The 87105-nt window shown below is 72.7% G+C and carries 79 protein-coding genes, 2 tRNA genes, 3 pseudogenes and 1 riboswitch (1 of these 85 cut by a window edge); of the genes and pseudogenes, 28 read left to right on the top strand and 56 right to left on the bottom strand.

Annotation, left to right across the window (positions count from 1 at the left end):
• Nucleotides 1-112: 112 nt before the first annotated feature.
• The 16 genes from AAH979_RS25615 to AAH979_RS25540 form a co-directional block, all read right to left on the bottom strand.
• Nucleotides 113-781, bottom strand: a complete 669-nt coding sequence (locus AAH979_RS25615; protein WP_346260668.1) for an EboA domain-containing protein — start codon at nucleotides 779-781, stop codon at nucleotides 113-115.
• Between the two features lie 80 nt (nucleotides 782-861).
• The gene (locus AAH979_RS25610) at nucleotides 862-1767 is read right to left on the bottom strand and encodes a sugar phosphate isomerase/epimerase family protein (protein ID WP_346260667.1); all 906 of its coding nucleotides are present in this window, start codon (nucleotides 1765-1767) and stop codon (nucleotides 862-864) included.
• A gap of 53 nt (nucleotides 1768-1820) precedes the next feature.
• Entirely contained in the window at nucleotides 1821-2708 is an 888-nt protein-coding gene (locus tag AAH979_RS25605; RefSeq protein ID WP_346260666.1) for an SCO3242 family prenyltransferase, read from the bottom strand.
• On the bottom strand, nucleotides 2692-3861 hold the full coding sequence (locus AAH979_RS25600; protein WP_346260665.1) for an inositol-3-phosphate synthase: 1170 nt from the start codon (nucleotides 3859-3861) through the stop codon (nucleotides 2692-2694). Before AAH979_RS25600 ends, AAH979_RS25605 begins: the two co-directional genes overlap by 17 nt.
• A gap of 870 nt (nucleotides 3862-4731) precedes the next feature.
• The gene (locus AAH979_RS25595) at nucleotides 4732-5940 is read right to left on the bottom strand and encodes a Gfo/Idh/MocA family oxidoreductase (protein WP_346260664.1); all 1209 of its coding nucleotides are present in this window, start codon (nucleotides 5938-5940) and stop codon (nucleotides 4732-4734) included.
• Between the two features lie 21 nt (nucleotides 5941-5961).
• On the bottom strand, nucleotides 5962-7044 hold the full coding sequence (locus AAH979_RS25590; RefSeq protein ID WP_346260663.1) for a substrate-binding domain-containing protein: 1083 nt from the start codon (nucleotides 7042-7044) through the stop codon (nucleotides 5962-5964).
• A 111-nt stretch (nucleotides 7045-7155) separates the two neighbouring features.
• Nucleotides 7156-8286: an ABC transporter permease gene (locus tag AAH979_RS25585; RefSeq protein WP_346260662.1), complete on the bottom strand. Its 1131-nt coding sequence runs from the start codon at nucleotides 8284-8286 to the stop codon at nucleotides 7156-7158.
• Nucleotides 8283-9926, bottom strand: coding sequence for a sugar ABC transporter ATP-binding protein (locus tag AAH979_RS25580; protein ID WP_346260661.1), 1644 nt, complete (start codon nucleotides 9924-9926; stop codon nucleotides 8283-8285). Before AAH979_RS25580 ends, AAH979_RS25585 begins: the two co-directional genes overlap by 4 nt.
• 73 nt (nucleotides 9927-9999) lie before the next feature.
• A complete protein-coding gene (locus AAH979_RS25575; RefSeq protein WP_346260660.1) occupies nucleotides 10000-11178 on the bottom strand; it encodes an ROK family transcriptional regulator in 1179 nt (392 codons plus the stop codon).
• A 191-nt stretch (nucleotides 11179-11369) separates the two neighbouring features.
• A complete protein-coding gene (locus tag AAH979_RS25570; protein WP_346260659.1) occupies nucleotides 11370-12320 on the bottom strand; it encodes a YihY/virulence factor BrkB family protein in 951 nt (316 codons plus the stop codon).
• Nucleotides 12321-12462: 142 nt separating this feature from the next.
• On the bottom strand, nucleotides 12463-13272 hold the full coding sequence (locus AAH979_RS25565) for an ABC transporter permease (RefSeq protein ID WP_346260658.1): 810 nt from the start codon (nucleotides 13270-13272) through the stop codon (nucleotides 12463-12465).
• A gap of 59 nt (nucleotides 13273-13331) precedes the next feature.
• Nucleotides 13332-14144, bottom strand: a complete 813-nt coding sequence (locus AAH979_RS25560) for an ABC transporter permease (RefSeq protein WP_346260657.1) — start codon at nucleotides 14142-14144, stop codon at nucleotides 13332-13334.
• 1 nt (nucleotide 14145) lies between these two features.
• Nucleotides 14146-15078 (bottom strand): ABC transporter ATP-binding protein, encoded by a 933-nt coding sequence (locus AAH979_RS25555; protein ID WP_346260656.1) that lies wholly within the window; start codon nucleotides 15076-15078, stop codon nucleotides 14146-14148.
• Nucleotides 15079-15295: 217 nt separating this feature from the next.
• Complete coding sequence (locus tag AAH979_RS25550; protein ID WP_346260655.1) at nucleotides 15296-15832, bottom strand: hypothetical protein; 537 nt, start codon at nucleotides 15830-15832, stop codon at nucleotides 15296-15298.
• 3 nt (nucleotides 15833-15835) lie between these two features.
• Nucleotides 15836-17719 (bottom strand): DNA primase, encoded by a 1884-nt coding sequence (gene dnaG, locus AAH979_RS25545; protein ID WP_346260654.1) that lies wholly within the window; start codon nucleotides 17717-17719, stop codon nucleotides 15836-15838.
• A gap of 79 nt (nucleotides 17720-17798) precedes the next feature.
• Nucleotides 17799-18638, bottom strand: coding sequence for a siderophore-interacting protein (locus tag AAH979_RS25540; RefSeq protein WP_346260653.1), 840 nt, complete (start codon nucleotides 18636-18638; stop codon nucleotides 17799-17801).
• A gap of 154 nt (nucleotides 18639-18792) precedes the next feature.
• Here AAH979_RS25540 and AAH979_RS25535 point away from each other — a divergent pair, with 154 nt between their 5' ends.
• Together AAH979_RS25535 and AAH979_RS25530 are read left to right on the top strand one after the other, a co-directional pair.
• Nucleotides 18793-19017 carry a potassium transporter TrkA gene (locus tag AAH979_RS25535; RefSeq protein WP_331211013.1) on the top strand — a complete coding sequence of 75 codons (225 nt, stop codon included), beginning with the start codon at nucleotides 18793-18795 and terminating at the stop codon, nucleotides 19015-19017.
• A 201-nt stretch (nucleotides 19018-19218) separates the two neighbouring features.
• Nucleotides 19219-20706 carry a cation:proton antiporter gene (locus tag AAH979_RS25530; protein ID WP_346260652.1) on the top strand — a complete coding sequence of 496 codons (1488 nt, stop codon included), beginning with the start codon at nucleotides 19219-19221 and terminating at the stop codon, nucleotides 20704-20706.
• 33 nt (nucleotides 20707-20739) lie between these two features.
• Here the strand turns inward: AAH979_RS25530 and AAH979_RS25525 are convergent, their stop codons facing one another.
• The 3 genes from AAH979_RS25525 to AAH979_RS25515 form a co-directional block, all read right to left on the bottom strand.
• Nucleotides 20740-22347: an MFS transporter gene (locus AAH979_RS25525; protein WP_346260651.1), complete on the bottom strand. Its 1608-nt coding sequence runs from the start codon at nucleotides 22345-22347 to the stop codon at nucleotides 20740-20742.
• A gap of 9 nt (nucleotides 22348-22356) precedes the next feature.
• The gene (locus AAH979_RS25520) at nucleotides 22357-23052 is read right to left on the bottom strand and encodes an SDR family oxidoreductase (RefSeq protein ID WP_346260650.1); all 696 of its coding nucleotides are present in this window, start codon (nucleotides 23050-23052) and stop codon (nucleotides 22357-22359) included.
• Nucleotides 23053-23170: 118 nt separating this feature from the next.
• Nucleotides 23171-23641: a MarR family winged helix-turn-helix transcriptional regulator gene (locus AAH979_RS25515; protein WP_346260649.1), complete on the bottom strand. Its 471-nt coding sequence runs from the start codon at nucleotides 23639-23641 to the stop codon at nucleotides 23171-23173.
• Nucleotides 23642-23755: 114 nt separating this feature from the next.
• Here AAH979_RS25515 and AAH979_RS25510 point away from each other — a divergent pair, with 114 nt between their 5' ends.
• The 3 genes from AAH979_RS25510 to AAH979_RS25500 all read left to right on the top strand — a co-directional run bounded on the left by AAH979_RS25510 (nucleotide 23756) and on the right by AAH979_RS25500 (nucleotide 27913).
• The gene (locus AAH979_RS25510; protein WP_346260648.1) at nucleotides 23756-24640 is read left to right on the top strand and encodes an NmrA/HSCARG family protein; all 885 of its coding nucleotides are present in this window, start codon (nucleotides 23756-23758) and stop codon (nucleotides 24638-24640) included.
• Between the two features lie 196 nt (nucleotides 24641-24836).
• Nucleotides 24837-26363, top strand: a complete 1527-nt coding sequence (locus tag AAH979_RS25505) for an alkaline phosphatase D family protein (RefSeq protein ID WP_346260647.1) — start codon at nucleotides 24837-24839, stop codon at nucleotides 26361-26363.
• Between the two features lie 14 nt (nucleotides 26364-26377).
• On the top strand, nucleotides 26378-27913 hold the full coding sequence (locus AAH979_RS25500) for a hypothetical protein (RefSeq protein ID WP_346260646.1): 1536 nt from the start codon (nucleotides 26378-26380) through the stop codon (nucleotides 27911-27913).
• A gap of 100 nt (nucleotides 27914-28013) precedes the next feature.
• On the opposite strand, the gene AAH979_RS25495 is transcribed toward AAH979_RS25500, so the two are convergent.
• On the bottom strand, nucleotides 28014-29249 hold the full coding sequence (locus AAH979_RS25495; protein WP_346260672.1) for a deoxyguanosinetriphosphate triphosphohydrolase: 1236 nt from the start codon (nucleotides 29247-29249) through the stop codon (nucleotides 28014-28016).
• Between the two features lie 37 nt (nucleotides 29250-29286).
• A complete protein-coding gene (locus AAH979_RS25490; RefSeq protein WP_346260645.1) occupies nucleotides 29287-29640 on the bottom strand; it encodes a VOC family protein in 354 nt (117 codons plus the stop codon).
• 492 nt (nucleotides 29641-30132) lie between these two features.
• Between AAH979_RS25490 and AAH979_RS25485 the strand changes: the two genes are divergently transcribed.
• Both AAH979_RS25485 and AAH979_RS25480 read left to right on the top strand, forming a co-directional pair.
• On the top strand, nucleotides 30133-30639 hold the full coding sequence (locus AAH979_RS25485; protein WP_346260644.1) for a roadblock/LC7 domain-containing protein: 507 nt from the start codon (nucleotides 30133-30135) through the stop codon (nucleotides 30637-30639).
• A gap of 173 nt (nucleotides 30640-30812) precedes the next feature.
• Complete coding sequence (locus AAH979_RS25480) at nucleotides 30813-31271, top strand: hypothetical protein (protein ID WP_346260643.1); 459 nt, start codon at nucleotides 30813-30815, stop codon at nucleotides 31269-31271.
• Between the two features lie 114 nt (nucleotides 31272-31385).
• Here AAH979_RS25480 and ppdK read toward each other — a convergent pair whose 3' ends face one another.
• From ppdK to AAH979_RS25460, 4 genes are all read right to left on the bottom strand, one after another.
• Complete coding sequence (gene ppdK / locus AAH979_RS25475; RefSeq protein ID WP_346260642.1) at nucleotides 31386-34094, bottom strand: pyruvate, phosphate dikinase; 2709 nt, start codon at nucleotides 34092-34094, stop codon at nucleotides 31386-31388.
• Between the two features lie 256 nt (nucleotides 34095-34350).
• Nucleotides 34351-35817, bottom strand: a complete 1467-nt coding sequence (locus AAH979_RS25470; protein WP_346260641.1) for an SDR family NAD(P)-dependent oxidoreductase — start codon at nucleotides 35815-35817, stop codon at nucleotides 34351-34353.
• A 25-nt stretch (nucleotides 35818-35842) separates the two neighbouring features.
• Nucleotides 35843-35915: transfer RNA gene (locus tag AAH979_RS25465), tRNA-Gly, on the bottom strand.
• 10 nt (nucleotides 35916-35925) lie between these two features.
• Nucleotides 35926-36000, bottom strand: a tRNA-Ser gene (locus tag AAH979_RS25460).
• Nucleotides 36001-36192: 192 nt separating this feature from the next.
• Here AAH979_RS25460 and AAH979_RS25455 point away from each other — a divergent pair.
• Nucleotides 36193-37890, top strand: a complete 1698-nt coding sequence (locus AAH979_RS25455) for a beta-N-acetylhexosaminidase (RefSeq protein WP_346260640.1) — start codon at nucleotides 36193-36195, stop codon at nucleotides 37888-37890.
• Nucleotides 37891-37992: 102 nt separating this feature from the next.
• Here the strand turns inward: AAH979_RS25455 and dusB are convergent, their stop codons facing one another.
• The 4 genes from dusB to AAH979_RS25435 all read right to left on the bottom strand — a co-directional run bounded on the left by dusB (nucleotide 37993) and on the right by AAH979_RS25435 (nucleotide 41872).
• Nucleotides 37993-39183: a tRNA dihydrouridine synthase DusB gene (gene dusB / locus AAH979_RS25450; protein WP_346260639.1), complete on the bottom strand. Its 1191-nt coding sequence runs from the start codon at nucleotides 39181-39183 to the stop codon at nucleotides 37993-37995.
• A 55-nt stretch (nucleotides 39184-39238) separates the two neighbouring features.
• On the bottom strand, nucleotides 39239-40618 hold the full coding sequence (locus tag AAH979_RS25445) for a glycine--tRNA ligase (protein WP_318398627.1): 1380 nt from the start codon (nucleotides 40616-40618) through the stop codon (nucleotides 39239-39241).
• Between the two features lie 114 nt (nucleotides 40619-40732).
• Nucleotides 40733-41209 (bottom strand): hypothetical protein, encoded by a 477-nt coding sequence (locus tag AAH979_RS25440; RefSeq protein WP_318398709.1) that lies wholly within the window; start codon nucleotides 41207-41209, stop codon nucleotides 40733-40735.
• A gap of 321 nt (nucleotides 41210-41530) precedes the next feature.
• On the bottom strand, nucleotides 41531-41872 hold the full coding sequence (locus AAH979_RS25435) for an antibiotic biosynthesis monooxygenase family protein (RefSeq protein ID WP_346260638.1): 342 nt from the start codon (nucleotides 41870-41872) through the stop codon (nucleotides 41531-41533).
• Here AAH979_RS25435 and AAH979_RS25430 point away from each other — a divergent pair.
• From AAH979_RS25430 to AAH979_RS25400, 7 genes and pseudogenes are all read left to right on the top strand, one after another.
• On the top strand, nucleotides 41807-42229 hold the full coding sequence (locus AAH979_RS25430) for a DUF6703 family protein (protein ID WP_346260637.1): 423 nt from the start codon (nucleotides 41807-41809) through the stop codon (nucleotides 42227-42229). The two genes, AAH979_RS25435 and AAH979_RS25430, sit on opposite strands and share 66 nt — an antisense overlap.
• Before the next feature lie 106 nt (nucleotides 42230-42335).
• Nucleotides 42336-43334 (top strand): metal ABC transporter substrate-binding protein, encoded by a 999-nt coding sequence (locus tag AAH979_RS25425; protein WP_346260636.1) that lies wholly within the window; start codon nucleotides 42336-42338, stop codon nucleotides 43332-43334.
• A gap of 68 nt (nucleotides 43335-43402) precedes the next feature.
• Nucleotides 43403-44191, top strand: a complete 789-nt coding sequence (locus AAH979_RS25420; protein ID WP_346260635.1) for a metal ABC transporter ATP-binding protein — start codon at nucleotides 43403-43405, stop codon at nucleotides 44189-44191.
• Nucleotides 44188-44973, top strand: a pseudogene (locus tag AAH979_RS25415) (metal ABC transporter permease); the annotation flags it as partial. The gene AAH979_RS25420 and the pseudogene AAH979_RS25415, both read left to right, overlap by 4 nt.
• Before the next feature lie 196 nt (nucleotides 44974-45169).
• Nucleotides 45170-45469, top strand: coding sequence for a metalloregulator ArsR/SmtB family transcription factor (locus AAH979_RS25410; RefSeq protein WP_346260634.1), 300 nt, complete (start codon nucleotides 45170-45172; stop codon nucleotides 45467-45469).
• 44 nt (nucleotides 45470-45513) lie between these two features.
• On the top strand, nucleotides 45514-45921 hold the full coding sequence (locus AAH979_RS25405; RefSeq protein WP_346260633.1) for a Fur family transcriptional regulator: 408 nt from the start codon (nucleotides 45514-45516) through the stop codon (nucleotides 45919-45921).
• A gap of 20 nt (nucleotides 45922-45941) precedes the next feature.
• Nucleotides 45942-46556, top strand: coding sequence for a hypothetical protein (locus tag AAH979_RS25400; RefSeq protein ID WP_346260632.1), 615 nt, complete (start codon nucleotides 45942-45944; stop codon nucleotides 46554-46556).
• A 58-nt stretch (nucleotides 46557-46614) separates the two neighbouring features.
• Here the strand turns inward: AAH979_RS25400 and AAH979_RS25395 are convergent, their stop codons facing one another.
• Nucleotides 46615-48924 (bottom strand): LamG domain-containing protein, encoded by a 2310-nt coding sequence (locus AAH979_RS25395; protein WP_346260631.1) that lies wholly within the window; start codon nucleotides 48922-48924, stop codon nucleotides 46615-46617.
• 250 nt (nucleotides 48925-49174) lie between these two features.
• On the opposite strand from AAH979_RS25395, the gene AAH979_RS25390 reads away from it, so the two are divergent.
• Nucleotides 49175-50143: an aldo/keto reductase gene (locus AAH979_RS25390; protein WP_346260630.1), complete on the top strand. Its 969-nt coding sequence runs from the start codon at nucleotides 49175-49177 to the stop codon at nucleotides 50141-50143.
• Nucleotide 50144: 1 nt separating this feature from the next.
• Here AAH979_RS25390 and AAH979_RS25385 read toward each other — a convergent pair whose 3' ends face one another.
• Nucleotides 50145-52136 carry an acyl-CoA dehydrogenase family protein gene (locus AAH979_RS25385; protein WP_346260629.1) on the bottom strand — a complete coding sequence of 664 codons (1992 nt, stop codon included), beginning with the start codon at nucleotides 52134-52136 and terminating at the stop codon, nucleotides 50145-50147.
• Nucleotides 52137-52559: 423 nt separating this feature from the next.
• Between AAH979_RS25385 and AAH979_RS25380 the strand changes: the two genes are divergently transcribed.
• From AAH979_RS25380 to AAH979_RS25370, 3 genes are read left to right on the top strand one after another with little or no spacing between them, the layout of a single operon-like run.
• Complete coding sequence (locus AAH979_RS25380) at nucleotides 52560-52718, top strand: hypothetical protein (RefSeq protein WP_346260628.1); 159 nt, start codon at nucleotides 52560-52562, stop codon at nucleotides 52716-52718.
• Nucleotides 52719-52740: 22 nt separating this feature from the next.
• Nucleotides 52741-52995: a Scr1 family TA system antitoxin-like transcriptional regulator gene (locus AAH979_RS25375; protein ID WP_346260627.1), complete on the top strand. Its 255-nt coding sequence runs from the start codon at nucleotides 52741-52743 to the stop codon at nucleotides 52993-52995.
• On the top strand, nucleotides 52986-53174 hold the full coding sequence (locus tag AAH979_RS25370) for a DUF397 domain-containing protein (protein ID WP_346260626.1): 189 nt from the start codon (nucleotides 52986-52988) through the stop codon (nucleotides 53172-53174). The genes AAH979_RS25375 and AAH979_RS25370 overlap by 10 nt, the downstream gene beginning before the upstream one ends.
• 110 nt (nucleotides 53175-53284) lie before the next feature.
• Here AAH979_RS25370 and AAH979_RS25365 read toward each other — a convergent pair whose 3' ends face one another.
• Complete coding sequence (locus tag AAH979_RS25365) at nucleotides 53285-54388, bottom strand: aldo/keto reductase (protein WP_346260625.1); 1104 nt, start codon at nucleotides 54386-54388, stop codon at nucleotides 53285-53287.
• Nucleotides 54389-54487: 99 nt separating this feature from the next.
• On the opposite strand from AAH979_RS25365, the gene AAH979_RS25360 reads away from it, so the two are divergent.
• Nucleotides 54488-55099, top strand: a complete 612-nt coding sequence (locus AAH979_RS25360) for a TetR/AcrR family transcriptional regulator (RefSeq protein ID WP_346260624.1) — start codon at nucleotides 54488-54490, stop codon at nucleotides 55097-55099.
• Nucleotides 55100-55165: 66 nt separating this feature from the next.
• Here AAH979_RS25360 and AAH979_RS25355 read toward each other — a convergent pair whose 3' ends face one another.
• From AAH979_RS25355 to AAH979_RS25325, 7 genes are all read right to left on the bottom strand, one after another.
• Nucleotides 55166-56086 carry a serine hydrolase gene (locus AAH979_RS25355; protein WP_346260623.1) on the bottom strand — a complete coding sequence of 307 codons (921 nt, stop codon included), beginning with the start codon at nucleotides 56084-56086 and terminating at the stop codon, nucleotides 55166-55168.
• The gene (locus tag AAH979_RS25350) at nucleotides 56079-56702 is read right to left on the bottom strand and encodes a hypothetical protein (protein WP_346260622.1); all 624 of its coding nucleotides are present in this window, start codon (nucleotides 56700-56702) and stop codon (nucleotides 56079-56081) included. The genes AAH979_RS25355 and AAH979_RS25350 overlap by 8 nt, the downstream gene beginning before the upstream one ends.
• A gap of 209 nt (nucleotides 56703-56911) precedes the next feature.
• On the bottom strand, nucleotides 56912-58828 hold the full coding sequence (locus tag AAH979_RS25345) for an EAL domain-containing protein (protein ID WP_346260621.1): 1917 nt from the start codon (nucleotides 58826-58828) through the stop codon (nucleotides 56912-56914).
• Nucleotides 58825-59406: an RNA polymerase sigma factor gene (locus tag AAH979_RS25340; protein WP_346260620.1), complete on the bottom strand. Its 582-nt coding sequence runs from the start codon at nucleotides 59404-59406 to the stop codon at nucleotides 58825-58827. The genes AAH979_RS25345 and AAH979_RS25340 overlap by 4 nt, the downstream gene beginning before the upstream one ends.
• A gap of 156 nt (nucleotides 59407-59562) precedes the next feature.
• Nucleotides 59563-59844 (bottom strand): hypothetical protein, encoded by a 282-nt coding sequence (locus tag AAH979_RS25335; protein ID WP_346260619.1) that lies wholly within the window; start codon nucleotides 59842-59844, stop codon nucleotides 59563-59565.
• Between the two features lie 225 nt (nucleotides 59845-60069).
• Nucleotides 60070-60579, bottom strand: a complete 510-nt coding sequence (locus AAH979_RS25330; RefSeq protein ID WP_346260618.1) for a DUF6328 family protein — start codon at nucleotides 60577-60579, stop codon at nucleotides 60070-60072.
• Between the two features lie 144 nt (nucleotides 60580-60723).
• Nucleotides 60724-61473: an SIS domain-containing protein gene (locus AAH979_RS25325; RefSeq protein WP_346260617.1), complete on the bottom strand. Its 750-nt coding sequence runs from the start codon at nucleotides 61471-61473 to the stop codon at nucleotides 60724-60726.
• A gap of 132 nt (nucleotides 61474-61605) precedes the next feature.
• Nucleotides 61606-61713, top strand: a riboswitch (TPP riboswitch).
• A 76-nt stretch (nucleotides 61714-61789) separates the two neighbouring features.
• Here AAH979_RS25325 and AAH979_RS25320 point away from each other — a divergent pair.
• The 3 genes from AAH979_RS25320 to AAH979_RS25310 are packed head-to-tail and all read left to right on the top strand — an operon-like array spanning nucleotide 61790 to nucleotide 64672.
• The gene (locus tag AAH979_RS25320) at nucleotides 61790-62380 is read left to right on the top strand and encodes an ECF transporter S component (RefSeq protein ID WP_346260616.1); all 591 of its coding nucleotides are present in this window, start codon (nucleotides 61790-61792) and stop codon (nucleotides 62378-62380) included.
• Between the two features lie 25 nt (nucleotides 62381-62405).
• Nucleotides 62406-63875 carry an ABC transporter ATP-binding protein gene (locus tag AAH979_RS25315; RefSeq protein ID WP_346260615.1) on the top strand — a complete coding sequence of 490 codons (1470 nt, stop codon included), beginning with the start codon at nucleotides 62406-62408 and terminating at the stop codon, nucleotides 63873-63875.
• Nucleotides 63872-64672 (top strand): energy-coupling factor transporter transmembrane component T, encoded by an 801-nt coding sequence (locus tag AAH979_RS25310; protein ID WP_346260614.1) that lies wholly within the window; start codon nucleotides 63872-63874, stop codon nucleotides 64670-64672. The genes AAH979_RS25315 and AAH979_RS25310 overlap by 4 nt, the downstream gene beginning before the upstream one ends.
• Before the next feature lie 50 nt (nucleotides 64673-64722).
• On the opposite strand, the gene AAH979_RS25305 is transcribed toward AAH979_RS25310, so the two are convergent.
• Nucleotides 64723-66735 carry a protein kinase gene (locus AAH979_RS25305; protein ID WP_346260613.1) on the bottom strand — a complete coding sequence of 671 codons (2013 nt, stop codon included), beginning with the start codon at nucleotides 66733-66735 and terminating at the stop codon, nucleotides 64723-64725.
• A gap of 240 nt (nucleotides 66736-66975) precedes the next feature.
• Here AAH979_RS25305 and AAH979_RS25300 point away from each other — a divergent pair, with 240 nt between their 5' ends.
• Nucleotides 66976-68697, top strand: coding sequence for a PHP domain-containing protein (locus tag AAH979_RS25300; RefSeq protein WP_346260612.1), 1722 nt, complete (start codon nucleotides 66976-66978; stop codon nucleotides 68695-68697).
• Nucleotides 68694-69257 carry a hypothetical protein gene (locus AAH979_RS25295; RefSeq protein WP_346260611.1) on the top strand — a complete coding sequence of 188 codons (564 nt, stop codon included), beginning with the start codon at nucleotides 68694-68696 and terminating at the stop codon, nucleotides 69255-69257. Before AAH979_RS25300 ends, AAH979_RS25295 begins: the two co-directional genes overlap by 4 nt.
• Before the next feature lie 180 nt (nucleotides 69258-69437).
• Here AAH979_RS25295 and AAH979_RS25290 read toward each other — a convergent pair whose 3' ends face one another.
• From AAH979_RS25290 to recO, 3 genes are all read right to left on the bottom strand, one after another.
• Nucleotides 69438-69689, bottom strand: coding sequence for a hypothetical protein (locus AAH979_RS25290; protein WP_346260610.1), 252 nt, complete (start codon nucleotides 69687-69689; stop codon nucleotides 69438-69440).
• Between the two features lie 292 nt (nucleotides 69690-69981).
• A complete protein-coding gene (locus tag AAH979_RS25285; RefSeq protein WP_346260609.1) occupies nucleotides 69982-70794 on the bottom strand; it encodes an isoprenyl transferase in 813 nt (270 codons plus the stop codon).
• Between the two features lie 8 nt (nucleotides 70795-70802).
• A complete protein-coding gene (gene recO, locus AAH979_RS25280) occupies nucleotides 70803-71642 on the bottom strand; it encodes a DNA repair protein RecO (protein WP_346260608.1) in 840 nt (279 codons plus the stop codon).
• Between the two features lie 173 nt (nucleotides 71643-71815).
• Between recO and AAH979_RS25275 the strand changes: the two genes are divergently transcribed.
• Nucleotides 71816-72601, top strand: coding sequence for a DUF4097 family beta strand repeat-containing protein (locus AAH979_RS25275; RefSeq protein WP_346260607.1), 786 nt, complete (start codon nucleotides 71816-71818; stop codon nucleotides 72599-72601).
• On the opposite strand, the gene AAH979_RS25270 is transcribed toward AAH979_RS25275, so the two are convergent.
• The 12 genes and pseudogenes from AAH979_RS25270 to AAH979_RS25215 all read right to left on the bottom strand — a co-directional run bounded on the left by AAH979_RS25270 (nucleotide 72582) and on the right by AAH979_RS25215 (nucleotide 83043).
• On the bottom strand, nucleotides 72582-73712 hold the full coding sequence (locus tag AAH979_RS25270) for an acyltransferase (protein WP_346260606.1): 1131 nt from the start codon (nucleotides 73710-73712) through the stop codon (nucleotides 72582-72584). The genes AAH979_RS25275 and AAH979_RS25270 overlap by 20 nt on opposite strands.
• Nucleotides 73713-73860: 148 nt before the next feature.
• Nucleotides 73861-74517, bottom strand: a complete 657-nt coding sequence (locus AAH979_RS25265; RefSeq protein ID WP_346260605.1) for an MOSC domain-containing protein — start codon at nucleotides 74515-74517, stop codon at nucleotides 73861-73863.
• Between the two features lie 72 nt (nucleotides 74518-74589).
• Nucleotides 74590-75429 carry an NAD(P)-dependent oxidoreductase gene (locus tag AAH979_RS25260; protein WP_346260604.1) on the bottom strand — a complete coding sequence of 280 codons (840 nt, stop codon included), beginning with the start codon at nucleotides 75427-75429 and terminating at the stop codon, nucleotides 74590-74592.
• 37 nt (nucleotides 75430-75466) lie between these two features.
• Nucleotides 75467-76444: a GTPase Era gene (gene era / locus AAH979_RS25255; RefSeq protein WP_346260603.1), complete on the bottom strand. Its 978-nt coding sequence runs from the start codon at nucleotides 76442-76444 to the stop codon at nucleotides 75467-75469.
• Nucleotides 76441-76836, bottom strand: a complete 396-nt coding sequence (locus AAH979_RS25250) for a cytidine deaminase (RefSeq protein ID WP_346260602.1) — start codon at nucleotides 76834-76836, stop codon at nucleotides 76441-76443. Before AAH979_RS25250 ends, era begins: the two co-directional genes overlap by 4 nt.
• Nucleotides 76829-78256, bottom strand: a complete 1428-nt coding sequence (locus AAH979_RS25245; protein WP_346260601.1) for a hemolysin family protein — start codon at nucleotides 78254-78256, stop codon at nucleotides 76829-76831. Before AAH979_RS25245 ends, AAH979_RS25250 begins: the two co-directional genes overlap by 8 nt.
• The gene (gene ybeY, locus AAH979_RS25240) at nucleotides 78256-78723 is read right to left on the bottom strand and encodes an rRNA maturation RNase YbeY (RefSeq protein WP_101367540.1); all 468 of its coding nucleotides are present in this window, start codon (nucleotides 78721-78723) and stop codon (nucleotides 78256-78258) included. The genes AAH979_RS25245 and ybeY overlap by 1 nt, the downstream gene beginning before the upstream one ends.
• 53 nt (nucleotides 78724-78776) lie before the next feature.
• Nucleotides 78777-79208, bottom strand: a complete 432-nt coding sequence (locus tag AAH979_RS25235; RefSeq protein WP_346260671.1) for a PhoH family protein — start codon at nucleotides 79206-79208, stop codon at nucleotides 78777-78779.
• A gap of 198 nt (nucleotides 79209-79406) precedes the next feature.
• Nucleotides 79407-79889: pseudogene (locus AAH979_RS25230) on the bottom strand (LAGLIDADG family homing endonuclease); the annotation flags it as partial.
• Nucleotides 79890-80213: 324 nt separating this feature from the next.
• Nucleotides 80214-80909 (bottom strand): annotated as a pseudogene (locus AAH979_RS25225) (PhoH family protein); the annotation flags it as partial.
• 236 nt (nucleotides 80910-81145) lie between these two features.
• The gene (locus tag AAH979_RS25220) at nucleotides 81146-82537 is read right to left on the bottom strand and encodes a serine hydrolase domain-containing protein (protein ID WP_346260600.1); all 1392 of its coding nucleotides are present in this window, start codon (nucleotides 82535-82537) and stop codon (nucleotides 81146-81148) included.
• Between the two features lie 152 nt (nucleotides 82538-82689).
• Nucleotides 82690-83043, bottom strand: a complete 354-nt coding sequence (locus AAH979_RS25215; RefSeq protein WP_346260599.1) for a histidine triad nucleotide-binding protein — start codon at nucleotides 83041-83043, stop codon at nucleotides 82690-82692.
• Nucleotides 83044-83149: 106 nt separating this feature from the next.
• On the opposite strand from AAH979_RS25215, the gene AAH979_RS25210 reads away from it, so the two are divergent.
• Both AAH979_RS25210 and AAH979_RS25205 read left to right on the top strand, forming a co-directional pair.
• Nucleotides 83150-83911 (top strand): SDR family oxidoreductase, encoded by a 762-nt coding sequence (locus AAH979_RS25210; RefSeq protein WP_346260598.1) that lies wholly within the window; start codon nucleotides 83150-83152, stop codon nucleotides 83909-83911.
• Between the two features lie 128 nt (nucleotides 83912-84039).
• The gene (locus tag AAH979_RS25205; protein WP_346260597.1) at nucleotides 84040-86517 is read left to right on the top strand and encodes a glycoside hydrolase family 3 C-terminal domain-containing protein; all 2478 of its coding nucleotides are present in this window, start codon (nucleotides 84040-84042) and stop codon (nucleotides 86515-86517) included.
• 64 nt (nucleotides 86518-86581) lie between these two features.
• On the opposite strand, the gene AAH979_RS25200 is transcribed toward AAH979_RS25205, so the two are convergent.
• Nucleotides 86582-87105 carry the 3' portion of a 16S rRNA (uracil(1498)-N(3))-methyltransferase gene (locus AAH979_RS25200; RefSeq protein ID WP_346260596.1) on the bottom strand. It continues 220 nt past the right edge of the window, so 524 of the gene's 744 nt are visible here — the last part of the coding sequence; its start codon lies off the right edge, out of view — the gene reads right to left on this strand; the stop codon is at nucleotides 86582-86584.

Genomic DNA, 87105 nt, shown 5'->3' with positions numbered 1-87105 from the left:
GCGTGACCGTGCTGGCGCCGACGACGTGAGACACGCGATCAACTCCTTCCCGGGAGGTCGGTCGGGTGCGGTCTGAGCCAGAAATCCCCCGGCTTACGGCCGTGGGGAAGCGCTAACACGCCTCCTCCGCGCCCGGCCGGGTCGGGGTCCCCGACCGGTCGAGCGTGCTCAGTCGATCCAGCAGCGCGGTAGCGTCCGCCGGCATGTCCCGGCCGGCCGCCCGGCGCTCGTCGGCGAAGCCGGCCAGCATGGCGGCCAGCTCGGCGTCGGCCCGCTCATCGAGCCCGTGCACGGCGGCCAGCGGGATCCCGGTGAAGACGCACTTGAGCACCGCCTGCCGCCAGGCGGCCTGGTCGAGCCGGTCCGCGTACCGGCCGAGGGCGGCGGCGACCAGCCGGGTGTCGTTGGTGCGGATCGCGTCGTGCAGCAGCGGGACCCCGGCGTCGCCGACCGGCAACAGCGGCAGCGCCCGGAGCACCGCCCGCTTCTCGGCCGCGTCGCCGTGCCGGTAGCGGGTCTCGACCTGACCGGGCAGCTCGGTCGGGGGCAGCGCGGCCAGCAGCAGCACCCGGGCCGCGTCGTCGGCGGTCCACTCTGGCAGGTCGGGCAGGGGTGCCCGGCCACACCTGCGGCCGGCCGCCGCGAAGAGCCGGCCGATCGCGGCCGGTTCGGCCCCGACCCGGCGTAACGCCTCGGCCAGCCAGTCCCGGTCGGGCGGCCGCCCATCGGGTACGGCCAGCAGCGCCGCCCGCAGTCGTTCCAGTTCCGGTTCCGGTTCCATCCGGTCCTCCCCAGTCTTTCCGGTGTGGATGGTGGTCGCGGTCCCCCCGGTGGTGGTACGTCGTCAATCCGGTGTGCCGGTCACCGCCCCCGCTCCGGCACGGCGCCGGTCCGCGCCTCGGTGAGCCCGGCCTCGGCGGCGGCGGTGCGGAGGAAGTCGATCGAGTGCGCCGCCACCGAGGGGGCCGCGTGCGAGTGCCGGGGCAGCTCGACGGCGACCAGCCCGGCGTAACCGGCCTCGGCCAGGGCCCGCAGTACGGGCGGAAAGTCGATCTCGCCGGTGCCGAACTCCAGGTGCTCGTGCACGCCCCGGCGCATGTCGTCGATCTGCACGTTGACCAGGTGCGGAGCCACCTGCGCGACGCAGTCGGGCACCGGCTGCGGCTCCAGGCACCGGCAGTGCCCGATGTCGAGGGTGATACCGAAGCCCGGCGGGGCGCCCAGGGCGTCCCGCAGCCGCCACCAGTCGGCGATCCCGGCCACCAGCATGCCCGGCTCCGGCTCGAAGCCGAGCGGCGTCCTGGCGGCGTCGGCGACCTCGACCAGTTCGGCACAGCCGGCGACCAGCCGGTCCCAGGCGGTCGCCGGGTCGACGTTGGCCGGGCGTACCCCGGACCAGAAGGAGACCGCCTCGGCGCCCAGGTCGGCCCCGATCGCGACGGCCCGGCGGAGGAACTCGACCCGCAGCGCGTTGTCGTCGTGCAGCAGCGTCGGCGCGTGCTTGTGCCAGGGGTCCAGCAGGTAGCGTGCCCCGGTCTCGATCACCACCCCGAGGCCGTGCGCGGCGAGGCTCCGGCCGACCGCCGCCACCCGGGTCGCGAGGTCCGGGCCGAACGGATCGAGGTGGTCGTGGTCGAGGGTCAGCGCCACGCCCCGGTAGCCGAGGTCGGCGATCACCCGCAGCGCGTCGTCCAGCCGGTGGTTGGCGAAGCCGTTGGTCCCGTACCCGAACCGCAGCCCGGGCAGGGCGGAGCCCGCAGCGGTCACCTCGACGACACCGTTCGGGCGAGCCCGCGACCGCTGGCCCGGTGCAGCGGCGCTCATGTCGGGGACACCAGTCGGGCGAGACGGCGACCGATCGGGGCGGCGGCGGCCACCGCGACGCCGAGCAGCGCCGCGCCGGCCCGGGCGACCAGCGCGCCCTGTAGGGCGGGCAGGCCGGTGATGCCGGCGCCGACCGCGGCCCGGACCCGGGACGCCTGCGGGTCGGCCGCCACCCGGGCCTGCGCGGTGCCGTACTGGAGGCCGTACCAGCCGGCGAGGGCGGCCGGGACCAGGGTCTGCCAGCCGGGGCGGCGGGCCGGCTCGGCGGTGTCGGCGGGCCGGTGCCGGGCGACCGCAGCGGCGGCAACCGCGGCGGTACCGGCCAGGGTCGCCGCCGGCAGCGCCCGGGGCGCCCCGGAGACCTCCCGCCGGGAGAGTTCGGTGACCGTGTACGTGTGCGCGGCCACCGTCAGCGCCGCCGGCACCGCCCGGACGACCCGGCCCCCGCTGGCGCCGAGCAGCACGTCCAGCCCCCGGCAGGCGGCCATCACCGCCGGCCCGGCCGGAGTGTTCTTGGCCCGCAGGTCGTACGCCCAGACCGCCCCGGCCAGCGGCACCGCCACGGCCAGCGCCCGGCGACCGCCGGCCAGCCCGGCGAGCCCGATCCCGGCGGCGGTGAGCCCGGCCGAGACGCCGAGGGCGAGTCCCGGCGACACCCGTCCGCTCGGGATCGGCCGCTCCGGACGCTCCCGCGCGTCGAGTTCGCGGTCCGCCCAGTCGTTGGCGGCCATCCCGGCCCAGTAGAGCAGCACCGACGCCCCGGCCAGCCCCGGTACCCGGCGGTCCAGCGCCTCGGCGGCGGCCGCCCCGGCCACCACGTCCCCGGGTACGGAGAGCGCGGCCGGCGCCCGGACCAGCTCGGCCAGGTCACGCAGTGACGGCATCCGCGCCTCCCGAGGTCGGCTCGGCGGCCAGCTCGCGGACGAAGGCGCGCAGCGTGGCCCACTGTTCGGCGAGGGCGTGCGGCACCTCGCCGAGCGGATCCTTGAAGAAGAACGCCAGCTCGGTCAGTGGGCCGGTCCGGCCGGCCCGGTGCGCGGCGGCGGTCAGCCGGGCCAGGTCGAGCACCAGCGGTGCGGCGAGCGACGAGTCGCAGCCGTGCCAGGTGAACTCCATCCGCATCGGGGTGCCGAGGAAGCCGGAAAAGGTGATCAGGTCCCAGGCGGTCTTGAAGTCGCCGATGTCGTCGACGTACTCGATCCGGGTGTTGCCCTGCGGGACGTAGCCCAGGGTCTCACCGAGTACCCGCTGCTTGCTGGCGGACTTGGCCGCGTTCGCCGCCGGCTCGGCCAGGTTGGCGCCGTCGCCGCCACCGAGCAGGTTGGTGCCGGACCAGCTCCGTACCCGCAGGTGCCGCATGGCGAACATCGGCGCGAGCACCGACTTCACCAGCGTCTCACCGGTCTTGCCGTCGTGCCCGGCGTACGGCAGGCCGGCCCGCTGCGCGAGTTCGGCCAGCGCGGGCAGCCGGGCACCGGTGGACGGCGTGAAGTCCACATAGGAGCACCCGGCGGTGAAGGCGGCGTAGGCGTACGCGGAGCTGGCCGGTAGCGGGCTGCCCTCGGCGAGCGCGGCGTCCAGTTCGGCGAGCCCGGCGTACGCCGGGTGCGGGTCGGGGGCCGGCTCGGTCGAGGAGACGTTGACCACCACCACCCGGTCCAGCCGGTGCCGTTCGCGGAATCCGGTCAGGTCGGCGGCGATCGCCTCGACCACGGCCGCCTGCGGGCCGCCGGTCGGCGCCGGGCGCAGTTCGGCCTCGACCGTGCCGAGTTCCTCGGCCAGCGCCGCCACCAGCCGGGCCGGCAGCACGCCCGCCTCGGCCAGCGCCTCGGCCTTCTTCACCAGCGGGGTGGTGGCGGTGTCGTGCCCACCGAAGACCAGGTCGGCCAGGGCCGGCAGGGCGGGGGTACGCAGGGCCGGCAACTCGGTCACGCAGCCCGTCGGCTCGGCGAGCCCGGCCCGCAGGGCCAACGCCCCGACCGTGCTGGTCACCGCGACCGAACCACGGCCGCCAACCAGCCAGACACCCGTACGCATCAGTGCTCCTCCCTCCGGTGCCGGCACGGCCGTGGGCCGACCGGGGGTGTACGACGAAACCGGGCCATATGCCGGATCGACTCGCCGAGTCCGCCTATCGGGACATCTTGCCTCTTAGCTGAGAAAAGCGCCCCGCCCGCCCGACCGTCGCGGTGGAACATCCCGTGCGGCAGCGCCGGAGTCGGCGGCAACGACACTGCTCGGGTCCGTGACCGTGCGGGCGGACGGGGCTTGGTAGGCAGGGCCGGTCGGCGTCGCGGTCCTGCCTCCCCCGATCCAGGGCGACCGGGCGGCGGGGGTTGCCGGCTCCGGTCGCGGTTCCCTGTGGAGTTGTGCACCGCCGGCCACCGAACTTTTCCACCTGAACCCCGCGGCGCTCACGCACCGCGTCCGACCTTGCGGTCCGCCGGACCGCTAACGGAGGTTGGCGAAGGTTCACTGTGGAGGGCCGGGGTGAAGTCGTCGGGCGATCCGGTCGGGCCGGGTGGCCCGGACCTGGTCGCGGTTTCGGGTCCGGTCCGGGACGTCGGACCGGGGCGGTACCACCGGCCGGGGGTCGGCCGGTGCGGTTCCGGCGCCCGGTGCGGCCGGGGAATCCCGGTCCGGCCGCACCGGACGGCCGTGTCACCTGTCGCACGACCCGGCCGGAGCGGGCTCCGCCGTGCGCGTGCGCACTCCTTCCGGATCGACCTCCATCCGGTCGCGGGGCGCAACCGCGACCGGACCCTCGCCGGCCGTTCCGGAAAGCTTCTCGGGTCGGGTCAGCCGGCCCGAGCCCGGGCCGGGCCACCCGACGGGTGGACAACTACCTCCGGCGGTGCCGGCTGCGCGCCGTGGCGGCGGGCAGCCGGGGTACGCCGGTGTGCACGGTTACGCGGTGACCGGGGCGGGTACCGGCTCCACCTCGGTCCAGGACGAGCCCAGCCCCGCCGAGCGCGCCACCGCGTCCAGCACGAGCTGGACCTGGAGCGCGTCGGTGAACGACGGAGTCGGGTCCGATCCGGTGGCGATCGCCGCGAGGAAGTCCCGCAGCTCGTGCGTGAACGAGTGCTCGTACCCGATGATGTGCCCCGGCGGCCACCAGGCCGCCATGTACGGGTGGTCGCCCTCGGTCACCAGGATCCGCCGGAAGCCCTGCTCGGCCCCGGGCTCGGAGGCGTCGTAGAACTCCAGCTCGTTGAGGCGTTCGAGGTCGAACGCCACCGAGCCGAGCGAGCCGTTGATCTCGACCCGCAGCGCGTTGCGCCGGCCGGTGGCGAACCGCGTCGCCTCGTAGGTGGCGAGCCCGCCGCCGTCGAGCCGGGCCACGAAGACCGCCGCGTCGTCGACGGTGACCTGGCCCATCGCGGCCCCGGCACCGTCGGCCGAGGCGGCCAGCCCGCTCGACTCGGCGGGCAACGGACGCTCCTTGACGAAGGTCTCGGTGATCGCGCTGACCCCGGTGATCCGCTGACCGGTGACGAACTGGGTCAGGTCGATGATGTGCGCCCCGATGTCGCCGAGCGCACCGGACCCGGCCTTGTCCTTCTGCAGCCGCCAGACCAGCGGGAACTGCGGGTCGGTGATCCAGTCCTGCAGGTAGACCGCGCGGACGTGCCGGATCACGCCGAGCCGGCCGGAGGCGACCAGCTCCCGCATCAGGCTGACCGCGGGAACCCGGCGGTAGTTGAACCCGCACATGGCCCGTACGCCCACCGTCTGGGCCTTGGCCGCCGCGGCGACCATGGCCCGAGCCTCCTCGACCGTGTTGGCCAGCGGCTTCTCGCACAGTACGTGCTTGCCCGCCTCCAGGGCCGCGATGGTGATCTCGGCGTGGCTGTCGCCGGGCGTACAGACGTCGACGATGTCGATGTCGTCCCGGGCGATCAGCTCGCGCCAGTCGGTGGTGTGGCCCTCCCAGCCGAGCCGGCCGGCCGCGTCGGCGACCTTGGACTCGTCCCGGCCGCAGATCAGGGCCATCCGGGCTCGTACCGGCAGGTCGAAGACGCGGTTCACGGTGCGCCACGCCTGCGAGTGCGCGGCGCCCATGAACGCGTAGCCGACCATGCCGACCCGCAGTTCTTTCTCATTCGTGGACAAGGTGGGTCTCCCCCCGGTGTGTCAGAACCCGAGCTTGCCGTACTGGCTCGCGTTCTCTTTCGTGATCGTCTCGGAGGCCAAGGTGATCTCCTTCGGCACCTGCAGCTCGACCAGGTCGGACATGCCCTTGCCCTGGCCGATGAGCCGGGCCAGCGAGATCGCCGACGAGGCCATCGACGGGCTGTAGGTGACGGTTGCCTTCAGGACGCTGTTGTCGGCCGCGATCGCGTCGATGGCGGCCTTGGAGCCGGCGCCGCCGACCATGATGAACTCGGAGCGGTTGGCCTGCTTGATCGCGGCCAGTACCCCGATGCCCTGGTCGTCGTCGTGGTTCCACAGCGCGTCCATCTTGGGCAACGCCTGGAGCAGCTGCGAGGCTTCGCTCTGGCCGGTGTCGGCGGTGAACCGGGCGGCGCGCCGGTTGGCCACCTTGAAGCCGTAGACGGCCAGTTCGGCGGCGAAGCCGGCGGACCGCTCCTTGGTCAGCTCCAGCTCGTCCATGCCGGCGATCTCGCCGATGATCGGGTTGGCGATCCCCTTGGCCTTCATCTGCTCGCCGATGTAGCGGCCCGCCGCCACGCCCATGCCGTAGTTGTCGCCCTTGATCTGGAGCCGGTACGCCAGCGCGTCCGGGAACGCCCGGTCCAGGTTGACCACCGGGATGCCGGCCTTCATCGCCTCCAGCCCGGACGCGTTCAGCTCCTTGCCGTCGTGCGGCAGCATGACGATCACGTTCGGCTTCTGCGAGATCAGCGTGGAGAGGGCGGCCCGCTGGGCGGCGGCGTCCGCACCGGCGGCCACCGTCTTGAACTCCACGTCCGAGTAGACCTTCGCCTGCGCCTCGGCGTTCTTGGTGATGGCGGCGAGCCAGCCGTGGTCGGCGGCCGGGGCGGAGAAGCCGATGACGACCCGCTGGCCCGGGGCGCTGTTCGGGTTGGCCGCGTTGTCCGCCTCCTTGACCTGCTCGTTCCCGCCGGAACCGGAGCCGGTGTCATTGCTGGTGCAGGCGGTGAGCAGGGCGCCGGCGCCCACCGCCGCCCCGCCGAGCAGCAGCCGGCGGCGGGACAGGTCGCGCACCGGCCGGAGCGGATCGTGCTGGGTCATGACGACCTCCTGGTTATTTCGACTTCGGGTGGGGTGAGGTGGGTGGAGTCCACCGGCCGGTGGCCGGGGTCGGCCACCGGCGGGCGGGCGCCACCGGATTGCTGCGGTGCGTCAATTCGTCGAGCTGAGCTTGTTTCGGGCGAGGAGCTGGGTGACCGACTTGAACCGGAACTGCTGGACCAGCACGGCGGCGACGATGATGCCGCCCTTGACCATGTTCTGCGCCTCGGTGGAGAGGCCGTTGATCGCGAACAGGTTGGTGATGGTGGCGAAGATGATCACGCCGAGCAGGGAGCCGACGATGGTGCCCCGGCCGCCGCTGAGCAGCGTGCCACCGATGATCGCCGCGGCGATCGCGTCGAGTTCGTAGAGGTTCGCCATCGCCGCCTGCGCGGAGTTGGCCTGCGCGGTGAGCATGATCGCGGCGATTCCGCAGCAGAGGCCGGAGAGCGCGTAGAGCAGCATGCTGTGCCGGCGTACGTTGATGCCGGCCAGCCGGGCCGCCTCCGGGTTGCCGCCGACCGCGACCGTACGCCGGCCGAAGGTGGTGCGGTTGAGCAGTACCCAGCCGGCCGCCACCACCGCGGCGAGGATGTAGACCAGCACCGGGATGCCCAGGAAGTCGGTACTCGCGATGCCGTTGATGGTCGCGTTGTTGGAGACCTGGGTCTGCTTGTCGGAGATCTCGGCGGCGAGACCCCGGGCGGCGACCAGCATGGCCAGGGTGGCGATGAACGGCACCAGCCGGCCGTACGAGATCAGCAGTCCGTTGACCAGCCCGACGCAGACCGCCACCACGATCGCGGTGAAGATCATCCCTCCGGCGCCGTAGCTCTGGGTCGCCACCGTGGTGCTCCAGACTCCGGCCAGCGCCACGATCGCGCCGACCGAGAGGTCGATCCCACCGCCGATGATCACGAAGGTCATGCCCACCGTCACCACGCCGACCACCGAGGCCAGGGTGAGGATCGAGAAGATGTTCGCCCGCACCCAGGACGGGTCGCCGTACAGGTCGGGGCGGGTGACGATGCCGATGATGATCAGCACCACCAGTACCCCGACCAGGCCCAGGTTGCGCCGGAACGACTCGCCCGCGTCGCCGCTCCACCGGCCGTTTCCGTTCGCGGGCGCACCGGCACCCTGATGCGCCGGCGCTCCGGCCGGCGCCGGCGACACCGGCGACGGCCCGTCGGCGGGCGGCGCCGCCCCCGCCGGCGCGGCGGTCTCGGTACGTTCGGTCACGCTGGCGCCCCCTCCATCAGCGACCCCGCCATCACGAGGTCGAGCACGGTGTCTTCGTCGAGTTCTCCGGCCGGGGCCTCGTGCACCACCCGGCCCTCCCGCATCACCAGGACGCGGTCGGCCAGGCCGAGCACCTCCGGCACCTCGCTGGAGACCAGCAGTACGCCCACTCCCCGGGCGGCCAGCGCCCGGATCACCTGGTAGAGCTCGGCTCGGGCGCCGACGTCGACGCCCCGGGTCGGCTCGTCCAGCAGCAGCAGTTTCGTGTCGCCGAGCAGCCAGCGGCCGACCACGACCTTCTGCTGGTTGCCGCCGGAGAGCGTCCGGACCGGCCGCCGGACGTCCCGGGGCCGCAGTTCCAGCCGGTCGGCGACCTCGTTCGCCTCGGCCCGCTCCCGCCGCGCGTCGGTGAAGCCCAGCCGCGCCCAGCGGGTGAAGGTGGCCAGCGTGACGTTGCGGTAGATCGGTTCGCCGAGCAGCAGCGCCTGGCTCTTGCGCTCCTCCGGGGCCATCCCCATCCCGGCCCGGACAGCGGCGCCGACACTGCCCGGCCGGACCGGCCGGCCAGCCATCGAGACCGTGCCGGAGGTGGCTCGGCGGGCACCGAAGATGGTCTCCAGCAGCTCGGAGCGGCCCGAGCCGACCAGACCGGCGATGCCGACGATCTCACCGGCCCGGACGGTCAGCGACACGTCAGCGAACTCCCCCTCCCGGGCGAGCTGCCGCACCTGGAGCAGTTCCTCAGCGGCCGGCGCGGCGGCCGGGCGGTCCGGGAAGACGTACTCGATGGTCCGGCCGGTCATCCGGCTGACCAGGTCGCGGGTCGGGGTGGACCGGGCCGGCAGGTTCGCCGCGGTGGTCCGGCCGTCCTTGAGTACGGTGACCCGGTCGCCGATCTCGCGGATCTCCTCCATCCGGTGCGAGATGTAGATGACCGCGATCCCCTGCGCGGTCAGCTCCCGGATGATCCGGAACAGGTTGCCGACCTCGTCGTGCGCCAGTACCGCGCTCGGCTCGTCCATGATGATCAGTCGCGCCTCGTGCGAGAGTGCCCGGGCCATGCTGACGATCTGCTTGCCGGCGGACGGCAGCGAGCGGACCATCCGGCGGGGCGGGATCTCCGGGTGCCCGAGCCGGGCCAGGATCTCCCGGGTCTGCCGGGCCATGTAGCCGCGCCGGACGAAGCCGAGCTGGCGGGGCTCGTGCCCGAGGAAGGCGTTCTCGGCCACCGACAGGTCCTCGACCAGGTCGAGTTCCTGGTAGATGGTGGCGATGCCGGCCTTCATCGCGGCCTGCGGGTTGCCGAACGAGACCGGCTCGCCGAGCCACTCCACCTGCCCGGAGTCGGGCTGGTGCGCGCCGGAGAGCACCTTGATCAGCGTCGACTTTCCGGCGCCGTTCTGGCCGAGCAGGCAGTGCACCTCGCCGGCCCGTACCTCCAACTGCACCCCGTCCAGGGCGCGTACCCCGGGGAAGGTCTTCACCACGTCGGTGAGCCGGAGCACGACCTCACCGGGCACCGTGTCGGCGGGCGGGGTCACCAGCGGCGGCGGGTCGCCGACCGGGCCGGTCCCGTTCGGGCTCTCCACGGTGGCCGGGGCGCTCTCGTCGGCGCCGGTCCGCTCGTCGTGTTCGGTCATGCCGCCTCCACGCTGCCCTCGTCAACGTCACGACCCGGCCGACCGGGCCGGCCGAGGCTCTCGCTCCGCTCGGTCATGACGCCTCCGCGAACGCGACGTCGGTGGCGAGCACGGCGGCGCCGGTGACGCCGGCCCGGGGACCGAGTTCGGAGAGCACCACCGGCAGGTTGCCGGTGGCCAGCGGCAGCGAGCGCCGGTAGACCACGCTGCGGATCTCCGCCAGCAGGATGTGGCCGAGCTGGGCCAGCCCGCCGCCGATGACGATCATCGACGGGTTGGCGAAGCTGACCAGGCCGGCCAGTACGCCACCGACCCGCCGTCCGCCGTCGCGGATCAGCCGGATGCAGGTCACGTCCCCCTCGATGGCGCCCTCGGCGACGTCGAGCGCGGTGACCGTACCGGTGGCGGCGAGCCGCTCGGCCAGCGCCGGTGACGCGCCGCTGCGGGCCGCCACGGTGGCCTCCTTGGCCAGCGCGGCGCCGCTGAACAGCGCCTCCAGGCAGCCGATGTTGCCACACGAGCACATCGGGCCGTGCGAGTCGACCTGGATGTGCCCGATGTCGCCGGCACAGCCGTCGGTGCCCCGGTAGACCTCGCCGGAGAGGTAGATGCCGCAGCCGATGCCGGTGCCGATCTTGACGAACAGGAAGTCGTCGACCGAGTGCGCCACCCCGCCGTGCCGCTCGCCGATCGCCATGATGTTGACGTCGTTGTCCACCACCGCCGGGCAGCCGTGCTCGCGGGTCAGCAGCTCACGGACGGGGAAGCGGTCCCAGCCGGGCATGATCGGCGGCGAGACCGGTACGCCGTCCCGGAAGCTCACCGGCCCCGGTACGCCGATGCCGACGGCGTGCAGCCGCTCGTACGCCCCGTCGACCTTCGCCTTGTGCAGCAGTTCGTGCACCCGTTGCAGTATCACCTTGGGGCCGGAGCGGATGTCCGTCGTCTCGGCGTACGCGGCGACGGGTTCGAGCCGGCCGTTGACCACCTCGACGTCGATCGAGCTGGCGCCCAGGTCGACGGCGGCGAACCGCAGGTCGGGGCTGAGTTCGACCAGCGTGGAACGGCGCCCGCCCCGGGAGGCGGCGAGTCCGGCCTCCGCCACGTAACCGAGGCCGACCAGCCGCTCCAGCTCGGCGAGCAGGCGCGGCCGAGGAATCTGCAACCGGTCCGCCAGTTCGGCCCGGGACACCGCACCCTCGTCGCGCAACAGCCTCAGCAGCCGCAGATGCAGCGCTTCCGGGGTGCGCACAGGGACTCACCTCCGTCAGGCATCGGTTCACGTCGACGCAACGCCAGCGCGTTGTGCTCGACACAGTAAGAGCCTTCCGGAGGGGATGTCTAGAGCTTCATCCAAGATAACACTAACTTTTGTCCTAACGGACGAAAGTTAGTTGTTGATCTAGGAAAGGGCGTGGCTCGCTCGGAGCGGTCCCGGGCTGCTCAGTCGCGATCCCGTTTCCTGAGCTTGCGGTCGTCGCGGAGCGAGACGTACGGCTCCCGGTCCGCCGGCCCACCCATCCGGATCGTCCGCTCTCGCTCCAGTTCCGCGCTCAACTCGGCGCCGAGCAGGACGGCGACGTTGGAGAGCCAGAGCCAGACGAGGAAGACGATCACCCCGGCCAGCGAGCCGTACGTCCGGTTGTACGAGGCGAAGTAGCTGACGTAGAGCGCGAACCCGGCGGAGACGACGGCCCAGACCAGCACGGCGAAGATGCCACCGGGACTGATCCACCGGAACCGCTGGCGCGCGTTGGGCGCCGCCCAGTAGAGCACCGCGAAGATCAGGCTGACCAGCAGCACCAGTACCGGCCACTTGCCGATGTCCCACGCCGTCACTCCGGCCTCGCCGACCCCCAGCCGCCGGCCCACCTGGGCGGAGAGCCGCCCGCTGAACACCAGGAGCACCAGGCTGATCAACACCAGCAGCCCGATCAGGGCGGTCAGGCCGATCCGGAGCAGCAGGGTCCGGGTGAGCGGCCGCCCCTCCGGCACGTCGTAGATCGCGTTGGCGGCCCGGCTGAAGGCGCCGATGTAGCCGGAGGCCGTCCAGAACGCGCCGAGGATGCCGAGCACCGCGACCAGGCTCGCCGTCCCGGTGCTGCCCTGCACCTGGGTGATCCCGGTGAGCAGGATGTCCCGCGCGGACGGTGCGGGCACGACGTCCCGGACCACGTTCTGCACCCCGCGCACCGCCGCGTCGCCGAGCAGCCCCAGCACCGCCACCAGCACCAGCAGGGCCGGGAAGAGCGACAGCACACCGTAGTAGGTCAGCGCCGCCGCCCAGTCCGTGACGTTGTCCGCCTGCGCCTCCCGCAGGGTCCGGCGCAGCACTCCGACCCAGGCACTGCGGGGCAGTCGCCCCGGCGACGTGGACGTCTGTTTGCCAGTCATGCCGCCCTCCTCGCCACGGCGCCGCCGGGCGACGCGTTCCAACCGGCGCTACCGGCTAACTACTTAAAGTAGTCATCCGAGGCGGTCGCGTCGGTCCAACGGCCAGGGCCGGGCCGGCGAACCTGTCCGGGCACGTCCGGCCTCACTTGCAGAGCAGTCGGCCCATCCGGCGGCCGGCGACGACCAGGCCGAGCGTGGTCAGCGCGAGCAGGTAGACGACGTCGAGAAGTTCGCCCCAGCCGCCGCCCTCCACGGTGATGCCCCGGACCAGGTGCACCGCCCGGTAGAGCGGCGTCACCTCGACCACCCAGCGCAGCGCCGACGGGTACGCCTCGGCCGGCACGAACGTCCCGGAGAAGAGGAAGAGGGCGAACTGGGCCGAGCCCATCAGGTCGAAGTCCTGCCAACTGCGCATGAAGGTGGAGAGCGCCATGCCCAGCGCGCCGAACGCGAATCCGACCAGTACGGCGGCCGGAAAGGCGATCAGCGCGCGTATCCCGCTGGTCAGGTCCAGCCCCACCATCACGGCCAGGAACGCCGCCGAGTAGAGACTGCCCCGCAGCATCGCCCAGCCCAGCTCGCCGAGGGCGATCTCGAACGGCTGCACCGGGGTGGCGAGGATCCCGTCGTACAGCTTCATGTACTTCATCTTGCCGAAGAAATTGAACGTCGTTTCGGCCAGTGCCCCGCTCATCGCCGAGGCGGCCAGCATCGCCGGTGCCACGAACGCCGCGTACGACACCACGGTGCCGGTCGGCAGCGTCAGGTCGCCGACCAGCTCCCCCACCCCGACGCCGATGGAGAGCAGATAGAGCAACGGCTCGAAGAAGCCCGAGATCAGCACCACCCAGTACGCGGACTTCAACGCCGCGACGTTGCGCTCGGCCACCGAGGCCGCGCGGCGGGGTGCGCCCTCGAAACTGATCAGCCGAGGCAGGACGATGCTGACCACGGAAGCCTCTCTCTTCTGGTCGAATCGGGCGGGAACGCGGGGCCGGCCGCCAGCGCGGCTCAGACCACCAGCCGGCGGCGGAACGCCGAGTGCGCCAGCCACCAGCCGACGGCGGCCCAGGCGGCGAGGTAGAGCAGGTGCCCCGGGACCGACCAGGCCGGCGCGACACCGAGGGTGGCGGCCCGGCACAGGTCCACGCCGTGCCAGAGCGGCGACGCGTACGCCAGCCAGCGCAGCACCACCGGCAGCGACTCGACCGGGAAGAACACTCCGGCGAAGAGGGTCATCGGGATCACCGCGAACCGGAACAGCAGCGCCAGATAGCTGTCGCTGCGCACCGAGGAGCTGTAGGCGAAGACCGGCGCGGCCACCGCCGCCCCGATCAGCGCCACCAGCGGCAACGTGGCCAGCGCCCACGGCGAGTGCAGCGCACCGAACGCCGCCGCCACGAGCAGGAAGGCGAGGCTGCTGGTCAGCACCCGGAACAGTACGAAGCCGAGCTGCCCGCCGAGGATGTCGGCGACCCGCAGCGGCGTCGCCGCCTGCGCGAAGTAGATCTTGATCCACTCGAAGTTGCCGAGCACCGGCCAGGTCGACTCGCCGATCGCGACCTGGAGCGCCGTCGAGGCGATCAACCCCGGCACGAGGAAGTCCAGGTATGGCACCCCGGCCACCGGGGCGTCGACGTACGCCCCGACGCCCACCCCGAAGCCGACCATGGTGAGCAGCGGCAGCAGGAACGACGAGAAGACGCCGGCCCGCCAGGTGCGGCGGTAGGCGACGAGGTTGTATTCGAGCACGGCCAGCGCGGGGAACCGCCCGACCAGCCCGGCCCGGGGGTGGGTGGCCGCCGTGGACTCCAGAAGCGCCATCTCAGTCCACCAGCGTCCGGCCGGTGAGATGCAGGAAGACGTCCTCCAGGCTGCTGCGCCGGACCAGCACGCTGGCCGGGGTCAGCGCCCGGGCGTGCACCTCGGCCACCGCACTGTCGCCGTCGGTGACGTAGAGCAGGATCCGGTCCGGCAGCACCTCGATCCGCTCCGCGAGCCCGTCCAGCTTGCCCGCGAAGGCTTCCTGAGTCTCGCCGGCAAAGCGCAGCTCGACCACCTCGCGGGTCGAGTAGCGCTCGATCAGCGCGCGCGGCGAGCCCTCGGCGACGATCCGGCCGCCGTCCATCACCACCAGCCGGTCGCAGAGCTGCTCGGCCTCGTCCATGTAGTGGGTGGTCAGCACCAGCGTGACCCCCTGCTGTTTGAGCCGGAACAGCCGCTCCCAGACCAGGTGCCGGGCCTGCGGGTCCAGCCCGGTGGTCGGCTCGTCGAGCAGCACGATGTCGGGCTCGTTGACCAGCGCGCGGGCGATGGTCAACCGGCGCTTCATGCCGCCGGAGAGCGGCTCCACCTTGCTGCCCGCCCGCTCGGCGAGCTGCACGAAGTCGAGCAGCTCGGCGGCGCGCTCCCGGGCCACCCGGCGCGGGATGCCGAAGTAGCGCGCATAGGTGGTCAGGTTTTCCCGGACGGTCAGCTCGGGGTCGAGGTTGTCCAACTGCGGGCAGACGCCGAGCCGGGCCCGGATCGCCGGCCCGTCCCGCCGGGGATCCATTCCCATGATCTGCAACTCGCCGCCGGTGGGCGGCGAGACACAGCCGACCATGCGCATGGTCGAACTCTTGCCGGCACCGTTGGGCCCGAGGAAACCGAACGCCTCCCCCGCCCGCACGTCGACGTCGATCCCATCGACGGCGGTGAAATCCCCGAACCGCTTGACCAGCCCTCGCGCCTGGATGAGAACCCCGTCCTTAGCCACGGGCTCGACCATAACCGCCGGGTCCGACACGTCCCACCGAGTTTCCGCCTCGGCACCGCCCAGGTCAGCCCATCCGCCAGCCGTCCACCAGCCCGGGCCCGCCCCGGACCCGCCCCGGGTCGGATTACCGACGGCGCTCAGCCTGCTCGACAGCCGGCCCGCTCGACAGCCGGCCCGCTCCACGGCCGGTACGGCGATGGTCGGACGGGCGGGCGGCTCAGAGGTCCGGGTCGGTGCCGGACCGGGCCGCCGCCACCAGCCGGTCGGTCTCGGCCAGCACGGCGGGGTCGTCGACCGGCGTACCGGGGTCGTAGCGGACCGTCCAGGTCAGGCCGTCGACGCCGCGTACCTGCCGGGCCGCGATTCGCAGACCTCCGTCGGGCAGCCGGTGGTGTGCCGTGTACGCCACCGACCGGGTCACCCGGGCCCGCACCTGGTGCGGCACGTCACCCGGATCGAGCAGCAGGTACGTCCGTACCGTCCCGTCCGCCACCACCCGGTAGTCGGCCCGCTCCTCGACCAGTTCGGCCGGGGTGACCGCCAGGTCCCGACCCGACCAGACCGCCTTGTGCACGTCGTGCCAGCCCAGCCGGGCGGCGTCACCCGGCAGCCAGAGCCCACGGTCGGTGACCACCACGATCTCCTCGCCGTCGGCCACCCGGGCCCAGTCCAGCACCCGCTCACCGGACTCCAGCGCGGGCCGCTGGTCGGCGGGCAGCTTCCGGCCTCGACGGAACAGGTTGAACGCCTCCACCGGCTACAGACCCCCCATCGCCTGCTCGCGCAGGGCTCGCGCGTGCTGCTCCAGCGAGAGCAGCTCCCCGAAGAGCGCGAAGTACTCGTCCTTGTTGGCGGTCGGGTTGACCCGCTGCACCTTCGACTTCAGGTCCCGGATCCGGCTGGTCACCGAGCCCCACTCCAGCCGGGCCAGCGTGATGGAGACGTACCGGGGATCGGGCTCGGTGTCGAGCCGCAGGGGCTCCACGGCCAGCTCGCCGACCAGCGCCGCGGCGGCCAGATCGCCGCAGGCGTCCCGGACCCGCTCGATCCAGACCGCGCCGGTGGTCGCCGCCGCCGCGCCGCCGGCCGCCTCGATCGCGGCCCGCACCGCCCGGTGTACGGGATGCAGGTAGACCTCCGCGGCGAGCGCGTCGAACATCGGACCGGCCAGCACCGGCACCTGGAGGGCGAGTTTGAGCGCCTCCCGCTCGACCAGCGACTGCGGGTTGTCCAGCACCGGCTCGATAACCGGTCGCTGCGGCGGGGGCGGCCCGGCGCCGTTGCCCCGGCGCGACTGCCCGGTCCCCTGCTGGGCGGCGGCGTTCAGCACGGCCCGCTGCACCGGCTCGATCTCCATGCCGAGGTCGCCGGCGAGTTTGCGGACGTACTCCGGGCGCTTCTCCCGGTCCTTGAGCTTGGCCACCAGCGGCGCCGCCCGGCGCATCGCCTCCACCCGACCGTCGACGGTGTCCAGGTCGTACCGGTTGAGCACCTGGCGCAGCGCGAAGTCGACAAGCGGCTCGCGGCGGGCGACCAGGTCCCGCACCGCCAGGTCGCCCTTTGCCAGCCGCAGCTCGCACGGATCCATGTTGTCCGGGCTGATCGCGATGAAGGTACGCCCGACGAACCGCTGGTCGTCCTCGAAGGCCCGCAGCGCCGCCTTCTGCCCGGCGGCGTCGCCGTCGAAGGTGAAGATGATCTCGCCCGCCACCGCGTCGGTGTCCATCAGCAGCCGGCGGAGCACCGAGATGTGGTCCGCGCCGAACGCCGTGCCGCAGGTCGCCACCGCCGTCGGTACGCCGGCCAGGTGGCAGGCCATCACGTCGGTGTAGCCCTCCACGATCACCGCCCGCCCCTGCCGGGCGATCTCCCGTTTCGCCTGGGAGATGCCGTAGAGCACGTGCGACTTCTTGTAGATCGGCGTCTCGGGGGTGTTCAGGTATTTCGGGCCGTCGTCATCGGAGAAGAGCTTGCGGGCACCGAAGCCGATCACGTCGCCGGTCAGGTCCTTGATCGGCCAGAGCAGCCGGCGCCGGAACCGGTCGATCAGCGAGCCGGAGCGCGCCTCCCGGGCCAGCCCTGCGGTAACCAGTTCCTGGCCGGTGAAGCCCTTCTGCCGCAGGTGCTTGGTGAGCAGGTCCCAGGCGTCCGGGGCGAAGCCGCAGCCGTACGTCTGGGCCGCCGTACGGTCGAAGCCGCGCTGGGCCAGGAATTCCCGGGCCGGCCGGGCGCCGGCGGTGCCGAGCTGGCCGGCGTAGAACTCGGCGGCGGCGGCGTGCGCGGCGACCAGGCGCTGCTTCTGCCCCTGCTGCGGCCGGACCGGCGCGGGCCCGGCCTCGATGTAGCGCAGTTGGATGTTGGCCCGGTCGGCGAGGCGTTCGACGGACTCGACGAAGGTCAGGTGTTCGGCGTCCATCAGGAACTTGATGGCGTCGCCGCCGGCCCCGCAGCCGTGGCAGAAGAACACGCCTCTGGCCGGGGCCACGGTGAACGACGGGGTCTTCTCGTCGTGGAACGGGCAGAGTCCCTTGAGGTTGCCGCCGCCGGCCGACCTGAGCGTGACGGTCTCGGAGATGATGTCGGCGATCGAGGTGCGCTCCCGTACCAGCGCGATGTCCTCGTCGCGGATCCGCCCGGCCACCGCCTCACCCCCTCCGGCCTACATCCTGCCCTGCCGGGCCGACCTGACCGGCGAAGGGGGTGGCGGTGCGATTCGCGGTTCAGCCGACCGTCGCCGACTCCTCGGCTTCGACCTGCCGGTTCCAGTCCGGCTTGGCGGAGCGCCAGCTCTCGTCGTCGTCGCCTCGACGCCAGTAGCCGGAGATGGAGAGCCGCTCCTTCGGCACCCGGAGTTCACCGCGGAGCATCCGGCGCAGCTCGCGGACGAAGTACGCCTCGCCGTGCACGAAGGCGTGCACCTCGCCGGGCGGGAAGGTGGCCGCGCGTACCGCCTCGACCAGGGCGTCGCCGACGACCCGGCCGGCACGGTGCACCCAGACAATCTCGGCGGACGCCTTGGTGACCAGGTGCTGCTCCTCGTCCGGCCCGGAGACCTCCACGAAGACCCGGGCCGGGACGCCGTGCGGCAGCCGCTCCAGCGCGGCACCGATCGCCGGCAGGGCGCTCTCGTCGCCGACCAGCAGGTGCCAGTCGGCCGCCGGGTCCGGGGCGTACCCGCCGCCGGGGCCCCGGAACATCACCTGGTCCCCCGGCCGGGCGCCGGCGGCCCACGGGCCAGCCAGCCCCTCGTCGCCGTGGTAGACGAAGTCCAGGGTCAGCTCCCGGGCCACCGCGTCCCAGGCCCGCACGGTGTAGGTGCGCAGCCGGGGCCACTGGTCGCGGGGCAGCTCGCGCTTGACCAGGTCGAGATCGAGCGGCACCGGATAGTCGACGCCGGCCGGCGGGAAGATCAGCTTCACGTAGTGGTCGGTGTAGGTGTCGGCCACGAACCCGGTCAGCCCGTCCCCGCCGAGCACCACGCGGATCATGTGCGGCGTGAGCCACGCCGTGCGGAGTACGGTGGCGTACCTGACCCCGGTCCCGTTCGAACTTTCCGCCATTAGTTTAGGCTAGCCTAAGTCACCGAGCTCCGGGTGCCCGGGGCCGGCGATCCGCCGATCGGAGACGTAGGCTGGCGGCACGGACCACCCCCGACCGGCCGGTCGCCGACCATCGGCCCACCTGCGGGGGCGGCCACTCGGCTGGGGAGAGGTCATGGGGCAGGGCGTACACGTGCAGGAGCTGCCGGGCATCGGCAAGCGGTACGACATCGATCTCGGGCACGGCGGCACCCGCGTCTCGATCGTGGTACGCCGGGACGGCACCCGCGACCTCTACGTCTTCACCTCCCGCTCCGACGAGCCCACCGCGGTCGTCGAACTGTCCGAGGAGCAGTCCCGCAAGGTCGGCGCCGTACTCGGCGGGACCTTCTTCGCCTGACGTCCTCCGCCCGCCCGCCGCCCGCCCGTCACCTGACGCCGCCCGGCCGCCCGGCCGCCCTCCGCCCGCCCTTCGCCTGACGCCCTTCGCCCGACGTTCGCCCGCCCTTCGCCTGACGTCGTTCGCCTGACGTTCGCCCGCCCTTCGCCTGACGTCACCGGGGTTCCCCGCCCGGCGCGACGCCACCCGATTGGAGACCCCATGCACGCCGATCTGATCGGGTTCGGCGCGATCGTGCTGGTCGCCGGCCTGCTGGCCCGGGCGGGCCGCCGGGTCGGCCTGCCCAGCGTGCCGTTCTTCATGCTGACCGGGATCCTGCTCGGGCCGGCCACCCCCGGTCCGGTGCTGATCGAGCATCCCGAGGACCTCGCCCTGCTCGCCGCCATCGGCCTGGTGCTGCTGCTGTTCAACCTCGGGGTCGAGTTCCCGGTGCGGCAGGTGTTCGGCAGCGGAAAGCGCCTCTTCATCGCCGCCGGCTGCTCGATCGGGCTGAACGTCGGGGCCGGGCTCGCGCTCGGCTTCACCCTCGGTTGGGGCACCCCCGAGGCCTTCGTGATCGCCGGGGCGCTCGGCATCTCGTCCTCGGCGATCGCCACCAAGCTGCTCATCGAGCTGCGCCGGCTGGCCAACGCCGAGACGCCGATCATCCTCGGCATCATCGTGATCGAGGACCTCTTCCTCGCCTTCTACCTGGCCCTGCTCTCCCCGATCCTGGCCGGCGCCTCCTCCCCGGGCGAGATCGCCCTGCACATCGGGATGAGCTTCGGCTACCTGCTGCTGCTGGTGGCGGTGGCGAGGTGGGGCGCCCGGGCGGTCGGCGCTCTGATCGGCAGCCACGAGGACGAGCTGCTCGCCATCGGGATGGTCGGGCTGGTGGTGCTGGTCGCCGGGCTGTCGGCCGAGGTCGGCGTCTCCGACGCGATCGGCGCGCTCATGATCGGCCTCGTCGTCGCCCGGACCGCGGTACGGGAACGGGTGGAGCGGCTGGTCCTGCCGCTGCGGGACGTCTTCGCCGCCGTCTTCTTCGTCGCCTTCGGGTTGAGCATCGACGTCGGGGCGTTCGGCTCGGTGGCCGTACCGGTGGCGATCGCGGTCGCGGTGACGATCGTGGTGAACATCGGCTCCGGCCTGATCACCGGCTCGCTCTTCGGGTTCAACCAGCGCGGCGCGACCAACGTCGGGCTGACCGTGCTGGGCCGGGGCGAGTTCTCACTGATCCTGGCCACCCTGGCGCTGGGCGCCGGGCTCGACGACCGGATCGGACCGTTCGTCGCGCTGTACGTCCTGATCCTCGCGGTGCTCAGTCCGATGTTCGCGGCGCAGTCCCGCTACCTGGCCCGGGTCATCCCCGACCAGCTCCTCCGGTCCCGCTGGCGGTACGTCCGCGAGGAGACCATGAGCACGGCCTGCACGCACCTGGACCGGATCCAGATCACCGAGACCGACGGAGACATCTGCCGGGAGTGCGCCGACGCCGGCGAGGACTGGGTGCACCTGCGGATGTGCCTGACCTGCGGCGCGGTCGGCTGCTGCGACGACTCGCCGGGCCGGCACGCGACCGCGCACTTCTCCGAGACCGGGCATCCGCTGATCCGCTCGATCGAGCCCCGCGAGAACTGGCAGTACTGCTACGTGGACGGCGCGCTGGTCCGCGAGCCGATCGGCCCCCGGGAACCGGTCGAGTCCTGACCCACCCTGCCGCCGCTTCGGCGGGAGAACGCGTCAGGGGTTGGCCTCGGCCGGCAGCAGGTGGCTCACCTGCGGTACCCCCTCGGCGTGTTCCAGCGCCCGCAGCTCGGCGGCCTGGTCCGCCTTGGTCAGCCGGCCGCCGTGCTGGCGCAGGTGCTCGTCCCAGGAGGGCAGCTCGTAGACCTCCACGAAGAGGTCCGCCGACTCGCCCTCCCGGAACAGGCCCCAGCGCGACGCGCCGGTGCGCTGCCGGGCCGCCCGGACCTCCTCCATGGCGGCGACGAACCGCTCCCGCTGCTCCTCCCGGACCGTGTACGTCAGCACCACCATCACCGGCCCGACGCTCGGGTCCGGCTCGTGCACCAGTTCGAGGTCGGGCCAGTGCGTCGCCGGGTCCCGCTCCACGGCGCGCAGGTCCGGCAGCGGCCACATCTTCACGGTCAGCGCGCCGAGGATCATCAGCAGCCCGGCGGCGACGTGCGCGAGGACCAGGCTCGCCGTGTCGGCGACGACGCCCCAGACCAGCGCGCCGATCGCCTGTCCGCCGGCGAAGGCGACCTGGTAGACGGCGAGACCGCGGGCGCGTACCCAGCCGGGGAGGAAGAGCTGGATCTCGGCGTTGACGTTGGAGAGCACCGTCACCCAGGCCAGACCGGCCGGCACCAGCGCGACCAGCACGACCGCCTCGATCGGAACCAGCGCCACCACCAGCATGGCCGCCCCGTAGGTCAGCCCGGCGACCAGCAGGAAGAGGTTCGGCGAGAACTTGGCCCGAACCCAGGGCAGCACCAGCCCGCCGGCCACCGCCCCGACGCCGAGCGCGGCCAGCAGTACGCCGTACCCGCCGGCGCCGAGCCCGAGCCGCTGGTTGGCGATCAGCGGCAGCAGCGCCCAGAGTGCGCTACCGGGGACGATGAAGAGCAGCGCCCGGAGCAGCAACCGCTGCACGATCGGCGAGTGCCGGACGTACCGGCCGCCGGCCCGGAGCGCCGCGGTGAACCGTTCCGGCACCTCGACCGAGCGGGAATTCCCGGCCCGCCAGCGGATCAGGGTGAGCGCGAAGAAGAGGAAGGCCAGGGTGTTGAGGGCGAAGACCAGCGGTACGCCGGTCCAGGCGATCAGCAGGCCGGCCACCGCCGGGCCGACCGAGCGGGCCACGTTCACGCTGATCGAGCCGAGCCCGGAGGCGGACTGCAACAGGTTGCGCGGCACCAGGTCGGGGATGACCGCGGCCCAGGCCGGCAGGGTGAGCGCCTGCCCGACCCCGAAGGCGAACGTGAGGGTGAGCAGCAGCGCCGGTGGCATCCGCCCGGTCGCGGTGAGCAGGGTCAGCGCCACCCCCACCGCGACGATGAAGAACTGCACGGCGATCAGCAGCCGCCGCCGGTCGAGGGTGTCGGCCAGGGCACCGGCCGGCAGCGCGAGCAGCAGGATCGGCAGGGTACTGGCGGTCTGCACCAGGGAGACCAGGGTGGAGGCGTTCCGTTCGTCGATCAGCAGCCACTGGGCGCCGACGGTCTGCATCCAGGTGCCGATGTTGGCGACCAGCATCGCCACCCAGAGGCTGCGGTAGGTCGCCACCCGCAGTGGCGCCCACGCCGAGGGTGGCGGCTCGGCGGAAGCCGGCCCGGCGCTGACCATCGCCCCGGGTTACCAACGTCCGTCGGCGCGGAGCACCCTCTGCCCCGAGACGTAGAGGTCGTCGGCGCCGAGCAGCAGCAGCCGAACGACCTCGGTCGCCACCTGCTCGGGCCGCGCGAAGATCGTGTCGAGGAAGTCGGCGCCGACCCGTTCCTGCAGCTTGGTGGGCATCGGGCCGGGGTGGATCTCCATCACCTTGATGCTGTTGGTGCCCTGCGCCTCGGCCAGCGACTCGACCAGGCTGGTGCCGAAGCTCTTCGTGGCCCGATAGAGCGGGATGCCGGGCCGGGGCACGTCGGTGGCGAGCGCGCTGACGTAGACGATGTTGCCGTACCCCTGCTCGTGCATCTGGAGCAGCGCCTCGTGCATCAGGTACGCCGTACCCAGCACGTTCACCTCGATCGCCCGGCGGATCATCTCCGGGGAGAGTTCCTCCAGCTTTCCGCCGGCCCACATCGCCGCGCAGTGTGCCAGTCCGTCGATCGGGCCGTACCGGGCGACGATCTCCGCCAGGGCGTCCCGGATCTGCTCGCTGCGGGACATGTCGCAGACGATGCCGTCGCAGCCCAGTTCGTCACGGGCCCGGGACACCTCGTCGGGGACGTTGCCGAGGATCACGACCCGGTGATCGGCGGTGAGGATCCGGGCGACCTCTTTCCCGAGCCCGCTGGTGCCGCCGTCCACCACGAATGTCCTGGCATCCATGCCCACTCCAGCTCCTCGTCAACGACGCGGTCCTATCAAGGAGCGTTCCACCTGCGGCGCGGGTGTGCGGCCATGATCGGGTAATCTGCGGCGGCGATCTCCGCCCCGGGACCGGGATTCAGCAGGGATCGCCCGGCTGGTCGAGCTTGGCGGAGTCGAGGAACGCGGTCAGCAGACCGGCGAGTTGCCGTCGCTGAGGGCCGTCCAGCCCGCCGAAGATGCGTTCGCTGATCTCGGCCTGGAGTGTGCCGAGCCGCTCTGCCTGGGCCGTGCCCGCCTCGGTGAGCCGCAGCCGGAAGGCACGCCGGTCCACCGGGTCGACGACCCGCACCGCCAGTCCCTCGGACTCCAGTGCGTCGGTGATCGGGGTGAGCGCGCGGGCGGTGACCCCGAGCTGCGCGGCCAGGTCGCCCATCCGACTGCTCGGGGCCGTGGCCAGGGCGAGCAGCAGCCGGACCCGGGCGGCCGAGAGACCCGACTCGGCGAACTGGGCCTGTCCGAGCCGGGAGAAGGTACGCCAGGCGCTGCCGAGCAGTTGCCCGAGGCGTACGGCGTCGTCGTCGGCCGGCGGTTCGGCTCGGCTTGACATCGGTGTCCCTCCCGGAAATACTTCCCGCAGTAATAGTGAATAAGGTAACCATCACCTGGTTCGCTATCACCGTACCCGTACCCGTAGAACTCACCGCGACGGAGGACTGCAGCCGTGCCGACGAGCCCCACTCCAGCCGGTGACCGACGGATCATCCTGGTCACCGGCGCAACCGGCAACCAGGGCGGTGCGGTGGTCGACGCGCTGCTCGACGGCGGCTGGGCGGTCCGCGCCCTGACCCGCGATCCCGCCGGAGCGCGTGCCCGAGCCCTCGCGGCCCGCGGCGTCGACGTCCGCGCCGGTGACCTGGCCGACGCGGGCTCGCTGCGCCCCGCGCTGGCCGGTGCGCACGGCGTGTTCGGGGTGCAGAACTCGCGCACCGCGGGCCTTGCGGGCGAGGTCCGGCAGGGCCGGACCCTGATCGACGCGGCGGTCGCGGCCGGCGTGCGGCACCTGGTCCAGGCCTCGGTGGGCGGGGTCGATCGGGTACGCGGCATCCCGCATTTCGACACCAAGTGGCGGATCGAACAGCACCTCCGGGACACCGCGCTGGACTGGACCATCCTCCGGCCGACCACCTTCACCGAGGTCTTCACGATGCGCGGTGCCAGCATCGGGCTGAGCGTGATGCTGGCCGCGCTCGGCTCCGACAAGCCGCTACAGATGGTCGCCGTACCCGACATCGGGGTCTTCGCCCGACTCGCCTTCACCCGCCCCGAGGCGTACGTCGGCCGGGCCGTCGAACTCGCCGGTGACGAGCTGACCGTGCCACGGATCGCCGAGACGCTGCGCGGTTCCGGTCGCCGGGTCCGGCTGGCCCGGCCACCGAGGGCCCTGCTCCGGCTGATGGGACCGGAGGCCCGGATGCTGTTCTGGTTCGGCGAGTCCGGTTACGCGGCCGACATCGCGGCGCTCCGTCGGGAGCATCCGGGGCTGCTGACCCTCCGGCAGTGGCTCGACCTGCCGGGCCGGGGCGCCCCGGCGCACCGGGTCGGCTGACGGCACTCCTCCGGCCGCCCGCCGGACCGAGGGCTCCCAGGGCTCCCAGGGTGCACGGTCCACGAGGGACCGGGTGGGGCGGGCCCGCGAGCGAGGCCGCATCGCATCCGCCCGGCTCGATGCGACAGCCCGGCGTCATCTGGGGTTTCGCGACGGTGCTTGCCCCGTTAATCCGGGGGCCCCAAGGTTACCGGCCATGAGGAAGATCAATCGCCGCATCTTCGTCCTAGCTGGACTCGGTGCCGCCGGTACGGCGGCGCTACCGCTGCGGAATGCCCTGGCCGCGACCCCCTACCCGTTCAAGCTGGGCATCGCCTCCGGTGAACCGGCACCGGACAGCGTCGTGCTGTGGACCCGGCTCGCCCCGTCGCCGCTGAACGCTGACGGCCAGGGCGGAATGGCCAACGCGGACGTCACCGTCGAATGGCAGGTGTCGACCGACGAACGGTTCGGCTCGCTGGTCGCCTCCGGCGCGGTCGCCGCCCGGTACGCCGACGCGCACTCCGTGCACGTGGTCGCCGGTGGCCTCGCCCCGGACGCCGACTACTTCTACCGGTTCCGGGCCCAGGGGCACATCTCACCGGTGGGGCGTACCCGGACCGCGCCGGCGGCCGGCAGCTTCGGCCGGGACCTGGTGATGACCTTCGCCTCGTGCGCGCACTACGAGTCCGGCTACTACACCGCGTACCGGCGGATGGCCGAGGACAACCCGGGGCTGGTGCTGCACCTCGGCGACTACCTCTACGAGGACGCGACCACCACCGGCTCGGTACGCGAACACGTCGGCGCCGAGATCGTCTCGTTGGCCGACTACCGGCGCCGGTACGCCCAGTACAAGTCGGATCCGGACCTCCAGGCGGCGCACGCGGCCGCGCCGTGGCTGCTGGTACCGGACGACCACGAGGTGGAGAACAACTACGCCGGCACGGTGCGGGAGAACAACACCCCGGCGCTGACCGCCGCGCAGTGGACCGCCCGGCGCACCGCCGCCTACCGGGCGTACTACGAGAACCTGCCGCTGCGGCCCAGCTCCGCGCCGTCCGGCAACAGCATCCCGCTGTACCGCCGGATCAGGTGGGGACAGTTGGCCACCTTCCACATGCTCGACACCCGGCAGTACCGGGACGACCAGGCCTGCGGGGACGGCCGCAAGGTCTGCGCCGACGCCGACCTGCCCGGCCGTACCCTGACCGGCGCCGCCCAGGAGGCGTGGCTGCTCGACGGCCTCGGCCAGCGGTTCGGCACCTGGGACATCCTGGGTCAGCAGGTCTTCTTCGCCCGCCAGCTCGACGCGGCCGGCGCCGCCAACATGGACTCCTGGGACGGCTACCGCGCCTCCCGGTCCCGCATCCAGCAGGGCTGGGTCGAGCGCGGCGTACGCAACCCGCTGGTGCTCACCGGCGACGTGCACCAGGCGTGGGCCAACGACCTCAAGGCGGACTACGCCAACCCGGGTTCGGCGACGATCGGCACCGAGCTGGTCTGCACCTCGATCTCGTCCGGCGGCAACGGCTCCGCCGACACGGCGATCCCGAACGGCAGCGTCAACCCGCACATCAGGTTCTTCTCCAACCGGCGCGGCTACGTGCGTACCACCATCGGCCGGACCCAGCTCCGGGCCGATTTCCGGGCGGTGGCCAGCGTCACCGAGCACGGTGCTCCGGTCTCCACCGTCGGTTCGTTCGTCATCGCCGAGGGCCGCCCGGGCCTCCAGGCCGGCTGAGAGGAAGTACCCCGTTGACCCCCGTCACCTCGCTGCTCGTCACGACCCTGCTGGCGGTACCGGTACCGGCCGGACCGGGGTCCGTCCTCGACCCCGTGCCCGCCGGGAACCCCGCACCGGCCGTGAGCCCGACGGCTCCGCGCCCGGCGGGTGGTTCCGCCACCCCGACCCCCGGCAGCCCGACCCCCGCCAGCCCGGCGACCCCGACCCCGGGTGACCCGGCGACGCCGACCAGCCCGGCCGGACCCACCTCGGGCCGCCCGGCGACGCCGACCGGCACCCCGACACCGACCCCCGCCGGTACGGCCCAGCCGGTGCCGCCGGCCCGGACGGTCCCGCCGGCCCCCGGCGGCGTGGCGGTCGCGGCCGCGCCGGTCACCTGGACCACGGCGAACAGCACCGCCACCGGCGACCAGGACGTACCGGCCATCGCCGCCAACCGCAACGGCCGGGTCGCGGTGGTCTGGGAGGACGACCGTGACAGCACCGCGCCGGAGGACGACGTCCACTCCGAGATCTACCTGCGGGTGTTCAACAACGGCACCCCGGTCTACGAGCTGAAGCTCTCCGCCGGGGGCACCGCCGGGACGAACTGGAAGCACGTCACCCCGGACGTCGGCATCGACGACCGGGGCAACGTCGTGGTCGTCTGGGCGGACGACCCGGACGGCAACGGCTTCTACAACGTGCCGTACCGGGTGGTCTCGCCCACCGGCAGCGTGCTCACCTCGGGTCGGGCCAACGCCTCGGCCGACGGCCAGCAGCTCCATCCCAAGGTGGCGGTCGACCCGGACGGCGCCCCGAACAGCACCACGGCGGTCGGCTTCAGCGTGGTGTGGGAGGACGTCCAGGGCACCGCGCCGGCAACCGTCCGGGTCGCCGGCTACACCAACAACACCACCAAGGCGTACGAGGTACCGGCCAGCCAGTCGACCGGCGAGCACCACCGGCCCGACGTGGCGGTCTCCGCCTCCGGTGACGCGCTGGTGGTCTGGGACGAGGACGGCGACGCGAACGGGTCGTACAACGTGGGCCTGGCCCGGTTCGCCCGGTCGAACGGCGCGGTGAACCTGTCCCGCCGGATCGCCAACTCGGCCAGCGGCGGCCAGCAGCGCCGCCCCGCGATCGCGGCCAACTTCACCGGCGACTTCGCCGTCGCCTGGGAGTCCGACCACACCGGCACCGCCGGGGTGTGGCTGCGCTCGTTCACCAGCGCGGCGGCGGCCCGGCACGACGACGTCCAGGTCTCCATCGCCGAGGGGGCGGTCGCGCCGACCGTCGGCCTCGACGACCAGGCCAACGCGGTGGTCGGCTGGACCGTGGCGACCGCCGCCCAGGACATCGCGGCCCGGGGTTTCAACCCGGACGGTACCGGGACCGGCCGGCTGCCCGGTCAGGTGCTCGGGCAGACCACGACCGGTCGGCAGGAGCAGGTCGCACTCACCTCGTCGCCGTGGGGCGAGGTCAGCGTCTGCTACACCGACGACAACGACGGCAACTCGTTCGACCAGATCATCCTCGGCGTGGACGGCTCCAACTCGGACTGGTGACGGCGCGACGACGGTGCCGGTCAGCCTGCGGATCGCGGCTGGCCGGCGCCTCGTTCCCGAGCCTCGCCGGTCCGGACGGCTTGCGGGCCTCTCGGGCCGGTCAGGAGGCGGTGAGTCGTCGGTGCCAGGCGACCGCCGCCGGGTCGGTCAGCGAGGCGACCTGGTCCACCACCACCCGGAGTCGGGCACCCTCGTCCGGCGCCGCCTTCCACAGCGGCGCGAAGACCGGGTCGAGTGCGTCCGGTGCCCGGGTCAGCAGCGCCGTCACCAACTCGGCCAGGATCTCCCGCTGGCGCTCGTACCAGTCCTGCGCGCCGGGGCGGCGCATCACGTAGCGCAGCGCCATCCCCTTCAGCAGCGCGCACTCGGCGCGGATCCGCCGGGGGACGACCAGTTCGGCGGCGTACCGGCGCAGTGGGCCGGTACCGTAGCGCTGCTCGGTGGCCTCGACCGCCGCCGCGACGAAGCGCCCGGTCAGCACGCTGGTGCTCGCCTTCAACGCGGCCAGTGCCCGGTGACTGCCGTCGTAGTCACAGAGCGGGCCGAGCACCGGGTCGGCGAGCAGCTCGGCCAGCACCTCGGCCAGGTCGTCCGCAGACTCGGTCGAGTACCGCCCGGCGACGTCGGCGCAGAGCGCGGCCCGCTCGTCGGCGTCGGCCCGCAACTGTGCCAGCCGGAGTCGCAGGTAGCCGCCGTGGATGCCGTCCTCGACGTCGTGCACCGAGTACGCCACGTCGTCCGCCCAGTCCATCACCTGTGCCTCCAGGCAGCGGACGTCGCCGTCCGGGACGCCCCGGCGCAGCCAGCCGAAGGTGTCGGCGTCGTCGGCGTACACCCCGAACTTGCGCTGTCCAGGCCGGCGCGGCCAGGGATATTTGCAGGTGGCGTCGAGGGCCGCCCGGGTCAGGTTGAGCCCGGCGGAGCTGCCGTCCGGGCCGTACACCTTGGCTTCCAGCCGGGTCAGCACCCGCAGCGTCTGCGCGTTGCCCTCGAAGCCGCCGCAGTCGGCGGCGAGCACGTCGAGCGCGGCCTCGCCGTTGTGCCCGAACGGCGGGTGCCCGAGGTCGTGTGCGAGCCCGGCCACGTCCACGATGTCCGGGTCGCAGCCGAGCCGGCCGCCCATCTCGCGGGCGATCTGGGCGACCTCCAGCGAGTGGGTCAGCCGGGTACGGAGGAAGTCGTCGGTCCCGGCGGTGTGCACCTGGGTCTTCGCGGCCAGCCGTCGGAACGCCGCCGAGTGCAGCACCCGGGCCCGGTCCCGCTGGTACGGGCTCCGCCCGTAGCCGCTGTCCTTCGCCGGCTCGGCCACCCGGCGCTCCGCGTCAGGCTGGCTGATCACGCCACCGATCTTCACCCGGCCGACCCCGGCCCCGTCAACCCCGCTGGGCGAGTACGCAGAACTCGTTGCCCTCCGGGTCGGCCAGCACCGTCCAGGTGTCGTCCGGCGACTGCCCGACATCGACGTGCCGGGCCCCCATGTTGACCAGCCGCTCGACTTCGGCCTCCTGGTCGGTCGGGCGGAGGTCGATGTGCAGCCGGTTCTTCGTCTCCTTGCCCTCCGGCACCGGTACGAAGATCAGGCCGGGCAGCGTGTCGGGTGTGCGGCGGATCTCCACCTCGTCCGGCAGCTCGGCGACGATCTGGTAGCCGAGCGCCTCGGCCCACCAGCGCGCGAGCCGGGCCGGATCGGCGGCATCGACCACCAGGTTCTCCCACACGCTGCCCATGGGCCACACCTCCGTTGCGAGGGAAACGAAGTTCGCGTGTCGCTCAGGTTACGCCGGGGTTCCTGACTCGGGTGCGCCAACGAACGCCCGACACACCAGGCGGTTGACCTGCCCCTCCGCACGCAACCGCCAAACAGCCGAGAGTTGCCGGACGATCGCTGATGGTCATGGGACGGCGTCGCGACCTCGCTCGGTGTAGCGTGCCGGAGTCGGAAGGTTACCGGGCGGGGAACCACCGACCCCGGCGGCGGTCGGCAGCGGGCGGCGCTCCACCGGGGCGGCAGCCCCGATCCCGGGCGGCGCGGACCGCGCCGGACGGCGACCTGGCGGCGCCGCCGGGGAGTAGCCGGCGACGTCGAGCGGCAACGAACCCCATAGGGCAACGAACCCCATAGCCGGAAAGCGACGTCGAGCGGCAACGAAGCCACCGACGGAAGCGACGGCACCGAGCAAAGTCCAGCGGCACGGACCAACGCCAAGGAGAAGTCACCAGTGAACACTGATGCCGCCCTGCTGGCCGAACTGCACCGGCTGCGCCGCGCGGTGCCGGAGATATCGGGTGCCGTACTGGCCGCCGTGGACGGGTTACTGGTCGTCAGCGACCTGCCCGGCATCGACCCGCACCACATCGCCGCCCTTTCCGCTGCCGGGCTGGGGATCGGTGGCCGCTTCGCCAACCTCGTCGGGCACGGGCCGCTGCGGGAGTCCGTGGTCCGGGGCGCCGAAGGCTGCGTGGTCGTCTACCCGGCCGGTGAGGACGCGATCCTGACCACCGTGGTGCACCCGGAGACCGACCTGGTCCGGCTGCACGCCGAGGCCCGGCCGACCGCCCAGCGACTCGGCGCGCTCTGGGACGCCGTCCGGCAGCCGACGGTGGCGACCGCGATCCCGCCGGCCACCGACCCGGACGCGCCGCTGGCCACCCGTACTCCGATGGCTGCCCTTCCCGCCGGCCTCTGGTCCTCCTCCGAGGACCGGCGCTCCCCCGGCCGGCAGTGACCGGCCGGCGCCCGGGGCGGCGTCACCTTCCGGCCGGCGCCCGGGACGGCGTCACATTCCGGCCGGCGAGCCGAGCGGCTGGTCGTCGTAACGGCTGCGGGCCAGGTCGATGTCGGCGGCGTGCCGGTCCGCCCACTCGGTGGCTGGCGGAGGCGGCCTCGGCCGGGATCGTGGTGAACGCGCTGCCGGGCGCGGTGTCGGTACGGGTGCTGCGCGGGCTGCGCCCGGCCCTCGCCGGTGCGGTACTGCTCGACGTCGCCAACGCGGTCGAGCAGGGTCCGGACGGCATCGCCACCGCCCTGCACCATCCGGGCGGCAGCCTGGCGGTGGAGATCCAGCGGGCGCTGCCGGAGACCCGGGTGGTCAAGACGCTGAACACGGTCGGCCCGGCCGAGCTGATGACCGCGCCGACCAGCCTGTCGATGCCGTTGTCGGCGTTCCTCTCCGGTGACGACCCGGCGGCGAAGGCGGTCGCCGCCGATCTCCTCGGCTGGCTGGGCTGGCCGGCGGAGTGGATCGTCGACCTGGGCCCGCTGTCGACCGCCTGGTGGCCGGAGAGCTTCGTGCTGATGGTCCGCCCGCTGTTGGCGGCGTTCGGGCCGGTGCCCTTCGGCCTGGCGGTCGCCCGCTGACCGCGACTGGTCGTCGGCCCGGCACCGGTGGTGAGCGGCGTCGGTCACCACCGGTACCGGGCCGACAGGTGGGCAGAGATGTCGACGGGCGGGAGAGAACGGGAGTACGGAGGGTCAGCGGCTGTCGGAGCCGGTGGACTCGACCACCGCGCGGCCGGCCTCCAGCCGGGCCACCGGCACCCGGAACGGCGAGCAGGAAACGTAGTCCAGTCCCACGTCGTGGAAGAAGTGCACCGAGTCCGGGTCGCCGCCGTGCTCGCCGCAGACCCCGAGCTTGAGCCCGGGCCGGGCCGCCCGGCCCTCGTCGGTGGCGATCTGGACCAGCCGGCCGACCCCGTCGGCGTCGATCGACTCGAACGGCGAGATGCCGAAGATGCCCAGCTCCAGGTAGCGCCAGAAGAAGGCGCCCTCCACGTCGTCCCGGGAGAAGCCCCAGCCCATCTGGGTCAGGTCGTTGGTGCCGAAGGAGAAGAACTCGGCGGCCTCGGCGATCTGCCCGGCGGTCAGCGCCGCCCGGGGTACCTCGATCATGGTGCCGATCAGCACCTCGACGGCCTGCTCCCGGGTCACCTCCGCGATGATCTTCTCGGCCTCGGCGCGTACCGTCTCCAGCTCCTGGACCGCGCCGACCAGCGGCACCATGATCTCCGGCTTCGGGGTGCCGCCGGCCTTGGCGCACTCCACCGCCGCCTCCACGATCGCCCGGACCTGCATGGCGAACAGGCCCGGGATGACCAGCCCGAGCCGGACCCCGCGCAGGCCCAGCATCGGGTTCTGCTCGTGCATCCGGCGTACCGCGCTGAGCAGGGCCTCGTCCCGGGCCGCGTCCTCGCCACGCTCGTGCGCGACCGCGACGTGCACGGCCAGTTCCTCCAGCGAGGGCAGGAACTCGTGCAGCGGCGGGTCGATCAGCCGGACGGTGACCGGCTGGCCGTCCATCGCCCGGAAGACCTCTCCGAAGTCGGCCCGCTGCAAGGGCAGCAGCTCGGCCAGCGCCGCCTGCCGCTCGTCGTCGGTCCGGGCCAGGATCAGGCGCTCGACCAGCGTGCGCCGGTCACCGAGGAACATGTGCTCGGTCCGGCACAGGCCGATCCCCTCGGCCCCGAACCGCCGGGCCCGGGCCGCGTCCTCGCCGGTGTCGGCGTTCGCCCGGACGCCCAGCCGCCGCTGGGCGTCGGCGTGCGTCATGATCCGGTGTACGGCGGCCACCAGCGGATCGTCCGTGGTCTGGCCGTCCACGCTGCCCTCGAAGTAGCGCACCACCTCGGAGGGCCAGACCGGCACCTCGCCGAGGTAGACCTTGCCGGTGGTGCCGTCGATCGAGACCACGTCCCCCTCGGAGACCGTCTGGCCGTCCACGGTGAGCTTCCGTTGCCGGACGTCGACGTCGAGCGCGTCGGCGCCGCAGACGCAGGTCTTGCCCATCCCCCGGGCGACCACGGCGGCGTGACTGGTCTTGCCGCCGCGCGAGGTGAGGATGCCGCGCGAGGCGATCATGCCGGGCAGGTCGTCCGGGTTGGTCTCCCGGCGGACCAGGATGACGTCCTCGCCGGCGTCGGCCAGCTCGACCGCCCGCCGCCCCTCGAAGACCACCTTTCCGACGGCGGCGCCCGGCGAGGCGCCGATGCCCTGGGCCAGCGGGGTCGGGTCGGCGTCGAGCTTGAACCGGGGGAACATGAGCTGGGCGAGCTGGGCGCCGTTGACCCGGTGCAGCGCCTCGTCCAGGTCGATCAGGCCCTCGTCGACGAGTTGGGCGGCGATCACGAACGCGGCGGCGGCGGTGCGCTTGCCGACCCGGGTCTGCAACATCCACAGCTTGCCGCGCTCGATGGTGAACTCGATGTCGCAGAGGTCGCGGTAGTGCCCCTCCAGCCGGGCCATGATCGCCAGCAGTTCGTCGTACGCCGGCTTGTTCAGCTCTTCGAGCTGTTGCAGCGGTACGGTGTTGCGGATCCCGGCCACCACGTCCTCGCCCTGGGCGTTGGCCAGGTAGTCGCCGTAGATGCCCTGGGCGCCGCTGGCCGGGTCGCGGGTGAACGCCACCCCGGTGCCGGAGTCCGGCCCGAGGTTGCCGAAGACCATCGCCACGACGTTGACCGCGGTGCCCAGGTCGGCCGGGATCCGCTCCTGCCGGCGGTAGAGCACGGCCCGCTCGGCGTTCCACGACTGGAAGACCGCGTTGATGGCGAGTTCGAGCTGTTCCCGGGGCTGTTGCGGGAACTCCCGGCCGGTGTGCTTACGGAAGATCCTCTTGTACGCGTCCACCAGCGCCCGCAGGTCGGCCGCGTCGAGGTCCAGGTCGTTCTCGGTACCCTTGGCCCGCTTGGCGTCGTCGAGGGCGTGCGCGAAGTCCTCGCCCGGCACGTCGCAGACCGTCTTGCCGAACATCTGGATGAGCCGCCGGTAGGAGTCCCAGGCGAACCGCTCGTTGCCGCCGGCCTGGGCGGCCAGGCCGGTCACGCTCGCGTCGTTGAGCCCGACGTTCAGCACCGTCTCCATCATCCCGGGCATGGAGAACTTGGCCCCGGAGCGGACCGAGACCAGCAGCGGATCGGCCGGATCACCCAGCCGCTTGCCCATCCCGGCTTCCAGCGCGGACAGGTGCGCGTCGATCTCGTCGGCCAGCCCGGCGGGCTGGCTCCCGGTGCTCAGGTACGCCTTGCAGGCCTCGGTGCTGATGGTGAACCCCGGCGGAACCGGCAGCCCGAGGTTGGTCATCTCGGCCAGGTTCGCGCCCTTGCCACCGAGCAGGTCCTTCAGGTCCTTGTTGCCCTCGGTGAAGTCGTAAACGTACTTGTGTCCCGCCGTCTGCTGCGCTGTCAACGGACCCTCCCACGTGCGCCGTTCGACACTGAACGAAGGTTTAGCCGCTCTGTACGTACCCAGGGGACGGTTGCCCGTACCAGCGGAAAACCGCCGGCTACTGGTGGGCGAAGGCTAAGCGACCGACGGGCAGGTTGGGACCGTTCGGTGACAATCCGCACAGTTGCGAAGGCTGTACGTGTTCGCGAGGTTGTGTGGGAACGGTCCCACGAGCAAGATCAGTCAGCCGGGCCGTGCCGAACGGCGGCGGCGGCGATCACCACGGCACCACGGCGAAGTTCTTCAACAGCACACCGTGCACCGGCGAACCCGCCTCGCCCCGGACGACCGGGTGGTAGATCCGGGCCGCCGCGTCCACCACGTCCAGCGGCGGCCGCCAGCCGGTGGCCGCCCGGCGGGCCCGGACCGGAGCCGGGTTCTCGTCGGTGACCCAGCCGGTGTCGACCCCGCACATGTGCACGTCGTGCCGGGCCAGGTCCGCCGCGCCGACCCTGGTCAACATGTTCAGCGCCGCCTTCGTCACGGCGGTGTGCGGATGCCCCGCCGGGCCGCCACCGCCGGCGAACCAGCCCTCCCGACCGGTGACGTTGACCACGTACCGCCGGCCCGGGCCGGGAGCGGTCAGGGCCGCGCGCAACCGATCGACCAGCAGGAACGGCGCGACGACGTTGACGAGCTGGACCTCCAGCAGCTCCACCGGGTCGATCTCGCCGAGCCGGGCCGTCCAGGAGTTGCGGGCGGCCGGGTCCAGCAGCGCCCCGGTCGGGTCGGTACGCTCCGGCACGGCCGCACCGGTGACGCCGGTCCCGTCCGGGCCGATCACGCCGGTCTGGTCCGCACCGGGCACACCGGTCTCCTCCGGGCCGGGCACGCCAGGCCCGCCCGGGCCGGTGATGGCGGCGTTCCAGCCCGGCAGCACCCGACCTGGCCGGTAGCCCGACACCGACTCGACGGCGAACCGCCCGACCGGATCCCGGGCGGCCAGCGCCTCCGCCGCCACCAGCGGCTGGTACGCCCAGTCCGGCCGCCGCACGGTCTGCGCCGCGTTGTTGACCAGGATGTCGAGCCGGGGATGGCGGTCGACCAGCCGCTGCGCCAGGTCCAGCACCTGGCGCGGATCCCGCAGGTCCGCCCCGACGACGCGCAGCGCCGAGCGCCAGTCGCCGGCGTCCGGCTCGGCGGCGTACCGCCGGGCGGCATCGGCCGGAAACCGGGTGACCACCGTCACGTCGGCACCGTCGCGGAGCAGCTTCAACGCCAACTGAAACCCGATCTTGACCCGACCACCGGTGACCACGGCGGTCCGGCCGGTCAGGTCGGTCCGGGCGTCCCGGTGCCGACGGTGCAGGTCGGCGCAGTCGGGACAAAGCGCGTGGTATCGGGCGTCGACGGTGCGGTAGCGGGCGCGGCAGGCGTAGCAGCGCCGGTCCCGGCGGGTCTGCCCCGGTGCCGACCGCTCGGCGGGCGGAGCGGCCACCGGTACGCCGTCGGCACGCTCGGGTGCGGCGGTCGCGGCGCCGGCCAGCACGGCCCGGTCGGCCGCGGCGGTACGTCGCCGCCGGTCCGCCCGGCGCTGCCGCTGCCCGTCCTTGACCAGTCCGTCGACCGCGCGCTGCACCCGCTGCCGGACCGGGTCGTCCAGCGGCAGCGCGCGTACGGCGGCGAGCACCTCGAGCGCGTCCTCGATCCGGTCGCCGTCCATCCGTCCCCCGTCCCCGTTCACCCGGACGGGCAGCTCTGTTCGCCGGATGGGCAGGACGGATTCGAACCGACGTCCTCCGCCTCGGTAAGGCGGCGCGACCACCTCTGCGCTACTGCCCATCCGAACCGGGGGGACCTGACCGGATTCGAACCGGTGTCCTCCGCCTGAGCAGGGCGGCGCGACCACCTCTGCGCTACCCGTCCCACCGACCGCACAGACTAGCGAGCGGGGACGCCGGAAGAAACCGAGATTGCCCCGGCGTTGGGCTAGGTCGACAGGTACGGAAGAAGGGCTCGTACCACAGGGTGACCAACCCTTGACACGCGGCCATTTCGAACGTACGTTTCATGAGATTTGCCCGGAAATCACCTGCGGCTCCCCCCGGAGAGATCTGCCGTGCGACCTATCACCTTCCAGTCCCGGTCCACCCTCGCGACCACCGGCGACACCCCGCCCCGGCTCACCGACGTGCTGCCCGCCCCGGCCCGGGTCGAGCCGGCCGCCGGGGTCGAGTTCATCCTGACCCCCGGCACGACGATCCGGACCACCCCCAGCCCCGAGGCGAGCGCGGTCGGCCGGCACCTTGCCGAGCTGCTGCGCCGCCCCACCGGCTATCCGCTGCCAGTGATCACCGCCGGCCAGACCGAGGTGCCGGGCGGGATCTCCCTGCTGCTGACCGGCGACGAGGCCCCGTCGGGCCGGCTCGGCAGGCCGGCGACCGGCGGCGGTTCCGCCGAGGGCTACCGGCTGGAGATCACCGCCTCCGGCGTGGTGGTCCGGGCCCGCACCGCGGCCGGGCTCTTCTACGGGGTGCAGACGCTCCGGCAGTTGCTGCCACCGAAGATCGAGTCCGCCCGGCGGCAGCCTGGCCCGTGGGCGATCCCCGGTGGCACGATCGACGACCACCCCCGGTTCGGCTACCGGGGCGCGATGCTCGACGTGGCCCGGCACTTCTTCGCCGTACCGCACGTGCTGCGCTTCATCGACCACCTGGCCCGATACAAGCTCAACCACCTGCACCTGCACCTCACCGACGACCAGGGCTGGCGGATCGCCGTCGACTCCTGGCCGCGGCTGGCCAGCGTGGGCGGGTCCACCGAGGTGGACGGCGGCCCCGGCGGCTACTACACCAAGGAGCAGTACGCCGAGATCGTCGCGTACGCGGCCGCCCGGCACATCACCGTGGTACCCGAGGTCGACCTGCCCGGGCACACCAACGCGGCACTGAACGCGTACGGGGAACTCGCCCCGGACGGTGTCGCACCGCCGGAGTACACCGGCACCGACGTCGGGTTCAGCGCGGTCGCCGTCGACAACGAGCGGACGTACCAGTTCGTCGACGACGTGCTCGGCGAGATCGCCGCGCTCACCCCGGGCCGCTACCTGCACGTCGGCGGCGACGAGGCGTTCACCCTCGGCCGGGCCGACTACACCCGGTTCATGAACCGGGTCCAGCGGATCGTCACCGGGCACGGCAAGCGGGTGCTCGGCTGGCACCAGCTCGCCGTCGCGGAGCACAGCGCCGGGCGGGTCGTCCAGTACTGGGGCACCTCGACCGAGGACCCGGTGGTGGCCGCCGCGGTCCGGGACGGCGCGAAGCTGCTGCTCTCCCCCGGCAACCGCAGCTACCTCGACATGAAGTACTCGGCGGCGACCCCGCTGGGCAAGGACTGGGCCGGGCTGGTCGAGGTCCGCGCGGCGTACGACTGGGATCCCGGCGACTATCTGGCCGGGGTGCCGGCCGACGCGGTGCTCGGGGTGGAGGCGCCGCTCTGGACGGAGACGATCCGGACGATCGGCGACATCGAGTTCATGACCTTCCCCCGGCTGCCGGCCATCGCCGAGCTGGGCTGGTCACCGGCGCAGGCCCGGAACTGGGCGGACTTCCGGCTGCGGCTGGCCGGTCAGGGCGTGCGGTGGAGCACGGCCGGGATCACCTTCCACCGCTCGCCGGAGGTGCCGTGGGCGGGCAGCCCGGTCGTACCCGAGCCCCGGTCCGCGGAATCGACGGCGGGCGCCGCCGGTACGTCGGCCGACCCGGCGCCCGGGAGCGGCCCGCCGCCCGCCGACGACCGACCGGTACCGATCGCCTGACCGGGCCGTGGCCGCGCCCGGCGGGCGCGGCCCGGTACGGCTCCGGGCGGCGCGGCCCAACCGCCGGAGTCGGCGCGGCCCAACCGCCGGAGTCGGCGCGGCTCAACCGCCGGAGTCGGCGAGTTCGGCGCCGGCCGGCACCTCGGCGCTGTCCCGGTCGGCCAGCCAGCCGTCCGGCAGGAAGACCTTGCCGGGCGAGTTGGTCCGGCCCCGGGGCTGGCCGAGCGTCTCCAGCGGGAAAGGCTCGGCCGGGTCGAGCTTGCCGAGCAGGTCGTCGAGTTCGGCCAGGCCGCTCACCATCGCCAGGGCCCGGCGCAGCTCGCCGCCGACCGGGAAACCCTTGAGATACCAGGCGACGTGCTTACGGAAGTCGACGCAGCCGTCCCGATCGGCGGTGTCCGGCCGGTCGCCCCCGGCGAACCAGTCGACCAGCAGTTCGGCGTGCCGGCGCATGGTCGCGGCGACCTCGCCGAGGACCGGCAGCCGGCGTCCGGGGCGGCCGTCGAAAGCCGCCGCCAGATCCGCGAAGAGCCAGGGCCGGCCGAGGCAGCCGCGGCCGACCACCACACCGTCCGCCCCGGTGTGCGCCACCATCCGGAGCGCGTCGTCGGCCTCCCAGATGTCGCCGTTGCCCAGCACCGGCACGTCCAGCGCCTGCTTCAGCGTGCCGATCGCGTCCCAGTCCGCCGTACCGGAATACCGCTGCGCGGCCGTACGCCCGTGCAGGGCGACCGCCGCCACCCCGGCCTCCTGGGCGGCCAGCCCTGCCTCCACGTACGTCAGGTGGTCGTCGTCGATGCCCTTGCGCATCTTGACCGTCACCGGCACGCCGGCCGGGGCGGCTGCCTCGACCGCCGCCCGGACGATCCGGGCGAAGAGCCGGCGGCGCCACGGCAGCGCCGCCCCACCGCCCTTGCGGGTGACCTTCGGCACCGGGCAGCCGAAGTTGAGGTCGACGTGGTCGGCCAGATCCTCCTCGACCACCATCCGGACCGCCGCTGCGGTCACCTCCGGGTCGATCCCGTAGAGCTGGAGACTGCGCGGCCGCTCGTCACCGCCGAACGCCACCATCCGCAGGGTCTTCGGGTTCCGCTCGACCAGCGCGCGGGTGGTGACCATCTCGCAGACGTAGAGGCCGCCGCCCTGTTCCCGGCAGAGGCGCCGGAAGGCGACATTCGTGATCCCGGCCATCGGGGCGAGCACGACCGGCGGCCACACCGGGTGCCCGCCCAGGTGCAGCGGGCGGGCAGCGGCCGGTGGCGCCAGGTCGGTCAGGGTCACGCGTTCGAGCATGGCACGTCCGTCCGGACTTCCGCGATCAGCCGTGGCGGCCGGACGGACGTCGCCGTCAGCAGCCGGGCAGGCGCTCGACGAGGTACCGCTCCACCTGGTCGATGGAGATCCGCTCCTGGGACATGCTGTCCCGCTCACGAACCGTCACGGCGTTGTCGTCCAGGGTCTCGAAGTCGACGGTGACGCAGAACGGGGTACCGATCTCGTCCTGCCGGCGGTAGCGGCGGCCGATCGCCTGCGAGTCGTCGAACTCGACCACCCAGCGCTTGCGCAGCGCGGCGGCCAGGTCCTTCGCCTTCGGGGAGAGCGAGGGGTTGCGGGAGAGCGGCAGCACGGCCACCTTCACCGGGGAGAGCCGCGGGTCGAAGCGGAGCACGGTCCGCTTGTCGACGCTGCCCTTGGTGTTCGGTGCCTCGTCCTCGTCGTACGCCTCCAGCAGGAAGGCGAGCACCGCCCGGGTCAGCCCGGCGGCCGGCTCGATCACGTACGGCACCCAGCGCTGCTGCTTCTCCTGGTCGAAGTACGACAGGTCGACGCCGGAGTGCTTGCTGTGCGTGGAGAGGTCGAAGTCGGTGCGGTTGGCGATGCCCTCCAGCTCGGAAAACTCGGTGCCACCGAACCGGAAGCGGTATTCGATGTCCACGGTCCGCTTCGAGTAGTGCGAGAGCTTCTCCTGCGGGTGCTCGTAGAACCGCAGGTTCTCCTCGGAGAGGCCAAGGTCGATATACCAGTTCCAGCGCTCCCGCAGCCAGTACTCGTGCCATTCCTCGTCGGTGCCCGGCTCGACGAAGAACTCCATCTCCATCTGCTCGAATTCGCGGGTCCGGAAGATGAAGTTGCCCGGGGTGATCTCGTTGCGGAACGACTTACCGACCTGGGCGATGCCGAACGGCGGCTTCTTCCGGGCCGAGGCGGCCACGTTGTTGTAGTTGACGAAGATGCCCTGTGCGGTCTCCGGCCGAAGGTAGTGCAGGCCCTCCTCGCTCTCCACCGGGCCGAGGTAGGTCTTCATCAGGCCGTTGAACATCCGAGGCTCGGTGAAGGTGCCCTTGTTGCCGCAGTTCGGGCAGTTCAGCTCGGCCAGCGAGGCCGGCGGGTGGCCGTGCTTCTCCGCGTACGCCTCTTCGAGGTGGTCGGCCCGGAACCGCTTGTGGCAGGACTGGCACTCGGTCAGCGGGTCGACGAAGGCGTCCAGGTGGCCGGAGGCGGCCCAGACGTCCCGGGCGAGGATCACCGCCGAGTCCAGGCCGACGATGTCGTCCCGCTGCTGCACCATGGTCCGCCACCACTGGCGCCGGACGTTCTCCTTCAGCTCGACGCCGAGCGGGCCGTAATCCCAGGCCGACCGGGTGCCTCCGTAGATCTCGCTGGAGGGGAAGACGAAGCCTCGACGCTTCGCGAGACTGACGACGGCGTCGATACGGTCGGCTGGCATGGTTACCTCCTACACCGGCTGGCGGCCGGCGGGGACATCTTCGGGACGTTCAAGGCCAGCAGATTACTCCACCTCGGCGGCCGTACCGCCGCCGCCCGGCGGACCGTCCACGGGTCACCTGATGTCGCAGACCCGCAATCCTCCGGTGGTCTGGTCCTGGTCCAGCAGGGCCTCGAGGTTGTCCTGCCCCCCGCTGGCATAGGTCACGTCCACCGGCACGCTCAGCTCGCTGGTCAACGACACGTCGCCGATCCGGAACGAGGCGATCTCCGGCTCGGCACCGACCCGGCGTTCGAACTCGGCCGGCGACTCCCGCTGCTGGGCGGATTCGCAGAGCAGGTCGTACGCCTTGCCGAAGTCCCCGTCCTCGACCGCGTCGAAGTAGTCGGTGACCACCGTCCTGGCCTGCTCGTTCAACGCCTGGGAGCCGGAGATCAGCAGGCCGACCAGCGCCGCTCCGCCACCGCCGCAGAAGAGTACGACGGCGAGGGCGGCCACCCCGAGCCCGAGCCACAACCGCGCACCGCGCCCCTCGCTGGGCGGCGCGGCGAACACCGGCTCGACGCCGGGGCCCGGTGGCGGCGCCGGCACGCTCGGCGGCACCGGACCGAACCCACCCGGCACCGGACCGAACCCACCCGGCTGCGTCCCGTACCCCACGGGAGGCGTCCCGTATCCGGGAGGCGTTCCGTAGCCGCCGGAAGGCGTTCCGTAGCCGCCGGAAGGCGTTCCGTAGCCGCCGGAAGGCACCGGTGGTCCCGGTTGCCCGTACCCGGGCGGCGGTGGCGGGCCGGGCGGCGGCACGGGTCCACCGGGTGGGGCCGGGTCGTCAGCCCGGACGGACTCGGGTGGGGACGACGGCCCGCCGGGCGGTCCGGGAACGGTCATGGGGAAAGGGTAGTGCCCGGGTCATCACCGGCCGGAGTCAGCGGCCCGGTCACTTGGGGTGACTTCGACCTGACCGTCCGGTTCGGCGCTGGCCAGCGTCTCGTACGCGGACGGCTCGTCGAGCGACTCGGCGAGCAACGGGGTGGCGTTGACCTTGACGTCGAAGGCGCCGAGGGCCCGCCGGTAGGTGCCGACCGACTCCCACTCGGTGATTAGGCACCAGTGCCGGGGGTCATCGAGGGCCCGCAGCAGTTGCCCCCGGCGGTATCCCGGCCGGGCGGCGAGGGCGGCCAGCGCGGCGTGGGCCCGTTCCGGGAAGGTTTCGGCGTTCTCCTCCGCCACCACGAACCGGTTCGTCACGAGCACGTACGCCTCCTGCCGTCGGCCGCCGCCCCGGCGAGCTGGGGTGTCGCTGGCAACAGCTCACCGGCCGGGGCACCGAGATCTCGTAGAGTCTGTGGGATGCAGCGTACGCAGAGCGTTCTGCTGACCCGCCTGGCCCGGGTCAACCCCACGGGCGTGTTCCTCGCCGCACTGGTGCTGGTGCTGGTCGGCCTCTTCGCGCCGGGGATCGTCGGCGGCGCGCTGCTGCTGGCGCTCGCCGCCGGGCTGGCCGCGCTGCTGGTGACCACCTGGCCGGTGCAGAGCCCGGCGACCCGTACCCTCCGGCTGGTGATCCTGACCCTGCTGGTCGGCGCCGCGTCGATGAAGATCCTCGGATGATCGCCCACCCCGTGACGTTCCCACGCCTCCGGCCGAGCGCATGAAGCGGTTTCATGCAAGCATGCGTTTTTGACAATCATTCTCATTGTCGCGGAGAGTGGACGGCATGGTGATCCGCTCCGCCCTCCGTACCGTCGCCCTCGCCGCCACCGGCCTGCTCGCGCTGGCCGGCGCCGCCGCCTGTGGTGACGACGGCAGCGGCGCCGACCCCGACCGGGTCGACGTCGTCGCCGCCTTCTATCCCCTCCAGTTCGTCACCGAGCGGGTCGGCGGGGACGCCGTCCGGGTGACCAACCTCGCCAAGCCCGGCGCCGAGCCGCACGACCTGGAACTCAACCCCGGCCAGGTGGGCCAGGTCACCGACGCGGAACTGGTCGTCTACCTCGCCGGCTTCCAGCCGAGCGTGGACGAGGCGGTGCAGCAGCAGGCCGGCGACCGGGCCTTCGACGTCGCCACGGTGCAGCCGCTGCTGGCCGCGACCGCCGGCGAGCACGAGCACGAGGGCGAGGGGGAGCACGAGGGCGAGGGCGCGGACCACGCGACCGAGGAGCCGGCTGCCGAGGAGGAGCACGCGGAGGGGTCGAACGGCAAGGACCCGCACGTCTGGCTGGACCCGACCCGGCTGGCCGGGATCGCCGACAAGCTGGCCGAGCGGCTGGGCGCGGTCGACCCGAACCGGGCCGCCGACTACACCGGCCGGGCGAAGGCGCTCCGTACCGAGCTGGAGGCCCTCGATTCCGAGTACGCCCAGGGCCTGAAGACCTGCCAGCGGCGGGAACTGGTGACCAGCCACACCGCGTTCGCCTACCTGGCGGAGCGCTACCAACTGGAGCAGATCGGCATCTCCGGCCTGACCCCGGAGGACGAGCCGGCTCCGCAGCGGCTGGCGGAGGTGGCCGCCGAGGCCCGGGAGCACAAGACCACCACGATCTTCTTCGAGACCCTGGTCAGCCCGAAGGTCGCCGAGACGATCGCCCGGGAGGTCGGGGCGAAGACCGCCGTACTCGATCCGATCGAGGGCCTGCAACCCGGCAGTACCGGGGACTACCTTTCGGTGATGCGCAGCAACCTCGGGGCCCTGAAGACCGCACTGGGATGCCCATGACCGAACCTGTGAACCTTTCTCAACCTGAACCGCGCGGCGCTCACACACCGCGTCCGACCTCGCGGTCCGTGGAACCGCAAGGGGAGGTTGAAAAAGGTTCAGTCGTCACCGTGGAGCACGGGGTGGTCGCCTACGACGACCGCCCCGTGCTCCGCGGCGTCTCCCTGCGGGTGAACCCCGGCGAGGTGGTCGCCGTGCTCGGCGCCAACGGCTCCGGCAAGTCCACCCTGATCCGGGCCATCCTCGGCCTGGTTCCGCTGGCCGCCGGTGCGGTCACCCTGTTCGGCACCCCGCAGCGCCGGTTCCGGCAGTGGGCCCGGATCGGGTACGTGCCGCAGCGGATGGGCGCCGGCAGCGGCGTACCGGCCACCGTGGCCGAGGTCGTCGCCTCCGGACGGCTGGCCCGGCGGGGTGTGTTCCGGCCGCCGGGGAGGGCCGACCGGGCGGCGGTGGCCGAGGCGCTGGCGGCGGTCGGCCTCGCCGACCGGGCCGGCGACCCGGTGGCCACCCTCTCCGGCGGCCAGCAGCAGCGCACTCTGATCGCCCGGGCGCTGGCCGGCGGGCCGGAGCTGCTGGTCCTCGACGAGCCGACCGCCGGGGTCGACTCGGCCAGCCAGGACGCCTTCGCCGAGGCGCTGCGCGGGTTCGTCGCCGACGGCGGGACGGTGCTGCTGGTCGCGCACGAACTCGGGCCCCTGGCCGGGGTGATCACCCGGGCGGTGGTCGTGCACGAGGGAACGATCGCGCACGACGGCGCGGTGCCGGAGCCGGCCGGGCACCACGCGGCGCCCGGACACGAGCACGTCCACCCGCACGCGCCGGAGGAGTCGACAGGGATGTGGGGCAGTCGGCCGTGAGCCTTTTCCAGTACGACTTCATGATCAGGGCCCTGGTCGGGGCGCTGGTCATCGGGCTGACCGCCCCGGCGCTCGGCATCTATCTGGTGCAGCGCCGGATGTCGCTGATCGGCGACGGGGTCGGGCACGTCGCGCTGACCGGGGTCGGGGTCGGGCTGCTGCTCAACCAGTCCCCGGTACTGACGGCGGTGATCGTGGCGGCGGTCGCCGCGGTCGCCATCGAACTGATCCGGGAACGCGGCCGGACCTCCGGTGACGTCGCCCTGGCGATGCTCTTCTACGGCGGCATCGCCGGTGGCGTGATGCTGGTCGGGCTCTCCGGAAGCCGGAGCAACGCCAACCTGATGGCGTACCTCTTCGGCTCGCTGACCACGACGTCGCCGCAGGATCTGGTGGTGATCGTGGCCCTCGCGACGGTGGTCCTGGTGACCATGGTCGCACTGCGCCCGGCGCTCTTCGCGATCTGCCACGACGAGGAGTACGCCCGGGTCTCCGGGCTGCCGGTCCGGGCGCTGAACATACTGCTCGCGGTGACCACGGCGGTGACCGTGACCATCGCGATGCGGGCGGTCGGGCTGCTGCTGATCAGCGCCCTGATGGTGGTGCCGGTGGCCACCGCGCAGCTCTTCACCCGGGGCTTCCTCGGCACCATGCTCGCCGCGATGGGGCTGGGGCTGCTGGCCTCCGGCTCCGGGGTGTGGCTGGCCGGCACCGCCAACACCGCGCTCGGGGCCACCATCGTGATCCTGGCGATCGGGCTGTTCCTGGTGGTGTCGGTGGGGGTGGCGATACGCCGGGCGCTAGCCCGGCGGCGCGCCGTGCCCGGGCCGGAGCCGCAGGTCGAGCCCTGCGACGTGGTGCTCGACGCCGCCCGGGGGACCGTCCCGGACCCGGCGCCGCCGGCCAAGCCGGTACCCGTTGACCTTGGAACCGCGCACCGAACGGCGGTACGCCGTTAACAACGGTTACCGTTACAGGGTGACGAGCACAAACGCCTACGAGGCCTATACGGGCGCCGGTGAGCTGCTACGAGCGCTCGCGGCACCGATCCGGCTCGCCATCGTCAGCGAACTCGCGCACGGCGAACGATGTGTGCACGAGCTGGTGGAAAGCCTCGGCGCACCACAGCCGCTCGTCTCCCAACACCTGCGGGTGCTCCGCGGAGCCGGGGTGGTACGCGGCTCGCGACGCGGTCGGGAAATCGCCTATACCTTGGTCGACGAGCACATCGCGCATATCGTGGCGGACGCGGTGAGCCATTCGGGGGAAGCCACCTGACGGGGACGTCCGGGAGGCACCTGAGACGACGCGAGGAGGGCGAGATGGCAGCGGCGGAGAGCGGCGCGGCAGTACGCAACACCCGACAGCGCAGCGCGGTCAGCGCACTGCTCGGTGAAGTCGAAGGCTTCCACAGCGCCCAGGACCTGCACGCGATGCTGCGCAGCCGGGGCGAGCGCGTCGGGCTGACCACCGTCTATCGCACCCTGCAAGGGCTCGCCGACGCGGGCGAGATCGACGTGATGCGCCCGCCGGGCGGCGAGCACCTCTACCGGCGGTGCAGCGAGGGGCACCACCACCACCTGGTCTGCCGGGCCTGCGGCCGTACGGTCGAGGTGGAGGGGCCGGCCGTGGAGAGCTGGGCCGACCGGGTCGCCAACAAGCACGGGTTCAGGGACGTCAGCCACACCCTGGAGATCTTCGGCACCTGCCCGGAGTGCGCGGCTCGCTGACGTACGCCACGCTGACCGGCATGAAGTTCTATGCCGATCGGGTTCCGACCGCCGCCCGTCAACTCCTCACCGATCTGCTCGTCGTCGCCTGGATCTACCTTTGGATCCGGGCCGCGATGTGGTTGCACGACCTGGTGCAGAAGCTCGCCGTACCCGGACAGAAGCTGGAGGGGGCCGGCGGTGGACTGGCCGACAACCTGGCCGATGCCGGTGGCAAGATCGGCCGGGTGCCGGTGGTGGGTGACGAGCTGACCTCCCCGTTCGAGAAGGCCGCCGGGGCGGCCCGGGCGATGGCGGACGCCGGGCGCGACCAGCAGGAGTTGGTCGGGGAGCTGGCGTTGGCGTTGTCGCTGACCCTGCTGGTGTTTCCGCTCGGGGTGGTGCTGTTGGGCTGGCTGCCGTTGCGGGTCAGGTGGATGCGGCGGGCCGGTGCGGCCCGGGCGTTGCGGTCCGCGCCGGCCGGGCGGGACCTGTTGGCGTTGCGGGCGCTGGCGAACCAGCCGATCCGGAAGCTGACCCGGATCGACCCGGACGTGGCGCAGGCGTGGCGGCGGGGTGACGCCGAGGCGGTGGACGCGCTGGCGGCGCTGGAGCTGCGGGCGCTCGGGCTGCGCGGCGCGCCGAGCCGCCGCTGATGCCCCGCCTACGTGGACACCGTCGGCAGCTCGACGCGATCCCGCGCCGTCGACCGGATCAGTTCAGTCCGACTCGCAGCGCCTGCTTGTCGTGGAGATCCCGGACCCACGGGGCGGCCGTTGCCCCCTGAAACACCCGCAGCTCGTCGACTCCGCCGTACCAGTAGTCGGCGAACCCGCCGTCTCGGAGCGCACGGCCCAGCTGCAACGCCCCGCCGCTGGGCATTGGCCGCCACGGCAACGCCGTCTCCCCGACCTGCTCACCGTCGACATACAGCCGGATCTGCCGGCGACCGGCGTCGTAGACCCCGACCAGATGGACCCAGTCGTGGGCCGTCGCCGAAGCCGGCGACCGTGCCCCGACCTGTGCCGCCGACATTCCGTCCTCGGCGGTCACCACGAAAGACCACTTTCCGCTGCTGGCCTCGTAGCCCAGCCGGAAGGCCGACTCGTGCACGCCGGACTGGGAGACGAGGGCCTGGTCGCGGGAGCCGGTCTCGTCGACGCGACCCCAGACCGACACGGTGAACGAGTCATCGGTACGTAGTACCGGGCTGTCCTGCCAGTTGGAGCCCATCTCATCACCGACGTTGGCCTGGGAAGTGCCGTACTCGACGGTCCGCAGCGTTTCGTATCGTGGGTCGTCCGGGTCGAACTCCCAGGCGTCGTTCAACACCAGTCCGTTGCCCAGCGGCCCGTAATCGACCATCACGCCCTGGCTCAGGGCCAGGCGGCGACCGAACGAACCACCATCGGGTGCCTGGCAGAGGCCCGGGTCCGGGCCCGGCTCGTAGCAGGGAACGGCGGCGCTGAAATCCCACTGCCCGACCGGAAGCGGGGCCAACAGCCCCGGTTCGTCGAATCCGCCCGAGCCCGGGTCGCTGGCGAGCTGGCCGAGGAACTCGTGGTCGAGCAGGGCGCGACCGTAGACCCGCAGGTCGGCGATGCCGCCGTTCCACCAGTTGGCCGGAGCGCCGCCGGAGAACCCGCGACCGACGGCGAAGCGGCCGGTCGCGGCCCACGGCGTGGCCGTACGATCCACTTCGGCAACCATGACGCCGTCGACGTACAGCCGGAGCTTGCCGGCCGTCCTGTCGTACACGCCGGCCAGATGAGTCCAGCGGCTCAGGTCGGCCGCGCTGACCGATGCCGGGGCGGCCGCTGTCCGGGTGGCGCCGGACTCTTCGACGCCCTCCTGCACAGTGAAGGCCCAGTACGGCGCCGGCGGGCTACCCAGGTGGCGGATCCCGAGCGCGAAGGCCCCCGCGTCGGTGCCCTCCTGAGTCGCCACATCCGAGTCAGTAGTCGGCAGCACACCCGGGCGGACCCAGGCCGCCACGCTGTACGACCCGGTGGTGTCAAGCACGGCCTCGGTGGTGACGGCCTGCGAACTCGATCCGTCGAACGACGCGCTTCGCGCACCGATCATCCGGGTGTCGGGCGCCCAGGTCAGGTCAGTCGCCGTCAACGGCGTGTCCGCCGGGGCGGCCGACCAGTCGGCAAGTGCCTGTTCCTCGTTGACACCTGGATAGATCTCCAACCCCCACCGGGCGACCGCCGGAGCGGGCCGGGGGACGGTCAGCTCGACACTCCCCCGCCCCTCGTTGAACGCGGCGTCGACGGCCGCGACATACAGGATGTTGAGACCGAACGTCGGCGGTACCAGGGTCACCGTGGCAATCGTCGGGTTCGTACCGCTCGGAGCCACGACGGTCCTCGGAGGATCTGTCCAGCCGTACCGGAACTCCCTGACGTCATCGTCCGCTGACTCGATGCGGAACGTCACCGGCTGCCCCGGCCCGATCGGCGCGGTCACCGGGGTGACAGTCACTCGGGGAACGCTGACATCCGGGGTGAACTGGCACCACTTCGACCAGGGGCTCCAGCGCGGAGGTGAACCCGAGTCCACTGCCTTGACCCGGAACGCGTACGTGCTGTCGGCGGTCAGCCCACTGATCGCGGCCGTGCGGCCCCGCCCGTCGGCCGGGGCGGAAGCCGGCGGCGGCGGTGTCCGCCGTGCCGGGTACGTGGCCGTCACGGTGCCGATGCCGCCGGCCGGGACCTCGATCCACTCGTAGTGGCCGGTGAGGCTCTGGGTGGAATCGGCGTCCGGGTAGACCGCCGAGAACGTCGGGGTCATCGTGCCGATGGGCACCACACCGGACGCGGGGCACGCGAAGTCGGCCACCTGTAGTGCAGTAGGTGCGCCGGGCCGGGCGTTCCGGGTCGAACTGGCCTGGCCAGCGGCCAGGGCGGGATCGGCCGTCACCGGGGCTGCGCCGACGACGAGTCCGAGGGCGACCCCGACGCCGACCCAGCGGAGCCGGTTGGGCCGGAGGCGCCGAGCCTGCACTGCGGGTGTGGACACGCCCGTTGCCGGCGCCCGGCCGGCAGGGTAGGAATTCTCTTGGGACAAAACAACTCCCTCTGACCTGACGGGTGCCGGTGAACCTCGCTGGTGAGCCCCATCGCGTACCGGATGGCCTACCCTGACGGCTCGGCCCAGCTACGGCAAGGGGTTAACGTGGCCTCCACAGTAGAGCTGGGTACCAACCGGCGGCGCGGGCTGCCGCCACACCACGCCGACCTACCACCGATGCCGCAAGTCGAGGATTCCCGTGTACGGAGAACAGCAATCCCGTGACGTTCTTCCCCGCCGCCCGCTGGGCCGCACCGGGCTGCACGTCACCCCGGTCTGCATCGGCAGCGGCCCGCTGGGCAGCATGCCGGGCCTCTTCGGGTACGACGTCAGCGCGGAACGCGGCACCGAGACCGCGCTCGCCGCGCTGACCGGCCCGTTCAACTTCCTGGACACCGCCGCCGGCTACAGCGACGGGGAGAGCGAGCGGCGCATCGGTGCCGCGCTGTGCCGGATCGGCGGGGTGCCGGAGGGCTTCGTGCTGGCCACCAAGGTCGACCGGGACTTCACCACCCGCGACTTCTCCGGCGACCAGATGCGCCGCTCCGCCGAGGGCAGCCTGGAGCGGCTCGGCCTGGATCGGCTGCCGCTGGTCTATCTGCACGACCCCGAGCACATCAGTTTCGAGGCCGGCATGACGCCGGGCGGCCCGGTCGAGGTACTACTCGAATTGCAGCGCGAGGGCGTGATCGAGCACCTCGGGGTGGCCGGTGGCCCGGTGGAGCTGATGGCCCAATACCTGCGTACCGGGCACTTCGCGGCACTGATCACGCACAACCGCTGGACCCTGGTGGACCGCTCGGCCGGTGACCTGATCGACGAGGCGGTCTCGCTCGGCGTCGGCGTGGTGAACGCCGCCCCCTTCGGCAGCGGCATCCTGGCCAAGGGTCCGGCCCGGTTCACCAAGTACGCCTACCGGCAGGCCGACGCCGCGACGCTGGACCGGATCCGGGCGATGGAGGCGGCGTGCGCGGCGTACGGCGTACCGCTCGCGGCGGCGGCACTCCAGTTCTCGCTGCGCGACCCCCGGATCACCTCCACCATCGTCGGAGTGTCCCGCCCGGAGCGGATCGCCGAGACCGCCCGACTCGCCACCTGGCAGATCCCCGACGAACTGTGGGAGACCCTCGCCCCGCTCACCGCCCCCAAGGAGTCCTGGCTGTACTGACTCACTCGCCGCCCGGCTTCGGAATCCGGCGTCGTACGTCCTCGGCGGTCGACGGGCCGGGCTGCCAGGGGGCGACCCAGGGCAGGTCGGCCGGCGGAGTGACCACACCCTCTTCCAGGAACGCGTACCGGCCGGCGAGGATCCGCTTCGCCGCCGCCGTGTCGACCGAGTCGGTGTTCTCCCACAGTGCCCGGAACAGTGCCGCGATCCGCACCTTGGCCTGCCGGCAGAACAGGTCGGCCAGTTCCACGCCCTCGGGCCGGGTCTCCCGTTCGGCGTTCGCCCGTACGCAGACCGCCGACATCGCGAACAGTTCGGCCCCGATGTCCACGATCCGGCCGAGGAAGCCCTGCTTGTGCTCCAGTTTTCCCTGCCAGCGGGACATCGCCAGGAACGTCGACCGGGCCAGTTTGCGGGACGACCGCTCGACGTACCGCAGATGACCGGCGAGAGGGCCGTACTCGGCGTACCCGCCGGGGTTCTGGCCGCGACCGACCGCGAGGGTCGGCAGCCACCTGGCGTAGAACGCGCCCGCCCTGGCTCCGGCCCGGACCTTCCGGCCCAGTTCGGCGTCGGGATCGATGATGTCGCCGGCCACCGAGAGGTGGGCGTCGACCGCCTCCCGGGCAATCAGCAGGTGCATGATCTCGGTCGAACCCTCGAAGATCCGGTTGATCCGCAGGTCGCGGAGGATCTGCTCGGCGGCCGCCGGGCGCTCGCCCCGGGCGGTCAGCGACTCGGCCGTCTCGTAGCCGCGCCCGCCCCGGATCTGCACCAGTTCGTCGGCGATCTTCCAGGCCATCTCGCTGGCGTAGAGCTTGACCAGCGCGGCCTCGATCCGGATGTCGTTCGTGTCGTCGTCGGCGAGCAGGCAACAGAGGTCGAGCATGGTCTCCATGCCGTAGGTGGTGGCGGCGATGAAGGCGAGCTTGCTCGCCACCGCCTCGTGCCCGCCGACCGGCCGGCCCCACTGCACCCGCTCGGCGGCCCACTCCCGGGCCACGTTCAGCGACCACTTGCCGGCGCCGACGCACATCGCCGGCAGCGAGAGCCGGCCGGTGTTCAGGGTGGTCAGCGCGATCTTCAGGCCGCGCCCCTCGCCGCCGATGACGTTCTCGGCGGGTACGAGGACGTCGGAGAACCGGGTCAGGCTGTTCTCCAGGCCGCGCAGCCCGAGGAAGGCGTTACGCCGCTCGACGGTGATCCCGGGCGAGTCCGCCTCGACGACGAACGCGGTGATCCCGCCGCGCCGCCCCTCGGAGGCCGGCACCCGGGCCATCACCACCAGCAGGCTCGCCACCGTCCCGTTGGTGGCCCACAGCTTGACGCCGTTGAGCCGGTAACCGGTGCCGTCCTCGGTCGGCTCGGCGGTGGTGGCCAGCCTTGCCGGGTCGGAGCCGACATCCGGCTCGGTCAGCAGGAACGCCGACACCTCGCCAGCGGCCAGCCGGGGCAGGAAGCGCTGCTTCTGCTCGTCGGTGCCGAAGAGCTTCAGCGGCTGCGGCACCCCGATCGACTGGTGCGCCGAGAGCAGCGCGCCGATCGCCGGGCTGACCGAGCCGGCCAGCGTCAACGCCCGGCAGTAGTGCAGGTTGCTCAGCCCGAGGCCGCCGTACTTCTGGTCGATCTTCATTCCGAAGGTGCCGAGCCGAGCGAGCCCGGCGAACACCTCGTCGGGGATCCGGGCGTCCCGCTCGATCGCCGCGCCGTCCACCTCGGACCGGACGTAGCTGTCGAGCCGGTCGAGGAACTCCTGCGCCTGGGCGGCGCGCTCGGGATCGGGATCGGGCTGCGGCCACGGGTCGATCAGGTCCAGCCGGAGCCGGCCGAGGAAGAGTTCCTTGCCGAAGCTCGGCTTGCCCCACTCCGTCTCCCGGGCAGCCTCGGCGACCTGCCGGGCCTCCCGCTCGGAGACCTGCCCGGCCTCCTTCGGCAGCGGCCCGACTCCGTCCGACCCGCCCGCCGCCGGCCTGTTCTGCTCTGTGGTGGTCACGGCAACCCCCCTCGATCGAGTACGGCGCCAAGGAGGTAACCGCGCTCATCACTCCGTGCAGCGGAGCGGGCAACCCCCTGACGTGCTGCGGCCGAATACACCGTCCACGCTACTCGGTTTTGTTACCCGTCGGTAGCACTGAATATGCGGATGTCCACATCTCCGCCGCCGGCAGCGGACCGGCCGCCCGGCGGCATCGGTGTGCGGTGGCGAGACTGTCGAGCTGCCCCGCCTGTGCACCCACGCCCCCGGGCACCTCGACGTGCCGTCGGCGCGGCCCCATTCCAGAGACGTCCAGCATCTCGCCACAGGTGCCACCAGGAACCTTCACTGTCCGGTCAGTAGCCACTACGGTGCGCCCAGGAATCAGCCGAGGGAGCTACCGGCGCCTGCGGAGTGGCGCCGGGGCGGCGAGGGGGGATCATGGACGAACAGGATGGCCAGGCCCGCGACGGCCAACAGGGCGAGCGACCGGTCGAGGCACCGCTCATCGAGTTCATCCGGGCGCAGCTCCGCCGGATGCGGGTCACCGCCGGCCTGTCCCAGGACCAGTTCGGCAGGCGGATCAACTTCTCCAACTAGCTGGTGAGCGCGGTGGGCCGAGTTGCCGAACGTCGACCTGCTGGTCGTGCCGAACGGCATCGGCATGTACGCCGGGCTGGCCGGGCCGTTCGTGCTGGCCGCGCTGGAGGGCAACAGTTGGCTCGGCTATCTGGACAATCAGCTCCGTGGTCAGATCGTCACGCTGCCCGACGAGATTGATAGCCTGCAAGAGGCGTGGGAATGCGTCCGCAGCGAGGCGTTGCCGCGCCCGCACTCCCTCGACCTGCTCAAGGAAGCGGCGAAGACATGGACCTGAGCAACGCCCAGTGGCGCACCTCCACCCGCTCCTCCAACGGCGGTGACACCTGTGTCGAGGTGGCCGACAACCTCCCCGACGCCGTACACGTCCGCGACAGCAAGGACCGCCAGGGCCCCGTCCTCACCTTCACGACCGACGCCTGGCGCACCTTCGTCCACACCGTCAGCACCCACTGACCCCCGGCAGCCGCCGCGCCTGCGCCGACCTGGACACCAGATGCGCTAGGAGGCTGCCGTAACGCATCTGATGTCCAGGTGACCACAGCGGACCGGACGGACAACGGGCGTCAGCCGACCGGCTGGGCGGCGCCGTTCCACACCGGCGGGGCGTAGCCAGCGGGCTTGTCGCCGATGCCCAGCCCGGGGTTGACGATCCAGGACTGGTATTCCGGGGTGAACATCGAGTAGGGCCCCGCCAGCGGGACCGCGCTGGCCTCGTCGAGCCGGCGCCGCGCCTCCGCCGGGATCTCGAAGTCGAGTGCGGCCAGGTTGCTCGCCAACTGTTCCGGGCTGCTCGCGCCGATGATCGCCGACCCGACACCGGGTTGGGTGGCCACCCAGTTGATCGCCACCTGGGCCATGCTCCGGCCCAGCTCGGCCGCCACCCCCGCCAGCACCTCGATGACCTGCCACTCCCGCTCGTCGATCGGCCGCTGGTGCCCGCCGGGCGCGCCGAGCCGGCCCTCGCCGGTCACGCCGTCACCCATCCGCCGGTACTTGCCGGTGAGCAGCCCGCCGCCGATCGGGCTCCACGCGGTGAGCCCCAGCCCGAGCGACTGGGCCATCGGTACGAACTCCGGCTCGATCCCCCGGGCGATCAGCGAGTACGGCAACTGGAGGCTGATCATCGGGTTCAGCGAGTGCGCCTCGGCGAGGCTCTGTGCGCGGGCGGCGTACCAGGCGGGGACGTCGGAGAGGCCGGCGTAGCGGATCTTGCCGGCACGGACCAGGTCGTCGAAGGTACGCACCACCTCCTCGACCGGGGTGATCCGGTCCCAGGTGTGCAGCAGATAGAGATCGAGATAGTCGGTGTTGAGCCGGCGCAGCGTCGCCTCCAGGGCCCGGACGATGTGTTTGCGGCCGTTGCCGCTGGCGTTCGGGTCCGCCGGATCGATGCTGTTGGTGAACTTGCTGGTCAGCACGACCTTGTCCCGCACTCCGGCGGCGGCGATCAACGTGCCGAGGATGCGCTCGCTCTCCCCCGCCGTGTAGAAGTCCGCGGTGTCGACGAAGTTGCCGCCGGCTTCCAGATAGCCCCGGAGAATCGGCTCGGCCTCCGCCTTGGTTTTGCCGTATGCGGCATGGAAGCCGGAGGTGCCGAAGTTCATCGTGCCCAGCGCCAGCCGGCTCACCCGCAGCCCGGACCGGCCGAGCAGGTAGTAGTCGTTCATGTGCACAACCCTGCTTCGAAAAAATTGGACCGGCAAGTCCAAAGAACGCGCCTCGACCCCGAATAGAGTGGACCAGATAGTCCAGAGGATCGGATAGGCATGAATCGGACATTAACCCAGAAAGGCACCGCCACCCGGCAACGCATCATCGAGGGCGCGGCGGCCGAGATCCGGGAGCGTGGCGTCGCCGCGACCACCCTCGACGACGTACGGGCCCGGACCGGCACCAGCAAGAGCCAGCTCTTCCACTACTTCCCGGACGGCAAGGACGAGTTGCTGTTGGCCGTCGCCCGCTACGAGGCCGACCGGGTACTCACCGACCAGCAGCCGCAGCTCGGCGACCTCACCTCCTGGCCGGCGTGGTGGGCGTGGCGGGACCGGGTGGTGGCCCGCTATCTCGGCCAGGGAATGGACTGCCCGCTCAACGGCCTCGTCGCGCACCTCGGCCGGAGCACCCCCGGCGCCCGGGCCGTGGTCACCGAACTCCTCCGCGCCTGGCAGGCGGAGATCAGCGCGGGAATCCGGCACATGCAGGAGATCGGCGAGGTCGATCCCGGCCTCGATGCCGAACAGACGTCCGCTGCCCTACTCGCCGGCATCCAGGGCGGTGTCGTGGTGATGCTCGCGACCGGCCGGATCACGCACCTGGAGGCCGCGCTCGACGTGGGCATCGGCAACCTTCGGTCGAACCGGCGAGCCGACCCGGCCTGACGGCGGCGACCCGCCGGTCCGATCGTCCACATTGCCATCGCGTGATGCAGTAAATGGATACCGGCCTCAGTGTGCCGACCCACCGGCCGGCGGGATCCCGCGCAGCTCGGTCAGCGCGTACTTCGCGGCCTTCTCCACCGCCGCGATCCCCTTCTGCCGGGTCGAGTGGTGGTCGGAGAGTACGGCGATCAGCCAGTCCCGGCCCGGCTCGACGATCCGGCCGATGCTGTTCGCCAGCCACCGCCCGTTGTCGGCGTCGACCGTGGTCCAGCCGTTCTTGACGTAGCTGGCGGTGCTCGCCCGACCGGCGGCGGCGGTGATCCCCCAGTCCTGCTCCTTGTCCACCTGAGCCATCAGCCCGAGCAGGACGTCCCGGCTGCCATCGCTGAGCGGACCGGCCGGGTCGGTGACCGCGATCAGCAGCCGGAGCTGATCGGCCGCCGTGGTCGTGGTCATCCCCCAACTGGAGTTGGGCGTCGTCTGGCGCAGTCCGAGAGTCCGGTTCGCGGCGGTCAGTCCGGTCCGGTAGCCGATCGTGGCGTAGAGGCTGCTCGCCGCGGCATTGTCGCTGACCACGATCATCGACCGGGCCAGTTGGCGCTCGTTCGCGCTGAGCTTGCGCCCCTGGTCCTGGCGGCGCAGCAGCAGCGCGGCCAGGATGTCGACCTTGACGATGCTGGCGGTCTGGTACCGCCGGGTGCCGGCGGTGACCGCCAGACCGGTGATTCGGTCCCGCACCGCCAGGGTGACCCGGCCGCCGACTCCGCGCAGGTGGCGCTCGATCCGGGTACGCGCCAGCGCTGGGTAGTCCGGGGTCGGGCTGGGCGTCGGTCGGGCCGGGCTGGCCGCCGCCCCGGGCCGCGCGCCGGCATCCGCCGAACCCGCCCACCGGTACGCCAGCCCGGTGCCGGCCGCACCCGTACCGAGCAGTGCGGCGGCGGTGGCGGCGAGCAGCTCCCGGCGCCTCGGCCCGCGCCGGCTAGCCAAGGAGGTCCGCCAACTTCTTCACCACCGTGTACGCGGTGGCCCGGTCCACCGGACCCGGAACGTTCAGTGTCGAGAGCCGGTCGTCGTGGCGTACCGCCACCAGCAGCGTGGACCGGGCGGGTGCTCCGGGAGAGTCGATCCGCCCCTGCACCACCAGCCCGTCCGCGGGTGGGAGCGAAATGTCGAGCAGCCTGAACGAGATGCTGGCGCCGTAGGCGTCGTACCGGGAGCAGGTCGTGACGACCCGGCGTACGTCGTCGAGGGCCCGCACCGCCCAGCCCGGCTCGTACGCCTCGACGACCTGCGTCGCGACCAGCTCGGACGGCTCGTGCCGGTAGCGGCGCTGCACGGCGCCGGTCCGGTGCCGCTGGGCGGGGTAGTCCCCCTCCCGGTACGCCGGGCAGTCGGCCTGGAGCCACGGCCACGGCGGCTGCTCCGGCGGGTGCGGACTCTGCCGCCATCCCGTGCCCAACCCGCTGGGTTGGAGCAGAGCCAGGTCGAGTGTTGCCGGCCGGTGGGCCGGACCGCTCGCGGTCAGCCGGGCGCCCTGGCCGGCCGGGGGCCGGCGTGCCGGATCGGCACCGCAGCCGGCGGTGAGGCTGGCGACCGCCAGCACGACCAACAGGACGGCCGTCGCGGCCAGCCACTCCCACCCGCCCGGACCGCTCCGGACCCGTCGCGCGATCGGTCTGTCGACCGCCGGTAGCGGCCTTGCTCGGGCTTCCACGCCCCTTAATGACGGTCACCGCACCCGGGACGTTGCATGGACCGCCGGTCGGCCCGGTGCCGGGCTGCCCCGCACCGACCGACCGGCGGTCCGTCCGGCTATCCGGTGGCGGCCCGCAGTTCCCGCTCCGGATCGACCTCCGGCTCGGCCGGCGCCACCGGCGTACGCGCCGGGCTGGTCACCGGCTTGGGCTTGCCGACCAGGTACCCCTGGGCGAAGTCCACCCCGTAGTCGCGGAGCAGATTCATGGTGGCCTCGTCCTCCACGTGCTCGGCAGCGGTCCGGATCCCCAACGCGCGGCACATCTCGACGATCGACCGCACGATGCCCCGGTTCGCCACCGAGTGCTCGATGCCGGCGATGAACTCGCCACCCACCTTCACCAGGTCCACCGGGAAGTAGGTAAGGAAGGCGAACGGAACGTGCCCGGACCCGAAGTCGTCGAGGGCGAGCTGGCAGCCGAGCTGGCGGATCCCGTACGCGAAGTTGTGCGCCTCGGTCAGGTTGCCGATCCGCGCCGTCTCGGTGATCTCGAAGGTGATCTGGCCGGGATCGACGTCGTACTGCTGGAGCCGCTGCTGTACCCGCTCCAGCAGGTGCGGGTCGCCGAGCGAACGCCCGGAGAGGTTCACCTGGTAGTGCGAGGTACGCGGGCCGCGGGCGATCAGCTCGATGGTGCGGTCGATCACCCACCGGTCGATCGGCAGGATCTCGTCCAGCCGCTCCGCGTCGCCGAGCAGGGTCGAGGCGGAGTGCGCCTGCCCGCCGTCGTTGACCACCCGGAGCAGGATCTCCTGCCGGGTGATCTGGTTGAGCCGCAGGTCGAGGATCGGCTGGGTGTAGAGGGTGAACCGGTTCTCCGCCACCGTCGCCCGTACCCGGCTCCGGCACAGCTCCCGGCGCTCGTCCTCGGCCGCCGGCTGGTCCAGGGCGACCCGGGCGACGCCGGTGGCCCGGGCCCGGCGCCAGGCCGTCTCCGCGTCCACGATCAGGTCGACGCCGCGGCTGCCGTCCCGGCCCTGGTAGCGGACCAGGCCGCCCCAGGCGTCGACCAGTCGGGTCCGGCCCAGCACGAAGGACTGGGACCGGATGCCGTCGATGATGACCTCGGCGAGCGCGGTGGCCGAACTCAGCGTGGTCCGCTGCATCAGTACCCCGAACTCGTTCGGACCGGTCAGCCCGCAGACGTCGGAGCGGCGGGCTACCCGGCGGACGACCTGGGCGACCGCCACCGCCAGCCGCTCCTGCTCGTCGGCACCGCCGGGCTCGCCGTCGACATCGGCGTCCGGGTCGAGCGCCGGGCCGACCGGCTCGACGGCCACCACCAGCAACACGCCCGGCCCGCCCCGCTGGGCGGTGTCGATCTCGTCGGCGAACCTGGCCCGGTGGAAGAGCCCGGTGACCGGGTCCCGGCCGGCCAGCTCCGCCTGCACCGTCTCGCGACGGCGGGCCAGCCGGGCCTGCTCCTGGCGGGCGAGTTCGAGTTCGGTGATGTCCCGGGCGGTGGCGATGATGCCGTGCGGCCGGTTCTCCCCGTCGACGATGTATTCCAGGTAGCAGTGCACGTACCGGGTGACCCGGTCCGGGCGGATCACCCGGCAGGTCGTCTCCCGGACGGTACGGTCCCGCCACACCGACTCGACCACCCGGCGTACCCCGTCGACGTCGTCGGGGTGGACCAGCCGGGCCAGCGCCGCGACCGAGTGCCGCAGCGTGCCGGGCGGATAGCCGAGGATCAGGGACATCTCGTCCGACCAGGTCAGCTCTCCGCTGGCCCGGATCCAGGTCACGGTGCCGAGCTTGGCCAACTGCGCCGCCCGGGTGATCCGGGCCGCCTCGTCGGTGTCGGCGGTCAGCGGATCCCGTACCTCGATGTCGCCGGTCAGGTCGCGGCCCTCGGAGAGCGCCCGCTGATATTCCTGCTGCACCCGGCGGGTGGCCCGGCGTGCTCGGGCCCGTTCCAACTCGCTGCACGTCCGGTCCGAGGCCAACGACAGGATCTCGTCCAGGTTCATCCCCGATCCCTCCCGGACGGCGTCTCGAAGCCCGCCTGCTGGGCGAGTTCCTTCAACCGGTGCCGAGCCTCCTGCCGGTACGTCCGCACCGTGTTGTACGCGATGCCGAGGATGGCCGCGATCTCGTGGTCGGACCAGCCGTCCAGCGCCAGTACGAATACCTCGGCCTGGCGGGGCGGCAGCCTCGGCAACCAGCCGCGCAGCAGCTCCCGGGCCTCCGCCGGGTCGGCCGGTTCGGCGAGCCGCTCCGGCGGTACCTCCTCCAGACTGACCGTCACGTCCTGCCGGCGGCGCCGTTGCAGCACCAGCAGCTTGTACCGGGCGGTCTTGTACATCCAGGCCAGCGGCTTCTGGTAGTCCCGGATCTGCTCCCACTTGTCCCGGGCGGTGATGAACGCCTCCTGTACGGCGTCCTCGACCAGCCCCCGGTCCGCGGACTGGGCGAGCAGGAAGCGCTCGACCAGCACGAAGTTCCGCTGGCAGAACGCCTCGAAGCTCACCTCGGAGTCGGCCTGGCCCCGGTCCCCCAACCGGGCGGCCGACTCGGCCCGCACCACTGCGTTGTCCCCGCTCCTCATGCCGTCACTCCGCTGCGCTCCGTGCCGTCATGAGGCTCAATCACACTGAGCTGACTGATTCGCTCGCTGCGCTCGCTCATGCCGGCACTCCGCTGCGCTCCGTGCCGTCATGAGGCTCAATCACACTGAGCTGACTGATTCGCTCGCTGCGCTCGCTCATGCCGCCTCGCCCCCGTCTGTTCGACGAAGACCCCGCAGCTCCACGACCCGGTGCCCGTCGCGGTCCCGCTCGTCGATCCGTACGTCGGCGGAGCGGCCGCCGGCCAGCCGGATCAGGCCCATGGTGCGGGCCCGGGTCCGCGCCGACCACTCCCGCTCCGCCTGCACCCGGCTGCGGTGCCGCAGAAAGCCCCGAACCAGCAGCCCCAACCCCCCGATCAGGCCCACCAGCACTGCCACCGAACTCCCGGTCGACAGTCCCCCCAGAACCTCGCTCATCCTCGCCTCTCGCGGTCCGTAGTTGTCGTTCCGGATATAACTCTCCGTCAAGGGCCTCGGTGTAGGGGGCGACCCGCCCGGGCGAAGATGCCAATGATCAAAAATGTGGCGACTAGCTGGTGCGTTTCCTCCGATCAGCCACAGTAGACGGACTGATCAAATGAGCATATATACTGTCCAGTATGGATTACACAGAGCGACATCCCCCAGCCTGGCGGGGTGTGCTCAGTCGACCGCGTCGGGGCGGGCGGCGGCCGGCGTCTCGTCGTCGTCCTCGTCGGCCTCGCCCCAGTTGCGGCGCAGGAACGGCAGCACGGCCCAGAAGGTCAGGAACCAGGCCCCGGTCAGCGCGCTGAGTACGAACGCGACCGCTCGGGGCAGCAGGAAGTCGGTGATCAGCAGCACCGAGCTGACCATCGAGACCAGCATGAAGGCCAGCCCGCCGGTCGCCATGCCGTGCGCGAACCGGACCAGTTCCGGCTTGCGCCCCTGCCGGAAGAGCGCCCGGTGGAAGGCGACCGGCGAGATGATCAACGCGGTGGCGGCCGCCGCCGACAGCAGCGCGACGACGTAGGTGTCCTTCTGGAACGTGGTGGCTCGCGGAAAGCCGTTGCTGAAAGGCAGGGTGAGCAGGAAGGCGAACAGGATCTGCACCCCGGTCTGCGCCACCCGCAGCTCCTGCAACAGGTCGGCGAAGTTGCGCTGCCAACGCTGCTTCTCCGTCTCGACGGCCACGTGGGCCACCTCCCGTTCCGGTCGAAGTTCGCAGCAGTGTGCCCGAACCGGCCGTACGTGAAACGCGAGGAAGCCTCGACAGCGGACGCGGCGGCAGTACCGGTGGCAAACCGGGCGGCGCCGGAGGTCTGCGGTACCCGGGGGTCAGCCGCCCCGGCGGATCCGGCCGGCGTACCGGGCCTCCAGGGTGTTGTTGTGCTCGTCGCTGTCCGGAATGTTGGCCGAGAGGTAGACCGGGGCGGTCTCGCCCGCCGCGACCAGCCGGCGGACCACCTCCACCACGACCTGCTGGGCGAGCAGCGCAGCGGTGATCGACGACACCGCGCCGACCGCACCGCCGCTGGGCAGCGGCAGCGTCGCGTCGCCGTACGGGGCGCCGTTGTCGAGCACCACGTCGGCGAGATCGCTCAGCTTGCGTCCGGACGGGTGCCGGGACGCCACCCGGGCCGAGTGCTGCTGCGAGGTGATCGCGATCAGCCCGTGGCCGTGCTCCTTGACCAGCGACGCGAACTCGACGATGGTGCCGTTCACCCCGGAGTTCGAGGCGATCACGAAGACGTCCCGGGGGTCGATCGGGGTCAGCTCGTAGAGTCGGCGGGCCACGGTCGGGTCCCGTTCCAGGGTGGGGCCGAGGATGTCGACCGGCTCGCCACCGCGCAACACCAGGTCGCGCAGCGCGATCCGGTTCGTCGGGACCAGTCCGCCGGCCCGGCCGGCGATCTCCATGGCCAGCGCCTCGGAGTGGCCGGTGCCGAACGCCTGCACCACTCCGCCGGCCCGGAGCGCGTCGGTGACCAGGTCGGCCGCCCGGCGTACGCCGTCCCGGGCGGCGGCCGCCACCCGCCCGATCGTCTCGGTGACCACGTCGAGATAGCCCTCGGGGCTGAGTGTCACGCCGCACGCGTCCCTTCGAGATGTTGATCTGGGCCATCCACCCTATCCCGTGACATCGTGGGCACCACCACATCCACCGGCTCCACCGCTGTCGGCGCAGCGGCATCCGGTGTACCGTCTGCGCAACAACAGCACATCCGACAGGGGAGCGCACAGCGCTGAGAGTGCGGGTGACACACCCGCAGACCCTCGAACCTGATCTGGGTAATGCCAGCGCAGGGAGTTCGGTCGAGTCTCCAGCCGCGCCGCAGTCCGGGCCGTCCCGGGTTGCGGCGTGCGTCTTGCCTGGTGTGCCACGCGACTGGGAGGCACGCTCATGAGTCCGTCCACCACCACCAGATGGCGCACCGTCGACATCGTCGTCGCCTCGGTCATCGCGGTCGCGTTCGGGGTCATCTTCTGGGCCTGGAACCTGGTGTGGAGCGCCACCGAGGGTGCGTTCACGTTCTTCCCGCCGGCCCAGGCGGTCATCTACGGCATCTGGCTGGTGCCGGGAGTGCTCGGTGGCCTGGTGATCCGCAAGCCGGGTGCGGCACTGTACTGCGAGTTCCTCGCCGCCTTCGTCTCGGTGTTGCTGGGCAGCCAGTGGGGCACGGTCGCGATCCTGCAGGGGCTCGCCCAGGGCGTCGGCGCGGAGGCGGCGTTCCTCGCCGTCGGGTACCGCTCGTTCCGGCTGCCGGTGGCGATCGGCTCCGGCCTGCTGGCCGGTCTCGCCGCCGCGATCTTCGACCAGGTCCGCTACTACTCCGAGTACGACTTCGACTCGTTCCGGCTGCCGGTCTTCCTGTTCACCGTGCTCAGCTCGGCGGTGCTCGCCGGTGCCGGCGGCTGGGCGCTCACCCGGGCGCTGGCCCAGACCGGCGCGCTGGACCGGTTCCCCGCCGGCCGCGAGCGTACCGCCGTGTGAGCGGCGCGGACCCGGTGGTGTCGTCGTGAGCGAGGTACGGCTGCGCGGCTTCGGCTGGCGGCACGCCGGCCGACGGGCCTGGGCGGTCCGCGACATCGACCTGCGGATCGGGCACGGCGAGCGGGTACTCCTGCTCGGCGCCTCCGGTGCCGGCAAGAGCACCCTGCTGGCGGCGCTGGCCGGGCTGCTCGCCGAGGACTCCGGCGAGCAGGAGGGCACCGTCGAGATCGACGGGCTCGATCCGCGCAAGGCCCGGGAGCGGGTCGGCATCGTCTTCCAGGACCCGCAGACGCAGCTCGTGATGGCCCGGGCCGGCGACGACGTGGCGTTCGGCCTGGAGAATCGAGGTGTTCCCCCCGAGGAGATCTGGCCCCGGGTCACCGAGGCACTGGCCCGGGTCGGCTTCCCGTACGGCCTGGACCGGTCCACCGCCGCGCTCTCCGGCGGCGAGCAGCAGCGGCTCGCCCTGGCCGGGGTGCTGGCGCTGCGGCCCGGACTGCTGCTGCTCGACGAGCCGACCGCCAACCTGGACCCGGCCGGCGCGGCCCTGGTCCGGGGCGCGGTCCGGGCGGCGGTCGACGACGACACCACCCTGATCCTGGTCGAGCACCGGGTGTCGGAGGCGCTGCCGCTGGTCGACCGGGTGGTGGTGCTCGAACCGGGTGCCGGGGTACGGGCCGACGGCCGCCCGGCGGAGGTCTTCGCGGCGCACGGTGCGGCGCTGGCCGCCGCCGGGGTCTGGGTGCCGGGGCCGCCGCCGGCACCGCGCCGGGGCGCGACCGGCCCCGGTGACGTGTTGCTCACCGCCGACCGGCTCGGCCTGCCGCCCCGGCTGGCAAGCACCGACCTGCGGGTACGCGCCGGCGAGGCGCTCGCCGTGCTCGGTCCCAACGGTGCCGGCAAGTCCACGCTGGCGCTGCTGCTCGGCGGGCTGCTCCGGCCCGGCACCGGCCGGCTGTCGGCTTCCCCGGCACTGGCCGGCCGGCACGCCGGCACCGCACCGCACCGGTGGCGGGCGCCGGTGCTGGCCGGCCGGATCGGCTCGGTCTTCCAGGACCCGGAGCACCAGTTCGTCCGGAGCACGGTCTTCGAGGAGCTGGCGCTCGGGCCGCGCCGGACCGGCCAGCCCGAGGCGGCGGTCCGGTCGGTGGTGGACGAGCTGCTGGTCCGGCTCCGGCTGGACCGGTTGGCGGCGGCCAACCCGTACACCCTCTCCGGTGGCCAGGCACGGCGGCTGAGCGTGGCGACGGCGCTGGCCACCGCGCCCCGGCTGCTGGTGCTGGACGAGCCGACCTTCGGCCAGGACCGGCGTACCTGGCTCGAACTGGTCGACCTGCTCGCCGGGCTGCGGGACGGCGGGCACGGCATCGTCACCGTCACCCACGACGCCGACTTCGTCGCCGCGCTGGCCGACCGGACGATCCGGCTCGGCGGCGACGGGGCCGGGCAGCCGGTGGATCGGGCCGGCACCGGATCGGCGGGGCGGGCCGGATGATTCCGTACCAGCCGATCGCCGCCCCCGACGCACCGCTGGCCCGGCGCAACCCGGTGGCCAAGGTCGCCGCCGCGCTGGTCGTCTCCGTCGCGCTGATCGCCACGGTGGACCCGGTGGCCCCGGCGGTGGCGATCGGGTTCGAGCTCGCCGTGGTGCCGCTCTTCGGCCTCCGGTACGCGGCACTGGCCCGGCGGGCCTGGCCACTGCTGCTCAGCGCGCTGGGCATCCTCTGCACCCTGGTGCTCTTCGCCGCCGAGCGGACCGGCAGCCTGCTGTGGCAGGCCGGGCCGGTGGAGGTCACCAGCGGAGTACTGGTCACCGCGCTGGGCATGGCGCTACGGGTGATCGCGGTGGCGCTGCCCGGGGTACTCGTCTTCGCCACCACCGATCCCACCGACCTGACCGACGCGCTGGTGCAGAACGTCAAGGCACCGCCCCGGTTCGCGATCGGGGCGCTGGCCGCGTTCCGGCTGGTGCCGCTGCTCGCGCTGGAGTGGCGGATGTTGAGCCTGGCCCGGCGGGCCCGGGGCATCGATGCCGGACGGAATCCGCTGACCCGGCTGCGGCTGTTCGGCTCGACCGCGTTCGCCCTGCTGGTCGGGGCGATACGCCGGGGTACCCGGCTGGCCACCGCGATGGACGCCCGCGGCTTCGACTCGGGCTCGCCGCGTACGTCGGCGCGCCGGCAGCGGTTCACCGGTGCCGACGCCGCCCTGGTCGTCGGCGCGGCGGCGCTGGCCGGCGGAGCACTCGCGGTCAGCGTCGCGCTCGGCACCTTCCGCCCACTGGTCGGCTGAGCGGCCGGCTTCGACGGCGCGGTGGCGGTCCGACGCCGCCATGCGCCCAGTCAGTCCAGGGTGGCGATCTCGACGTTTCCGAAGGCGACCCGGTGGGACGGCTCCCGGCCCTGGTCGGAGGCGGGATCGGAAAAGATGCCCAGCACCACCCGGCCGGCCACCGGAGCAGTGTCCCGCGCCGAGCCGATCTGCCGGCCGTCCTGATAGAAGCGCAGCTCCTCGCCGTCGGCGACCACACCGACCCGGATCCGGCCGTCCGGCCGCCGATCCGGCGGGTACGGGAAGTCGCCGGTCTCGCTCGCCGTGTCGGACCCGTGCTGCATCAGGTGGTACCCGTCGGCACAGACCCGCAGCACGTAACCGCCCCGCGCGTCGGTGAACCGGAACCAGATCCCGGCGCAACTGCTCGGCTCGACCAGGGTCACGTCGACGTCCACCCGTACGTCGGCCCAGGTCTCCTGCGGCCCCGGGCACCGGTACGGGCCGTCGCTCTGCTTCGACACCACCAGCCCGCCGTCGAACTCGCACCCGACCCGGTGCCGCTCGTCCGTCCTCGGCAACCACCGGCCCGACCTGGTCAGCGGGTCGGCCACCACCACCCGGCCGGACGGAGGCGTCCCGGCGGACGGGCCGGCATCGGTCGGGGTGGGACCGGCCGGCGCGGTCGGGCCACCGATCGTGGCCCCCGGCCCCGCGTTGGCCAGCGGACCCGGAGGCGTTTGGCTGGCCGCTCCCCGGTCCCCGCCCCGCGGCAACACCCCGCTGGCGTAACCGACGCTGACCCCCGCGCCGACCAGCCCGACCAGCGCGAACAGCGCGCTGGCGAGGATGCCCCACCGGCCACCTCCCCGGCGGCCCGGCCGGGCGGGCACCACCGGCTGTCCGGGCGGCGCCGGGCGGACCGTTCCGGCCGGTACCCCGGGCGCGACCGCGGCCGCCGGAGCCACCCCGGCGGTGACGGGTCGCGAGCCGCCCTGCCCGACCAGGCCGTCCGGCTTGCCGGCGGACCGGTCCGGGGTACCGGGCGGACTCGCCGTCGTACCGGGCGGACTCGCCGTCGTACCGGGCGGACTCGCCGTCGTCCCGATGGCCGTCCCGGTGGCCGGGCCTGCGACCAGCGCGGTCTCGGCCAGCGGGCGCTGGTCGGTGGCGGCCTGGGCCTGCTCGACCGCGGCCAGCAGGTCAGGTTGCCCAACCAGCGTCTCGGCGGCCTGACCGGTCCGGCCCGGTCCACCGGCCAGCAGCCATTCCAGCAGGTCACGGGCGGCCGGCCGGCGGTGCGGCTCCTTGGCCAGCGCCAGCTCGACCAGTTCGCGCAGGGGTCCGGTCAACCCGTCGAGATCGGGTTCCTCGGTCATGATCCGTACTGCGGTGGCGGCCGGGGTCCCGGCGGCGAACGGGGTGCGCCCGGTGCCGGCGTACGCCACCACGGCGCCCCAGGCGAAGACGTCCGCGGCCGGGGTGAGTACGCCCTTGGTCGCCGACTCGAACCGTTCCGGCGCCATGTACGCCACCGTGCCGATCACCTGGTCGGTCCGGGTGCCGGCGGCGGTGCCGTGCATCGCGCGGGCGATCCCGAAGTCGATCACCTTCGGGCTGCCCGGCGGCAGCAGCACGTTGCTCGGCTTGAGATCGCGGTGGATCACCCCGGCGCCGTGGATCGCGGTCAGCGCGGTCGCCATCCCGATCGCCAGCCCGTGGAGGTTGCCCGGGGTGAGCGGGCCACGGTCGGCGACCACGGTGGACAGGCTGGGGCCATCGACGTACTCGACGACCAGGTAGGGCGGGTCGTGGTCGGGATCGGCGTCGAGCACCTCGGCGGTGCAGAACGGTGGCACCTGGCGGGCCCGCTTCACCTCGCCCCGGAACCGGCGCCGGAACTCGGCGTCGTGCGCCAGGTCCGGCCGGATCACCTTGACCGCGACCGTACGCCCGCCGGACAGCCGCGCCAGGTAGACGGTGCCCATGCCGCCCTCGCCCAGCCGACCGACCAACTCACACGGGCCGAGTTGGCGTGGATCGGTGGGCCGGAGCGGTCGCGCCCCGGCAGCCTCGCCCGTCATCCCGACCTCCACCGCCCCGCAAACCAGCCACCCCCGTCGCCGGAAGTCGGGTAAGTATCACATTGGAGCAGCTCCATCGGCAGGCCGGGCGGGAATGGCCCGCCCGGTCGATCCGGTCCACCGGCCCACCCATGTCCGCGTCAGCATGTTTGCACAGGTGCCCTGAACAGGTCATCTGTTGTTTCCCGAGCCAGGCGAGATTAGGCCACCTGCACTGGATCGAGAAGAGAGAGCGATCTCATGGGCCACGGCCATCCGCACCACCACCACGAGCAGCACCACGGTCACGACCACGGCACCGGCGGTGAGCTGCCCGCCGCCGTGGACCTGGGCGTACCGGACGAGGAGCTGTCGCCCGCCGACCGCTCCCGGCGGGGTTTCCTGCGCAACGCGGGCCTGCTCGGCGCCGGTGCCGCCGCGACCGTACTGGCCACCCCCGAACTGGCCCACGCGCACGGCTCGCACGGCGACCAGGGCGGACCCGGCGGCGACCGGGACCGGCAGGGCGGCTTCCAGTGGCTCGCCGGTGACCACCACATCCACACGCAGTACAGCTCGGACGCCCAGTACCGGGTGATCGACCAGGCCCGGCACGCCCGGGCGTACGGGTTGGACTGGATGGTCGTCACCGACCACGGCAGCGTGGCGCACGCGAAGATCGGCGTGGAGAAGGTCAACCCGGACATCGTCGCCGCCCGGAGCCGGCTCAAGGACCTGCTGATCTACCAGGGCCTGGAGTGGAACATCCCGGCCGCCGAGCACGCCACCGTCTTCGTCGCGCCGGGGCGCAACGAGGTGGCGGTGCTGAAGGAGTTCGAGAACGCCTTCGACGGCAGCGTGAAGGGCGCGGGCGACTCGACCCCGGCGAACGAGGCGCTGGCGATCGCCGGCATCAAGTTCCTCGGCGAGGCGGTCCGGCGCCGCCGGGTCGAGGGTGCGCTCTTCCTCGCCAACCACCCGGCCCGGCGCGGCATCGACTCGCCGCACGAGGTGCGGGGCTGGCGCGACGCCGACCCGACCGTGGCGATCGGGATGGAGGGTGCCCCCGGGCACCAGGCCGCCGGCCTGCCGAGGTTGACCGCCGGCCGGGCCCGGGGCTACTACGACAACAACCCGTCCGCCGCGTCGTTTCCCGGCTACCCGCTGGAGAGCTACCGCACCTGGGGCGGCTTCGACTGGATGACCGCCACCGTCGGCGGGCTCTGGGACAGCCTGCTCGCCGAGGGCAAGCCGTGGTGGATCAGCGCCAACTCCGACTCGCACGTCAACTACCTGGACACCTCGCAGCGCGGGCCGGGCGGGAACTTCGACGCCGACGGCCGCTACCCGGACCCGGTGTACGGGCCGCTGCTGACCGAGGCCGGTGACTACTGGCCGGGCCAGTACAGCCGGACGCATGTCGGGGCGACCTCGTTCAGCTACCGCGCGGTGATGGACGGGCTGCGCTCCGGCCGGGTGTGGGTGGACCACGGCGGCCTGATCAGCGGTCTCGACGTACGCGCCCGGGTGGCCGGGGACCGCCGGAAGGACTCCGGCACCCCGCTCGGCGGAACGCTTCGGGTCCGGCGCGGAACCCCGGTGGAGCTGACCATCGAGATCGACCTGGCGAACACACCGAACTGGTCGCAGTTCGTGCCGGTACTGGCCCGGGTCGACGTGATCACGGGCCGGGTCACCGGCCCGGTGCGCGACCGTGACGCGTTCACCGCCCCGACCGCCAAGGTGGTGAAGTCGTACGAGGTCGGCAAGGGCACCGGACGGGTCTCGTTCACCTACTCGTTCGGCCGGGTCGACGAGCCGTTCTACGTCCGGCTGCGCGGCACCGACGGCAGGCGCAGCGCGCCCGGCCTGATGGGCGCCGCCGTGGACCCGCACGGACCGGCGATCGACGTGGTCGGGGCCGCCGACCCGTGGCAGGACCTGTGGTTCTACGCCAACCCGATCTGGGTGCTGCCGAGTTGACCGGCGGGCACCCCGGCGTCACCCGGGCCGGCTCCGACGCGGGGGCCGGCCCGGTGCTCGGACTCAGCCTGGGGCACCGGACCGACCGGGAGGCCGAACACTGGCTGCGCGAGTACGTTCGGCCGCTCGGCCGTCCCGATCTGGTCGCCTGCACGCACCTGACGGCCACGCCGTACCCGCACGTCACGATCAGTGTGCGGTTGCCCGGTGCGGCGCTGCCGGAGCTGCCGGTCACCGCGCCCGAGCTGCGGGAGGCGGCCGGGCACGGCGCCGCCGAGCACCTCGCCCGGCGGTCCGGCCGGGCGGTGCGCTATCCCGGTGTCGAGCTGCTCGTCGGCACCCTCACCGTCGCCGAGCTGATCGAGGTGAGCGCCATCGAGCGGGTGACCGTGCTCGGCGGCGGGGTGCCGGACCCGGACACTCCGGTCGAGACCCGGGACTTCGTGCGTCCACAGTGGTTGGACGGGCGGCTGACCCTGGTCACCACGCCGGTCGCGGGCGACCGGATCGGGCCCTTCGAGGTACCCGACCCGACTCCCTGCTGCGCGGACCACCGGTAACCGCCGGCCACCCGCCACCGGGGACGCGCAGCAGCCGGGCGGCCGGGGAGAACGGCCGGAGACGCCGGGCGCGATCCCCGGGTACCAGCCGGAGACGCCGGGCGGCGGGTACGCGTGGGGTCGGCAGGCGCCGGCCCCACGCGTACGGCGGCCCGGGAGCGGGTCGACTCGCGGGCCGGCTCAGCTACGCCGGAAGGCGTACCGGCGGGACGAACCGGCGCCCCGACCGCGTCCGACCCCGCCCGGACCGCCGTTGCGGATGATCGGACCGGCCTTCGGCGCCGCCGGTCGCTGGGGCGCCGGGGTGCCGTCACCCGGCAGCACGATCGGGGTACCGAGTTCGATGGACTCGTCGGCCGGCCGGCCGGTCCGGGTCGGGGAGCCGGATCCGGTGGAGCCGGTGGTCTTCCTGGACTTTCGTTTGGCAGGCATACGGTGTTCTCTCCTCCTGGTCGGGACCGCTCCGCTTGCACGGCGGCAGCAGCGCGGGATGGGGATCCCGGGAGTCCGTTCGCAGAGGTGTCACCGGCAGGTGACAGGTCGCCGGAGAGGGCGGAACGGTACGGACGCCCGGAGCGCTCACACCCGCGCCGCGCGGGACAGGCGGGCGGGTGGGCTCGGATGAAGGGGCATCAGTACCGCATGCCTGGACCATAACCCGGGCGGTCCCCTGGGCGCACCCGTTTTCCGGGTCGAAGTCGCGCCAGGTTCACCGCGCCGGCGGTCAGCCGTGCGCCGGCCCGGGCGCGACCGGGTTGGGCAGGGCGCCGCCGAACCGGCGGTCCCGCTGGGCGTACAGCTCGCAGGCGTACCAGAGGTGGCGGCGGTCGAAGTCCGGCCAGAGAGTGTCCAGGTAGACCAGTTCGGCGTACGCGCTCTGCCAGAGCAGGAAGTTGGAGATGCGCTGTTCGCCGGAGGGGCGGAGGAACATGTCGACCGGCGGCACCTCGGGGTGGTAGAGGTACCGCGAGATCATCTTCTCGTTGACCTTGTTCGGGTCGACCTTGCCGGCCGCGACGTCCCGGGCGATCGCGGCGGCGGCGTCGGCGATCTCGGCCTGCCCACCGTAGTTGACGCAGAACTGGAGGGTCAGCGTCGAGTTGCCCCGGGACATCTCCTCGGCCGTCTGCAACTCCGAGATCACGCTCTTCCAGAGCCGACCGGCCCGGCCGGACCAGACCACCCGGACCCCGAGGTCCACCAACTGGTCCCGGCGGCGCCGGATGACCTCCCGGTTGAAGCCCATCAGGAAGCGCACCTCGTCCGGCGAGCGGCGCCAGTTCTCCGTCGAGAAGGCGTACGCCGAGAGGTACGGGATGCCGAGCTCGATCGCGCCCTCGATGGTGTCGAAGAGGGAGTACTCGCCCTGCTCGTGACCCTTGGTCCGGGGCAGTCCACGCTGCTTGGCCCAGCGCCCGTTGCCGTCCATCACCACCGCCACGTGCTTGGGCAGCGCCTCGACCGGCAGCGCCGGGGGCCGCGCCCCGGACGGATGCGGGTTCGGCGGCACCGGCTTCCGACGGGCTCGGTTGGTCATCGCTCGGATCACTGTGCTTCCTTCGCTACGTCCGCCGGGTCGGGGCGCGGGGCGTGTCGCGCCCGTTCCGTACGCTCGCCGGTCGAGCCCCTGTCGACCAGCGGCAACGAGCGTAACCCCCGCTCCAGATGCCATTGCAGGTGTGCCGCCACCAGCCCGCTGCACTCCCGGCGGTGCGGCGAGGAGGCGGCGTCCGCCGTCGGCCAGTCCCCGGAGGCGAGCGCGGCCATCAGGTCGAGGGTGGCCGGCGCCGGATGGGCGGCGCCGGGCGGTCGGCAGTCCGGGCAGACACACCCCCCGGCGGGTACGGAGAACGCGCCGTGCCGGCCCGGCGTACCGCAGACGGCGCAGGCGACCAGTGCGGGCGCCCAGCCGGCCAGCCCCATCCCGCGCAGCAGGTACGCGTCCAGCACCAGGGTGCTGGCGTGCTCCCCGTCGGCCAGCGCACGCAGCCCGCCCAGGGTGAGCTGGAACAGCCGCAGCGACGGCTCCCGCTCGACCGGGGTGAGCCGCTCCGCCGTCTCGGCGATCGCACTCGCCGCCGTGTAGCGGGGATAGTCGGCGACGAACGCCTTGCCGTAGAGCCGGATCCCCTCCACCTGGCTGATCGAGTGCAGCGAGCTGCCCTGCTCGCCCTTTGGGTCGCCGGCGATCTGGAGGTCGATGTGGCCGAACGGCTCCAGCCGGGCACCGAACCGCGAGGTGGTCCGGCGTACCCCCCGGGCGACCGCCCGCAGCCGACCGTGCCGGCGGGTCAGCAGGGTGATGATCCGGTCGGACTCGCCGAGTTTCTGGACGCGCAGCACCACCGCGTCGTCGCGGTAGAGCTGTCGGCGGTACCCGGGCACCCGCCCATTGTTCCCTGCCGGCGCATCCGGCCGGGCGCCCGGTCCGGGGCCGTCCAGGTCCGGGCGACCGTTCCCCGATCGGCGACCCTGAGACCGTTCTCAGGGTCGGCATCGGGGTGGGTCGGTGGCGGACCCGGATGTCCGGCGAGCCGCCGCGGCCATAGCCTTCGGCCATGCTCGTTTCCCGGACCACCGCCCTGACCGGTGGGCTCGCCCTGGTCGCCCTGATCGCCCTGGCCGGCTGCGACGGCCTCGCCGAACAGCGCCTCACCTACGACCGCACCGAGGACGTGAAGATCACCGAGATCGAGATTTCCCCCGGCGCCGGAGACGTGGTGGTACGCACCGGAGCCGTGCAGAACGTCCGGATCGAACGGGTGGTGCAGTACCGCGGCCCCGAACCGAACGACGCCACCTACCGGATCGAGGGCACGAAGCTCATCCTGGACACCGACTGCGGCCGGCACTGCGGGGTGTCGTACGACGTCCTCGCCCCGGCCGGCGTCGCGCTGCGCGGCGAGAACGGCTCCGGAGACGTCACCCTGACCGCGCTGGCCGAGGTGGACCTCAAGGTCGGCTCCGGCGACATCTCGGTGACCGATGCCAGCGGCTCGGTACGCGTCGAGACCGGCTCCGGGGACGTCACCCTCAACCGGGTGCCCGGCACCGTCTCGGCGCGGGCCGGCTCGGGGTCGATCGAGGGACGCTCGCTGGGCGCCGGAAAGGTGACCGCCCAGACGGGTTCCGGCGACATCTCGCTGACCCTCACCGCCGCCGGCTCGGTCCAGGCCAGCGCGTCGAGCGGCTCGATCGACCTGACCGTCCCGGCCGGCGGCTACCAGGTGACCGCACACGCCGACTCGGGCAGCACCGACGTGCAGGTGCCGAACGACCCGGCCGCGACGTCCGTGCTCGACGTGCAGACCGGCAGCGGCAGCATCACCGTCCGATCGAGCTGAGGCCGGCGGGCTCGCCGGCCGGCGTACTCCGTGCGGGGTCCGCCGAGACCGGCGGTGCGGCGACGCCGGCCGGCGGTCCAGCCGGTGGCGCGGCGACGCCGGCCGGCGCCCGGGCGGTGCCGCCGGGCAGCAGGCACGGCGGGCGCCGGGCCGCCAGGTCCTCGACCCAGCCGAAGAGCGCGACCGCGACCGCCACCAGCACCGCGACGGCGGCCAGCCGGGCCGCCAGGCCCAGCGCGGAGGAATGGGCCAGCCCCAGCCCGGAGAGCAGTTCGTTGAGGGCGATCACGAGGGGCATGTGCCAGAGATAGACGGTCAGCGCCCGGCTGTTCAGCACGGTCACCGCCCGGTCGAGCAGCGCCCAGCGGTCGACCCAGGCGACGGCCGAGGGGGCCAGTCCGAAGACCAGCAGCACGAAGGCGACGGACCAGAGCGCGTTGCCCAGCGGTACGTCGTTCAGGTCGTAGCCGCGCGGCCCCTGGTGGGTGAGGATCCAGCCGAGGCCGGCCGCGCCGACCGGTACCGCGATCGCCACCAGCAACCGGCGGGGGATCCGCCGCAGCAGCCCGTCGTGCTGGGCGAAACCGAGCAGCCAGGCCCCGTAGTAGAGCCCGAAGTCGCGGAGCAGTCCCGGCGCGTCCGGATAGCCGAACTCGACGACTCCGAGCAGCAGGTACGGCGCGAGCAGCGTCGGCACCGGCCAGCGCCGGAACAGCCAGCGGGCCAGCGGCGAGACTGCGACGAACCACAGGTAGTCGCGCAGATACCAGACCACGCTCAGGGCCAGCGCGCCCCAGGAGTTGGCCGGCGGGTCGGCCAGCGGCACCGCCCAGAACACCAGCCGCCAGGACGGCGCGAGTCCGGTGAGCAGCATGGCGGGTACGAAGAGCAGCGCCAGCAGCCAGAGCGACGGCAGGAGTCGACGCAGCCGACGGCCGACGGCGGCCGGGCCCCAACGGTCGAGGGAGTTGGCCATCAACGCCCCGGCCAGCGCGAACATCACCGACATGGCCGGGAACGCCAGGGTGAGGAAGGCCCAACCGGTGACGTGGTAGACGACGACACGGACGATGGCAAGACAGCGGAGCAGGTCGTAATACCGGTTTCGCATCAGCCTGACTTGGTCGACGGGAGCAGGGGCAGGTGCCTTCCTACCCCGCATCCCCGCCGCCGCAACGGATTCCGGAAAGGTGGTGAGATGAATCTTCCGGAAATTGGCGGCGAATAGCCCGGACCCGCCGTCGGGTACGCCTACCGGATCAAACGCCCAACCTCCGGCGTACCTGCTCCCGGAGCCCCTCCGGGGCCTCCTCGACGGCCAGCAGCCGGGGCAGCAGTTCCGGTTCGGACATCCAGGCCCGGAACCCCTCGGCGACGGTCACCCCGTGCTCCGGCCGGTGCAGCACCGTCACCTCGTCACCGGCCCGCACCTGGCCCGGCTGCACCACCCGGAGGTACGCCCCCGGCCGGGCCGCCCGGGTGAACTGCGTCAGCCACTGCGGCACCCCCATCTTGAGCTGGAAGGTGGCGCACGGGATCCGGCCGAAGGTGGTCTGCAGGACCAGCTCGGCACCGATCCGCCACTGCTCGCCGAGGACCGCGCCGTTCACGTCGAGCCCGACCGTGGTGAGATTCTCCCCGAAGAGCCCACCGGGCAGCGGACGCCCCAGCTGCGCCTCCCACCAGTCGTAGTCCTCCCGGGCGTACGCGTACACCGCCTGGTCGTCGCCGCCATGGTGCGCCACGTCGAAGATCTGGTCACCGACCAGGCCACTGCCCAGCCCGACGGTCTTCGGTCCGGGCGCCCGGACCAGCACGGGCCCGTCCACCGGACGCTTGTTGATGCCGGTGGTGCCGACCGCCTTGGCGCTGTTCGGTTCGGGCACGGCCAGGTTGACCGAGAGGATTTTCCCCATAGGTCCGCACCCTACCCAGTCCCGTCCTTCGACAGACACCGATTTCACCCGCCGGCCGGGGCCCTCCAGACCTCAGCGCCGCTCGCCGAGCGGGTAGCCGCAGAACTGGGCGCCGATCAGACCGGCGGTGGCGGCTTCGCCGTCGAGCGGGCGTGCCCGGTCGGCGTAGTGCTCGGCGTCGTCCTCGGGCTCGTACCCGATCTCCTGCCCCTCGGCCAGCGACCACCAGCGGCGACTGTTCCGGCTGATCCCCCAGAGCAGCCGGAAGCCGGTCGCGTCCGCCCGCAGGCAGGCGTCGACCAGCCGGGCACAGTCGTCCGGGGAGATCCAGTTCTCCAGCCCGCTCACCCCGGGCGGCTCGGGGAAGCAGGCGCCGAGCCGCAGTGCGAAGACGGTGATGCCGAAGCGGTCCGCGTAGAGGCTGCCGAGCGACTCGACGGCCGCCTTGGACCAGCCGTAGTAGGTGTCCGGGCGGGGCGGCACCGCCGCCGGCACCCCGTCCGGCCCGGTCGGTGCCGGTACGCCGGCCGGCTCCGGGCTGCTGCCGGCCCGGCGGTACCAGCCGGCCGCATGGATCGACGAGGCGAGTACCACCCGGGGTATCTGCGCCGTGCGGGCCGCCTCCAGGACGCTCCTGGTGCCCGCCACGTTCACCCGGAGCAGTTCGGCGAAGGTGTCCTCGCCGGGAATCGCGGCCAGGTGCAGTACGGCGTCGACCCCGGAACAGGCCGCCGCCAGCGCTGCCGGGTCGAAGATGTCGGCACGGACGATCTCCACCGGTTCGCCGGGCGCCGCCGGCGGCTGGTCGGCGACGTCGAGCAGCCGCAGGATCCGCTCCGGGCCGGCCAGCCGGGGCCGGAGCAGCCGCCCGACCCGCCCGGCCGAGCCGGTGACCAGTAGCCGTGCCGGCATCCGCGCCTCCCCTCCCCGGGTCGATCGGCGGGCGGGCTCAGAAGCCGAGCTTGCGGAGCTGCTTCGGATCCCGCTGCCAGTCCTTGGCGACCCGGACGTGCAGGTCGAGGTAGACCCGGGTGCCGAGCAGTTCCTCGATCTGCTGCCGGGCCCGGATGCCGACCTCCTTGAGCCGGCTGGCCCTGGCCCCGATCACGATCGCCTTCTGGCTGGAGCGTTCCACGTAGACGTCGGCGTAGATCTTCATCAACCGGTCCTCGGGGATCATCTCCTCGACCACCACCGCGATCGAGTGCGGCAGCTCGTCCCGGACCCCCTCCAGGGCCGCCTCCCGGATCAGCTCGGCGACCAGGATCTGCTCCGGCTCGTCGGTGAGCATGTCGTCGGGATAGAGCTGCGGCGACGACGGCAGATAGCGGGTCATCACGTCGACCAGGGTGTCCACCTGGTGGCCGGAGACCGCGCTGACCGGTACCACCTCGGCGAAGTCGCCCAGCTCGCTGACCGCGAGCAACTGCTCGGCCAGCCGCTTCCGGTCCACCAGGTCGGTCTTGGTCACCACCGCCAGCACCGTGGCCTTCAGCTCGGCCAGCTCGCCGGTGATGAACCGGTCGCCCCGGCCGATCGGCTCGTCCGCCGGGATGCAGAGGCCGATCACGTCGACCTCGCTCCAGGTCTGCCGGACCAGGTCGTTGAGGCGCTCGCCGAGCAGCGTACGCGGCCGGTGCAGCCCCGGGGTGTCGACCAGGACGAGCTGCGAGTCGGGCCGGTGCAGTACGGCCCGGATCACGTGCCGGGTGGTCTGCGGCTTGTTGGAGGTGATCGCGATCTTCTGCCCGACGATCGCGTTGGTCAGCGTCGACTTGCCGGCGTTCGGCCGCCCGACGAAGCAGGCGAACCCGGCCCGGTAACCGGCCGCCTCGCGGGTCGACCGCTGGCCGGCCGCCTCGCCGGTCGACCGCTGGCCGGTCGATCGCTGGCGGGTCGACCGGTTGCCGGAGTCTGCTGCGGTCACTCCAGCACCGTGCCGAGCAGGGTGCCGTCCGGGGCGGCGACGTGGATCGGGGCGTCAGCGGCGAGGTCGCGGACGGCGGCGTGCCCGGCGCCGTCCAGCGTCGACGCCTCGGTCACCACCGCACCGGCCTCCAGCCGGGTGGCCCCGGCGGCGACCGCCGAGGCGACCGCGAGCTGCAACGCGGTGATGGTCAGCGAGGGCAGCGAGACGCTGGCGGCGGCGTACGTCCGGCCGTCCTGGTCGCGTACTGCCGCGCCCTCCACCGCGCCGATCCGGCCCCGGGCACCCCGGGCCAGGACCACCAGCTTGGTGTCCTCGGCGGTCAGCTCGACCGTCGCCGACGGGGTGTGCCCGCCGACCGGGGCGGTCGGCACGGCGGACGGCTCAGGCATCAGCGGGTTGCCTCTCCTCGGCCCGGGAGTACTGCTCCCGGGTGCTCTGTCCGCCCCGGACCTCGGGGTCGGTAACGGTCTGCTCCGGCTCGTCGGCGGCGGTGAGCCGGCGGACCAGTACGGAGTCGATGTGGTTGCGCCGGCCGGTGGTGCCCTCGGCGATCAGCCGCAGCCCGCCCACGTCGGCCGAGGCGCCGGGCAGCGGCACCCGGCCGAGGGCCTGGGCGAGCAGCCCGCCGACCGTCTCCACCTCGTCGGTCGGCAGCTCGACGTCGAACAGCTCGCCGAGGTCCTCCACCGGCAGCCGGGCGGTGACCCGCACCTGGCCGTCGTCGAGGCGCTCGACCGGCGGGCGCTCGACATCGTACTCGTCGGTGATCTCGCCGACGATCTCCTCCAGGATGTCCTCGATGGTGACCAGCCCGCCGGTGCCGCCGTACTCGTCGACGACGATCACCATGTGGGTACGGGCGGCCTGCATCTCGGAGAGCAGGTCGTCGACCGGCTTCGACTCGGGCACGAAGGTGGCGGTGCGCATCACCTCGGAGACCGGCCGCCCGGCGGCGGCGGGGTCGTCGCCCTGGGTCTGCCGGATCACGTCTTTGAGATAGAGCACCCCGAGCACGTCGTCCACGCTGTCCCCGATCACCGGGATCCGGGAGAAGCCGGAGCGGAGGAAGAGCACCAGCGCCTGCGGCAGCTTCTTGTGCGCCTCGATCCAGACCATCTCGGTACGCGGCACCATCACCTCGCGGACGATGGTGTCGCCGAGCGCGAAGACGGAGTGGATCATCTGCCGTTCGCCGTGCTCCACGACGCCGCGCTGCTCGGCGAGGTCGACCAGCTCACGCAGCTCGACCTGGGTGGCGAACGGGCCCTCCCGGAAGCCACGCCCCGGGGTGACCGCGTTGCCGATCAGGATCAGCAGCGAGGCGAGCGGGTTCAGCACCCGGCCCAGCCAGCGGACCAGCGGCGCGGTGACCCGGCCGACGGTGTAGGCGTGCTGCCGGCCGATGGTGCGCGGCGCCACGCCGACCACCACGAAGCTGACCACGGTCATCGCGCCCGCGGTGACCAGGGCGGCGGTCCAGCCGGCGCCGAAGGTGTCCACCGCGACCAGCGCGACCAGGACGGTCGCGGTCAGTTCGCAGAGCAGCCGGAGCAACAGCAGCAGGTTGATGTGCCGGACCGCGTCGGCGGCGACGACCTGGAGGGTACGCGCGCCGCGTACGCCGTCCCGGGCCAGCTCGCCGGCCTGGGCCGGGGAGACGGCGCCGAGCGCGGCGTCGGCCATCGCGAAGATCCCGGCGAGCACCACCAGACCGGCGGCGAAGAACAGCAACTGGAGATCGGGCAGGCCACCCGGGGTGCTGGCGGACGACGCCAGCAACGCGGGCAGCGCGGCTAAATGGTCAGGCATCACTGGGTCCGGGTCGCGCGCCAGCTATCCAGGAGCCGCGCCTGTAGCGCGAACATCTCCCGTTCCTCCTCCGGTTCGGCGTGGTCGTAGCCGAGCAGGTGCAGTACGCCGTGCACGGTCAGCAGGTGCAGCTCGTCGGCGGCCGAGTGCCCGGCGGTGGCGGCCTGCTTGGCGGCGACCTCCGGGCAGAGCACGATGTCGCCGAGGAGCGCCGGCTCACCGCCGTTGACCTCGCCGGGCCCGTGGTCGACGCTGCCCTCGTCCATCGGGAAGGCGAGTACGTCGGTCGGGCCGTCGCCACCCATCCAGCGGTGGTTCAGCTCGGTCATGTAGTCGACGTCGACGAGCAGCACCGACAGCTCGGCGAGGGAGTTCACTCCCATCTCGTCGAGGGCGTGCCGGGCCACGGCGAGCACGGCGTCGGTGTCGACGGCGCTCCCCGACTCGTTGGCGATCTCGATGGACAACTGGTTCCCCTGATGGACTGTGGAAAGCTGCGGTGACTGCACTGTCGGACGGACTAGCGGCGCCGGCTGGCCCGGCCGCCGTGCGCGGTCCGCCCCGGTACGGCGTGCACGCCCTGGCCCTGCTGCTGGGACTCCCGCTCGGCGTCCCAGCGGGCGTACGCGTCCACGATGTCACTGACCAGCCGGTGCCGCACGACGTCAGAGCTGGAGAGTTGGGAGAAGTGCACGTCCTCCACGCCCTCCAGGATGTCCCGGACGGCGCGCAGGCCGCTGGTCGTACCGCCGGGCAGGTCGACCTGGGTCACGTCACCGGTCACCACGATCTTGGAGCCGAAGCCCAGCCGGGTGAGGAACATCTTCATCTGCTCGGGCGTGGTGTTCTGTGCCTCGTCCAGGATGATGAACGCGTCGTTGAGCGTGTTGTGCGTGACCAGGAAGTGGTCGGTGACGTACAGCGAGTCCTCCGCCGCGACCTGGATGCACATCGTCTCCTGCACGCCAGCGGGGAGGATCGAGTCGATGAAGCGCATCGGCCGGCCACCTCCGTGCGCCTCGTAGAGCCGGCGCTTACGGCTCAGTCGGAAGGGAGCGATCCCCTCCGGCAGCCGAATCTCCACGACGTAGGCGTCCGCCCGGTACGGAACCGCGCGACCGTTCGCGAGGCCGGGCTTGCGCCCCTCCGCCTCCCGAACCCGCCAGGAAGCCACCCCACCGAGCGACTGGACCAGATAGATGACGTCGTCGCGCAGCCGGGCGGATGTCGTCGAGTACTGCACCCGGCAGGTGCGCCCCGCCTGGACGACCGGCCCGCCGTCCGTGTCCAGCAACCCCTGGAGCACGGCTAGGCGGATGTCGACGCCGTTGCGCTTGTACACCTCCGGCACGAACTTGGTGCCGGACGTGGTCCCGGCCAGCTCCAGCTCGCGGAGCGCGACGGTCACCGGGTTGGCGACGATCACGCCACCACGGCCACCGTTGACGTGCCGGAGGACGTAGTCGATGTCACCCTTGCGGACTAGTTGAATGTCGGGGAGCGCCGCCTCGAGTGCGACCGCCAACTCCGGGTCCGCCGTGGTGAATCCCGGCGTCGTCCGGCACGAGATGGAGCCGTCGCCGAGCAGCAGACCGAGGGCGTACGGGTCGAGCGGAACCTCCTGCGGCTCCATCTGCACGGGTGCCACGATCGGGAGTTCGTAGCGGTGGATGTAGCCCCGCCGCTCCTTGCCGATCATCTCCTGCGTTTCGAGGGTGCGCTGGCGGCCGCGTCGCTTGTCCTCGGGTGTCGCGACCGTCCAGAGGTGCTCACCGCAGCAGAGGGTGGACGCGCCGTCCTGGGTGGTGACCCGGTAGACCTGCTTGGGCCCCTGCGGGTAGATGCCGATCACCGGCGTGGGCTCGCCGTTCGAGCCGATGACCAGGTCACCAATCTGAAGTGAACCGAACGGCTTGAATCCCTCTGGAGTCAGAACCCGCGCATCGTACGGCTGCGCACGACCCCGCATATATGCCAGCGGCGCGACCTCGATCGTCCCGGCGGCCATCAGCTTCGGGATGGAGTCCGGGTCGAGCATGTCGTGCAGCGCGTCGTAGAGCGGCCGCAGGTAGGGGTCGATCTTCTCGTGCAGGGTGCCGGGCAGGAAGCCGAGCCGCTCGCCGGCCTCGACCGCCGGCCGGGTCAGGATGATCCTGTTCACCTGCTTGGCCTGGAGCGCCTGCACGGCCTTGGCCATCGCCAGGTAGGTCTTGCCGGTACCGGCCGGGCCGATGCCGAAGACGATGGTCTTCCCGTCGATCGCGTCGACGTACCGCTTCTGGCCCAGCGTCTTGGGCCGGATGGTCCGGCCGCGCCGGGACAGGATGTTGAGCGTCAGCACCTCGGCGGGGCGCTCGGTGCCGCCCTGCTCGATCATGCCGAGGGTACGCCGCACGGCGTCGGTGGTCAGTGTCTCGCCCTTCTCGATCAACTCGAGCAGCTCGGTGAAGAGCCGTTCGGCAATGGCGTTGTCGCCAGGGGCACCGGTGAGGGTGATCTCGTTCCCCCGGACGTGCACGTCACTGGGGATCGACCGCTCGATCAGTCGCAGGATCTCGTCGCCCGCGCCGAGCAGGTTAACCATGATCTTGGGGTCAGGAACCGTGATCCTGGTCTGCACCCGGGCCTGCCCCGGGGGTGGGGTACCGGTCATGGGTCGGGCCCGAGGCCCTGTGCCACCTGCTTCCGATCTCGGTGCCGCGGTGCCACCGGGAGCTTCCCGGCTGGTCGCGCGACGTGCGGACGTTGGAGTCATCGTATCCGTTCAACGCCGACGGCACGCTGCCCATTTCCGCCGCTCTCCACCGACCTGGGCAGGTCGTCCACCCGGTGGTAGTGACCTTGCCGGACGGGTCGGTGCGGGCGAGCCCCGGAACCGGACAGAAGCCCTCAGTCCGCCCGGAAGTCGAAGCGGTCGAAGGTCTCCTGGCGCCGAGTGAAGCGGTAGGTGGCCCAGTGCATCCGGACCACCTCGCCCCGGTCGTCCCGGGTCAGCCGGAGCAGCTCGCCGACCTCCCGCCCGGAGACCGTACGCAGCACGTCCGGCCGGTCCGGCAGCGGCGCGAAGACGGCCGGCGGCTTGCCGGCCGGGTCCGCGGCGCCGTGGGCCCGCAGGGCGCCGTCCCGCCACGAGAAGACGTACTCGAAACCCTCGCCCCACCAGCGGCCGAGCAGCCCGCGGTAGGGCTCCGGAGCCGGCTCGCCCGGGGTCCACGGCACGATGTCGGCGGGATCGTCCTGCGCCGACGCGGCCAGGATCTGGTGCGCCAGCTCGTTCACCGCGACACCGGTACCGGAGGAGCCGAGCACCGCGCAGCCCATCGCCCCGGGGGTGCCGGGACCGCCCCGCCGGCCGTAGACGCTGGCCAGGAAGCCGGGCATGGCACCGTCGTGGCCGACGTGCATGATCCGCTCGGCGGCTCCCGAGGCGTCCCGCTGGGGCAGCAGAATCAGGCCCAGCCCGAAACCGGCGCTCCAGAGCGACTCGTCGGTCACCGTCAACGGCCAGCGCATCTCGTCCAGGGTGGCCGGCCGGAGCACCGCGCCGGCCGGGTCCAGCCCCGCCGGGTCGGCCAGGAACGCCGCCCAGCGGGCCATGTCGGGTGCGGTACTCCAGAGCTGGGCCGCCGGCCCGACCGCGCCGAGGTCGGTGTTCGGCTCCGGCCGGGCGTGGTCGGAGTAGGCGTCGACCAGGAAGCCGGTCGCCGCGCCCGCCGGCGGGTGCGTGACGGTGTCGGCCAGCCCGAGCGGGCCGAGTACCCGGTCGGCGAGCACCTCCGCCCAGGTGCCGCCGCGCAGCCGGGCGACCGCCTGGCCGAGCAGCGCGGCCCCGAGGTTGGAGTAGTGGAATCGGCGGGCCGGCGGCAGTACCCGTTCGGCCCGGGCCAGGTCGGCGAGAAACTCGTCGAGTTCCGGGCTGTGCAGGGTGTCCCACACGTCGCCGTACGGCTCGCGCTGTACCCCGGAGGTGTGCGACAGCAGCCGGCGTACGGTCAGCTCGCCGTGTGCCGGTACGTCGAGGTGCGCTCCGATCGGGTCGTCCAGGTCGAGCAGTCCGTCGTCCCGGCACTGCAACACGAGTACGGCGGTGAAGGTCTTCGTCACCGAGCCGATCCGGAACGCCGTGCCCGGGCCCAGCGGGGCGTCGTTGCCGGTGGTGCCGACCGTGCAGGTCTGCAGCGGCCGGTCGGCCCGGTGCAGCGCGGCCGAGACCGCCGGAATCCGGGACTCGGCCTGCGCCTGCCGGACCAGCCGCTCGAACTGCCGGTTTCCCCCGGTCATGATCCCCCCTAGCCCACGATCCCCTCGCCAAGATCACGGATCTTACGCCCGCCCACCTGGGCCGGCCGCCCGCCCACCTGGGGCCCGCCGCCCGCCCAGCGGGTGGCGCGGTGTGCGGCCCGAGCCGCCGGACGGGCCGAGGGGAGGCGCGCTCAGCGGGCCAGCATCGGCCCCAGCGGCTCGCCGCCGAGCACGTGGGCGTGGGCGTGGAAGACCTCCTGCCCACCGTACGGGCCGGTGTTGAAGATCAGCCGGAAGCCGTCGGCGGCAAGTCCCTCGGTCTCGGCCACCACCGCCGCGGTGCCGAGTACGTCGCCGGCCAGCCCGGGATCGGCCTCGGTCAGGGTCACCACGTCGGCATAGTGCTCCTTCGGGATCACCAGCACGTGCACCGGTGCCTTCGGGTCGATGTCCCGGAACGCGAGCGTGGTGTCGGTCTCCCGGACGACGGTGGCCGGGATCTCGCCCGCGACGATCCGGCAGAACAGACAGTCGGTCTTCATCATCGCCAATCGTAGGGGCTGCCGCTCCCCGGCGCGGTCCGGCCCGACCGTACCCCGTGATGGCCGGCCCGGCCGTCCGGCTCCGGGAGCCGCCCGGCATCATGATCGGATGGCTGGACGAGCGGTGCTGGTGACGGGGGCGTCCCGGGGAATCGGGCGAGCGGTGGCGACGGCGTTCGCCGCCGGTGGCGATCGGGTGGCCGTGCACCACCGCGACTCGACCCCGCTGGCCGAACAACTCGTCGCCGCCCTGCCCGGCGAGGGGCACGTGGTGGTCCAGGGCGATCTCGCCGACCCGGACGAGGTACGCGCGATGGTCGACGACGCGGCCGAACGACTCGGCGGACTCGACGTACTGGTGAACAACGCCGGGGTGTTCGGCAGCGCGGACGCGGGGCACCCGATCTTCGACTCCTCCTACGAGCAGTGGCAGCAACAGTGGCGCCGGACCCTCGACGTCAACCTGCTCGGCGCGGCCAACACCATCTGGTGCGCCGCCCGGCACCTGCGGGACCGGGGCGGCCGGATCGTCAACGTCTCGTCCCGGGGCGCGTTCCGGGGCGAGCCGACCCAGCCGGCGTACGGCGCCAGCAAGGCCGGACTGAACGCGCTCGGCCAGTCCCTCGCGGTGGCCCTGGCCCCGTACGGCATCGCGGTCGCCACCGTCGCGCCCGGTTTCGTCGAGACCGACATGACCAACGAACACCTCAAGGCGCCGCGCGGCGACGCGATCCGGGCGCAGAGCCCGTTCAACCGGGTCGCCCGGCCGGAGGAGATCGCCGCGGCCGTGCACTGGCTGGCCTCGCCCGAGGCGGAGTGGGCCTCCGGCACCATCGTGGACCTCAACGGCGCCTCCTACCTGCGCACCTGAGCCGCCGCCCGGCCGCCGCCCGGCGCCGGGCGGTGCCGTCCGGGGGTCGGGGCGGTCCTCGTCGGACAGCGGAAGGTGGCTCCGACTGGCAGGATGATCGATATCCGGCCGGTGGAAGGGGCGCGACGATGACGGTGGATCGGCGGGACGCGGCGACGGTCGACGGAGATGACGCGGCGACGGTCGACGGGGACGACGCGGTGCTGGAACGGGCGCTCGCCGCGCTGGACCTGGAGACCAAGGTCCGGCTCCTCTCCGGCCAGGACTTCTGGACCCTGCCGGCCGTACCCGCGATCGGGCTCGACTCGCTGGTGATGTCGGACGGCCCGATCGGGGTACGCGGCGTCCGCTGGACCCCGGACGACCCGTCCACCGCGCTGCCCAGCCCGACCGCGCTCGCCGCCACCTGGGATCCCGAGCTGGCCCGGCAGGCCGGCCGGATGCTCGCCGCCGAGTGCCGGCGCAAGGGAATCCACCTGCTCCTCGCCCCCACCGTCAACCTGCACCGCAGCCCGCTCGGCGGCCGGCACTTCGAGTGCTACTCGGAGGATCCGCTGCTCAGCGCCGAGATCGGCGTCGGCTATGTCACCGGCGTGCAGGACCTCGGCGTGGGCGCCACGGTCAAGCACCTGGTCGCCAACGACTCGGAGACGGAACGGATGACCGTGGACGTCCGGGTCTCCGAGCGCGCGCTCCGGGAGGTCTACCTCGTCCCGTTCGAGCGGATCGTCGCCGCCGGCGTCTGGGCGGTGATGGCGGCGTACAACGGGGTCAACGGGCACACCATGACCGAGCACGCCGGGCTGCTCCGGGACCTGCTCAGGCGGGAGTGGGGCTTCGACGGGATCGTGGTCTCCGACTGGACGGCGGCGACGAGCACCGAGGCGTCCGCGAACGCCGGGCTCGACGTGGTGATGCCGGCCGTCGGCGATCCGTGGGGCGCCGCGCTGGTCGCCGCCGTGCGCGCCGGCACCGTCGCCGAGGCCGAGGTGGACGAGAAGGTACGCCGGGTGCTCCGGCTCGCCGGCCGGGTCGGGCTGCTCGACGGGGTACCCCCGGCGGTGGACCCGGCCGACCGGCCGCGCCCGCCGGACGGCACCGCCCTGGCGCACGCGGTGGCGGTCCGCTCCTTCGTGCTGGCCCGCAACGACGGCGACCTGCTGCCGCTCGACCCGGGCCGGCTGCGCCGGGTCGCGGTGCTCGGCGCCCTCGCCGACGACGCGCGGATCCAGGGCGGCGGCAGTGCCCGGGTCGCGCCGCCGCACGCGATCTCCCCGCTCGCCGGGCTGGCCGCCGCGCTCCCCGACACCGACCTCGGGTACGCGGTCGGCGCCGACCCCCGGCTCCGGCTACCGGCGGCCGGCGGCGTGGCCTGGACCCCGATCACCGCGACGCTGCGCGACGCCGACGGCCGGGAGCGCTACCGGGCGGAGCTGGACCGGGCGACGGTGCGCTGGATGGGTGACCTGCCGGACGGGCTGCCGCCGGACGAGCTGGCCACCGTCGACCTCACCGCCGTACACACGCCGCGGACCAGCGGCACCGCCCGGCTCTCGATCGAGGGCTTCGGGGTCTTCACCCTCACCGTGGACGGCAGGGAACTCTTCGACGGTCCGGTCTACCACCCGGCCGAGGAGCCCGGCACGGTCTTCCGGGCCGACGTCGAGCGCCGGTTCGAGATCTCCGTCCGGGCCGGCGAACCGGTCGAGGTACGGCTCACCCGGCGGATGGTCGACGGCGACCACCCGGGCTTCGTGTCGTTCACCCTCGGGCATGCCGAGCCCACGGTCGGCTCGGACGACGACCTGCTCGACGAGGCGGTCCGGACGGCCACCGGCGCCGACGTGGCGGTGGTGGTGGTCGGCACCACCGAGGAGGTGGAGTCGGAGGGGTTCGACCGGAGCACGCTGGCGCTGCCCGGCCGGCAGGACGAGTTGGTCTCCCGGGTCGCGGCGGCCAATCCCCGGACGGTGGTGGTGGTCAACGCCGGCTCGCCGGTGCTGATGCCCTGGGCCGACGAGGTGGCGGCGATCCTGCTCACCTGGTTTCCCGGCCAGGAGGCCGGGGCGGCGCTCGCCGACGTGTTGCTGGGTCGGGCGGAACCGGGTGGCCGGCTCCCCACCACCTGGCCACGCCGGCCGGAGGACTGCCCGGCGCTTTCCACCACCCCGGTCGACGGGGTGCTCGACTACACCGACGGGGTCTTCGTCGGCTACCGGGGCTGGCGGGCCGCACCGCTCTTCCCGTTCGGGCACGGGCTCGGCTACACCGACTGGGCGTACGAGTCGCTGACCGTCGGGGCCGGGCCGGATGGGCCGGTCGCGGTGGTCACGGTCCGGAACACCGGCGTCCGCCCGGGCCGCGAGGTGGTGCAGGTGTACGTCGCCCCGGAGGCCATCGATCCGGACCGGCCGGCCCGCTGGCTGGCCGGCTTCGCCGCCGCCGGGGCGGCTCCCGGCGAGGCGGTGACGGTACGGGTGCCGCTGCCGGAGCGGACCTTCCAGGTCTGGGAGCCGGACGGCTGGCGGACCCGGTCCGGCCGGTACCGGGTCGAGGCGGGCCGCAGCGTCGCCGACCGGCGCCTGACCGCCGCCCTCGACCGCTGACCCGGCCCTCTCCCGGACCCCGCCGGGGAAGGCCGGCCACGCACTGCCCGAGCACGCCCCGGGGTCACCAGCGGCCGAGCCGGCTGGAGAGCACGGCCAGTGCCGCGACCCCGGCGGTCGAGGTCCGCAGCACCTCGGGCCCGAGCCGGACCGGTACGGCGCCGGCCGAGGCCAGCGTCTCCAGCTCGGCCGGCGACACGCCGCCCTCCGGGCCGACCACCAGCACGATGTCACCGGTCGCGGGCAGCTCGGCGGTGCCCAGCCGGGCCTCCGCCTCCTCGTGCAGCACAAAACCGGCCGCCGCCTCGGCGATCCGCCGGGCCACCGCCCGGGTCGACTCGTCCGGCGCCTGCGCCGATCCGGCGACCACCGGCAGCCAGGGCCGGCGGGCCTGCTTGGTCGCCTCGCGGGCGGTCGCCACCCAGCGGTCCCGGGCCCGGGCGCCCCGGTCGCCGCGCCACTGCGCCACCGAGCGCTCGGCCGCCCAGGGCACGATCTCGTCCACCCCGACCTCGGTCATCGCCTGCACGGCCAGCTCGGCCCGGTCGCCCTTGGCGATGCCCTGCACCACCACCAGGCGTGGGTCGG

The sequence above is a fragment of the Plantactinospora sp. ZYX-F-223 genome (assembly GCF_039649625.1).
GTDB lineage: Bacteria > Actinomycetota > Actinomycetes > Mycobacteriales > Micromonosporaceae > Plantactinospora.
Note: the sequence above shows the minus strand (reverse complement) of the source record. Positions and strands in the feature narration are given on the sequence as shown.

Excerpts from the sequence above, each read along its gene's own strand:
- AAH979_RS25535 (WP_331211013.1), top strand. The coding sequence starts at position 18,793 with ATGGGGCAGGGCGTACACGTGCAGGAGCTGCCGGGCATCGGCAAGCGG.
- AAH979_RS25560 (WP_346260657.1), bottom strand. The coding sequence starts at position 14,144 with ATGGCGCTTCTGGAGTCCACGGCGGCCACCCACCCCCGGGCCGGGCTG.
- AAH979_RS25525 (WP_346260651.1), bottom strand. The coding sequence starts at position 22,347 with ATGGTCAGCGCCGGGCCGGCTTCCGCCGAGCCGCCACCCTCGGCGTGG.
- AAH979_RS25285 (WP_346260609.1), bottom strand. The coding sequence starts at position 70,794 with ATGACCAACCGAGCCCGTCGGAAGCCGGTGCCGCCGAACCCGCATCCG.
- AAH979_RS25270 (WP_346260606.1), bottom strand. The coding sequence starts at position 73,712 with ATGCGAAACCGGTATTACGACCTGCTCCGCTGTCTTGCCATCGTCCGT.
- AAH979_RS25580 (WP_346260661.1), bottom strand. The coding sequence starts at position 9,926 with ATGACCGAACACGACGAGCGGACCGGCGCCGACGAGAGCGCCCCGGCC.
- AAH979_RS25540 (WP_346260653.1), bottom strand. The coding sequence starts at position 18,638 with ATGGCGGAAAGTTCGAACGGGACCGGGGTCAGGTACGCCACCGTACTC.
- AAH979_RS25220 (WP_346260600.1), bottom strand. The coding sequence starts at position 82,537 with ATGACCGGGGGAAACCGGCAGTTCGAGCGGCTGGTCCGGCAGGCGCAG.
- AAH979_RS25505 (WP_346260647.1), top strand. The coding sequence starts at position 24,837 with ATGAGGAAGATCAATCGCCGCATCTTCGTCCTAGCTGGACTCGGTGCC.
- AAH979_RS25520 (WP_346260650.1), bottom strand. The coding sequence starts at position 23,052 with ATGGATGCCAGGACATTCGTGGTGGACGGCGGCACCAGCGGGCTCGGG.
- AAH979_RS25425 (WP_346260636.1), top strand. The coding sequence starts at position 42,336 with ATGGTGATCCGCTCCGCCCTCCGTACCGTCGCCCTCGCCGCCACCGGC.
- AAH979_RS25570 (WP_346260659.1), bottom strand. The coding sequence starts at position 12,320 with ATGACTGGCAAACAGACGTCCACGTCGCCGGGGCGACTGCCCCGCAGT.
- AAH979_RS25260 (WP_346260604.1), bottom strand. The coding sequence starts at position 75,429 with ATGCCGGCACGGCTACTGGTCACCGGCTCGGCCGGGCGGGTCGGGCGG.
- AAH979_RS25515 (WP_346260649.1), bottom strand. The coding sequence starts at position 23,641 with ATGTCAAGCCGAGCCGAACCGCCGGCCGACGACGACGCCGTACGCCTC.
- AAH979_RS25360 (WP_346260624.1), top strand. The coding sequence starts at position 54,488 with ATGAATCGGACATTAACCCAGAAAGGCACCGCCACCCGGCAACGCATC.
- AAH979_RS25300 (WP_346260612.1), top strand. The coding sequence starts at position 66,976 with ATGGGCCACGGCCATCCGCACCACCACCACGAGCAGCACCACGGTCAC.
- AAH979_RS25235 (WP_346260671.1), bottom strand. The coding sequence starts at position 79,208 with ATGTGCATCCAGGTCGCGGCGGAGGACTCGCTGTACGTCACCGACCAC.
- AAH979_RS25290 (WP_346260610.1), bottom strand. The coding sequence starts at position 69,689 with ATGCCTGCCAAACGAAAGTCCAGGAAGACCACCGGCTCCACCGGATCC.
- AAH979_RS25250 (WP_346260602.1), bottom strand. The coding sequence starts at position 76,836 with ATGCCTGAGCCGTCCGCCGTGCCGACCGCCCCGGTCGGCGGGCACACC.
- AAH979_RS25205 (WP_346260597.1), top strand. The coding sequence starts at position 84,040 with ATGACGGTGGATCGGCGGGACGCGGCGACGGTCGACGGAGATGACGCG.
- AAH979_RS25615 (WP_346260668.1), bottom strand. The coding sequence starts at position 781 with ATGGAACCGGAACCGGAACTGGAACGACTGCGGGCGGCGCTGCTGGCC.
- AAH979_RS25365 (WP_346260625.1), bottom strand. The coding sequence starts at position 54,388 with ATGAACGACTACTACCTGCTCGGCCGGTCCGGGCTGCGGGTGAGCCGG.
- AAH979_RS25400 (WP_346260632.1), top strand. The coding sequence starts at position 45,942 with ATGAAGTTCTATGCCGATCGGGTTCCGACCGCCGCCCGTCAACTCCTC.
- AAH979_RS25405 (WP_346260633.1), top strand. The coding sequence starts at position 45,514 with ATGGCAGCGGCGGAGAGCGGCGCGGCAGTACGCAACACCCGACAGCGC.
- AAH979_RS25340 (WP_346260620.1), bottom strand. The coding sequence starts at position 59,406 with ATGAGGAGCGGGGACAACGCAGTGGTGCGGGCCGAGTCGGCCGCCCGG.
- AAH979_RS25310 (WP_346260614.1), top strand. The coding sequence starts at position 63,872 with ATGATTCCGTACCAGCCGATCGCCGCCCCCGACGCACCGCTGGCCCGG.
- AAH979_RS25370 (WP_346260626.1), top strand. The coding sequence starts at position 52,986 with ATGGACCTGAGCAACGCCCAGTGGCGCACCTCCACCCGCTCCTCCAAC.
- AAH979_RS25345 (WP_346260621.1), bottom strand. The coding sequence starts at position 58,828 with ATGAACCTGGACGAGATCCTGTCGTTGGCCTCGGACCGGACGTGCAGC.
- AAH979_RS25605 (WP_346260666.1), bottom strand. The coding sequence starts at position 2,708 with ATGCCGTCACTGCGTGACCTGGCCGAGCTGGTCCGGGCGCCGGCCGCG.
- AAH979_RS25265 (WP_346260605.1), bottom strand. The coding sequence starts at position 74,517 with ATGGGGAAAATCCTCTCGGTCAACCTGGCCGTGCCCGAACCGAACAGC.
- AAH979_RS25600 (WP_346260665.1), bottom strand. The coding sequence starts at position 3,861 with ATGCGTACGGGTGTCTGGCTGGTTGGCGGCCGTGGTTCGGTCGCGGTG.
- AAH979_RS25305 (WP_346260613.1), bottom strand. The coding sequence starts at position 66,735 with ATGACGGGCGAGGCTGCCGGGGCGCGACCGCTCCGGCCCACCGATCCA.
- dusB (WP_346260639.1), bottom strand. The coding sequence starts at position 39,183 with ATGCTCGAACGCGTGACCCTGACCGACCTGGCGCCACCGGCCGCTGCC.
- AAH979_RS25215 (WP_346260599.1), bottom strand. The coding sequence starts at position 83,043 with ATGATGAAGACCGACTGTCTGTTCTGCCGGATCGTCGCGGGCGAGATC.
- AAH979_RS25380 (WP_346260628.1), top strand. The coding sequence starts at position 52,560 with ATGGACGAACAGGATGGCCAGGCCCGCGACGGCCAACAGGGCGAGCGA.
- AAH979_RS25590 (WP_346260663.1), bottom strand. The coding sequence starts at position 7,044 with ATGACCCAGCACGATCCGCTCCGGCCGGTGCGCGACCTGTCCCGCCGC.
- AAH979_RS25320 (WP_346260616.1), top strand. The coding sequence starts at position 61,790 with ATGAGTCCGTCCACCACCACCAGATGGCGCACCGTCGACATCGTCGTC.
- AAH979_RS25210 (WP_346260598.1), top strand. The coding sequence starts at position 83,150 with ATGGCTGGACGAGCGGTGCTGGTGACGGGGGCGTCCCGGGGAATCGGG.
- AAH979_RS25245 (WP_346260601.1), bottom strand. The coding sequence starts at position 78,256 with ATGCCTGACCATTTAGCCGCGCTGCCCGCGTTGCTGGCGTCGTCCGCC.
- AAH979_RS25275 (WP_346260607.1), top strand. The coding sequence starts at position 71,816 with ATGCTCGTTTCCCGGACCACCGCCCTGACCGGTGGGCTCGCCCTGGTC.
- AAH979_RS25335 (WP_346260619.1), bottom strand. The coding sequence starts at position 59,844 with ATGAGCGAGGTTCTGGGGGGACTGTCGACCGGGAGTTCGGTGGCAGTG.
- AAH979_RS25530 (WP_346260652.1), top strand. The coding sequence starts at position 19,219 with ATGCACGCCGATCTGATCGGGTTCGGCGCGATCGTGCTGGTCGCCGGC.
- AAH979_RS25445 (WP_318398627.1), bottom strand. The coding sequence starts at position 40,618 with ATGCCAGCCGACCGTATCGACGCCGTCGTCAGTCTCGCGAAGCGTCGA.
- AAH979_RS25490 (WP_346260645.1), bottom strand. The coding sequence starts at position 29,640 with ATGGGCAGCGTGTGGGAGAACCTGGTGGTCGATGCCGCCGATCCGGCC.